The sequence below is a fragment of the Hyphomicrobium sp. genome, assembly GCF_036262015.1.
In the GTDB taxonomy this organism is placed as follows: Bacteria; Pseudomonadota; Alphaproteobacteria; order Rhizobiales; family Hyphomicrobiaceae; genus Hyphomicrobium_C.
In genome coordinates this window covers 423164-535819 of record NZ_DATAJR010000008.1, presented here as the reverse complement: position 1 = coordinate 535819, position 112656 = coordinate 423164, and the positions used below count along the sequence as shown (strand labels likewise).

The 112656-nt window shown below is 61.0% G+C and carries 111 protein-coding genes (1 of these 111 running past the window's edge); 51 read left to right on the top strand and 60 right to left on the bottom strand.

The features are described 5' to 3' along the window. Window positions 1-1363, bottom strand: the 5' portion of a protein-coding gene (locus tag VHO05_RS11260) for a sulfatase-like hydrolase/transferase (RefSeq protein ID WP_329646676.1). Its footprint begins 374 nt before the window's first position; the window shows 1363 of its 1737 coding nt (coding positions 1-1363); the start codon lies at window positions 1361-1363; its stop codon lies beyond the left edge, outside the window. Window positions 1364-2507: 1144 nt separating this feature from the next. Between VHO05_RS11260 and VHO05_RS11255 the strand changes: the two genes are divergently transcribed. From VHO05_RS11255 to VHO05_RS11210, 10 genes are all read left to right on the top strand, one after another. Next, window positions 2508-3077: an HdeD family acid-resistance protein gene (locus VHO05_RS11255; protein WP_329646675.1), complete on the top strand. Its 570-nt coding sequence runs from the start codon at window positions 2508-2510 to the stop codon at window positions 3075-3077. A 47-nt stretch (window positions 3078-3124) separates the two neighbouring features. Then, the gene (locus VHO05_RS11250) at window positions 3125-4174 is read left to right on the top strand and encodes a patatin-like phospholipase family protein (RefSeq protein WP_329646674.1); all 1050 of its coding nucleotides are present in this window, start codon (window positions 3125-3127) and stop codon (window positions 4172-4174) included. Beyond that, on the top strand, window positions 4174-5628 hold the full coding sequence (locus VHO05_RS11245) for a GntP family permease (RefSeq protein WP_329646673.1): 1455 nt from the start codon (window positions 4174-4176) through the stop codon (window positions 5626-5628). The genes VHO05_RS11250 and VHO05_RS11245 overlap by 1 nt, the downstream gene beginning before the upstream one ends. 52 nt (window positions 5629-5680) lie before the next feature. Then, complete coding sequence (locus VHO05_RS11240) at window positions 5681-6805, top strand: efflux RND transporter periplasmic adaptor subunit (protein WP_414653773.1); 1125 nt, start codon at window positions 5681-5683, stop codon at window positions 6803-6805. Then, on the top strand, window positions 6802-9867 hold the full coding sequence (locus VHO05_RS11235; RefSeq protein WP_329646671.1) for an efflux RND transporter permease subunit: 3066 nt from the start codon (window positions 6802-6804) through the stop codon (window positions 9865-9867). The genes VHO05_RS11240 and VHO05_RS11235 overlap by 4 nt, the downstream gene beginning before the upstream one ends. A 28-nt stretch (window positions 9868-9895) precedes the next feature. After that, a complete protein-coding gene (locus tag VHO05_RS11230; protein ID WP_329646670.1) occupies window positions 9896-11686 on the top strand; it encodes a metallophosphoesterase family protein in 1791 nt (596 codons plus the stop codon). Continuing rightward, the gene (locus tag VHO05_RS11225) at window positions 11683-12723 is read left to right on the top strand and encodes an AI-2E family transporter (RefSeq protein WP_329646669.1); all 1041 of its coding nucleotides are present in this window, start codon (window positions 11683-11685) and stop codon (window positions 12721-12723) included. The genes VHO05_RS11230 and VHO05_RS11225 overlap by 4 nt, the downstream gene beginning before the upstream one ends. 341 nt (window positions 12724-13064) lie before the next feature. Continuing rightward, window positions 13065-14483, top strand: a complete 1419-nt coding sequence (locus tag VHO05_RS11220) for an ammonium transporter (protein WP_329646668.1) — start codon at window positions 13065-13067, stop codon at window positions 14481-14483. 30 nt (window positions 14484-14513) lie between these two features. After that, on the top strand, window positions 14514-14705 hold the full coding sequence (locus VHO05_RS11215) for a hypothetical protein (RefSeq protein WP_329646667.1): 192 nt from the start codon (window positions 14514-14516) through the stop codon (window positions 14703-14705). A gap of 231 nt (window positions 14706-14936) precedes the next feature. Beyond that, window positions 14937-15863 carry a glutaminase gene (locus tag VHO05_RS11210; protein WP_329646666.1) on the top strand — a complete coding sequence of 309 codons (927 nt, stop codon included), beginning with the start codon at window positions 14937-14939 and terminating at the stop codon, window positions 15861-15863. A 55-nt stretch (window positions 15864-15918) separates the two neighbouring features. Here the strand turns inward: VHO05_RS11210 and VHO05_RS11205 are convergent, their stop codons facing one another. Continuing rightward, complete coding sequence (locus tag VHO05_RS11205; RefSeq protein ID WP_329646665.1) at window positions 15919-16119, bottom strand: DUF2735 domain-containing protein; 201 nt, start codon at window positions 16117-16119, stop codon at window positions 15919-15921. A gap of 428 nt (window positions 16120-16547) precedes the next feature. On the opposite strand from VHO05_RS11205, the gene VHO05_RS11200 reads away from it, so the two are divergent. Next, window positions 16548-17585, top strand: coding sequence for a glutamine synthetase beta-grasp domain-containing protein (locus VHO05_RS11200; protein WP_329646664.1), 1038 nt, complete (start codon window positions 16548-16550; stop codon window positions 17583-17585). Window positions 17586-17665: 80 nt separating this feature from the next. Here the strand turns inward: VHO05_RS11200 and VHO05_RS11195 are convergent, their stop codons facing one another. The 3 genes from VHO05_RS11195 to VHO05_RS11185 all read right to left on the bottom strand — a co-directional run bounded on the left by VHO05_RS11195 (window position 17666) and on the right by VHO05_RS11185 (window position 21876). Next, window positions 17666-18946: a hypothetical protein gene (locus VHO05_RS11195; RefSeq protein WP_329646663.1), complete on the bottom strand. Its 1281-nt coding sequence runs from the start codon at window positions 18944-18946 to the stop codon at window positions 17666-17668. Further along, a complete protein-coding gene (locus VHO05_RS11190) occupies window positions 18943-21102 on the bottom strand; it encodes a dynamin family protein (protein ID WP_329646662.1) in 2160 nt (719 codons plus the stop codon). Before VHO05_RS11190 ends, VHO05_RS11195 begins: the two co-directional genes overlap by 4 nt. A gap of 111 nt (window positions 21103-21213) precedes the next feature. Then, a complete protein-coding gene (locus tag VHO05_RS11185; RefSeq protein ID WP_329646661.1) occupies window positions 21214-21876 on the bottom strand; it encodes a hypothetical protein in 663 nt (220 codons plus the stop codon). Window positions 21877-22234: 358 nt separating this feature from the next. On the opposite strand from VHO05_RS11185, the gene VHO05_RS11180 reads away from it, so the two are divergent. The 3 genes from VHO05_RS11180 (at window position 22235) to VHO05_RS11170 (ending at window position 26381) form a co-directional block, all read left to right on the top strand. Next, the gene (locus VHO05_RS11180) at window positions 22235-23680 is read left to right on the top strand and encodes an ammonium transporter (protein WP_414653750.1); all 1446 of its coding nucleotides are present in this window, start codon (window positions 22235-22237) and stop codon (window positions 23678-23680) included. A gap of 112 nt (window positions 23681-23792) precedes the next feature. Next, entirely contained in the window at window positions 23793-25115 is a 1323-nt protein-coding gene (locus VHO05_RS11175; protein WP_329646660.1) for an amino acid ABC transporter substrate-binding protein, read from the top strand. Between the two features lie 18 nt (window positions 25116-25133). Continuing rightward, the gene (locus VHO05_RS11170; protein ID WP_329646659.1) at window positions 25134-26381 is read left to right on the top strand and encodes a L,D-transpeptidase family protein; all 1248 of its coding nucleotides are present in this window, start codon (window positions 25134-25136) and stop codon (window positions 26379-26381) included. Between the two features lie 7 nt (window positions 26382-26388). Here VHO05_RS11170 and VHO05_RS11165 read toward each other — a convergent pair whose 3' ends face one another. From VHO05_RS11165 to VHO05_RS11155, 3 genes are all read right to left on the bottom strand, one after another. Next, a complete protein-coding gene (locus VHO05_RS11165; RefSeq protein WP_329646658.1) occupies window positions 26389-26868 on the bottom strand; it encodes a hypothetical protein in 480 nt (159 codons plus the stop codon). A 73-nt stretch (window positions 26869-26941) separates the two neighbouring features. Continuing rightward, window positions 26942-27529 carry a TetR/AcrR family transcriptional regulator gene (locus tag VHO05_RS11160; protein ID WP_329646657.1) on the bottom strand — a complete coding sequence of 196 codons (588 nt, stop codon included), beginning with the start codon at window positions 27527-27529 and terminating at the stop codon, window positions 26942-26944. Window positions 27530-27557: 28 nt separating this feature from the next. Continuing rightward, window positions 27558-28856: an MFS transporter gene (locus tag VHO05_RS11155; RefSeq protein ID WP_329646656.1), complete on the bottom strand. Its 1299-nt coding sequence runs from the start codon at window positions 28854-28856 to the stop codon at window positions 27558-27560. Between the two features lie 145 nt (window positions 28857-29001). On the opposite strand from VHO05_RS11155, the gene VHO05_RS11150 reads away from it, so the two are divergent. From VHO05_RS11150 to VHO05_RS20240, 4 genes are all read left to right on the top strand, one after another. Further along, window positions 29002-30195, top strand: a complete 1194-nt coding sequence (locus VHO05_RS11150) for an acetyl-CoA C-acyltransferase (RefSeq protein ID WP_329646655.1) — start codon at window positions 29002-29004, stop codon at window positions 30193-30195. A gap of 67 nt (window positions 30196-30262) precedes the next feature. After that, complete coding sequence (locus VHO05_RS11145) at window positions 30263-30634, top strand: hypothetical protein (protein ID WP_329646654.1); 372 nt, start codon at window positions 30263-30265, stop codon at window positions 30632-30634. Between the two features lie 144 nt (window positions 30635-30778). Beyond that, on the top strand, window positions 30779-33313 hold the full coding sequence (gene secD, locus VHO05_RS11140; RefSeq protein ID WP_329646653.1) for a protein translocase subunit SecD: 2535 nt from the start codon (window positions 30779-30781) through the stop codon (window positions 33311-33313). Between the two features lie 85 nt (window positions 33314-33398). After that, window positions 33399-33908 (top strand): DUF2171 domain-containing protein, encoded by a 510-nt coding sequence (locus tag VHO05_RS20240; protein ID WP_414653749.1) that lies wholly within the window; start codon window positions 33399-33401, stop codon window positions 33906-33908. A gap of 64 nt (window positions 33909-33972) precedes the next feature. Here VHO05_RS20240 and VHO05_RS11130 read toward each other — a convergent pair whose 3' ends face one another. Next, entirely contained in the window at window positions 33973-34329 is a 357-nt protein-coding gene (locus VHO05_RS11130) for a hypothetical protein (protein WP_329646652.1), read from the bottom strand. 202 nt (window positions 34330-34531) lie between these two features. On the opposite strand from VHO05_RS11130, the gene VHO05_RS11125 reads away from it, so the two are divergent. From VHO05_RS11125 to VHO05_RS11095, 7 genes are all read left to right on the top strand, one after another. Next, entirely contained in the window at window positions 34532-34738 is a 207-nt protein-coding gene (locus tag VHO05_RS11125; RefSeq protein ID WP_329646651.1) for a hypothetical protein, read from the top strand. 191 nt (window positions 34739-34929) lie between these two features. Next, window positions 34930-35340, top strand: coding sequence for a c-type cytochrome (locus tag VHO05_RS11120; RefSeq protein WP_329646650.1), 411 nt, complete (start codon window positions 34930-34932; stop codon window positions 35338-35340). A gap of 131 nt (window positions 35341-35471) precedes the next feature. Beyond that, on the top strand, window positions 35472-36755 hold the full coding sequence (locus VHO05_RS11115; RefSeq protein WP_329646649.1) for a YcjF family protein: 1284 nt from the start codon (window positions 35472-35474) through the stop codon (window positions 36753-36755). Beyond that, on the top strand, window positions 36752-38383 hold the full coding sequence (locus VHO05_RS11110; RefSeq protein ID WP_329646648.1) for a GTPase: 1632 nt from the start codon (window positions 36752-36754) through the stop codon (window positions 38381-38383). The genes VHO05_RS11115 and VHO05_RS11110 overlap by 4 nt, the downstream gene beginning before the upstream one ends. After that, window positions 38374-39489 carry an AI-2E family transporter gene (locus tag VHO05_RS11105; protein WP_329646647.1) on the top strand — a complete coding sequence of 372 codons (1116 nt, stop codon included), beginning with the start codon at window positions 38374-38376 and terminating at the stop codon, window positions 39487-39489. Before VHO05_RS11110 ends, VHO05_RS11105 begins: the two co-directional genes overlap by 10 nt. An 88-nt stretch (window positions 39490-39577) precedes the next feature. Next, the gene (locus VHO05_RS11100; protein WP_329646646.1) at window positions 39578-39856 is read left to right on the top strand and encodes a glycine zipper domain-containing protein; all 279 of its coding nucleotides are present in this window, start codon (window positions 39578-39580) and stop codon (window positions 39854-39856) included. Window positions 39857-39899: 43 nt separating this feature from the next. Continuing rightward, entirely contained in the window at window positions 39900-40424 is a 525-nt protein-coding gene (locus VHO05_RS11095; RefSeq protein WP_329646645.1) for a hypothetical protein, read from the top strand. A gap of 69 nt (window positions 40425-40493) precedes the next feature. On the opposite strand, the gene VHO05_RS11090 is transcribed toward VHO05_RS11095, so the two are convergent. Further along, on the bottom strand, window positions 40494-41072 hold the full coding sequence (locus tag VHO05_RS11090; RefSeq protein ID WP_329646644.1) for a hypothetical protein: 579 nt from the start codon (window positions 41070-41072) through the stop codon (window positions 40494-40496). A gap of 457 nt (window positions 41073-41529) precedes the next feature. Between VHO05_RS11090 and VHO05_RS11085 the strand changes: the two genes are divergently transcribed. The 13 genes from VHO05_RS11085 to VHO05_RS11025 all read left to right on the top strand — a co-directional run bounded on the left by VHO05_RS11085 (window position 41530) and on the right by VHO05_RS11025 (window position 54677). Beyond that, window positions 41530-42207 (top strand): response regulator transcription factor, encoded by a 678-nt coding sequence (locus tag VHO05_RS11085; RefSeq protein ID WP_329646643.1) that lies wholly within the window; start codon window positions 41530-41532, stop codon window positions 42205-42207. After that, entirely contained in the window at window positions 42194-43570 is a 1377-nt protein-coding gene (locus VHO05_RS11080; RefSeq protein WP_329646642.1) for a HAMP domain-containing sensor histidine kinase, read from the top strand. The genes VHO05_RS11085 and VHO05_RS11080 overlap by 14 nt, the downstream gene beginning before the upstream one ends. 210 nt (window positions 43571-43780) lie before the next feature. After that, window positions 43781-43972 (top strand): hypothetical protein, encoded by a 192-nt coding sequence (locus VHO05_RS11075; RefSeq protein ID WP_329646641.1) that lies wholly within the window; start codon window positions 43781-43783, stop codon window positions 43970-43972. A 62-nt stretch (window positions 43973-44034) separates the two neighbouring features. After that, a complete protein-coding gene (locus VHO05_RS11070; protein ID WP_329646640.1) occupies window positions 44035-45909 on the top strand; it encodes a tetratricopeptide repeat protein in 1875 nt (624 codons plus the stop codon). A 40-nt stretch (window positions 45910-45949) separates the two neighbouring features. Next, the gene (locus tag VHO05_RS11065) at window positions 45950-46330 is read left to right on the top strand and encodes a DUF4186 domain-containing protein (protein ID WP_329646639.1); all 381 of its coding nucleotides are present in this window, start codon (window positions 45950-45952) and stop codon (window positions 46328-46330) included. A gap of 212 nt (window positions 46331-46542) precedes the next feature. Further along, a complete protein-coding gene (locus VHO05_RS11060; RefSeq protein ID WP_329646638.1) occupies window positions 46543-47133 on the top strand; it encodes a L,D-transpeptidase in 591 nt (196 codons plus the stop codon). Window positions 47134-47365: 232 nt separating this feature from the next. Next, complete coding sequence (locus VHO05_RS11055) at window positions 47366-48400, top strand: flagellar motor switch protein FliG (protein WP_329646637.1); 1035 nt, start codon at window positions 47366-47368, stop codon at window positions 48398-48400. Continuing rightward, on the top strand, window positions 48400-49353 hold the full coding sequence (locus VHO05_RS11050; protein ID WP_329646636.1) for a flagellar motor switch protein FliM: 954 nt from the start codon (window positions 48400-48402) through the stop codon (window positions 49351-49353). Before VHO05_RS11055 ends, VHO05_RS11050 begins: the two co-directional genes overlap by 1 nt. A gap of 198 nt (window positions 49354-49551) precedes the next feature. Continuing rightward, window positions 49552-50082, top strand: coding sequence for a hypothetical protein (locus VHO05_RS11045; protein WP_329646635.1), 531 nt, complete (start codon window positions 49552-49554; stop codon window positions 50080-50082). A gap of 37 nt (window positions 50083-50119) precedes the next feature. After that, a complete protein-coding gene (locus VHO05_RS11040; protein ID WP_329646634.1) occupies window positions 50120-52747 on the top strand; it encodes a chemotaxis protein CheW in 2628 nt (875 codons plus the stop codon). Then, complete coding sequence (locus VHO05_RS11035; protein ID WP_329646633.1) at window positions 52744-53214, top strand: chemotaxis protein CheW; 471 nt, start codon at window positions 52744-52746, stop codon at window positions 53212-53214. The genes VHO05_RS11040 and VHO05_RS11035 overlap by 4 nt, the downstream gene beginning before the upstream one ends. 84 nt (window positions 53215-53298) lie before the next feature. Next, a complete protein-coding gene (locus tag VHO05_RS11030) occupies window positions 53299-53664 on the top strand; it encodes a response regulator (protein ID WP_329646632.1) in 366 nt (121 codons plus the stop codon). 74 nt (window positions 53665-53738) lie between these two features. Beyond that, window positions 53739-54677 carry a protein-glutamate O-methyltransferase CheR gene (locus VHO05_RS11025; RefSeq protein ID WP_329646631.1) on the top strand — a complete coding sequence of 313 codons (939 nt, stop codon included), beginning with the start codon at window positions 53739-53741 and terminating at the stop codon, window positions 54675-54677. 37 nt (window positions 54678-54714) lie between these two features. On the opposite strand, the gene VHO05_RS11020 is transcribed toward VHO05_RS11025, so the two are convergent. Next, window positions 54715-55497 carry a lysozyme gene (locus tag VHO05_RS11020; protein ID WP_329646630.1) on the bottom strand — a complete coding sequence of 261 codons (783 nt, stop codon included), beginning with the start codon at window positions 55495-55497 and terminating at the stop codon, window positions 54715-54717. A 140-nt stretch (window positions 55498-55637) separates the two neighbouring features. Between VHO05_RS11020 and VHO05_RS11015 the strand changes: the two genes are divergently transcribed. Both VHO05_RS11015 and VHO05_RS11010 read left to right on the top strand, forming a co-directional pair. Then, a complete protein-coding gene (locus VHO05_RS11015) occupies window positions 55638-55937 on the top strand; it encodes a hypothetical protein (RefSeq protein WP_329646629.1) in 300 nt (99 codons plus the stop codon). 205 nt (window positions 55938-56142) lie between these two features. After that, complete coding sequence (locus VHO05_RS11010) at window positions 56143-56367, top strand: hypothetical protein (RefSeq protein ID WP_329646628.1); 225 nt, start codon at window positions 56143-56145, stop codon at window positions 56365-56367. Window positions 56368-56753: 386 nt separating this feature from the next. Here the strand turns inward: VHO05_RS11010 and VHO05_RS11005 are convergent, their stop codons facing one another. From VHO05_RS11005 to VHO05_RS10915, 19 genes are all read right to left on the bottom strand, one after another. After that, window positions 56754-58274, bottom strand: a complete 1521-nt coding sequence (locus VHO05_RS11005) for a flagellar hook-length control protein FliK (protein ID WP_329646627.1) — start codon at window positions 58272-58274, stop codon at window positions 56754-56756. Continuing rightward, window positions 58271-59635: a hypothetical protein gene (locus VHO05_RS11000; protein ID WP_329646626.1), complete on the bottom strand. Its 1365-nt coding sequence runs from the start codon at window positions 59633-59635 to the stop codon at window positions 58271-58273. The genes VHO05_RS11005 and VHO05_RS11000 overlap by 4 nt, the downstream gene beginning before the upstream one ends. Further along, a complete protein-coding gene (locus tag VHO05_RS10995; protein WP_329646625.1) occupies window positions 59632-60873 on the bottom strand; it encodes a MotB family protein in 1242 nt (413 codons plus the stop codon). Before VHO05_RS10995 ends, VHO05_RS11000 begins: the two co-directional genes overlap by 4 nt. Then, window positions 60870-61472, bottom strand: coding sequence for a hypothetical protein (locus VHO05_RS10990; RefSeq protein ID WP_329646624.1), 603 nt, complete (start codon window positions 61470-61472; stop codon window positions 60870-60872). The genes VHO05_RS10995 and VHO05_RS10990 overlap by 4 nt, the downstream gene beginning before the upstream one ends. Beyond that, window positions 61469-63145 (bottom strand): flagellar basal-body MS-ring/collar protein FliF, encoded by a 1677-nt coding sequence (fliF, locus tag VHO05_RS10985; RefSeq protein WP_329646623.1) that lies wholly within the window; start codon window positions 63143-63145, stop codon window positions 61469-61471. Before fliF ends, VHO05_RS10990 begins: the two co-directional genes overlap by 4 nt. 250 nt (window positions 63146-63395) lie before the next feature. Further along, window positions 63396-64319, bottom strand: coding sequence for a flagellin (locus VHO05_RS10980; protein WP_329646622.1), 924 nt, complete (start codon window positions 64317-64319; stop codon window positions 63396-63398). A 183-nt stretch (window positions 64320-64502) separates the two neighbouring features. Next, complete coding sequence (locus tag VHO05_RS10975) at window positions 64503-65426, bottom strand: flagellin (RefSeq protein ID WP_329646621.1); 924 nt, start codon at window positions 65424-65426, stop codon at window positions 64503-64505. 332 nt (window positions 65427-65758) lie between these two features. Further along, window positions 65759-66682, bottom strand: coding sequence for a flagellin (locus tag VHO05_RS10970; RefSeq protein WP_329646620.1), 924 nt, complete (start codon window positions 66680-66682; stop codon window positions 65759-65761). Between the two features lie 178 nt (window positions 66683-66860). Beyond that, window positions 66861-67607 (bottom strand): flagellar type III secretion system pore protein FliP, encoded by a 747-nt coding sequence (gene fliP / locus VHO05_RS10965; protein WP_329646619.1) that lies wholly within the window; start codon window positions 67605-67607, stop codon window positions 66861-66863. Then, a complete protein-coding gene (locus tag VHO05_RS10960) occupies window positions 67604-68098 on the bottom strand; it encodes a flagellar basal body-associated FliL family protein (RefSeq protein ID WP_329646618.1) in 495 nt (164 codons plus the stop codon). Before VHO05_RS10960 ends, fliP begins: the two co-directional genes overlap by 4 nt. 11 nt (window positions 68099-68109) lie before the next feature. Continuing rightward, entirely contained in the window at window positions 68110-68868 is a 759-nt protein-coding gene (gene flgH / locus VHO05_RS10955) for a flagellar basal body L-ring protein FlgH (RefSeq protein ID WP_329646617.1), read from the bottom strand. A gap of 11 nt (window positions 68869-68879) precedes the next feature. Further along, window positions 68880-69944, bottom strand: coding sequence for a MotE family protein (locus tag VHO05_RS10950; protein WP_329646616.1), 1065 nt, complete (start codon window positions 69942-69944; stop codon window positions 68880-68882). Next, on the bottom strand, window positions 69941-71053 hold the full coding sequence (flgI, locus tag VHO05_RS10945; RefSeq protein WP_329646615.1) for a flagellar basal body P-ring protein FlgI: 1113 nt from the start codon (window positions 71051-71053) through the stop codon (window positions 69941-69943). Before flgI ends, VHO05_RS10950 begins: the two co-directional genes overlap by 4 nt. After that, the gene (gene flgA / locus VHO05_RS10940; RefSeq protein ID WP_329646614.1) at window positions 71050-71562 is read right to left on the bottom strand and encodes a flagellar basal body P-ring formation chaperone FlgA; all 513 of its coding nucleotides are present in this window, start codon (window positions 71560-71562) and stop codon (window positions 71050-71052) included. Before flgA ends, flgI begins: the two co-directional genes overlap by 4 nt. A gap of 21 nt (window positions 71563-71583) precedes the next feature. After that, on the bottom strand, window positions 71584-72372 hold the full coding sequence (gene flgG, locus VHO05_RS10935) for a flagellar basal-body rod protein FlgG (RefSeq protein ID WP_329646613.1): 789 nt from the start codon (window positions 72370-72372) through the stop codon (window positions 71584-71586). 22 nt (window positions 72373-72394) lie between these two features. Then, window positions 72395-72751: a flagellar hook-basal body complex protein FliE gene (locus tag VHO05_RS10930; RefSeq protein WP_329646612.1), complete on the bottom strand. Its 357-nt coding sequence runs from the start codon at window positions 72749-72751 to the stop codon at window positions 72395-72397. After that, window positions 72751-73170 (bottom strand): flagellar basal body rod protein FlgC, encoded by a 420-nt coding sequence (gene flgC, locus VHO05_RS10925; RefSeq protein ID WP_329646611.1) that lies wholly within the window; start codon window positions 73168-73170, stop codon window positions 72751-72753. Before flgC ends, VHO05_RS10930 begins: the two co-directional genes overlap by 1 nt. A gap of 3 nt (window positions 73171-73173) precedes the next feature. Continuing rightward, a complete protein-coding gene (flgB, locus tag VHO05_RS10920; protein WP_329646610.1) occupies window positions 73174-73554 on the bottom strand; it encodes a flagellar basal body rod protein FlgB in 381 nt (126 codons plus the stop codon). Window positions 73555-73698: 144 nt separating this feature from the next. Beyond that, a complete protein-coding gene (locus VHO05_RS10915) occupies window positions 73699-74337 on the bottom strand; it encodes a MarC family protein (protein ID WP_329646609.1) in 639 nt (212 codons plus the stop codon). 176 nt (window positions 74338-74513) lie between these two features. Here VHO05_RS10915 and VHO05_RS10910 point away from each other — a divergent pair, with 176 nt between their 5' ends. Next, the gene (locus VHO05_RS10910) at window positions 74514-74789 is read left to right on the top strand and encodes an usg protein (protein ID WP_414653748.1); all 276 of its coding nucleotides are present in this window, start codon (window positions 74514-74516) and stop codon (window positions 74787-74789) included. 15 nt (window positions 74790-74804) lie between these two features. On the opposite strand, the gene VHO05_RS10905 is transcribed toward VHO05_RS10910, so the two are convergent. From VHO05_RS10905 to motA, 4 genes are all read right to left on the bottom strand, one after another. Beyond that, window positions 74805-75275, bottom strand: a complete 471-nt coding sequence (locus VHO05_RS10905) for a hypothetical protein (protein WP_329646608.1) — start codon at window positions 75273-75275, stop codon at window positions 74805-74807. Between the two features lie 10 nt (window positions 75276-75285). Further along, window positions 75286-76368 (bottom strand): flagellar biosynthesis protein FlhB, encoded by a 1083-nt coding sequence (gene flhB / locus VHO05_RS10900; protein ID WP_329646607.1) that lies wholly within the window; start codon window positions 76366-76368, stop codon window positions 75286-75288. A 63-nt stretch (window positions 76369-76431) separates the two neighbouring features. Beyond that, window positions 76432-76791 (bottom strand): flagellar motor switch protein FliN, encoded by a 360-nt coding sequence (gene fliN, locus VHO05_RS10895; protein ID WP_414653746.1) that lies wholly within the window; start codon window positions 76789-76791, stop codon window positions 76432-76434. A 51-nt stretch (window positions 76792-76842) separates the two neighbouring features. Next, the gene (gene motA / locus VHO05_RS10890) at window positions 76843-77721 is read right to left on the bottom strand and encodes a flagellar motor stator protein MotA (protein ID WP_329646606.1); all 879 of its coding nucleotides are present in this window, start codon (window positions 77719-77721) and stop codon (window positions 76843-76845) included. Window positions 77722-78052: 331 nt separating this feature from the next. Here motA and flgF point away from each other — a divergent pair, with 331 nt between their 5' ends. Together flgF and fliI are read left to right on the top strand one after the other, a co-directional pair. Next, on the top strand, window positions 78053-78778 hold the full coding sequence (flgF, locus tag VHO05_RS10885) for a flagellar basal-body rod protein FlgF (protein WP_329646605.1): 726 nt from the start codon (window positions 78053-78055) through the stop codon (window positions 78776-78778). Window positions 78779-78815: 37 nt separating this feature from the next. Beyond that, the gene (gene fliI, locus VHO05_RS10880) at window positions 78816-80240 is read left to right on the top strand and encodes a flagellar protein export ATPase FliI (protein WP_329646604.1); all 1425 of its coding nucleotides are present in this window, start codon (window positions 78816-78818) and stop codon (window positions 80238-80240) included. Window positions 80241-80260: 20 nt separating this feature from the next. On the opposite strand, the gene VHO05_RS10875 is transcribed toward fliI, so the two are convergent. The 14 genes from VHO05_RS10875 to VHO05_RS10810 all read right to left on the bottom strand — a co-directional run bounded on the left by VHO05_RS10875 (window position 80261) and on the right by VHO05_RS10810 (window position 91292). Further along, window positions 80261-80722, bottom strand: a complete 462-nt coding sequence (locus tag VHO05_RS10875) for a hypothetical protein (RefSeq protein ID WP_329646603.1) — start codon at window positions 80720-80722, stop codon at window positions 80261-80263. After that, a complete protein-coding gene (locus tag VHO05_RS10870) occupies window positions 80719-81171 on the bottom strand; it encodes a flagellar protein FlgN (protein WP_329646602.1) in 453 nt (150 codons plus the stop codon). Before VHO05_RS10870 ends, VHO05_RS10875 begins: the two co-directional genes overlap by 4 nt. 3 nt (window positions 81172-81174) lie before the next feature. Then, entirely contained in the window at window positions 81175-81576 is a 402-nt protein-coding gene (locus tag VHO05_RS10865; protein ID WP_329646601.1) for a rod-binding protein, read from the bottom strand. 42 nt (window positions 81577-81618) lie between these two features. Further along, complete coding sequence (locus VHO05_RS10860; RefSeq protein WP_329646600.1) at window positions 81619-82026, bottom strand: hypothetical protein; 408 nt, start codon at window positions 82024-82026, stop codon at window positions 81619-81621. A 6-nt stretch (window positions 82027-82032) separates the two neighbouring features. Next, window positions 82033-82788 carry a flagellar biosynthetic protein FliR gene (gene fliR / locus VHO05_RS10855; protein WP_329646599.1) on the bottom strand — a complete coding sequence of 252 codons (756 nt, stop codon included), beginning with the start codon at window positions 82786-82788 and terminating at the stop codon, window positions 82033-82035. Then, window positions 82785-84872, bottom strand: a complete 2088-nt coding sequence (gene flhA, locus VHO05_RS10850; RefSeq protein WP_329646598.1) for a flagellar biosynthesis protein FlhA — start codon at window positions 84870-84872, stop codon at window positions 82785-82787. The genes fliR and flhA overlap by 4 nt, the downstream gene beginning before the upstream one ends. A gap of 295 nt (window positions 84873-85167) precedes the next feature. Further along, complete coding sequence (fliQ, locus tag VHO05_RS10845) at window positions 85168-85434, bottom strand: flagellar biosynthesis protein FliQ (RefSeq protein ID WP_329646597.1); 267 nt, start codon at window positions 85432-85434, stop codon at window positions 85168-85170. Continuing rightward, on the bottom strand, window positions 85431-85871 hold the full coding sequence (gene flgD / locus VHO05_RS10840; protein WP_329646596.1) for a flagellar hook assembly protein FlgD: 441 nt from the start codon (window positions 85869-85871) through the stop codon (window positions 85431-85433). Before flgD ends, fliQ begins: the two co-directional genes overlap by 4 nt. After that, on the bottom strand, window positions 85871-86299 hold the full coding sequence (locus VHO05_RS10835) for a flagellar biosynthesis repressor FlbT (RefSeq protein ID WP_329646595.1): 429 nt from the start codon (window positions 86297-86299) through the stop codon (window positions 85871-85873). Before VHO05_RS10835 ends, flgD begins: the two co-directional genes overlap by 1 nt. Then, a complete protein-coding gene (gene flaF / locus VHO05_RS10830) occupies window positions 86296-86643 on the bottom strand; it encodes a flagellar biosynthesis regulator FlaF (RefSeq protein WP_329646594.1) in 348 nt (115 codons plus the stop codon). Before flaF ends, VHO05_RS10835 begins: the two co-directional genes overlap by 4 nt. A 34-nt stretch (window positions 86644-86677) precedes the next feature. After that, a complete protein-coding gene (locus VHO05_RS10825) occupies window positions 86678-87727 on the bottom strand; it encodes a flagellar hook-associated family protein (protein WP_329646593.1) in 1050 nt (349 codons plus the stop codon). 6 nt (window positions 87728-87733) lie between these two features. Continuing rightward, on the bottom strand, window positions 87734-89209 hold the full coding sequence (gene flgK, locus VHO05_RS10820) for a flagellar hook-associated protein FlgK (RefSeq protein WP_329646592.1): 1476 nt from the start codon (window positions 89207-89209) through the stop codon (window positions 87734-87736). A gap of 32 nt (window positions 89210-89241) precedes the next feature. Next, window positions 89242-90516 carry a flagellar hook protein FlgE gene (locus tag VHO05_RS10815; protein ID WP_329646591.1) on the bottom strand — a complete coding sequence of 425 codons (1275 nt, stop codon included), beginning with the start codon at window positions 90514-90516 and terminating at the stop codon, window positions 89242-89244. Then, entirely contained in the window at window positions 90513-91292 is a 780-nt protein-coding gene (locus VHO05_RS10810) for a response regulator transcription factor (protein ID WP_329646590.1), read from the bottom strand. Before VHO05_RS10810 ends, VHO05_RS10815 begins: the two co-directional genes overlap by 4 nt. A gap of 356 nt (window positions 91293-91648) precedes the next feature. Between VHO05_RS10810 and VHO05_RS10805 the strand changes: the two genes are divergently transcribed. Further along, entirely contained in the window at window positions 91649-92083 is a 435-nt protein-coding gene (locus VHO05_RS10805; protein ID WP_329646589.1) for a hypothetical protein, read from the top strand. Window positions 92084-92142: 59 nt separating this feature from the next. Here the strand turns inward: VHO05_RS10805 and VHO05_RS10800 are convergent, their stop codons facing one another. The 4 genes from VHO05_RS10800 to VHO05_RS10785 form a co-directional block, all read right to left on the bottom strand. Further along, window positions 92143-92598: a hypothetical protein gene (locus tag VHO05_RS10800; protein ID WP_329646588.1), complete on the bottom strand. Its 456-nt coding sequence runs from the start codon at window positions 92596-92598 to the stop codon at window positions 92143-92145. A gap of 93 nt (window positions 92599-92691) precedes the next feature. Further along, window positions 92692-93507, bottom strand: a complete 816-nt coding sequence (locus VHO05_RS10795) for a PP2C family protein-serine/threonine phosphatase (protein ID WP_329646587.1) — start codon at window positions 93505-93507, stop codon at window positions 92692-92694. Between the two features lie 8 nt (window positions 93508-93515). Continuing rightward, on the bottom strand, window positions 93516-94262 hold the full coding sequence (locus VHO05_RS10790) for an FHA domain-containing protein (RefSeq protein ID WP_329646586.1): 747 nt from the start codon (window positions 94260-94262) through the stop codon (window positions 93516-93518). 70 nt (window positions 94263-94332) lie between these two features. Continuing rightward, a complete protein-coding gene (locus VHO05_RS10785) occupies window positions 94333-95067 on the bottom strand; it encodes an FHA domain-containing protein (protein WP_329646585.1) in 735 nt (244 codons plus the stop codon). Window positions 95068-95297: 230 nt separating this feature from the next. Here VHO05_RS10785 and VHO05_RS10780 point away from each other — a divergent pair, with 230 nt between their 5' ends. Beyond that, a complete protein-coding gene (locus VHO05_RS10780) occupies window positions 95298-97682 on the top strand; it encodes a serine/threonine-protein kinase (RefSeq protein ID WP_329646584.1) in 2385 nt (794 codons plus the stop codon). A 71-nt stretch (window positions 97683-97753) separates the two neighbouring features. Here VHO05_RS10780 and VHO05_RS10775 read toward each other — a convergent pair whose 3' ends face one another. Next, the gene (locus VHO05_RS10775) at window positions 97754-98305 is read right to left on the bottom strand and encodes a tetratricopeptide repeat protein (RefSeq protein WP_329646583.1); all 552 of its coding nucleotides are present in this window, start codon (window positions 98303-98305) and stop codon (window positions 97754-97756) included. Window positions 98306-98416: 111 nt separating this feature from the next. Beyond that, window positions 98417-98968 carry a tetratricopeptide repeat protein gene (locus VHO05_RS10770; RefSeq protein ID WP_329646582.1) on the bottom strand — a complete coding sequence of 184 codons (552 nt, stop codon included), beginning with the start codon at window positions 98966-98968 and terminating at the stop codon, window positions 98417-98419. Window positions 98969-99186: 218 nt separating this feature from the next. Between VHO05_RS10770 and VHO05_RS10765 the strand changes: the two genes are divergently transcribed. Next, entirely contained in the window at window positions 99187-100584 is a 1398-nt protein-coding gene (locus VHO05_RS10765; protein ID WP_329646581.1) for a thermonuclease family protein, read from the top strand. Between the two features lie 242 nt (window positions 100585-100826). Here VHO05_RS10765 and VHO05_RS10760 read toward each other — a convergent pair whose 3' ends face one another. Further along, on the bottom strand, window positions 100827-102242 hold the full coding sequence (locus tag VHO05_RS10760; RefSeq protein WP_329646580.1) for an FAD-binding oxidoreductase: 1416 nt from the start codon (window positions 102240-102242) through the stop codon (window positions 100827-100829). A gap of 129 nt (window positions 102243-102371) precedes the next feature. On the opposite strand from VHO05_RS10760, the gene VHO05_RS10755 reads away from it, so the two are divergent. The 3 genes from VHO05_RS10755 (at window position 102372) to mutL (ending at window position 105889) form a co-directional block, all read left to right on the top strand. After that, the gene (locus tag VHO05_RS10755; RefSeq protein ID WP_329646579.1) at window positions 102372-103547 is read left to right on the top strand and encodes a DUF2541 domain-containing protein; all 1176 of its coding nucleotides are present in this window, start codon (window positions 102372-102374) and stop codon (window positions 103545-103547) included. 1 nt (window position 103548) lies between these two features. Further along, window positions 103549-104025 (top strand): hypothetical protein, encoded by a 477-nt coding sequence (locus VHO05_RS10750; protein WP_329646578.1) that lies wholly within the window; start codon window positions 103549-103551, stop codon window positions 104023-104025. Window positions 104026-104098: 73 nt separating this feature from the next. Next, a complete protein-coding gene (gene mutL / locus VHO05_RS10745; protein WP_329646577.1) occupies window positions 104099-105889 on the top strand; it encodes a DNA mismatch repair endonuclease MutL in 1791 nt (596 codons plus the stop codon). A gap of 5 nt (window positions 105890-105894) precedes the next feature. Here mutL and VHO05_RS10740 read toward each other — a convergent pair whose 3' ends face one another. The 3 genes from VHO05_RS10740 to VHO05_RS10730 all read right to left on the bottom strand — a co-directional run bounded on the left by VHO05_RS10740 (window position 105895) and on the right by VHO05_RS10730 (window position 109194). Then, window positions 105895-107508, bottom strand: a complete 1614-nt coding sequence (locus VHO05_RS10740; RefSeq protein WP_329646576.1) for a calcineurin-like phosphoesterase family protein — start codon at window positions 107506-107508, stop codon at window positions 105895-105897. Window positions 107509-107671: 163 nt separating this feature from the next. Continuing rightward, window positions 107672-108235, bottom strand: a complete 564-nt coding sequence (gene rsmD / locus VHO05_RS10735) for a 16S rRNA (guanine(966)-N(2))-methyltransferase RsmD (RefSeq protein WP_329646575.1) — start codon at window positions 108233-108235, stop codon at window positions 107672-107674. Then, a complete protein-coding gene (locus tag VHO05_RS10730; protein ID WP_329646574.1) occupies window positions 108235-109194 on the bottom strand; it encodes a pseudouridine synthase in 960 nt (319 codons plus the stop codon). The genes rsmD and VHO05_RS10730 overlap by 1 nt, the downstream gene beginning before the upstream one ends. Before the next feature lie 308 nt (window positions 109195-109502). Between VHO05_RS10730 and VHO05_RS10725 the strand changes: the two genes are divergently transcribed. Continuing rightward, on the top strand, window positions 109503-109967 hold the full coding sequence (locus VHO05_RS10725) for a nucleoside deaminase (RefSeq protein WP_329646573.1): 465 nt from the start codon (window positions 109503-109505) through the stop codon (window positions 109965-109967). A gap of 13 nt (window positions 109968-109980) precedes the next feature. Here VHO05_RS10725 and VHO05_RS10720 read toward each other — a convergent pair whose 3' ends face one another. Next, a complete protein-coding gene (locus tag VHO05_RS10720; RefSeq protein WP_329646572.1) occupies window positions 109981-110973 on the bottom strand; it encodes a patatin-like phospholipase family protein in 993 nt (330 codons plus the stop codon). A 192-nt stretch (window positions 110974-111165) separates the two neighbouring features. Here VHO05_RS10720 and VHO05_RS10715 point away from each other — a divergent pair, with 192 nt between their 5' ends. Continuing rightward, entirely contained in the window at window positions 111166-111579 is a 414-nt protein-coding gene (locus VHO05_RS10715) for a hypothetical protein (RefSeq protein ID WP_329646571.1), read from the top strand. A gap of 83 nt (window positions 111580-111662) precedes the next feature. On the opposite strand, the gene VHO05_RS10710 is transcribed toward VHO05_RS10715, so the two are convergent. Continuing rightward, entirely contained in the window at window positions 111663-112631 is a 969-nt protein-coding gene (locus VHO05_RS10710; RefSeq protein ID WP_329646570.1) for a D-glycerate dehydrogenase, read from the bottom strand. Between the last annotated feature and the right edge of the window lie 25 nt (window positions 112632-112656).

Below are 112656 nucleotides of genomic sequence, written 5' to 3'. Positions count from 1 at the left end.
GAAAACGCCGCGCAAGCTGCACGCGGAAATAGTCATAGTCCCGCTTCGCTAGTCCGACGCGCCGCAAGTATTCGTGCATCTCAGGCGTCGGTCCGCCACCCGGCACATCGATCTCCGGCATGAAGGTCGGCTCGTAGGGCAAATGCGTTGCCGCGGTAATAATGAAGTTGAAGATCGGCGCCTGAGACCCCTTGAAATGCCGCTCCATGTTGGCGAGTGCGTTGTCGTAGTAGAAGCGATCGCGCTCATTGTATCGGGTCGCGCCTTGCGCCTTGCGATCCAGGATCTCGCCGAAGCCTATGGCTTGGTAGAACTTCGCGCTCGAGACGAAATCCTTGTTCATGGGATAGTAAAGTGTGTTGCGATATCCGCAGCGCGCCAACGTCTCCGGCACGGTGTCGTGCACCTTGCCCTGCATGAGCGATTGAACGAACGGCCGCATGCCGCCGAATGACAAGGTCGACACGCCCGCCAGAACCGAGAACTCCGTCAACCAGGAAGCTCCGCCGTACGTCTCGACGCGCAGCTTGTGCAGCTGACCATCGGATGAACGGAAGAACGGGTCGAGCCGGGCGTCATAGCGTATCCCGGCAAAATAGCTTGGCGGAAACACGCTCTCCTGGTGAATAAGAATGATGTTCGGCGGCCGCTCCGACGGCCGGCAGGTGGTGGGAGCCGCCAGGACGGGGCCACCGTTGGAATGCGGAGCCGCTTCAATCAACTGGCCGCGCAGGAGCGTCTCGACCGTTTCAGCCCACGACAAGTAAAACGACGAAACGTAGTGATGCCCCCAATAATAGAGCGTGTGATGGCGGCCACCCCTGTAAGCTGCTGCCCAGGCCGCCGTCGCGATGGACAGCATGCATAGAGCACAAGCCAGCCGAAAGGGCACTCGGGTCGGATCAAACCGATAGAGAACCCACCCCAGCATCAGAACGGCAACGACACTCCCCACTAGGGCGCAGAGCTCGAGCCTGAAGTCCGTCCATAGGAACGACAGGGTATCCGGCGAGAGAATATAGAAGACGATGTCATAGGCATGCAGCGACATCCCCAGGTAATGCCGCTTGACCTCCGACGCCGCGATGACGAGCGCGACCCCCCCCGCAACCAAAGCGGTCGAGAAGAGAATGCGCCGAGACGCGAGAAGAACCCCCGAGATGAGCGTTACCGTCACGCCGAGCGTAAATGCGATGTTGATCCACGGCCATTCGTGACGAACGAAATAGACCCACAGCACCGCCATAACGGCGCCAGAGGCAAACCAAACCAACAAAGATCGGCCGGCCATTCGGTCGCGAACAAGCGTCAACGCTTGCTCGACGGCATCCGGCCTCTTGGGATCGAGCAACCCGGTCGTCATATTTGTTCGAGGTGCGCCTATCTAAGGGAGTGCACGGGGAACGAAGTATGACGATTTGATATCAAATTGAAAGGCCGACAATGTGCCCTTCGGCGGGCTTTACTATGTCGGCGCGCGATGGGCCGTTGATCGGCCCTCGGTTATCCCGTGCCTCGTGGCCGGCGCACCGCACTGCAGCAAGCGACGGCACAGCCCACGTGGATCAGCTCGGTGTCGGAAAAATGCTCGGCCCGTGCGGCGCGGTCAAACGACATGCACCCACCCTGCGTTGCATCAGCGACTACATATGCGAAGAAGTCCGAAGCACGGTCCGCCTTTCGCAAATCGCCGAGCGGCTCCGACTCCGTCTTCAGATGACAGCACGACCTCGATCCAGTCGCATGATCGCAGTGATGAGCCTCGCGATAGCCCTGTAGCGGAGCCGTCGAAACGATCTCCGAAAATCCATGACAATCGACGCCACCGCAGTTGGCAAGGTGCATTGAGCACTCGCTGCCGATGTGCATCAGAAAACGCGAGGTCGATTCAAAACGAATGATTCCTTTACTAAATGAAGCCTTTGGTCATCAAATTTACATTTCCACCCGAGGAAGCGCGGCCTATAGTCATTTCAGGGGGGACCACTTGGTGCAAAACAACGTCACTAAGGAGTCCAGGCAATGAGAATTTCAATCACGTCAATTTTCGCCGTTGCAGCGATCGGAACATTTTCCACCCTGGCGATCGCGGAAGACAGGCCCACAACCAAAGGGCCGCCCCAAACAATGGGAGATGAAGGCAAGCTCCCGGCCAGCGAGACAATGCGGAACGCCGTGCCCGATATGACTGGGCCCAACTCAGGCTCCACGGGCGCGAGTTCAGGCAGCACGGGTTCGGGCGCCACTGGCCTCAGAATGGGCGATGAACCAGGCAAACTTCCGGCAACAGGCACGGTCAGCGGCAAGGTTCCGGAAATGAGAGGGCCTGCTCCAGGCGCAGCGCCGGAAAAATAGGAACGTCCTCATTCGTTGCTGAGCGGTAGCTCGGTTCGCGCAAAGAATAAAACAAGAAACTTCCCCGGTGATCTTGGTCCCCGGGGAAGAGAGGCTGTGTTCCAAGACCGAATTTTTATCGGGATTGGGCAGAGACTTTGAGAGGTTCCTCCATGACCGACAAATCCATGTCAGCCACAAACCCCAATCAAACCGGCACCAGCCGTTGGGGAGCTCTCCTGCTCGGAGCCATCTTCATCCTCGCGGGCCTCTTCCTGCTCGGAAACTCCGTGTTCGCAACAGTCATCAGCGCGATCGTGATCGGCGTCCTCCTGCTCATAGCCGGCGCGTCGGAGATCTTTCAGGCATTCTCGGCCCCCAAGTGGAGTGGTTTCTTTCTGAGATTGCTGATCGGAGCCCTCTATGGTGTCAGCGGTGTCGCCCTTATTGCTGATCCGTTGGCCGCATCCGTTTTTCTGACTTTTGTCTTTGGCGTCGCACTCATTGCCTCTGGTCTCGTGCGCATGGTGCAGGCTTTTCAATATTGGAAATGGGCCGGTTGGCTGCTCCTCTTCTCCGGCATTGTCGGAATTCTCGCCGGTCTCATTATCCTTGCGAAGTGGCCCATCAGCGGTCTTTGGGTGCTCGGCTTCGTAGTCGGGATCGATTTGATTTTGCACGGAGCGTGGTGGCTAGGGCTTGGCCTGCAACTTTCCCGGGAGCCGCATGCGGCAGAACCTTAGGTTTGCAGCGATAGCAGCCCAAAGCGGCGAGCGGTCCGGAGTCGTCCATGTCAAATTCGCGTCGTGAAGACCGCAGGAGTGATCGCGAGCCGCTCCTCATCGATCTTGCATTGCAGGGAGGAGGGGCGCACGGCGCATTCACCTGGGGCGTGCTGGACCGGCTCCTTGAGGAGCCAAACCTTCAAATCGACGGCATCTCAGGCACGTCCGCCGGCGCGATGAATGCGGCCGTTCTTGTCGACGGCTACGCGGAAGGCGGACCGGACGGCGCCCGGGCCGCCCTGGCGGCATTCTGGAAAAAGATATCGGACGCAGCGCGCTTCAGCCCTTTTCAACGCGGACCGATAGACATTGCGCTCGGACGTTGGACGCTCGACCATTCGCCCGCCTTCCTCACCATGGACCTCTTGGCACGGCTGGTGTCGCCCTACGACTTGAACCCCGGCGGCTTCAATCCCCTTCGGGACATCCTGGCGGAATGTATCCACTTCGAGCGCTTGAACAGCGCTTCGATCAAAATCTTCGTCAACGCGACAAACGTTCGGACCGGGCGCGGCCACATCTTTCGCAACGCCGAAATCACGCCGGATGTATTGCTCGCGTCCGCTTGCCTCCCGCAGCTCTTCCAGGCCATCGAAATTGACGGCGAAGCCTATTGGGACGGCGGCTACTCGGGAAATCCCAGCATCACGCCATTGGTCCTCGAATGCAGATCGCGCGATACGATCTTGGTTCCGATCAATCCGATCGAACGCCCCGGAACACCGCGCAGCGCCCGCGAGATCCTGGATCGCATGAACGAAGTGGCCTTCAATGCCGTCACCCTCAAGGAGCTGAAGATGGTGGCACTGCTGCGCCAGGTCGCCGATCCCGGAAAATGCGAAGGTGCTCTCTGGGCAGAGATGCGCATACATTCCGTCCGCAATCCAACCATGACGGAACTCGGCTACTCTTCGAAATTGAACGCGGAATGGAGCTTCCTCGAAATGCTCCGTGACGAGGGTCGGCGCAGCGCCGACGAATTCTTCAAGACCCATGGACGGGACCTGGGACGCAAGTCGTCGATCAACCTCGAAGCCCTATTGGAGCACACGTGATGGGGCTCCTGGGGATCCTGGTTGCACTCGGCTTCCTCATCTGGCTTGCCTATCGCGGGTGGAGCATTCTTCTGCTTGCTCCCGCTGCTGCACTCTTGGCCGCCGCGTTCGCGCGTGAGCCGCTCCTTGCGCATTGGACCCAAACATTCATGGGAAATGCCGCGCAATTTCTTGCGCAATTCTTTCCCTTGTTCTTGCTTGGGGCGCTTTTCGGCAAGCTCATGGACGACAGCGGCTCGGTGAGCGCCATAGCTCACTACATGACGGAGAAACTCGGCCCGAGCCGCGCCATTCTGGCCGTCATCCTGGCCGGTGCGGCAGTCACCTATGGCGGCGTAAGCCTGTTTGTCGCCTTTTTCGTGTTGGCGCCAATGGCCATCGAATTGTTTCGAGCAGCCGGAATTCCGCGGCGCCTCATTCCAGCAGCCATCGCGCTCGGCACGTCGACATTCACAATGTCCGCCCTGCCGGGAACTCCCGCGATCCAGAACGCGATCCCGATGCCCTTCTTCGGCACGACGCCGTTTGCGGCGCCCGGCCTCGGCTTCATCGCATCCGCTATCATGCTCGCCTTCGGATTGTGGTGGCTTCAGCGCGAAGAGACCAAGGCGAAACAAGCCGGAGAGGGATTTGGCGGAGGGGCGGACAACCAAACCGCCGCACTTGCCGAAGACCAGTTCATTCGGGAACGCGCGACGGCTGCACGCGAGTTCGACCCCGCCGAGCTTCCGCACGGACACAAGACCGACAGCCTCCCTCCCATTTGGATTGCTGCACTTCCGCTCGTGGTCGTCGTAGCTGTCAACCTCCTGATGGCCCTGATCGTACTTCCCCGTCTCGACTTTTCATTTCTCGCCGAGGAGCGTTGGGGCTCAACGTCGATCACGGCGGTGGGCGGGGTCTGGTCGGTGGCCATCGCCCTTGCCACAGCCACACTCGTGTTGGTCCTCATCAATCGCCAGCGGCTCCCCGCCTTGCGCGAAAGCATGGATGCTGGAGCCAACGCTTCGGTTCTCCCAGCCCTCAGCGTCGCGAGCCTTGTCGGTTTCGGAGCAGTCGTCGCCATGCTGCCAGCCTTCGAGGCGGTGCGAGACTGGGTACTTTCCATCGGCGGCGGCGTCCTCGTGTCATTGACCGTCGCCACCAATGTCCTAGCCGCCCTTACCGGCTCGGCATCCGGCGGCCTGACGATTGCGCTCGATGCGCTCGGGGAAACCTACATGCGTCTCGCTTCGGAGCAGGGCATTGATCCCGCCTTACTGCATCGCGTTGCCGTCATTGGTGCGGGAACGCTCGACAGCCTGCCCCACAACGGCGCTGTCGTTTCTCTGCTTGCAGTTTGCGGCTCGACACACCGCGAGAGCTACAAGGACATCGTGGTGGTGTGCATCTTCGGTGCGATGATTGCCCTCGTTGCCGTCATCGTATTGGGTTCTCTCTTCGGATCATTTTGACGGCGCACGAGGCGGACACGAACGACGCATTTTGAGGGGATGTTGGGTGATGATGACCTGGAATTCATCCGAGGGTACGCGCAAGTGCGATCATGTTCGCATCATTTGTCTCGCTCTTGTCATGACGTCCGCCGGAGCGGGCCTTTCGGCATGCTCGCGGGAGACCGAGAGCGCCGCGCCCGCGCCACGGCCTGTGCGCACGGCCACTGTTGAAAAGCGCGAAGCCGGACAACCGCTGAAGCTCGCCGGACGCATCGAACCTACCGATGAAGCGGCTCTTGGCTTTCGCATCGCAGGCCGGATGAAGGAACGAAGCGTCAGCGTAGGAGACCGGGTCGAAGCGGGACAAGTCGTAGCCCGTCTCGAGCCGCAGAACGAAATGAACGCCCTCCGTGCCGCTCAGGCGAATCTCGCCGCCGCCGAAGCGGCACTGACCGAAGCACGCAACCGCTTCGAACGGCAAAAAACGCTCCTCGCACAGGGCTGGACGACGCGCACTCAATACGATCAGGCGGAAAAGGCCCGCGCGACGGCCGAAGCCATGACGCAATCCGCGGAGGCGCAGCTGAAAGCTGCGCACGACCTCGTGAGTTTCACGGAACTGGAAGCGGACGCGCCAGGAATCGTCACGGCGATTGGAGCCGAGCCGCACGAAGTGGTCCAGGCCGGTCAGATGATCGTGCGTTTGGCGCGGCAGGATGGGCGTGATGCCGTCTTTGACGTCTCCGCGCAAATCTTGAGAGCCATTCCCGCCGAGCCCATCATCGAGGTTCGGCTTGTCGATTATCCGTCGATCAAAGCAGAGGGACGGATTCGCCAGGTGTCTCCACAAGCGGATCCGGTAACGAGAACCTTCGAGGTGAAAGTCGGCCTGACCGATCCGCCGGAAGCAATGCGCATGGGCGTTACCGTCAGCGGTTACGTGGAGCTGGAAGCCCAGGCCATGATCGAAATTCCGGCCAGCGCCCTCACGAAGATCAACCAGGAACCGGCCGTCTGGATCGTGGACCCGACCAGCCAGATCGTCTCGTTGCGAAATGTCGAAGTGGGACGCTTCGATCCGGCCACCGTCGCGATCTCTCGCGGTCTCTATGTGGGAGACATCATCGTCACCGCAGGCGTGCAGGCCCTCCACCCAGGACAGAAAGTCCGGATTTTGGGATCGGAGCAAAGATGACCTTCAACCTTTCGGAATGGGCGCTCCGCAATCGCTCTCTGGTCGCCTACTTCATGATCGTCGCGGTGGCCGCCGGTGTCCTCGCGTACAATCGTCTAGGCCGCGCCGAGGACCCCACCTTCATCATCAAAACGATGGTTGTGCAGGCCGCTTGGCCCGGCGCAACCATCGAAGACACGCTCAACCAGGTAACCGAAAGACTCGAACGCACACTGCAGGAGACACCAAAACTCGATTTCCTCCGCAGCTACACCATCGCCGGACGCACAACCATCTTCGTAAATCTCCAGGGCGACACTACCGCCCGCGAAGTGCACGACATCTGGTACGACGTCCGGAAAAGCGTCTCCGACATGCGCGGCACGCTACCGGCCGGGATTGTTGGCCCGGGCTTCAACGACAGTTTCGGCGATACCTTCGGAATCATCTACGGCTTCACCGCAGACGGATTCAGCCATCGCGAGCTTCGCGACCATGTCGAAGACGTGCGCTCGAAGCTGCTCCAGATCCCCGATGTCTCCAAGATCGAGATCCTCGGCGCCCAAGACGAGAAGATCTTCGTCGAGTTCTCTGTCAAAGAACTGGCCACGCTGGGCATAGACCGGTCAGCCCTTATCCGGGCCCTCCAATCTCAGAACGTCGTGCGCCCGGGCGGAACGATCCAAACCGGCGACGAGACGCTCTCTCTACGTGTTTCGGGTGCATTCCGGTCCGAGCAGGACATCCTCAATGTCAATTTTGCGGTCGGCGACCGCATGCTCAGGCTGAGCGACATCGCCCGTGTCACCAGGGGATTTTCGGATCCGCCGCAACCCATGTTCCGCGTCAATGGCAAATCTGCGATCGGACTGGCGATCGCAATGCGCGACGGTGGCGACATTCTCGCTCTCGGCAAGAACATTCAACGCACCATGGACGAAATAAAAGCAGAGCTTCCCTTGGGCATTGAACCATTGTTGGTTGCCGATCAGGCGGTCACGGTCGAAGTGGCCATCTCGGAGTTCATGACATCGCTCTGGCAGGCGATCGCGATCATTCTCGTCGTGAGCTTCATAAGTCTCGGCGTGCGCGCCGGACTGATCATAGCACTCTCCATCCCGCTGACGCTTTCCATCGTCTTCGCTGTCATGGACCTCAGCGACATCGACATGCAGCGAATATCGCTTGGCGCGCTCATCATCGCGCTCGCACTCCTTGTCGATGATGCCATGACAATAACGGACGCAACACTCACCCGTTTGGCAATGGGAGAGGATAAGGCGCAAGCAGCGTCGTTTGCATTCCGCACCTACGCCTTTCCGATGCTCGCTGGAACGCTGGTCACCATCGGCGGGTTCGTGCCTGTCGGATTTGCCGCAAGCTCGGCAGGCGAATACACGTTCTCGCTCTTCGCGGTCGTCAGCATCGCACTGATCGTGTCCTGGATTGTTGCGGTGATTTTCGCGCCGCTGTTGTGCGCCCTGATCCTCAAGCCTCCCGCAACAAAGGACGGAGGCGGACCGAGCAAAATCCTGGAGACCTACCGCAGCTTCCTCACCCGGGCGGTAGAAGCAAAGGGGCTAACCCTCGCCGCAACGCTGGCGCTCTTCGTTGCATCGATCTTGGCACTACCGCTCATTCCAAACCAGTTCTTCCCATCCTCGGATCGGCCTGAGTTGCTCGTCGATCTGAGGTTGCCGCAAAACGCTTCAATCTTTGCAACGGAAGACACCGCGAGCCGATTGGATGCTGCCCTGAAAAACGATGACGATGTCGCGCGCTGGAGCACCTACGTCGGCCGTGGCGCGATACGCTTCTATCTCCCCCTCGATGTCCAGCTCCCCAACAACTTCTTCGCCCAGGCCGTGATCGTGGCCAAGGACGTCCCCGCGCGTGAACGACTGCAAAAGAAGCTGAACGACCTCCTCACTAAAGAATTTCCCAGCGTGGTGGGACGCATCTCTCCACTCGAGCTTGGCCCTCCGGTCGGCTGGCCCATTCAATATCGGGTCAGCGGGCCTGACATTGCGCAGGTGCGGGAGATTGCGCTGAAGCTTGCCAACATCGTCTCCGCAAATCCGAAAACGGCGAACGTCAACTTCGACTGGGTCGAACCAGCACGCGAAATCAGGATTGTCATCAATCAGGATGAAGCGCGACTTCTCGGACTGAGTTCGGAAACCCTCGCATCCGTCCTCAATACGGTGATCTCCGGAAACACGGTCACGCAAGTTCGAGACGACATCTATCTCATCGATGTCATAACCCGGGCGACAGACGAACAACGCGTCTCCCTTACGACCCTCCGCAACATCCAGGTCCCGCTTCCCAACGGCCAGACCGCACCACTCAGTCAGTTCGCAACGTTTGAGTATGCGCAAGATCAGCCCGTTGTCTGGCGCCGAAATAGGGTGCCAACTCTCACTGTCCAAGCCAACACAGCCGGCGGCGCCTTGCCGGAGACGGTGGTCCGCGCGCTGGCGTCAGATATCGACAAGTTGCGTCAGGAGCTTCCAAGACCGTACAAAATCGTCGACGGCGGAACGGTCGAGGAAAGCCAGAAGTCACAGGCATCCGTCATCGCTGTGGTTCCCTTGATGCTGCTGATCATGCTGACGGTACTCATGATCGAACTCCGGAGCTTCCAGAGGCTAGGCCTCGTGCTTAGCGTAGGCCCACTGGGCTTGATCGGCGTTGTCGCCGCACTTCTCGTGTCCGGACGTCCGCTCGGTTTCGTCGCCATCCTTGGAATCCTCGCTTTGCTCGGAATGATCACCAAGAATGCCGTCATTCTGATTGGTCAGATCGAATCCGAACGCGCCAAAGGAAAGACTGTGACGCAGGCCGCCATCGATGCGAGCAGCACCAGGTTCCGGCCCATCATGTTGACAGCCGTCTCGACCGTCCTCGGCATGATTCCCATTGCGCCGACTGTATTCTGGGGTCCAATGGCGTTCGCCATCATGGGCGGTCTCCTCGTCGCAACCATCCTGACCCTCGTCTTCTTGCCCACCGCCTATGTGGCCTGGTTCTCGTTCCGGGAGGAGGCGCACTCAAGATCGCCGTCGAGCATAGAAACATGACCGGACAACCGCGGGGAACAGCCGGCATATGATCGTTGATCCACGACAGGGAGACATCGAGGACGATGCCTCCAGCACCAAAAGCCACTCGCTCCTCTCGCTCGCAGGAAGCCTGCTCGTCGAGGTCAGCCTTCCGAAGCTGATCGTGGCGTGGCTTCTTCTGGTGATCTTGCCTGCGGTTATCGTCGGCCTCTCGCCCCTGATTGTGACGGCCTGGATCGCGAAGGTCGGCGGCAAGATTTCGACGTCCCTGTTCGGAATCGTGCCGCTCGCAATCTTCATTGCACTCCTGACGATCGGCTGGATGTTCGGGCGCAAGCTCTTCCACCTAGCGGAAGCAAGCTTCTGGTCCCTCAACGCGCTCGCCATCGAGCCGGCCTACACCATGTGCCGGGAGATCCTGCGTCACCTGGCAGAGTGGATGCTTCCAGAAAGCGCAGAGATCAAGTACCGCGAACATATGCGCGCATGGGCGGCGCCTCTCGCAGGTGTCTTGATCACGGCCTTCGCCGTCGCAATTTTCCTGCTTGCGTGGCCGCATTCGCGCTGGATCGGCGAGAGCGCCGATCTGCTGGCACCGCGCACACTTGCCTGGATCACACTTGCAAACACGCTCGTGTTGGCGAGTGCGTATCTCGCGGTGGCCGCTCTCTTCTGGGCGTTCGCGGACATGACGATGCCGCCGCCCCGCGACCTGATCGTCGATACCAAGCCGTCGCCCTCACCCACCGAGCGGACGTGGCGTGTCGCTCATTTGTCGGATTTGCACATCGTGGGGGAGCGTTATGGCTTCCGTATCGAAAGCGGCCGGACTGGACCGCAGGGAAACGCCAGGGTTCGCCGCGTCTTTGATATTCTGGAAGGGATCGACGCCGCAGCCCCCCTCGATCTCATTTTGATTTCGGGAGACGCAACCGACGCCGGGCGCGCTTCGGAATGGGCCGAGTTCCTCGACATCGTGGCGGACTTTCCGACACTCCGAGATCGCGTCTTCATTCTGCCAGGCAATCACGACCTCAACATTGTCGATCGTGCCAACCCAGCGCGGCTGGACTTGAGCATCGGCCCCAACAGTCGGCTACGCAAAATCCGCACACTGTCCGCGATCAATGCCATTCAAGGCACACGCGTTCACGTCGTAGACCACACAACGCAACGCTTAGGCCAGACGCTCTCGACCAAATTGAAAGATCCAGCGGATCAGATCGCCAAATTCGCCGATACGGGTCGTCCGGCCTTTTCGACAGCAGTATCGACCCTGTGGAATGACGTTTTCCCGATGGCCGTTCCCCCGCGCGCCGACGACGGGCTTGGTCTTATTCTTCTGAACTCGAACTCCGACTCTCACTTCTCCTTTACGAACGCGCTCGGCATGATTCCGGAAGAGCAGATGCGCGGCATCGAGATCCTGGCGCGCCAATATCCTCGCGCGCACTGGCTGATCGGTCTCCATCATCATGTGATTGAGTATCCGCGTGCGGCGAAGGTGCTTTCGGAACGCATCGGCACGGCATTGGTCAACGGAAACTGGTTCCTACGCAGGTTGCGGCCTCTGGCCAGCCGAGCGGTTCTGATGCACGGCCACCGGCATATCGACTGGATAGGAGAGTGCGGTGGAATGATCATCGTATCGGCCCCCTCTCCGGTCATGGAAGCCACCAACGATCTCGAGACCTACTTCTATATCCATACCCTCGAAGCCACGGAGAAGCAGGCTATGCGCCTCTTGCAACCGCAGCGCGTCTGCGTCCCCGGCGAACGGACGAAGCCAGAAGAAAAGTCAAAAATCGACAAGGCGGGAAAGGGCTCTAAGTCGTGATTGGTCTGGAAAGCCGTCGTATCGCGCCGATCGTATGCGCCTCCATCCTGACCGTTGCGGGCCTTTATCTTGCGCGCTCGGTACTCGCCCCCTTCGCTGTGGCCATGTTTGCGATTGCTGTTGTCTGGCCGGTCCAGAAGCGCCTCGAGACAACGCTTCCCCAGCTTGCCGCGCTCGCCATCACGTTGCTCGCGACCACGGCGGCCCTTGGGTGGCTGCTAGCGCTGACGGTTTGGGCCATCGGACAAGTCGGGCGCTGGCTGGCGCTCAACGCGGCACACATGCACGACTTGTACGTCAACGTCACCCAATGGCTCGAAACCCATGGCATCTACGTCGTCGGCCTCTTTGTCGACCGCTTCGACGTACTCTGGCTCGCGCGCCCATTCCAAGAGATCGCATCGACAGCCTACGGTTTGGTCGGATTTACGATCCTTGTCTTGATCTTCATGATGCTCGGCCTCCTCGAAGTCGGCGTATTCAAGAAGAAGCTCGAAACCCTACAGCGTGGCGACCTCGGTCGAAGGATCCTGGCAGCGGGCGCCGTCATCGCCACCAAATTCCGGAGATACGCCGTCATCCGTGCAGTTGCGAGCGCTTTGACGGGCTTGATGGTCGGAACGCTCTGCTGGTTGCTCGGCGTTGACTTGGCAATGGCCTGGGGTGTGCTCGCTTTCGTCCTGAACTTCATTCCCTTTATCGGCCCGTTCTTCGCAACCATCCTGCCGGCGCTGTTTGCCGTCGCACAATTCCAGTCATGGGAAGCTGCGGCAGCGATCCTCGCCGGAGCGAGCGTCATCCAATTCCTCATTGGCAGCTATCTCGAGCCAAGGCTCTCGGGCACGGCCCTCTCGATTTCGCCGCTGCTCGTCGTGTTCTCAGTCTTCTTCGTCGCCCTTCTCTGGGGCATCCCCGGCGCGTTCATGGGCGTGCCGCTCACAATCGCGCTCCTCACCGTCTTCGAGCAGAGCCCTGAGACGTCCTGGATCTCGGAGCTGTTGTCCGGCGCCGGCAAAGCGCCGGAGCAGCAGCCCTGAAGCCGCAAAACCCGCCACGCTCAAAGCGTCCATCGAACATCGGCTGAATAATAAGCAGTTTCTCCCTGCGCGCCCACCGCTTGAGCAGCGGCAAGCAGAGAGATGGCGACTCGAACGCACCAGCAGGCATCCGAGCAATACGCAGGAGCCTTGGTAGACGGTGAAAAACCTAGGTTTCACCGTCCCTTGCCGATCCTTGGCCCACGCGCGTCCGCCTTTCTTTCATGGCTGGCACAAACGTTGCCTATGGAGAAAAGGCTGGGCGCTTGAGCACACGCATTCTTTTGCGATGGGCTTGCAGGGCTGGGGCTGCGCACTGCGAGTAGGCAGGGGAGACTTACATGACTGACCAATCGACAGCGATGCTGACGCTGTTCACGGAGTTCTACTTCTTTCTGACAATCGTCCTGATGTTCTTCATTCACATCGGCTTCTGTATGTACGAAGTCGGCGTGGCGCGAACGAAGAACGTTCAGCACACCCTTCTCAAGAACGCGATGGCGATCCCGGTGGTCGGCCTCGCGTTCTTCTTATTTGGCATGTGGATCTACATCGGTCTCCAGGGATGGCCCGTAGCTTCCACGTCCGTGAGCTTCGCGACCGGCTTCGAGCCTTGGTCTGAGAAGCTCGCACCGAACCTCTCCGATCGCATCTCGGGCGTGTTCTGGGGCGCATTTGCACTCTTCGGCATGACCGCCGCATCGATCGTCTCGGGCTCGATCATCGAACGCGCGAAGACCGTCGGCTTTCTCATCATCGCTGTCTACGTCGGCGCCATCGCCTGGGTGTTTCCGGCTGCCTGGGGCTGGGCCGGAAACGGCTGGATGACGCAGTATCTCGGCTTCCACGACCAGTACTGCTCTGCGGTTCTGCACAGCGTTGCGGGCTTCGCGACACTGGGCATCCTGATGAATCTCGGACCGCGTATCGGCAAGTTCTCGTCCGATGGCGAGCCGCGTGAAATCCCGGCGCACAATCCTTGGATGGTCACCATCGGTCTCTTCATGATCTATGTCGGCTTCTTCGGCTTCTACGCCGCATGCCACATCCCGATGGCGAACATCGCGGCCGAAGGCCAGCCGGCCTATTGGACCGCGACCAACATCTACGGCTTCCCGATCACGCTGTCGGGCGTCACGATGAACTTCCTGCTGGCCCTCTTCGCCGGCATGATGACGGCCTACATGGTCTCGGGTGGCAACGCCTTCTGGACCTTCTCGGGCGGCCTCACCGGCCTAATCAGCGCCAGCGCAGGCAACGATCTTTACCACCCGGTCCTTGCCTTCGTGATCGCTGTCGTCGGCACGGCAATGGCCTACTACCTCCACAACTGGGTCGAGAAGAAGTTCAAGCTCGATGACGCGGTCGGCGCAGTCGCCGTTCACGGCTACTGCGGTCTCTTCGGTGGCATCGTCGCGGGCTTCGCGCTGTGGGGGTATCCGGCCATCTACCCGAGCGCCGGAACCCTTGTCGCTCTCTCCGAGGGCGCAGGTTGGTTCGGCACCAATGCTGAAGGCCTTCCGATCGTGACCCCGATGGGCAACGCGATTTGCTCGCTCATCTTCGCCATCGGCTTCGGCTTCATCCCAGGCTACGTCCTGAGCTACCTGCTCAAGGTCTTCGGCCTCCTTCGCGTCGATCCGAAAGTCGAGCTTACCGGCCTCGACGGCGAAGCATCCTCCACGACCTACCCGAACCTCTCCGGTGCTGAAGCAGCCTTTGAAAAGCTTCAGCTCAAGGAAGGCCGGGCGAAGATCTAGTCACACGTGCAAAACATAAGGAGTTCACACATGAACACCGGTATCACGTCGCTTGCGAAGCTTCCTGAAGTGACCGCGGTTTATCCGTTTCACGGGATGGAATTTGCCTTCGCGGGCACAATCCTCGGCTTCTTCGTCCTGTTCATCGGCTGGCAGCTGGTGATGGAGTCGAAGCACCACAAGGCGATCATCGGCAACTTCACGGCAAGCCCCGCGGAGTAAGTGCCGGATAAGAGTGCGTCCGGAAAAGTGGCAACACGTTTCCGACTAGGAGCACTCCAGACAGAGTTCCGCCGGCTGGCTGAGCACCCCGGCCGGCGGAAGCGTCGCTCGAGGCCACAGGACGACCTCGGCCTGAGGCCTCGAGATCCGACGGAAGTAGGGAGTTGTCACGAGGAGCGTCTTCGGCCAACATCTCGGACATGGGGATGCAACAGAGAGTCGCGACGCGAAGTGCCCAATCTCGACCTCGTCGTAAATGAAATCGCCGACGAGATGCGACAGCGGCCGGATCGAGGCGAAGTCGCAACTTACATTCCCGAACTGGCTCGGGTTGACGCGAATGCATTCGGCATTGCCGTCATCGACGCAGACGGTAACGTCGCGGCGGCCGGCGACAGTGACACTTCGTTTTCGATTCAGAGCATCTCAAAGGTCTTCACGCTGACGCTCGCACTTGGCAAGGTCGGCGACCGGCTCTGGTCGCGTGTCGGCCGCGAGCCTTCGGGTAGCCCGTTCAACTCTATTGTGCAGCTTGAGCGAGAGCAGGGCATTCCGCGCAATCCCTTCATAAATGCAGGCGCAATCGCCGTGACGGATGTGATCCTGTCCGGCCATCAGCCCCGGGAGGCACTGGGCGAAATCCTGCGCTTCATGCGATTCCTGGCCGATGATCCGGCGATCACGATCGACAAGGCGGTCGCCGCTTCGGAACAGCGCACCGGCTTCCGCAATATCGCGCTCGCCAATTATATGAAGTCTTTCGGCGTGATCGAGAACCCGGTGGACTTCACGCTCGGCGTCTACTTCCACCACTGCGCCATCGCGATGTCATGTAAACAACTTGCGATGGCCGGACGCTTCCTGGCGCACGAAGGCCGCAACCCATCGACCGGCCTTTCCGTCGTTCACCGCGAGCGTGCACGGCGCATCAATGCGATCATGTTGACGTGCGGTCACTATGACGGCTCGGGCGAATTCGCCTATCGCGTCGGATTGCCAGGCAAGAGTGGCGTCGGCGGTGGCATTCTCGCTATTGCACCCGGAAAGGCCTCCATCGCCGTCTGGGCACCCGGCCTCGACAATGCGGGCAATTCACACCTGGGCCGGATTGCCCTCGAAACGCTCGCCAAGCGTATGGGCTGGTCGATCTTCGGCTAGCGATCAGCAACAGGATACGCGCCCGCGCTCCGTTCGAGAGGTGCAACGTTGGTCGTTACCGCTCTCGCGCCTGCTCGGCTTCCTGCCGGATGGCTTCGTCATGATACCAGCTACCGCATGCCACTGCCGCCGCAACCGGCGCGGGTTTGAACGTCGAAACAGACGCTGCGGTTTCGCGTTGGATGGCGAAACCCGCCCGCCCCCCGATGGGGAATTGATAGATCTTCGCGGATTCGTGAGGTGCCTTCTCAAGCATGACTTCAGTCTCTCGGTTATTGCTGCTGCGCTACAGGCTCAACGCATAACGTCGACATAAGGTCATTGTTGCACACAGAGTAGACAGTTTGCTCGTTAAATATCAGCATTTGCCTAAACTATGTGCATGAAACTTCATGCTTATTTGGCTAGCATTTTGCGGAAGCGAACGAGCGTCGCTTCTACGCGTAGACCCTCAATGGAAACACGCGTTGCCGACTGAATGCTTACGTTTCGTACACGGGGTGAAATTGGATGCAGCGCGGCAGATCAATTCTTGAGCTGTCCGCACGTATCGCCCACCGCTTCATCAGCAAGACGCCCTGGCGACACGAGGATGGCCCCGCGTGACGGGTCCTGCCACCTCGCGCCGGGACCGCGCTCAGGGCGCGCCAGCGATTTGCGTTTAAACCGAGGAGACGACTCTCGATGACGAAGTACAAGCTCGAGTACATCTGGCTTGACGGTTATACGCCGGTACCGAACCTGCGCGGCAAGACGCAGATCAAGGAATTCAGTTCCTTCCCGGATCTCGCCGATCTCCCGCTGTGGGGCTTCGACGGCAGCTCCACGATGCAGGCCGAGGGTCGCAGCTCCGATTGCGTGCTGAAGCCCGTCGCGCACTTCCCCGACCCGGCCCGCACCAACGGCGTGCTCGTTATGTGCGAAGTCATGATGCCGGACGGCGTCACCCCGCACGCGTCGAACAATCGCGCAACCGTTCTTGACGACCCGGGCGCCTGGTTCGGATTCGAGCAGGAATATTTCTTCTACAAGAACGGGCGTCCGCTCGGGTTCCCCGAGAGCGGCTATCCCGCTCCGCAGGGTCCGTACTACACGGGCGTCGGCTATAAGAACGTCGGCGACATTGCGCGCAAGATCGTCGAGGAGCACCTCGACCTCTGCCTCGCGGCCGGCATCAACCACGAAGGTATCAACGCCGAGGTGGCCAAGGGGCAGTGGGAGTTCCAGATCTTTGGCAAGGGTTCCAAGAAGGCCGCCGACGAGATGTGGATCGCGCGCTACCTGCTGCTCCGCCTCACGGAGAAGTATGGCATCGACATCGAGTTCCACTGCAAGCCGCTCGGCGACACCGACTGGAACGGCTCGGGCATGCACTGCAACTTCTCGACCGAGTACATGCGCACCATTGGCGGCAAGGACTACTTCGAGGCGCTGATGAAGGCCTTCGATAAGAACCTGATGGATCACATCAACGTCTACGGCCCGGACAACCATATGCGTCTGACCGGCAAGCACGAGACGGCACCGTGGAACAAGTTCAGCTACGGCGTGGCCGACCGCGGCGCTTCGATCCGTGTTCCTCACTCCTTCGTCAGGAACGGCTACAAGGGCTACCTTGAGGATCGCCGTCCAAACTCTCAGGGCGATCCCTACCAGATTGCTTCGCAGGTCCTGAAGACGATCTCAGAAGTGCCGACCGGCGCGGCCGCAAAGGCCGCCTAAATCCTCCCGGGGGGGAGTCTGAAATCGCGGCGCTGGCTCCTGGTCAGCGCCGCGATTTTTATTTGGAAGCGGATAAAAAGTTAGGCCGGGCTCGGAGAAACGAGCGGCGTGCCGAGCATCTTCCCCAGCGCGTCGAACGCGCCATCGAGATCCGCGAGCGTGAGCAGGATAGCCCGTGCCGTCTGGTACTCGGCTTTCACCGTCGGATCCATGAAGATCGAATTGCCTGACAGCATCCTGAGCAAACCCGTCAGATCCGACACCAGCGTCCGTACGAGGCGCGTCGCTGGCAGGCTCTGATTGGGCCATTGCATGGGTACCGTCAGGGCCTGCGAACGAAGCACCGGTACGCTGTCGCCGGTGACGACGCCCGGCCTTAGCTTTTCCGCATAGTCCGCATAAGCGACGAGCAGAGCCTCGATGGTCTGGGGGGCCGTTTTCTTCCCTTCCGAAAGCTGATCGACCAGCGCCAATGCATGAGCCTCCCAGCTTCGTAACAATTCGACCGTTTCGAGCCGAACCTCGTCCAGTGCGAATTGATGGAATGCCAGGCGAGCCAAGCGCCGAACGATTTTCTCGGCCTTCTGCGTCCGCCGGTCGACGATGTCGCTGGCGACACGATCGATGGCACTGCGCAAAGCCTCGGCTCCGCTGTCCTGTTCGAACTCCACGGATTGGTCGTCGATGCTTTCGGCGGAAACGAGTACGGCCTCGCGAAAAAGACCGCCCGTGAGACCGCGCAATCTGTTCAGCACGCGTTCAACGTCATCGTCCGTCTGAAGCCCGTCCTTATGCGTCGCGACGAGCAGCGAGTTTCGGCCGAAACGCTTGGGCAAACCCAGCCAGGTGGCTCGCTCGCTCTCTGTCCATGCACGTGTTGAAACCGTGCACCAAAGCACGATGTCGGCATCCCCCACAAAGGCGGCTGGGTTACCTGCGGATGGCGTATCGAGAATTTGAAAACGCCGCAACCGTTCCAGCGGCAACGAGATCTGAAGCGCCTGAAACGTCCGATCGGTCAGCGGATCATCACTGTTCCCATCGACTCTGATGCGGTTTCCCTTTGCGTCGATCCCGAAGATGGCGGCCGCTGGAGCATGAGTAACGAGAACCGGAATATGCGTGTTGGCCACCACACTCGTCGGAAGCAACCCGTTCCCGATGAGAAGATCCGTGACTGATGTTTTGCCCGAGTTGCACTCACCGAGAACGACCACCCGAAGCGGACGACGTAGGGACTCCTCCACGCGGGAAATACCGGCAACGCAGTAGGCCAATGCGGGATCGCTGATGCGCGTCGCAAGCAACCGTTCCCGCGCTGCAGCCATTCGCTTCAGAAACAGCTCGGATGCTCTACTCATACTCTAGGCGCCTCCGCCTTCAGAATCGTGTCGATGTACTGAGCGAGGTGATCGAGATGACGCGTCAGAGCTTCCGTGTCTTTGAGGCGTTGCGCCTGGGTGTGGACGGCGTCCCCTGGTTTCGGCCCCTGCGCCGGCGCAGTCCCCATTTCCGCAAGCAAGTACTCGAGCCGCCGTTTTAGAGCGTGCTGTATGTTGCGGCACGCTCCGAATGACCACTTGATCGTCATGCTGCTGAAGTCACGGAAAGCGTATCCCGCAAGTTGCGCCAGCTCGTCGGCAATGGGTGAGAACTCCTCTCTGATCAGCGCTTCGATTTTTGCACCCGATGTTTCAGAAGACGGCTGCCGGCTCCAGAAGGCGCTCCACCTCTTGTTTTCAAGATCGAGAACCAACAACCTGCTGAGCGGCGCGATGGTCGGCGCTGGAATCGCGATTCCTTCGCCAAGCGGATCGGCGAGATCTGGTTCCGGGACCAGAGTACGCATCAGCCTATGCAGCTCTGGAATGACCCGCGCATGAAACGACCTGAGGCGGAAAGCTGCATTCTCGAATTCTCGCCGGAACTCGCTCGCGAGCGCGCGCCTGAGCTCGACACCCTCGTGCGTCCAGACTTTCGGCGGGCGCCCTCGCGAAAGCGTATCGATAAGGACGTCGCGCTCGCGCGCTGCGTGAAAGTCGATCGTGACTTGCAACGTGGCGCGCAACTTGTCCCGTTCCTCTTGAATGATCCGGTTGAGCTGGGCCTCGATTCCAGATGCCGACGCCTCGATGTTTGTTGCAACTTCTGCCAGTAGGTCCCGCTCGCGTTCGTAGATCGAACGCTTTTCCGTAGATCCCGCCGCATCGCGTGCATCGCCTTGCACAGCAAGCAGGAGCTGAAGCTCACTGCGCGCCGCGCTCTCGCACGCCCGCGCCATCTCGGCGAAGGACTTTGCGCTCTGCCGCAGGACATAGGCCGGACGGGCCGTCCCCATGAGGCCATCGATCACTTGATTAACCGCGGGTAAACCCGACATCGCGTACAGCGATTGCCTCAGCCGCTCGCAGAAGTCAGGCGATGAGAAATTTGCTGGCGTCAACTCGTCCGGACGCAGAAGCCCGGCTCGCAAAAGCGAGCTGGCCGAGCGGCGCTGGAGAATTCGCGTAGCCGCCTGCGGGTCGAATGCCATCGCCTGGCTCGCCCACCATGCGCTGCCAGAGACGACAGGGATCGCGGATCCGGGAAACTCGACGGCCAGCCGTTGACGAACGTAGGACAAGACTCTCGGCAACTCACTATCCACATCGGATAGATCGTCGATGCGGTTGATCAATACGACGATGCGATCCTTGTTGAGCCCGCGCATCATGCGAAGCAGCGCGACGTCGTTCTCAGACAGGGGTTGACGCGCCGTCAGCACGACGATGTACATGTCGGCCGATCCGAGGCATCGGCGCGTGATCTCATCGCGAATGAGAGACGGATCGTTGGTTCCAGGCGTATCGATGATCGTACACGGAAACGCGAACGGACCTTGCTGGCAGTAGATGTCAGCGCTTTTCGTAATGTCCGAGTACCTGCCGATCTGACCGGGCCCTGCGAAATCTCCGGAACAGACATAGCGCTCGAGCATGCCGGGAGGCAGGGCCTCGAAAAGATGCGCCTGCCCAAGCAACAGTTCGAATTCGGGTCCCAACTTTTCCTGGGCCCGAGTTCGCAACATCTCGGCATGTTGCTGGAGGAGCTCAGGCTCGAAACCGGGAACCAGCCGTTCTGTTAGCTCTCGAATCTTTCCACCGCCCGCCGCAAGGTCCGCCCACTCCTCCTTCTGTAGGAAGGAGAAGATCGCGGAAAACCGGCTGGAGGGCGTCTGGCCGAAATGCAGGTTGGTGACGGCGGTCGTCCAAGGAGTGACACTGGTCGGAAGGAAGCTTGGGTTCCGGATGAAGGCGTTGATAAACGAGCTCTTGCCGGATTTGATCTGACCAACAACGGCAATACGGCACGCAAGCTCGCGCAACTGATACAGGGCGTCGGCAATCAGCGGTCGAGCAGCGGGCTCCACGAGCCCGGCGAGCACGTCGCCGCAGCTGAGCAACTGCTTTCTGAGGTCCTCCAGCCTGCCTCCGATGCGGCCCGGGGACGGATTCTCCGCCGACCTAGTTGCCTGCAAGTGCCTTGATCCTCCCCCTAGTTTGCAACGCCCAGCCGAATGCTGAGACCTAAAACATGAACAATTGAAGTCGTGGCCGAAACACGTCCGGACGAACGAGGCTGGGTGCGGTTATCTGACGCCTGGCTCGGAGATATAGGCGGCCGCTTCCTGGTTGCCGAGAGCAAGGGCCCTCTCATACCAAGCTTGGGCCAGCGCTGCATTGGTTTGGCTGTCGGCGTAGTTGACCGCCCCCGAGCGCGCCGGGTCGTAGCTGCGGGCCAGCTTCAGGGCTGCCGGACCTGATCCCTGTTCCGCCGCCTGCTGAAGAAGTTCGCGCGCGGCGTCAATTTTCCCGCTCTCGAGCAGCGCCTCCGCCCTGCGCACAAGGCCGTTTACTGCGTCCTGGTTCTGCCCAGAAGAGCCCGATGGCATCTCGATCTTGCTCGGCATGCCCCGTTCGGACGGCAGGGCTGGCCTCGCCCCGCGCACACCCGGCTCTTCGGGTTGCGACATGAGAAGATACACCGTGACCGTCGATATGGCCGCCGCCGCAGCAGCGGCCAAGTATATGGCAGAATTTCCTGATTTTTTCGCGTCGGATACCGAGAGGTGCGAAGTAGGATCATCACCTTGAATCGCGGGCATTCCGCGCAACGCGCCGACATAGCCACGTTGGTCATCGTCGCCCGCTCCGGCGGTCGCTTGTCCTACGCCCTTGCCGGTATCGAGTCCGTCGAGACGGCGAAGAAGCCGCTTGAGTTCATCCAGCTTGGGTTCATCGCCGTGTCCCATGCGAGCCAATCCCACCCAATGTGCCAAACGCACGCGCACCCATAGTCCGCACAGCAGATCAGACGTCCCTATGGAGGCCGAATAAAGCCATCATAAGATCAAGCCACTATAATGGGTTGGAGTTCGGCGCCAAGCGGCCCAAGCTGACAGACATTTGGGCAATGAGCACAAGCATGTGGCAGGAAACAGTGGGTTCCTTACCCATTTTCCAAAGTCATGCGAGAGCAAATAGTAGTATTCCTACAGACTCCGATGGCCAGAACCCAAACAGGCACATTGCTTGCTCCGAGCGACATGACCAGGAAACAACATCAGCGCGGATGACCAACCGATTGCACGCGAAATAGGAACGACCGCCATGACCAGGATGCGCGCTCTCCTCGTGATCTCGTCACTTGCGATCGTTAGCGGAAGCAGCCCTGCGGCTGCCGCTCCGGACAAAGGCGACACCGCGTTCCTGATGGTCTCGACCGCGCTTGTGTTGCTCATGACGGTTCCCGGTCTGGCGCTCTTCTACGGTGGCCTCGTCCGCACCAAGAACGCGCTCGCGATGCTGATGCAGGTTTACGCGACCGTCTGCCTCGTCTGTCTGATCTGGATGATCTACGGCTACAGCCTCGCCTTCAGCACGGATCCGCGTTTTGCTCCGTTCGTCGGCGGACCTTCCAAGGCGTTCCTATCCGGCATCACACCGGACTCCACCGCTCCCACATTCTCCAACGGTGTCTATGTACCCGAATATGCTTATGTCTGGTTTCAGATGACTTTCGCGGCGATCACGCCCGCGCTCATCGTAGGCGCATTCGCCGAACGAATGCGATTTTCTGCAATACTCCTCTTCATGGCGCTCTGGGTGACGATCGTCTATTGCCCGATCGCCCACATGGTCTGGTACTGGCCCGGCCCCGATGCGTTGAGCGACGCGGCACGCGCGGCAGCGTCGGCAACCGGTGATGCCAAGGCGGCGGCGGACGCAAAATTGCAGAGCCTGATGGCAAGTTCGGGCCTCGCGTTCCAATGGGGCGCCATCGACTTCGCCGGAGGCACGGTCGTGCACATCAATGCAGGCATCGCCGGATTGGTTGGCGCCCTCATACTTGGCCCCCGATCGGGCTATGGACGCGAGCCGATGCCGCCCCACTCGCTCACGCTCAGCATGGTCGGCGCAGCGCTGCTGTGGGTCGGCTGGTTCGGCTTCAACTGCGGATCGAACCTGGAGGCCAACGGAACAGCGGCCCTCGCCATGGGCAACACCTTTGGCGCCACGGCCGCAGCGGCTCTCACGTGGGCCTTCACGGAATGGATCGTCAAAGGAAAGCCAACCACCCTCGGCCTCATTACAGGTATGGTGATCGGACTCGTCGCAGTCACTCCGGCGTCCGGCTTCGCGGGCCCGATGGGCAGTATCGTGCTCGGCGTCGTAAGCGCCATTGTCGGGTACGTGGCGTGCACCTGGTTGAAGAGCGAGCTGGGCTACGATGACAGCCTCGACGTGTTCGGCGTGCACTGCATCGGCGGCATTGTCGGTGCGCTGGCCACAGGCATCCTCGTCGCCCCGCAGTTCGGCGGCACGGGCGTCGCCGACTACATCACCCAACCCGGCCAAATAACCGTCACATACGACATGGGCGCTCAGATGCAGGCCCAGCTCAAGGCCGTGGCGCTCACGCTTATCTGGTCAGGTCTGATTTCCGCCGTGCTCTATAAATTTGTCGATCTTGTCGTTGGCCTGCGCCCGGCGAAGGACCGCGAGCGCACAGGCCTGGATCTCACCGAGCACGGCGAGCGCGCGTATCACTTCTAACACAGTCCGAACACCGCATAGAGCGAGGCGGCCTAGAACCTTAGCTTGTCAGATCGGGTCTGCGGCCATAGAACCTTTGGCGAGGGCTTGAACACAAGACGAAGGTGCTCGGATGACCATCGGCTTACGCGCGGGGCTGCTTGCGCCTCTCGCAGTGACCGCATGCCTCGTTTCCCAACATGCCGAAGCGGCGCGCCTTTGCGCGCTGCGCGATGGACCGAGCGGGCCGTGCACCTGCAAAGTCGAAGGTGGCGGGCCGGGCGAATTCACCACCGTCAACAAGAGCGTCTGCACGAAAGCAGCCCGCGCCAAGGACGCAAACGCTGCTCCAGCGGCGGCAGCCGCAGGCCAAACACAGCCGGCCGCAGACGCTCCTGCCACAATGGATGCCGCACCGGCTCCTCCGGTCGTACGAACGATCACGACAGGCGCGACGTCACCCCCCACCCAAGCCAGTCCCGCGCCTACCGCATTGCCCGCGCCAAGCGAAGGGCGGCTGCAGGTCGTGCGGGAGCGCGGCAAGATCCTCTGCGGCGTCAACACCGGTCTCCTTGGATTTTCGGCGCTAGCCCAAACGGGTGAATGGCTCGGTCTCGACGCGGATTTCTGCCGGGCCGTCGCAGCGGCTGTCTTCGAGGACGCGAAGAAGGTCGAGTTCGTACCCGTCGAAACAAATGAGCGTTTCGAAGCCCTCCAGTCCGGCAAGATCGATCTCCTGGCGCGCAACACCACCTGGACCATGGCGCGCGACGTCGACATGGGTCTCGAGTTCGCGGGCGTTCTCTACTTCGACGGCCAGGGCTTCATGACGAGCGACGACCGCGGCCTCGTCTCCGCCCAACAGCTCGCCGGCCTCAAGATCTGCGTAGAAGCAGGCACGACCACCGAACAGAACATGGCCTACTACTTCAAAGCCCACGGCCTCGAGGTTGAAACGCAAACCTATCCCGATCGCAAGGAAATGCTCGACGCCTATGCGTCCGGCAAGTGCGATGCCTATTCCGGCGACCGTTCGGCGCTGTTCTCGGATCGTGCAAGCTTCGCGGAACCTGCGAAACACGCGGTATTGCCCGAAGTGATTTCCAAGGAACCGCTCGGACCCGTCGTCGCCGGAGGCGACCGCACGTGGTCCGAGATCGTGCGCTGGACCTTGGCGGGCTTGATCAACGCCGAGGAAGTTGGGCTCGATCGCGAGACTGCGGCTGGTTCAGGCGAGATGCAAGGCGATGCACGCCGCCTTGTCGACGGAGCTGCCGCCAGCGCTGAAAAGCTCGGACTACCCAAGCCGTGGCTCCGCAATGTGATTGCAGCGACCGGCAACTACAGCGAGATCTTCGACGCCAACCTCGGCAAGCAAAGCCCCCTCGGCATGGATCGCGGCATCAACGCCTTATGGAAACGGGGCGGTATTCAGTTCGCGCCGCCCATGTGGTGAGAGAAGGCCACGGTTCGCATGAGTTCAGCACCTCGCCGTCAGTCTCTCCGCATATCCGCACGCGCCGTGCAGATGCTGGCGTGCGTTATTGTGCTCATGCTCCATGCGACAGCTGCGAGCGCACGTGAACGTGTTCCGCCGCCCGAGCCGAGCTTCGAGCCCTGGGTGAGCCCGCAAGCCGAGCAGCAGATGCTGCAAGCGATCGATTACTATCAGCGCATCGTCTCCGCCGGAGGCTGGCCGCGTATCCCTGACCGCATCACCTTGCGCCCCGGCGACAGCGGCGCCGAAGTTGCTATCGTAAAACGGCGGCTCGAAATATCAGGAGAGCTGCGGCCAAACGGATCAGACCGCTACCTCTTCGATCGGGCGCTCGAGGACGCCGTCAAGCGGTATCAGCTCCGCAATGGCGTCGAACCGACCGGCATCGTCTACGGCATCACGCAGCGCTTGATGAACGTACCGGCTGAGACACGTCTCAAACAGCTCCAGTTGAATCTCGCACGCATGCGTGAGCTGCTGCCGAAAACAGCCGCGCCGAAATACATTGTCATGAACGCGGCAAGCTTCGAGTTGCAGGGCATCCGCGGCGGCCGTGTCGAGATCACGAGCCGGACGATCGCAGGAAAACGTGCAACGCCGACTCCGGTCGTCAGCGCGCAGATCCAGGCCATCAACCTCCTGCCCTACTGGCACGTGCCCGGCACCATCGCCAAGGCTGCTCTGGTGCCCATGATCCGCAAAGACCCCGCCTACCTCTACAAGGAGCGCATCCGTGTGTTCTCCTCGTTCGGCGGCGAAGAGATCGATCCCGCGACCGTAAACTGGTGGGGACCGGAAGCGGAACGCTACGTCTTCCGCCAGGACCCCGGCCCGCAGAACGCGCTCGGCGTGCTGCGCTTCGACATGCCGAACAAGCACATCGTCTATATGCACGACACGCCGATGAAGAACCTCTTCGGCTATTTCGAGCGCGCCATCAGCGCCGGATGCGTCCGGATTCAGAACTACTTGGATCTCGCGGCTTGGGTAATCGACGGATACGGCGGCTGGACGCGCGAGAAGATCGAGCAGTCGATTGCTTCCGGCGCGCGCCCAACCATCAAGCTGCCAGCCGCGGTGCCCGTCCATTTCATCTATCTCACGGCGTGGATCGACGGCGGCGCGGTCCAGTTCCGAAACGATCTCTACAATCGCGACGACAAGGCCTTCGACACTGGAGAAGCCGTCGCGGCAAGCAGCATCCCGACAACAATCGCCCCGTGAAGGGCAATTACACCGCGCGGAAACGGCGCACAGCCGACCAGCCGAGAAGCAGGAACGCGATCAAGACGACGCCCTGCGTCGCCGTGAACGGGAGCTCGGACTGCGTCGGCGCGAGCGCACTCAAGGCTGGATTCTTCAGGAACGTCTGCACGACCAGAACGAAGACGTTGAGGTAGAGCGCAAGCGTCGCGCTCAGCACGTAGACCGGCCGCCAGATGCCATGCAGCGACGTGAAGTAGCGCGCATAGATCGCCACCGCGAGCACCACGAGCGAAATGATCGCAACGATGTGCGACGGCAGAAGCTGAACGAATGGAAACCCGAACCCGGTGACGTTGGTTGCCACCGTGGCCGCCAGAAAGACGAGCGTCGCGCCATCAAGCTGCGCGTTCGATAAAAAGCCGCCGACCACGACGAAGCCCGCCGCGATACCGAGGAGGCTGAGCGCAACGTGAAAGAGCGTGAACCCGTCCAAACCGAACAGCATGTGGTCTCTCCCTTCGAAATGCGATGCGCACGCAGACGCACAAAACTCCGTAACAAGACAAACGCACGACGCGTCAATCTTCAAGAAGAACCTTGCGGGCTGCCGCCAGGAATTCTTCGGAGACCGGGTGCCCCTCAGTCGCGCGCGAGAGAACCAGCGCCCCCACGAGTAGACTCGCGGTCGTCAGCACCTCCTCGCGCGAGGCCTTCTTCTTGCCGCGCGAGAGCAAAGACGACATGCGCTCCAGAAGTGAATTCACGCCCGCGGCGAACGCGGCCCGAATGGGTCCCTTGCGGCCCTCCCGTCCGACGTCGCCGCACAGCGCCGCCATTGGACATCCCTCTGCTCGCTCATCACGGTGGCTCGTGCGCGTATAGCGCTTGATGAAAACCTGGCGTGCGGCATCCCCGTCACCCCGATGACGAGAGAGGATATCGTCATAGAACTTCCTCTTCTCCTCGAAGGCCGCGTCACACGCTGCGACGACGAGCGCATCCTTCGAGGGGAAATGGCCATAGAAAGCGCCGTGCGTCAGGCCCGCTTGCGCCATCAGCGCTGGCACGCTTACGCCGTCGATGCCGCGCTCCGGAATGAGCCGCGACGCGGCCTCGATGACCTCGATCCGATGTTGATCAGCCTGTTTGCGCGAAACGCGAGGCATAGTCTCGTCCTCCTATTCCTGAGACACATCATGCCGCGAGCGGCGCCAAGCGCTTCGGACCTTCCAGGATGCGAAGTCCCGCAAACGCAAGCGCAGCAACGATGCACAGCGCACCGGCGACGAAAAACGCCGGAAGATAGGTTTCATACACGGTGCGGGTCAGTCCCGCGCCGTAGGCGGCAGACGCCGCTCCGAGCTGGTGTCCGGCGAAGATCCAACCGAACACGATGTTGGCCTTGCCGTCCCCGAATCGCTCGGCCGTGAGCTTGACGGTCGGAGGTACCGTTGCGATCCAATCGAGGCCGTAGAACATCGCAAAGACGGTAAGCCCGACGATAGTGAAGTCGCTGAATGGCAAATACATCAGCGAAAGGCCGCGAAGGCCGTAGTACCAGAAGAGCAGCAAGCGATTGTCGAAACGATCCGACAGCCATCCGGACCCAAGTGTCCCGAAGAAATCGAAAATGCCCATCATCGCCAGGATGCCCGCCGCACTCACGGCCGCGAGACCGTAGTCCCCGCACAAGGGGATGAAGTGCGTCTGGATGAGACCGTTTGTGCTCGTGCCGCAAATGAAAAAGGTTCCGAACAAAATCCAGAACACGCCCGAGCCGGCGGCTTCGCGAAGAACACGCAACGGAACGAGCAGTGAAGCGACAAACCCGCCCGGGCTCTCGACGTGAGGTTTGACCTCGGTCTCTCCATACACGGGCAAACCGACGTCACCTGGACGCTCTCGCATCAGCGCGGCGACAGCGAACGCACAGATGACAAGCGCACCGCACACGAGCCCCAGCGCCAGCCGCCATCCCAAGACCTCTGTGACCTTCGCGAGAGCCGGAAGGAAAATGAGCTGCCCCGAAGCCGTACTGGCGGCAAGCAGCCCCATGACAAGACCGCGGCGCTCGGAGAACCAGCGCATGGCGACTGTCGCACCGAGAACCATAGCCATCAGGCCCGTGCCGAGGCCGACGGCAACACCCCAGAGCAGAATGAGTTGCCAGACCTCATTCATGAAGAGGGATGCGGCGAGCCCCGCCAGAATGATCGCAAGGGCCGCCAGAACGACATGACGAACACCGAACCTGTTCATGAACGCAGCCGCGAACGGGCCCATCAAGCCGAACAGCACGAACCGGATCGCCAGCGCCGACGAGATCTCGTCACGCCGCCATCCGAATTCCTTCTCGAGCGGCTCGATGAAAACACCCGGCGCGCCGACGGCACCTGCTGTCACCAGCATGGTGAGAAACGTGACGCCGACCACCACCCAGCCATAGTGAACGTCGCGTGCGCGAAGCGCCGATGCCACCGTACGCGCAATCATGCCTTCACCTCCAAACCGTCCGTCATGGATCTAAGACTGCGCGACACAGCATCACAAGCGCGTGGGAGATATTGTATTATGATCATCATATATTATTTTCGCCGGCATGACCAGCCGGTTCGCGGCGGTCTTGGAGGAATTGACTATGACCCCGTCGGATCCCGTCGTCATCACGTCAGCAGTCAGAACACCACTCGGCCGTTTCATGGGAGAGCTCGCACCGCTGAGCGCGTCCGCGCTCGGCGCGCACGCAATCCGCGTCGCGGTGGAGCGCGCAAACTTGGCTCCTGAAAAGGTTGACGAAGTACTCTTCGGCAACGTTCTGCAGGCTGGCCAGGGTCAAGCCCCGGCACGCCAGGCCTCCCGCGCGGCTGGACTTCCAGACGCCGTGCCAGCCTCGACGATCAACAAGGTGTGCGGCTCCGGCATGAAGGCAACCATGCTGGCTCACGATCTTCTACGCGCGGGGTCGGCGGACATCGTCATCGCAGGCGGCATGGAGTCGATGTCGAACGCTCCCTACTTGTTGCCAAAGGCCCGCAGCGGCTATCGCGCAGGTCACGACCGCATTCTTGATCACATGCTGCTCGACGGCCTTGAGGACGCGTATGAAAAGGGCCGCAGCATGGGAGACTTCGGCGAGGCAACCGCCGAGCGGTACCAATTCACGCGCGCCGATCAGGATGCGTTCGCCATCGAGACGCTGAAGCGCGCGCAGGCTGCCATCAAATCCGGCGCTTTCGCGGATGAAGTCGCGCCGATCGCGGTTTCAACCAAAGAAGGTGACAGGATCGTCTCGTCCGACGAGAACCCGTTCAAGGTCTCGCCGGAGAAAGTCGTCAAGCTGAAGCCGGCCTTCCGCGCAAATGGCACGATCACCGCCGCCAGTTCCTCGGCCAACGCCGACGGCGCCGCCGCTCTCGTGCTGACACGCCGCTCCATTGCCGACCGCGAGGGACTGCCGGTGCTCGCCACCATCCGCGCTCATGCCACGCACAGTCAGGAGCCCGCGTGGTTCACAACGGCACCGATCCCGGCCATGCAAAAGGTTCTTGCCAAGGCCGGTTGGAACGCAGGCGACGTCGACCTTTATGAGGTGAACGAAGCCTTCGCCGTGGTCGCCATGGCCGCCCAGAAGGAGCTGGGTATCGACCGGGACCGTCTCAACGTGAACGGGGGCGCCTGCGCCATAGGCCACCCGATCGGCGCCACCGGGGCGCGTTTGATCGTCACGCTTTTGCACGCCCTGCGCCGGGCTGGAGCTGCAAAAGGCGTCGCCTCGGCCTGTATTGGCGGCGGCGAAGCCACAGCCATCGCCCTGGAGATCCCCCGGCATTAACGCCTTGTGGCTAGCTTTTTGGCGGGCACGCCCTATGTTGGGGACATCCTGACATAGGGCGATTGCCGTGACGCACCGGCTCCGTGGCCGGCTTGGAAGCCGGAAATCCTGGTCTACACTGCTGGCCGTGCTTCTGAGCACGCTCGCCGGCGCGTTTGCGTTTGGACCCAACAGCACCCTTGCGGGCGGTCTGTCCGCGTCCGAGCACAACACAGACGCGCGCACGACGGGCAAGCCGGCGTCCCTGCGCCTCGACGTGGTCGATCCGTCGCTCAGTCTCGGCGGAGCGGCAGACCCAGGCACGGACGTCGACACCCAAGGCCGCGAGTTCGGACCTTGGAGCGGTAGCGCGAATTCGGCCTACCCCGACAGCGCGACCTTACACATTGGCGCCGATCGCATCCGCGACGGACGCACGCGCGCGCCACCGCGCGCCTAGTCCCTAGCGCTAAGGCGCCTATTCGCCACCACAAGATATTTCACACCGATCCACCCAAAGCGGCGCTTTGGGTGGCCTTCGGCCATAAACCGCATCCGTATTCGGGACATGCCCGAAGCGGCGGTCGTACATGGGATTTCGGCCATGCTGCACTTCTCGCGCTTCAAAACCACGCTCATCCTGGGGCTCTGCCTTTTTGGGGTATTGCTCAGCATCCCTAACCTCCTTCCGCACGGCTCCTTGCCGGCCTGGGTTCCTCAACCCCGCGTCAATCTCGGTCTCGATTTACAGGGAGGCTCCTACCTCCTGCTCGAAGTCGATATGAACTCCGTTATCAAGGAGCGCATCGCCAGCACGCGCTCCACGGTCGCCGAGACATTACGGAAGGCCAAGGTACCCTTCACGTCCATCGTGGCGGGCAAGGACAGCGTCAGCGTGACGTTCGCCGACGAAACGCAACTGGGCGTTGGCCGTCAGGCTCTGAATGATATTCTGAGAGAACGGGTCGACGGTCCGGCACATGCTCTTGTCTTCTCGCCGAAAACCGACGGCAACACGCTGAACCTGACGCTCAATCCTGAAGCGGTGACCGACCTCTCGTCCAAGGCCGTTCAGCAGTCGATTTCCATCGTTCGCCGCCGTATCGACGAAACCGGCGTCAATGAGCCCGTGGTGGCCCGTCAAGGTCAGAACCGGGTGCTCGTCGAGCTGCCGGGCGTGTCCGATCCCGACCGCATCAAACGCCTCCTGGGCTCGACCGCAAAAATGACATTCCGTCTCGTTGCGCCGGAAGGCACGCCGGCCGGCCCCGACGTCGAACTTCTGCCGATGGCGAACAAGGCTGAAGGAACACCCAAGCTTGCCGTTCGCCGCCACGTCGAGGTCGACGGCATGAACCTCACGCGCGCGACCGCTGCGCTCGACCAGCGCGCCGGCGGTTGGGTTGTCGATTTCGGTCTCGACTCGATCGGCACACGCCGCTTCGCTGACGTGAGCACCAAACACGTTGGTCAGCCGTTCGCGATTGTGCTCGACAACAAGGTGATCAGCGCCCCCGTAATCCGCGAGCCCATCATCGGCGGTCAGGGCCAGATCAGCGGTAACTTCACCGTCGAGGAGGCCAACGATCTCGCCGTGCTGCTGCGGGCCGGCGCGTTGCCTGCGCCACTCACCATTGTCGAAGAACGGTCCATCGGACCGAGCCTCGGTGCAGACGCCATCCGAGCGGGCCTCTACTCCATCATCGCAGGCTTCATATTCGTCGTCGGCTTCATGCTCACGACGTATGGCCGCTTCGGCCTGTTCGCGGCCGTGGCTCTTGTGGTCAATCTGGCGCTCACCATCGCCGGCCTGTCCATGATGGGCGCGACCCTCACCCTGCCCGGCATGGCCGGCATCCTGCTCGCGCTCGGTATGGCGGTTGACGCCAATATTCTGATCAACGAGCGCACACGCGAGGAGCTCGGCAAACGGAACGGCGTCATCGCGTCGATAGAAACCGGATTCCGCCGTGCCTACACGACAATCATGGACGCCAACCTCACGACCCTCATCAAAATGCTGATCCTGTTCGTCGTCGGTGTCGGCGCCATCCGCGGCTTCGCTGTCACGATCAGCCTTGGCATCATTGTGTCGATCTTCACGGCCATCGTATTGGTTCGTCTGCTCACGGCTTGGTGGCTGCAGCGGACGCGCCCGAAAACGCTGACCATCGGCACGCGCTTCCGCTTCTTCCCGGATCACACGGCAATCGCGTTCATGCGGGCCCGCTACTCGGGACTGATCGTCTCGGCGCTCATCAGCTTGGCGTCAATCGGCCTGGCGTTCCACCCCGGCCTCAAGATGGGCATCGACTTTGCGGGTGGCGTCGTCATCGAAGCCAAGACACCCGCCCCCGCCGATGCTCCAGCCCTGCAAAGCGCGCTCATGGATGCGGGCCTCGGCCCCGTTCAGGTCCAACGCTTTGGCGCACCGGATGACGTGCTTCTCCGCTTCGAGCATCCCGAGGGGACGACGGAGCAGCAACAGGCAGCTCTGCAGCACGCCAAGGAAGCCGTCGAGAAAGCGGCACCCGGAGCGGAGATCCGCCGCGTTGAGGTCGTCGGCCCGTCCATCGGTGCGGAGCTGCTGAACGACGGCATATGGGCACTCGGCCTCGCGGCCATCGCCATGTTCGCCTACATCACGTTCCGCTTCGAATGGCCCTTCGCCGTCGGCGCGATCGTGACGATGTTCCTGGACCTCACCAAGACAGTGGGCTTCCTGGCGCTGACGGGCTTCGAGTTCAACATGACCTCGATTGCCGCGATCCTCACCATCATGGGCTTCTCGATCAACGACAAGGTCGTCGTCTACGATCGCGTCCGCGAAAACCTCGTGCGATCGAAGCGCGTCCCGCTGCGCGAGGTCATCGACCGCAGCATCAACGAAACTTTGTCGAGAACGATCGGCACCTCAATCGCGTTGTTCTTGGCGATCGCGCCGCTGGCTCTCTTCGGTGGACCGGCATTGCGCGAATTCGCGCTGACGCTGCTGTTCGGCCTCGTCCTCGCGACGAGTTCGTCGATCTTTATCGCCGCACCGATCTTGCTCAACATCGGTGAACACTACCTGCGCCGCGGCGGTCCCGTCGCCGAAGCCACGCCAGAACCCGCGCGCGGAAAACTCAAAGGCGCGTAACACCCCCCCAGCGCGCGCGGAACCCACATTTTCCGCGCGCGTTGGTTTGTCGGGCCTATTTGGCACGTCAAACCGGGAGTGCGTCATGATCAACACCACGAACAAGACCAGAAAACCGGCATCTCTTGAAAAGACGCCGGAGAGTGCGTCCGACAAAGAAGTCACCGAACGTGCCGATGAGGCCGTGCGTGACGCAGTGACCGTCAAACACGGTGCCGTTGATACCGGTATGCGATCTGTGCTTCCCGGCCCTCCGATCCCTCCCAGCGTTCAGGCTGAGATCAGCGAAGAGCAGGAGCCGCGCAAGGCGGCGAAGACCAACGACCGCCGCGGACCCCCAAGTAACAAGAAACAAGGAGTAAAAGAGATGATCGATTCATCGCAGATCAAGGAGCACATGGAAGTCGTAGGCTCGGACGGTGAGCACGTTGGCACAGTCGACCACTGCGAAGGCGCCGATGTGATCAAGCTTACCAAAAATGATCCCGCCGCAGACGGCAAGCACCACTACATTCCGTTGGGTTGGGTGAAGAACGTGGATCGGCACGTTCACCTCGCCCACCCTGCTGCGGAAGTCATGCGCAACTGGGGTTAAAAAACCGATGGATGAAAGCACAGGCCGCAGCTTCTCAAACTGCGGCCTTTTTCGTTGAACGCACTCACTTCGGGTGAACGTCCTGGTTGCCGCCGGGCTCACCAGGAGGCGGAATGACTGGCATCGTTCCTTTGAAGTCTTCGGGCACACCCTTTTCGATGCCGGGATCAACGCCCTTCGGCGGCTCCAGCACGCCCTCGCCTTCACGCAGTTCTTTCGAAAGCGGCTCTTTTGGCTTGGAACCGTCGTTTGGGTCCACGGGCGGCGTTTGGTTTTCACTCGGCGGTTCCATGACCTCCGGGGGCGTAGCTGGCTTGCCCGCAGGCGGAGTTTGCGCTTCCAGCGGCGAGACTGAAATACAAAGCGCCACGCTTCCAAGAACGAGAAGCGAAGCGCGTTCTCTATGGCGCTTGTTGCCCATCACAATTCGAAGCTCCTTTGTCGCATGGCTGTGGAACGCCCACGGAGAGCCTCTGTTCCCGCATGCAAAATTGCGTTCGCAGCCTCAGGAATGCCGGGTCGCGCTGCCTGAGAAAGATGGAGAAGCGGTTCACGCCGGGGAACCATCGTCAGCGGCCAGAATTGACCCGAGAGGAAAAAGCAACAAATACTCGGAGGCCGCTGTGTACGAACTCGTTTTCACAGTTTGCTCTGTTGTGGCCGGCGCGGCCTGCCGAGAAGCCAATCCCATTCCGCTCGAGGAGCATGTCGGGCTGATGGGATGCCTCATCGCTTCACAAATTGAAGGCGCGAAGTGGACCGAGGCACATCCCAATTTCTATGTGTCCAAGTATACGTGCCAGCCTGCGAAGATGTTCGCCCATACCTGATACAGTGACTCGCCGTCGATTTTTGCGAGGGAGCGTACGTTGGCGGAGTGAGGCATACGCCAGCGAATGCTTTGGCGTTCCGACCTAGAGCCGTACTGGCACCTCCCTCCGTACTTTCGAATAGGAACTCTACCTTCGGACCGGGCGTTTTTCCCATTATCGGAGCAACAACGATAATCGGAGGCAGGAGCATGCCGAAAATCCGACGCGCCATTTTTATCGCCGCCGCTTTCGCCACATTGCCCGTCGCGGCAATCGCCGGTGAAGGCGCAGCCCCGCAACCAGGCCAGGGAGAAAACGCTGGCCAAGTTGCGTTCAACACGCACTGCCGCAACTGTCACTCAACGAAGCCCGACGACAACCGGCTTGGTCCCACCTTGCACGGGATCGTCGGGGCAAAAGCCGGACAAGTGAAGGGCTTCAAGGGGTACTCCGGCGGCCTCACCGCGGACATGACGTGGGACGAAGCCACATTGGACAAGTTCATCGCCAACCCGACAGCCCTGGTTTCGAGCACGACGATGAAGCCGTTCGGGGGCGTAGCCGACCCCGAACAACGGAAGCTCATCATCGAATTCCTGAAGACCAAGTCTGATTCCTAGGCTACGAAGCGGCACAAAGCACCGGATGCCCGGAGGAACACTTTGCGCCTCCGGGCGTTTTCATGTGTGATGCGCTGTCGGGGCGCGGGGTCGGCTGAACTTTCACCAAACCTGCAGGACGTGAGGCTTCCATGGCGAAATGGGCTGCAGCGCTGAGGGGCGTGCTGCCCAGCTTTTCGGGCGGCGGTGGCTCGTCCAATACTGGGGCGAAAGCAGGCCAATCCGCGCGCAGCGAGGGCAGGCCTCCTGAATTCTCGGAAGAAGACATTCCGCGCACCTATGCACCGGTCGTCTGGCTGCTAGGGAAGGTGCAAAGCGGCAAAACATCCGTCATTCGAGCAATCACGGAAACCAGTGACGCCGCGATTGGAGACGGCTTTCGCCCCTGCACGCGAACCTCGCGCCTCTACGAATTCCCAGCCGAGGCCCCAGTCATTCGTTTTCTCGACACGCGCGGACTGGGCGAGACGAACTACAATCCGGCGGATGACCTGACGTTCGCCGAGGGCTCGGCTCATCTCATTCTCGCGACCATGCGGGCCATGGATGTGGACCAGGCAGCGGTGTTCGAAGCCTTGCGGCAGGTGCGCGGCCGGCATCCGGATTGGCCGATTGTGATCGCTCAAACGAGCCTGCATGACGCCTACCGGCCGGGAGAAGGCCACATTCTTCCCTATCCGTTCGAACCGCACACTGCCGCCGACGTAGTCGCCCGCATACCGATCGATCTCATGCGCAGCCTCGCCTATCAACGCGCGCTCTTCGACAAACTCCCCGGACGCGGCCCGCTCCTGTTCGTCCCCATTGATCTGACGAAACCCGAAGACGGCCTTGCCCCTCACGACTACGGCCTCGATGCCTTGACGGAAGCCCTGGCCATCGTCGCACCGGCTGGAATGTTGGCCGCGCTGTCCGCGATGCCGGGGTTCAAGGCAGATCCCCGCGCGCGATCCGCCGATCCGATCGTAATGGGACATGCGATGGCAGCGGGCGGCAGCGATCTCGTACCCATCCCGGTCGCCGGAACAGTCGCGGCGACGACGATACAGGCGCGAATGCTGGCTCAGCTCGGCCGCCTTTACGGCGTCGAATGGGATCGACGCGCATACGCTGAACTCACAGCAGCCATAGGGGCCGGAACCCTCGCACGCGTTGCAGCCGGAGTTGGAATTCGTCAGCTCGCAAAAATGCTGCCGGTCTACGGACAGACCGCCGGCGCGGCCGCGTCTGCCGCCGCCAGTTTCGCGGTGACGTACGCTCTGGGCAAGGCCGCCGTCTTCTATCTCCATGGGCGCCGCATCGGCACGATGGACCGCGGCGGCATCGCGCAGGCCTACCAGAGCGCTCTTCGCGATGCATTTCGCATGGCCAAAGAGCGAAAGGGTGCAGATCAAGATCGGGAGCAGCACCCATGACGGCAAAGCCTCCACGCGCGCGCCGAACGGCCTCGTTCATCCTGATTGCGATCGGGTTGCTCATACCCGCCCTTTCACTGATTCCGCTGGGCAGCATCTGGCTCTGGCAGCACGGCTATCTGCTGTACTGGACCGCATTCGCTTTTTTGGCTGTGATGGCCGTCTATCTCACACAGCGCCGCTTGCTCCCAGATGCCCCGACACACCCGGAGAGAGAGACGGACATCCCCGCTGAGGATGATGATACAGCGCGCGCTCTTGGCTGGTCCCCCGCGGAGGAGCTCGCTTGGAACGACGTGCAAGCGCTCTCGAGAACGGCGGACCCCGACAGCATTTCGAGCCCCGACGGCCTCTTGAAGCTTGGGCAGGACACGATCGGCGTGGTGGCAAAGCGCCTTCATCCGGGGCGGCAAGACCCGCTCTGGCAATTTACGACACCGGAAGCCTTGGCCATCATCGAACGTGTCAGCCGGCGGCTTCGCATGTTCGTCCTCGACAGCGTCCCCTTCGGCGATCGTCTCACGATTGCGCAAGCGCTCGCGCTCTATCGCTGGCGCGGCGCAGTGGGAATGGCGGAACGCGCCTATGACGTCTGGCGCATCATTCGCATGGCCAACCCCGTGACGGCAGCCGCTCAGGAAGCGCGCGAGCAGCTCTCAAAAGCTATGATGCAGTGGGGTCAAGCCGCGATCTCACAACGGCTGACCGAAGTCTACGTCCAGGAGATTGGCCGCGCCGCGATCGATCTCTACGGTGGCCGGTTGCGCGTTTCGTCGCGTGCCTTGGCGGGTCATGTTTCCGGCGAGAGCGCAGCCGACCAAGCCGCACTGAGCCAAGCACGGGCCGAACCGCTTCGCATCCTCGTTGCTGGGCAAGCCGGCGTTGGAAAATCGAGTCTCGTCAACGCACTCGCTAAGGAAGCGCGCGCCGCGACCGACGCCCTTCCGGCAACGTCCAACTTCACGCCCTACGTGCTCGAACGGGAAGGCTTCCCGGCCGCGCTGATCATCGATAGCCCCGGCATTGGTCACGATCCGAAAATGCTCGGCGAGCTCATTGACAGAGCCGCCGATTGCGATCTCATGTTGTGGGTCGTCGCAGCACACCGCGCAGATCGAAATACCGACAAAGCGGCGCTCGATGCGCTGCGTGCCCATTTCGCTTCGCGCCTCAATCGTCGTCGACCCCCGCTCATACTCGTCGCGACGCACATCGATCGCTTGCGCCCCTTCGGTGAATGGGCTCCTCCCTATGATCTCGCGACCGACACGCGCGAAAAATCCCGTAACATTCGCGCAGCCCTCGACGCTGCTTCGAGCGATCTCGGTTTCACAGCCGACGAGGCCGTCCCTGTCAGCCTCGGCGAAAGCACGCAGCCCTACAACGTAGAGCTCCTTTGGCAGCGTATTGCCGAAGCTCTCCCCGAAGCTACGCGCGCACAGCTTCTGCGGTGCCTCCACGAGCTGAAAGACACCTGGACCTGGAAAGGCGTGTGGTCGCAAGCCAACAGCGCGGGTCGTGTCATCGCGGGCTCTCTCAGGAACCAGGCTGGGCGTAGAAGCAAAGAGGGGACGACGCTCGATCAGAAAGAATGCACTGCGGATGCGGAGCGAAACAAATGGCCATAACCGCCGACATCAAATCCGAGAGCAGGAAACGATTGGCCGACGACGAGGCGCCGGTCGAAAGAACCCCCGCCGAAACCTGGCAGTTGATTGCGAATGTCTCGACCACAGGGCTCTTCGCGCTCGCAATCCTCGCTGCGCTCTACCTTATGAGGGACGTTGCCGTCCCTGTAATTCTGGCTTGGGTCGTTGCCAACATTCTCCTCCCGGTTATCAAACGCTTGGAGAAGAATGGCATCCCGCGCATACCGGCCGTTGCAATCGTTACGCTTGCCATGATGGCGGTGCTCCTCACCGTTGTCGCCCTCCTTTCCCTTCCGCTCACCTACTGGCTGGGCCGAGCAACAGAGCTAGGCGCCTTGATAAAGGGAAAGCTGCAATCGATAACCGAGCCTCTCGACTTCCTAAAACAGATCACGAGTGCGATCGGACAGGCCACGGGTGAACCCGGAGGTAGCGGCCTACACGTCGAGGAAAGCACAAACATCGTCGGCGGAATCATATCCCTGCTGACGCCTGCGGTAACGCAAGGCATTCTCTTTCTTGGGGCGCTCATCTTCTACATGATCTACCAGGCGAAGATCAAAGAACGCTCCGTGCTCATTCTTCCGAACCGGGACGCCCGTCTGACCGCACTGAAAATTTTCTCGGATATCGAGCGCAACACCACCGTCTATTTCGGTACTTTTACCGTGGTCAACATTTGCCTCGGGCTGGTTACGACGCTGCTTGCCTATGCCGCGGGACTTCCCAACCCGATGCTGTGGGGCGTCCTGGCGGCGGTGCTCAACTACATTCCCTATATCGGCGTGGTCATCATGGTGGCCGTGCTCTTCCTGATCGGCCTTTTCTCATTCCCCACAACCGGCGAAGCCTTGATCGCACCGCTTGTCTACATCGGACTGACGACGGTCGAGGGCCACTTCATCACCCCCGCACTGATGGGGCGGAGAATGACCCTCAACCCCTTCGCCGTCTTCCTGGCCATCGGTTTCTGGACCTGGATGTGGGGCCCCATTGGCGCCTTCGTCGCCGTCCCGATCCTCATGTCGACCATCGTAACGTTCCGGCACCTTTTCCCGCGCGACGACCCCGAGCTCCCCGGATGAAACATTTGGAATGAAACTAACGGGACGTGAGCGGCGTTTAGCGCTCGGGCCAGTTCGGCCGTCCCACGTCCAAAAAGGAGCTCATTCAATGGCACAGTCGACATCGAGCAGCACGACGCGCTCGTCCGGTGATTTCGCACGCAACGCCGCCGACGACCTGACGGAACGGGCCGCAAATCTGGCTGAAAAGACCGGCGAGCAGATCGAGCGTATTGCCGAGCAGAGCCGTCAAGCGACGGAGCAGGTCCAGGTCGTGGCCGAGAACTTCAAAACCGCCGTGGACAAATCCATAAAGGATCAGCCCCTCACCACGCTGGCGATCGCTGCCGGTGTCGGTTTCGTGATCGGCGCTCTCTGGAAGTCCTGACAGGGGCTGACCTCACGAGCTCCAATGAGGGGAGAACCGCCACATGTTTCAAGGTCTCTTCAAGCGTGCCGAGAGCACGATCGACTCGGTCGTTTCGAAGTTCGTGATGCGAGCATTGGTGGCCATTCCACTGATCGTGGCAGCCGGTTTCGCCACGGCCGCCCTCACGATCAAGCTGGTCGAGCAGTATGGTGCGGTCACGGGGCATGCCCTGATGGCCGCGCTATTCGCCATGATCGGCTTGGTCACGTTGGCGGTCGTCGGATTTGAATCAGCACCCGCAGCTGAGCAGCCAAACGCGCACGCAGCAGATACTGCAACCACCCAGAACGTCGGCTCAGAAGATCCAGCAAGCTTGCTGACACCCGAGATCAGGGCCTTCCTCTCCTCGGCCGCTCCGATGGCACTGCCCGGCATCGCCCGCGGTGTTGGACGCAACCTGCCATTGATCCTGATGCTCGCCCTCGTCGCGTTTGTAGTCTCTCGCTTCGTAGATACGGCAGGTGAAGAAACCGCCGAGGCCACCCCGGAGCAGAACGCAGCCTCTCCGCCGGCGGAGGCGGCCTAGCAACCGACTGAAACGAAAAAGGCGCCCGAAGTGTGGACCACGGGCGCCTCTTAAGTGGGTTTCTGTGGCTTACTTACCTTTGCAGGGCGTACCGACACTCACGCACTGATACTTGGCGCCCAGCTTGCGGCAATCGTGATCCGTACCTGTCGCGCTGTCCCATTTGGCCCACGTGGCATCGTACGTCTTCCGCACGTCGATGCGCCAAGCCCACTTGGCCTGCTCGATGGCCTTCGCTTCGGTCGCCTCGCGGCGCCCGTACGACGACACGGGATCGTTCTTACACGTGTACTTTGCAAGCTTATCGCCGGAGAGCACGGTCGAGAGCGTGTCTTTGCAAGGGATCGCCGTGCGCTTGCACACCCAGCGCTCACCCTTCGGCGTGCTCACCTGCTTGCAGTCCACCGCACGGGCATCCGCGTAGCGCCACGAATTGAATTCAGAGCCGGCTTTGTCCGCCACAGCTCGCCGCCATGCGAAAAGCGAGTTCTGATAAGCGCCCAGATCCCTCGAAAGCGCCGGCTCGCCTTCTGCAACGATGGGATCGCTCTTGCATTCCCTTGCCATGCTGACGCCCGCGAAAGTCAGGCTCGTCAGAAATGCGAGGCCGACCGCGCAGAGCATCCGCGTCACCCGTTGAGAGTTCATACCTTGTCCCCGTTCAATGATGTTGATGAGATTTGAAAAAAATACGTGAGATCAAGCTCTGACGGCCGGTGCGTGATTGAGGGTAGATGGGCCATCCGTCCGAACAAAACCGGAGGCAATCTATCGATGGATGTGGAGAATTCACCGCCGAAGCGAGAGCTTACGGAATTTGTAAGGTGAGGGACATGAGGGGGTAACCTTGCCTCCTTATGCTGATTTTTGGGCAGTCTCTGAGTGTGGGCTTCCTCCCGAAGTCCACAACCAGCTCCTGAACAAAGTGGTCCCCCTCGAGCCCTGCCCCTGATCGGAACTCCACCCTTGCGGAGTTCCCGGAGCCCGGATGCCCCAAGCGTCCGGGCTCTTTTTTGGAGAGCGGCCGGACGCCGCCTCGTGGTCACCGCAGGATTGGTGCTATAGACCCCGAAAAGCCGGCCGAATACCAGTGAAGGAGTGCTCGATGCGGCTGCTTCTCGTCGAGGATGACAAAGAGACCGCGCGCTACGTCTCCAAGGGTCTGCTCCAAGCGGGCCATACGATCGACGTGGTCTCGGATGGCAAGGATGGCTTGTCCCTCGCGATCCGTGAGAACTACGACATCGTAATCGTCGACCGGATGCTGCCCGGCCTCGATGGATTGTCGCTCGCCCGCACGCTCCGCTCGGCCGGTAGTCGCGTTTCGATCCTGTTCCTGACCTCTCTCGGCGGCGTCAACGACCGTGTCCAGGGCCTTGATGTCGGCGGCGACGATTACCTCGTAAAGCCATTTGCATTTGCCGAGCTGCTAGCCCGCGTCAATGCCTTGGGACGGCGCGCGCCGATGCGATCCGAGGGCGACGTCTTGCGAGCAGGCGACCTCGAACTCGATGTCGGAAGCCGCAAGGTTCGTCGCGGACAGGAGCGCATCGAGCTCCAGCCAAAGGAATTCATTCTTCTTGAAACACTGATGCGCAACAAAGGGCGTGTCGTGACACGCACCATGCTGCTCGAACGCGTTTGGGGCTTTCACTTCGACCCCCGCACCAGCGTCGTGGAGACACACATCTCGCGCCTCCGCGCGAAGATCGACCGGCCATTCTCAAAACCGCTGATCCAAACCATCCGCGGCAGCGGCTACTGCATCAATGACAATCCGTGACCTGTTCCGGCGCACGCAGGTCCGATCCGCGTTCGCCTTCACCCTCATCATAACAATGAGCGTCACGGCGTTGTTCGCGGTGCTCATCGTGCGGCTTGCCGACGGGCTCGAAGAAGGCGTGCGCGCTCGCGTCATCAACACCCGCGACGCGCTTCTTGCCATAGACCGCCGCTACGGGTTCGACGAATTGGTCAGCGTCGTAACCGACGAAGCGGAATCGATCCGCGACGAGGACAGCATTTTCGCGGTCGTTGATGCGAATGGAGCAACAGTAGCCGGCAACATCCGCACCGAGCGCCCCTTCGAAGGCTGGCGCGTGCTCGAGAGGTCCCAGCTCCCAGACATCGCCAGCGACGGCACCGGGCGCGAACGCTATTTCGCCACCTGGACCCCAGTATCCAAGGGCATGCTCCTGACCGGTCGATCCGACCGTGAGGTGCAGCAAGCCCGGGCCATTCTCATGAGCAGCCTCGGCTGGGGCATTCTCGCGACGGCAATTCTTGGCGTGGGCTCCGGAATTTACCTCGCGCGCGGAGCGCAGAAGAGGATCGACGACATTGCCAAGACTCTCTCCGCCGTGTCGTCCGGCCAGCTCGACCGCCGTGTCCCCGTCGATGCACGCCAACACGATCTTGACGAAGTCGGGCAACGCATCAATGCGATGCTAACCCAGCTTGAACGCCTCATCCAAAGCGCCAACCAATCGTCGACCGACATCGCGCACGATCTGAAGCGCCCGATGACGCGTCTACGACAGCAGCTCGAAAGCGCAACGGAAACCGAGAGCGTCACGCCTGCCATCCAGACTGTTCTGGAAGACGCGATATCGGAAGTCGACAGCATCGTCGCCACGTTCGAGGCGCTTCTCAATATTGGCCAGCTTGAAGCCGGAGATCGCCGCGCGCGTTTCGTCGACATCGATCTGAAGAAAGTGCTCGACGATGCGGTCGAAGCCTATGCCCCTGTTATTGAAGACTGCGGCTTCAAGCTTGTTTGGGTATCGGCGCAAGCCCCTTCACCGATCGTTCGAGGCGACCACGAGCTCCTTCTTCAGCTTGTGGCCAATCTCATCGAGAACGTTCTCCAGCATTGCCCGGCTGGAACAACCATCGAGCTCACGCTTGCCAATACGGGACGCGGCGCTGTCGCCACGGTGGCCGACAACGGTCCCGGCATCCCAGCGTCCGAGCACGAGAACGTCTTCCGCAGATTCTACCGGCTCGAACTGGAACGTTCGAGTGCCGGCCACGGGCTGGGCCTGAGCCTTGTGAGCGCCATCGCTGACCTTCATGGCGCAGCGATAAAACTGCTGGACAACAATCCGGGACTGAAGGTCTCGGTCGCATTCCCGCACAAGTCCTGATCCCGCGTGCGGAGTATTACGGGATTTGTAATGGCTCTGCGAAGCGGCGGTAATGCAGCGCGTTCATAGTTTGACGATGCGTTTGTCTAGCGAGCTCACCCCAAAAAACAATCCAACCGCCGTCTGCTCACCTCGGGCGAGTGCACTTCGAGGGCATGGGCTGGCTAGGTACACGCAATGAACGCCAGACAGCACAAACAGGAGACGCATATGAAAAAACGGACAGCCCTCTCGGTTGCGATGGCCGCGCTACTTGCCCTGACCCTTGGAAACACGCCGTCGATCGCCAACGATGACCCGCCTGCTGACCAAGGCGCGACGGCGACAGACGCATCGGCCCCCTCGGGCGAGGCAATCCCAGCGGAGCCGGCAGCGTCTGGCGAAGAAAAGCCGGCCGAGTAATATGGCGGGCGAGGGCAGAACTGATTCTGCCCTCGTCACCCAGAGGCAAAGGGCCGATCTGCTTGCACACGACAGACAACGATGCGGCCCTGTTGTTCACGCTTCTCGGCAATGCGCGCCTGGAAGAAGCTCAGGCCTTGGCCGAGAAATGTCTCTCGGAGAACCGCAATCTGGATACGGCGCACTTCGCGCTCGGCATCATTCGATATCAGCGCCAGGACTATGACGCGGCCGTTGCAGCCTTGCGGGACTCCATCGCCATCAAGCCTTCGGCCGCAGCTTGGAACAATCTGGGCGCCGCCTATCGTGCGACAGGCAAGTTGCTGGAAGCCTCCACATCCTACAAATGCGCCCTGGCAATCAATCCTGCCTTTGCCGATGCGGCTGCCAACTACGCCAACGTGCTGATGGATCTCGGTAACTACGCTTCTGCCGAGACCATGTCGCGTCGGGCGATTTCCGTCGGCGCCCATTCACACCAGGTCTATGTGACGCTCGGCAATGCCCAGTTCCGCCAAGGCGACCTGTTGGAAGCCGCCCTCTCGTATAAGAAAGCACTCGAGTTCGGATTCAACATCAGCGCAGCCCGCAATCTGGCGAGCACACTCGCAAACCTCGGCCGCTTGCGCGAGGCCAAGCAGGTCTACAATGCCGCGCTTTCGGCGAATCCGGATCCCGAGCTTCATTCAAGCTCTCTGATTTGCCTGAACTACGATCCCGATACGTCTGCCGAGGAATTGCGCGCCGCCTACGCCCGATACGAAACGGCCTATTGCAGGCCGCTCGAAGGCCTCCGCAAGCCCCACACCAACACGCCGACCCCGGATCGGCGGTTGCGAATTGGCTATGTCTCACCCGATCTGTGCAACCACGTGGTTGCCGTTTTCATGCTCCCTGTCATCGCGCGACACGACCGCAGCGCCTTCGACATCTACTGTTACGCTGACGTGCGCCACGCCGACGAGACGAGCCGAAAATTTCAGGGAATCGCGCACTGGCTGCAAACAACCGGCATGTCGGACGATCAGCTTGCGCGCCGCATCGCCGAAGACGAAATCGACATTCTGATCGATCTCGCCGGACATTCCCCGGAAAATCGGCAGCTGCTGTTTGCACGCAAACCGGCTCCGGTTCAGCTCTCTTACGTGATTGGAACCGGCAACACGACAGGACAGACGGCGATTGATGGCCTGATCGTCGATGCAGAGCTTCTTCCTGTCGGTGCTGAATCGCACATCAGTGAAGGTCCGATGCGGCTTGACCGCCCCTTCATCGCCTACGCTCCACCTCCGACAATGCCCGAAGTCGGCCCGCAGCCGGCACTCAGAAACGGATACATTACCTTCGGCTACTTTGGTCGGCCGATCCGGTTGAACGACCGCGTCGTGAAAGTCTGGTCGGAAATTCTCCTTGCTTGCCCCGGCAGCCGTCTACGGCTCGACAACAAGCCCTTCGGGGTTCCGAAGACGCAAGACGAGGTCCGGCGGCGCTTTCAAGCTCATGGAATATCGCCGGACAGGCTCGACCTCCGCGATACGCCCGCGCACGCGTCCGTACTCGCCGCCTACAATGAGATCGACATCGCGCTCGATCCGTTTCCTCACAACGCGGGAACGACAACGCTGGAAGCGCTCTGGATGGGCGTTCCGGTGTTGACCCTTGCGGACCGTCCTCCGGTCGGGCGCATCGGAGCAAGCCTCCTGGGCGCTTTGAATCTTCGCGGCTGGATTGCCGAAGACGAACAAAGCTACATCGCGAAAGCAGAAAGCGCCGCAAACGATCTGGAAGGATTGAGCGCGCTGCGCGCGGGCCTGCGCATACGATGCGAGACTTCTGCCCTCGGTGATATGGAAGATCTCACGCGCTCTTTGGAACAACTGTACCGGCGGTCATGGCAGACGTGGTGCGCACGGCAGTTTGCCCTCACCACAGCTTAGACTCTAACGCCGGCAGTTCCGTCCGTGCGAGAGTACGGCCATGAAGGACATCGACGAGGTTCTGGCGCACCTTTCGAAATCCGCATTCCGGCAACGATTTGCGCTGCAAAAGCGTGAGCGCGACTATCTCGAGTCAAAAGGGCTCCCTGCTGTGCTGGAGCACGGGCAGAGCTTCATTGCCAAGCGCCTCGCAATCAGGCCTTCAAATGACGGAAAACAGACGCCTTTCCGGGGGCATCCCGTTTTCGTCGCCCAACACGCTACGGCCACGTGCTGTCGAGGATGCCTCGCCAAATGGCATGACATTCCGGGCGAACGCGCGCTCGACGATACTGAGCAAAGATATGTACTCGCCGTTATCGAGCGATGGCTGACGCGCCAGGCCGATGGCTCGGCGCCGCGCGAACCGCGTCTTCTGTGAAAGCACTACGAGTGCAGCACGCTGCCTCCATTTCGCCCAATTTGGTGCAAAAATACAACAAACACGGGCCTATTGGCGCCGACTGCGGACTTTCACCAGCTTGAAAGTGAACTTGGTCAAGGGCACGCTAAAGCTCATTGCGTCGAGGGAAAAATCTTGTGGCGCGGTCTTATCTCGACGGGCGCCGATATGCACAACGGAGGAACTCTCGCATGACGACCGAGTGCTCGAGAGGGTGCAAGAACGCCGCTCGCATTCATGGCCTGATGCTGTTTGCGGCTGCCCTGTTGCTTCTTCTGATCCCGTCCCGCGCTTCGGCCCAGGATTTCTTTTCCTTCCTCTGGGATGGCGGATCGCGCTCGGTTGTGGGTTTCGGCTCGAAATACGAGCCGCGTCAGATCATCGTCTCCTTCGGCGACCGCAGACTCTACTGGATCCACAAACGCGGCGAAGCCATCAGCTATCCGATCGCCGTTCCGCGTGAGCAGAGCCGCTGGTCTGGCGTCACGAGCGTGTCCGATAAGCGAGTAAATCCCGCTTGGACGCCCACGCCCACCATGTTGCGCGAAAATCCGCGCCTTCCGAGCTGGGTCCCCGGCGGGCACCCCATGAACCCTCTCGGAGTCCGCGCGCTCTACCTGGGCTCGTCCGCCTACCGCATCCATGGAACCGACGCACCCTGGACCATCGGCACCGCTGCCTCCAAAGGCTGCATTCGCATGTACAACGAGGACGTCTTGGACCTCTATCCGCGCGTGCCCCTCGGTACCAAGGTGACCGTCACTTGGCAGCGCTTCGGCTGAGGGAGCCAAGAGGCGCGAGCGGGCCACAGAGGCCCAAAGATCGCGCGTATTGAGTTGTAGGACACCCCCTTCCACAAGCTTCGCTCAAGGCAAATCGGGGAAGCCTAAACCTTGGATTTCCAGCGCGCGCGGAGGCCTTCCTTCCGTCTCTTGCCGGCTCGAAACTACGGCCCTGCGGTCATGATGCCGATGGGGTCGTACGGCGTCTCCAACGGTGGCCCTTGAACGAGCGATGACACAGGCCGAGAGACGATCGAAAGGTGATGAAGCTGCTCCTGAGCAGATGGAGCTGACCGGCCCTAAGAAGGTGGCCGCGCTGCTGCTGGCCATGGACAAGAAGGTGGCCTCGCGCCTCCTGAAGCATTTCGATGAAGACGACATCAAACTGATCGCACAGACAGCAACGGACCTTGGTGCTGTCTCAAAGTCGACGCTCGACGCCCTGATCGAGGAATTCGCGCAGCATCTCCGCACGGGCGGCGATCTCGTGGCGACCGCCATGGAGGTCGAGGCCCTTCTCTCGGGCGTCGTCCCGCCCGAGCAGATCGCCGAGATCATGTCTCAGGTCCGCTCAAAGTCGCTGCAATCCATTTGGATCAAGCTCGGTGAAGTACCCGAGCTGAGCACGGCTCAGTACCTCTCGAAAGAACACCCGCAAGTTTCCGCGCTCGTCCTGTCACGCACCCCGCCGGCCTATGCGGCCTCCGCGCTCAAGATGATGCCGACGCCGCTTCGCAACGAGATCATGCGCCGCATGCTCGCGCTAAAGATCGTGCTCGAACGTCCGATTCAGCTGCTTGAAGGCGCTGTCAAAGAAGAGCTTCTCTACAAGAGCGCCAAGAACACCGGCCCCACCATCCACGCTCGCCTTGCCGACATCATCAACAAGATGGATCGCAAGCAGATGGACGAGATCCTGAATGATCTCGAAGAACACAGACCCAAGGAAGCCGAGGTCGTGCGCGGCCTCCTGTTCACCTTCGACGACCTTCTGCGCCTCTCGCAACCGGCCCTCGTCACACTGTTCGACGGCGTACCCGCCGACCGTACCATCACAGCGCTATTTGGTGCTGAGCCCAGGATGATCGAACTGATCCTTGAAGCGACGCCCGCCCGCGCACGTCGCATGATCGAACAAGAACTCACGACCGGTAAGAAGGCGAGCGCAAAGGAAGTTCAGAAGGCACGGCGCGCCATTGCCGACGCCGCAATGGAAATGATCGAGAAGGGCATCATTGAAATCGGCGGCGCTGAGGAGGAGGAGTGATGCGGGAAGAGTACGCCGAGATCCGCGAAGGCGGTCAACCGGGAACCGACAAACTGCTCGAGCCGCCGAAGCTGGAAGTCGAGCGTCTGCATGTTTTGAAAGGCGTGCTCGAGCGCCTGGTGACGACGCTGTCGGAACGGTTCCGCGACTATTGCAACGTGCCGTCGTCGTTCTTCGTCAATCAGATGGAAAGCGGCAACTCCTGGGACGTGCTCGAGTCCTACGAGGACAGTATCGCCGGCATCTACTATTGCCGCCAGTGGGACAGCAAAATTGTCATCGGCCTCGACCGCCGCTTCATCTTCTCGTTGATTGATGCGGCGTTCGGCGGCGACGGCAGCATGCCACCTTTTGAATCCGATCGCCCGTTCACCTCTCTAGAAGCACGCTTGGCGCGCAGCGTTTTCAGCATTGTCGTTCCGGAGCTCGAGGATCTCCTCAACCCCCTTACGCCCGTAAACCTCGACCTCGAAAAGCTCGAGACCAAGCTGGACTTCCAGATCCTCGGGCAGACGGAAATTCCCGTCATCGCCGTTCAGATCCTCTTCCAGATCCTGGACAATGGCGGTCGCATGTTCATGATCATCCCGCAGTCCGCGTTGTATCCGATACGAAAACAGCTCGAACGCCAACGCGCCCTCGACGGAACCAGTGTCGATCCAGAATGGCAGAAGAAGATGCAGGACGGCTTGGCTTCGTCCAGCATGCTGCTGAAAGGTGTTTTGGAAGGGCCGGAGTTGACTCTCGATCAGATTACGGCCCTGGAGCCGGGTCAGATCCTGCGCCTGAATGCCGACACGAAGAGCCTGATCGCCCTCGAATGCCAGGACGAGCGCATCTTCTGGTGCCGCCTTGCCCAGTCGAAAAGCCAATTTGCACTGGTTGTCGAACAGCCCATCGACAAGCAGAAAGAACTGGTCGCCGATCTGATCTCCGGCTCGCAGACGCGCTGACGTTAAGCGGCATTTAGGCAGCGTCCGACAGTCGGGCGGATGCAGCCGCGCACTCCGAAAATCACGCCTACCTTGTGCTCCGCTACGGAAATGTCCGTCAGCGGGCACTCTTTGTACGCAAGTCGTAACTGAATTTTAGGTAACGGTGTGGAGTATCGTCGGAGAATTGAGCGGAAACTTCAACGCGGGCGGCAAAAGATGGCAATCGCTGAAACTGAGACCGGATCAACCGGAACTGTCGACTCCCTGGAAGAGCGGGCGGCATGCCTGGTCAATCCCGCATCGGGAATTGCCAACGACTATCTCAATCATTTCAACGAAGTGCTCCTTCTGATCGAGAACCTGCCGACCCTGCTTCCGGAAATGCTCGACGAACTGCTCGAATGGCAGCCCGTCACCTACCGCGAATACTTCGCCAAGTCGCTTCTTCCCGGCAGTGCACGCGCGCTTGAGATTTACGAGGGTCTCGACGAAGGATTCCGCCGCGAGTTTGAAGGCATCATCGATGGCATCAACGCAATGGCTATGGCCAGCATCGATGTCATTCGCGCACACCGCAATCCCGAGGGCGAACTCGATCCGTCGCGCGTGTCCGATTTCTGCGAAAATGCTTCGTGCGCAATCCGCAGCGCTTTGAACCGCGCATCTGACCTCGTCAACAACGGTCGGGAACAAGGAGCCGAGACGCCCCAGGGAATGGCGGACCGGCTGATTCCGTGCGTCGCGTAAGAAGAACAGGCGCGTCGAACGCCGAGGGGGATTTTCAATGGACGAGCTACTGCGCGACTTTCTGACGGAGACGACGGAACATATCGAGGGAGCGGAAACACAGCTCGTGCATTTCGAGCGCAATCCCTCCGACATGTCCCTCATCACCAGCATCTTCCGGCTCGTCCATACCATCAAAGGAACATCGAGCTTCCTTGGCCTTGAGCGCCTCGAGCGGGTGGGCCACGCCGCCGAATCCGTGATGGGCATGCTCCGCGACGGCGTTGCGCCGACGCAGCATTCCGTTACGATCATTCTCGCCGCTATCGACCGCATCAAGACCATCATCGAGGAAATCGGACGCAACGGCGGCGAGCCGCCCGGTGACGACAGCGAGATCATCAACGCGCTCGAAGCCTACTATGCTCAGGGCTCCGACACCGCGGCAGCAGAGACCAGCGCCAAAGCAGCGGAACCCGCCGTGAGCGAGCAGGCTCCAATCGCCGAGGTTTCCCAACCCATCGTAGAGGTCCCGAGCGTTTCTGCCGAACCCGTCGCCGCAGCTGCAGCAGCTCCCTCACAGCCAAAGGCCGAGCCTGCTCCGAAGGAAGGCAAATCGGACGCTCAGCCAAAACAGGGTGGTTCCACCGCGAACCAGGAATCCATTCGCGTGTCGGTCGAGACCATCGAGCGCATGATGCAGCTCGTCTCCGAGCTTGTGCTGAGCCGCAACCAGCTCCTTGAGCTGGCGCGTCATCGCGAAGACGACGCCATCAAGACACCCCTTCAGCACCTTTCGACGCTGACCAGCGATCTGCAGGACGCCGTCATGCGCGCCCGCATGCAGCCGGTCGGTCGTCTTTATGCCAACCTGCCTCGCCTGGTGCGCGAGCTGTCGACGAGCCTTGGCAAGAACATCGACCTCATCACCGAAGGCGCTGATACCGAGCTCGATCGCCAGCTGATCGAAGTCATCCGCGATCCTCTGACCCATCTCATTCGCAACTGCGCCGACCACGGCATCGAACGGCCCGAGGAGCGTCTTGCGAAAGGCAAACCCGAGCGTGGCGAAATTCGTGTCTCCGCGGCGCATGAAGCCGGTCAGATCACGATCGACATTGCCGACGATGGGAAGGGCCTCGACACCGAGCGCATCAAGGCAAAGATCACCTCGCAGGGCCTCGCGACGGAGCAAGATCTCCGCTCGATGAGCAATGAAGAGATCTATCGCTACATCTTCGAGCCTGGCTTCTCGACGGCTCAGGTCGTATCCAACGTCTCCGGCCGCGGCGTCGGCATGGACGTCGTCCGCTCGAACATCGAAGCAATCGGCGGCTCCGTTTCGCTCTCGTCCGTCGAGGGCAAAGGCAGCCGCTTCTCGCTCCGCATCCCTCTGACGCTTGCCATCGCGCCGGCGCTCATCATCGAGGTTGCTGGCCAGCGTTTCGCACTTCCCCAGACCTCAGTTGTCGAGGCGGTCAGCCTCGGCCGAAACTACAAAGACCTGATCCAGAACGTCCAGAACGCACTTGTTCTCAAGCTGCGCGAGGAAGTCATTCCCGCCGTCGAACTGCGAGAGGTCGTTGGGCTGTCCGCCACGTCCGAAAGCGACGAAAGCGAAAAGCTCGCTGTCGTTATGCGCGTCGGCACCGACTCCTTCTGCATCATCGTCGACAGCGTCGCGGATATTCAGGAAATCGTCGTCAAGCCGCTCAGCGCGTCGTTGGCACACCTCAAGGTCTTCAGCGGCCACACCATCCTTGGCGATGGCTCCGTCGTTCTCATCCTCGATCCGGCCGGCATCGCTGCCAACCTCGGCATCGAGAAATCCAGCGACAAGAAGCGCGAGCAGCTTCGCGACCAGAACGCGCTCGAACGCCGTCGTCTCGTCATGTTCCGCGCTGGCTCGGGGGCGCCGAAGGTTCTGCCGCTCTCGCTCGTCTCGCGCATCGAGATGGTCGAGACGTCCCGGATCGAAAGCTCGGACGGTCGCCTCATGGTTCTCCTCCAGGGCCGCCTGATGCCGATCGTCCCGATCTCCCCCGAGATCGACATGTCGCGTCCGTCATATCCGGTTCTCGTAGTGGCGACCGAAAAGCGCTCCATCGGTCTCATGACCGACGAAATCGTCGACATTCTCGAGGAGAAGCTCGAGATCCAGCTCGCCAGCGCCAACTCCGAGCTTGTCGGCTCGGCGGAAATCCGCGGCGAGGCCGTCGAACTCATCGATGTGGCGCATTTCATCCGCATGGCCGATCCGCCAAGCAAGAGCGGAACCGCGCCCCAGCGCGTACTTTTCGCAGCTGACGACCAACTCGTTCGCGACATGCTCTGCCCGGCTCTCTCAGCCGCTGGATACAACCTCGTTGCGACAACGATCCCCTCGGATATCAGCGAGTTGTTCAACCAGTTTACTTCGTTCGATGCCATCATTCTGGACGCGGACGCTCCGGCGCTCCAAGTGCCCAAGTTCCTTCAGGCGTTGCGCGATCGAAAGGATGCAGCTCGCATCCCGGCGATCGGCATCAGCACGACTCCGAACGGCAGAACGTCCCGCATCGCCACAGAGAACGGCATGACTGCTCTGCTGAGCAAGCACGATCGTCACACCCTTCTCGAGACCCTGGCTTACGCCCTTGACGCCGCGGCCGACGCCAAGGCCACGAGCATGGAGATTGCAGCATGAGCGCCGCCGTCGCCGTCCACACGACTTCGGATGTTCCGACCGCCGGTGAAGAAAGCTACTTCACGGTTTTCGCGGGCGGAGAAGCCTTCGGACTTTCCGTCCTGCATACGCAGACCATTTTCCGCATCACCAGCGTGACGCCCATTCCGCTTGGCCCGATCGATATCGTCGGTCTGGTCAACCTGCGCGGCAAGATCGTCACCGCCGTCAGCCTGCGCCGTCGTCTCGGAATTCCGGTCGACGAAGTGCACAACTCGCTGGCTATCGGTATCGAGCACAAGGGCGAGAACTTCGCACTCATCGTCGATGAAGTCGGAGACGTTCTGACGCTCGACGCCTCGATGAAGGTGCAAATTCCCGCCCACTTCGACCCCGCAAGATCTCGCTTTATGGCCGGGCTCTACAAGGTCGGAAATCTCCTCGTTCCCGCTCTCAACATCGAAGCTCTCTTCGATTTTGCGAACTAAGAAATCCCTTCGGGCTCACCGGTCCGAAGGGTCGAATTTGCGTACCCAGTAAGTTTTTTCTTGTAGCGTAAAAGGGTGAGTAACATGAAGAAAGCGCTCGTCGTGGATGACTCCTCGTTCATCCGCAAGATCGCCAGGCAGATTCTCGACAACATGGGTTTCGAGGTGTCGGAGGCCAAGGACGGCGCCCACGCACTCGAGCAATGCGAGATCGCACTTCCCGACCTCATCCTGCTTGACTGGAACATGCCCGTCATGAGCGGTCTCGAGTTCCTGACCAAGCTGCGCAAGATGCCGCGTGGTGACGAACCTCAGGTCGTCTTCTGCACCACCGAGAACACGCGCGACAAGATCCTGACGGCACTCGAGGCAGGCGCCACCGAGTACATCATGAAGCCGTTCGATCAGGAAATCATTCGCACCAAGCTCGAACAGATCGGCATGGTCTGACACTCGCCCCGCACACATGAGGCCCGACGGGCCTCCGCCGACTTCGGCTCAACCTTTCAGTAGTGATGCGTAATATGTCCCAAGCATTCGACGCTCTTTGCGAATACTTGCGCCGCTCCTCCGGACTCGTGATGGAGCAAAGCAAGAAATACCTCGTTGAAAGTCGCGTCATGCCGATCGTCCGGCGCGAAAAGCTATCCGGTCTCGAAGAGCTGGTTCTCCTGCTCCAGAAAGGTCAGTCGCCGAAGCTCGCCAAGGACGTCATCGAAGCGATGACGATCAATGAGACGTACTTCTTCCGGGATAAATCGCCGTTCGACCAGTTCCGTTCGGTGATGCTCCCGGCGCTCCTCACCGCGCGCCAGAACGAAAAACGCCTCCGCATTTGGTCCGCCGCTGCATCCACGGGGCAGGAAGCCTATTCTCTGGCCATGATCCTCGACGAACATGCAGCCCGCATGCCGGGCTGGAAGGTCGAGATCATCGGCACCGATCTTTCCGAGCAGGTCCTCGATAAGGCACGCAAGGGAATATATTCGCAGTTTGAGGTCCAGCGCGGATTGCCCGCGCCCATGCTGCTGCGCCACTTCAATCAGATCGGCGACAGCTGGCAGATCTCCGACAACATGCGTTCGAAGGTCACCTTCCGGCAGCTCAACCTGCTGTCGGATTTCACGTCGCTCGGCCGCTTCGACATTATCCTCTGCCGCAACGTTCTGATCTACTTCGACGCCAGCCGAAAGACCGACATCCTCGCGCGCATGACACGCATCTTGGCTCCCGATGGCTTCCTCACGCTTGGCGCATCCGAGAGCCTGATTGGCCTCAAGACCGATCTCGTAGGCCACCCTGAACAACGTGGGATTTTCATGCGCGCCGGCTCACCCGCTGCCGCGACATCTGACAACACCACATCCCGCTTCGCAGTGCGCCCCGATCCGGCACCAAGCGCCCTTCCGGCAGGATTCGGTGCAACGGCCCTCTCAGCCGCACGCTTCCGCAGCGCAGGCTGATCACCGCATCACAATTGAATTGAGAACGCGCGGCGGACTAAATCCGCCGCGTTTCTTTTTCCCGGTCCACCCGGCCACCATCGGCTTTGGCAAGGGTGCTGCCGCGATCGAGCTGCGCCATCCGCGCGATGTCGCCGACCCCGCCTGGCCCGACGAGATCCGAATTCGCAAGAGCAGCCAGCGCATCACTCGCAACGCTATCGAGCAGCCCCTTTAGAGCTGCCGAACGCTCGGCTCGCGGCCCTCGTTCGATCACAACACTTTCGGATGGGCTGGCCGTTCGCGTCTCCGCTGGCGCCGGCGTCCGCAACATCTCAGCCACCTGAGCCGCGCTCTGGTTCTGGTCCATTACGACCGGCGGCAATGTGTTGGGGCTAACCGATGCAGACGAACCCGTTCCCGACAGGGCGTCAGGATTACCGATCCAAAGAGCCTCCTGCGACCGGCGGCTTACCAGCCCGGGGAGGACTTCCCCACCAGCCTTGTTGTATTTCTGGAAGATCTCGCGCACGGACTCGAGGTCGCCGCTGCGCGCGGCGTCACCAAGACCACTTTTGACCCACGCTGATCCCGCGTTGTAGGTCAACGACGTGAGCGCGGCTTTGGTGCCATCGTCCAGCTCAGGCGCGGCCTTCTCAACGATAGAGCGCGCCGCAGAAATCTCACTTTGAAAACGGCGCTCCGCTTCCACACGGTCGACGACCTCACCGGCGAACCGAGCTTTGGTCCCATATCCATTCGTATGCTGCGCGTAATCCCACTGAGCCTTCGGAGTGAAGCCCTCAAAGTTGCGGATCGCATCGAGATAAAAGCTGTGCATGGCAGGGATCTGGAGCCTCCGGCCAGACTTGTTAACCCGACGCCCTTGCGTAAAGCTGACGCCGTCATCCCGCCGCCCCTAGGCTGCGCGGACGCGTGAACTAGAGCCCAGTCCTGGCACGGCAGTTGCGTAGAACGGACATGTCTTCGTTTTGGTGCAACATGCAGCTTTCCGCAAACCTTCGCGCAAGAATCTCGGCACTCGGCGAACTCTCCCGCCCCTTGGGTGAGACGCGCGCCACGACTCTAGCCCGCGCATTGGCCAATGCCGTCGCCAGCGACGTCGCCCAGGGACGCAATCCAGACGCCACCATCGACACGTGGATTCGCCGGATCGCCACTGAGATCGTCGAAAAAGCACCCGCTGAAAACCAAGCTCCCCGCAGCAAACCGGCGGCTAAGACGCGCCGAATTGGCGATGTGCTACCGGAGATCCACTAAGGCTGCGCCGAATCGCCTTTTGGTCACAAGCGGTCGTTACGGTTGCCTTCCCACCTGTCTCGAAATGGCACAAGCAAACCCGTAAAATTTGAGCCAACTTTTCCTGCCCCGCCTAAGGCGCCTGCAAGAGGCCCTGAGGTACAAAGTATGAGGCTGCCGGATCAATCACGGCACGCCAAAAAACTTGGGTCAGGGTCGTTCAAACATGTTCCAAAAATCCAGCGTGTCCATGCTCCGCCAGCGTCGCGACAACATTCGCGAGTGGCTCGAGGAGGAAGCACCTTATACGGACGTCGATCAACGGCACCTCGACGCCCACACGCCGGAGCGCGCGTACTGGCATCACGGCTATCAAGCCGCGCTGAGCGACATCATGGCTATGCTCGCCCTTGAAGGCGAAAAAACCGGCACCTCGGACATTCCCAATTAGTGCCAGCCGGCCGATCGGGGTGCATACGGTTCCCCGGCGGCTGGAAATCATGGAACAGCTCGCATTCGGCGTGGAAGGCCAACTCGCTCGTCGTCGAGCACCTGTACTTGAACAGGTTCCCCGAGCCGATGAGCTGAAGGAGCTTGTCGCGAATGTCGGTGTCCGCCCGTCCCACGTAGTGGACGTAGAACTTGCCATCCGGGCCTTTGTGACCGAGCACGAAGGCCCCCGGCGCCACCCGCGGAATGGTGTTGGTGATATCGTCGTAGGCGAGCCTGTACGGCCCAAGAAGTCCTGTTGTCATCGCTCTCGTCGCTCTTCGACCAGACGGGAATGGAACAACGCTCATACTGAACTCTAACGCAAATCGATCCGGTTACATTTCGTTAAACATAGAGCCCTTCGCCACCGCTGCGAATACCTCTCGCACTGTCATCCTTACTGTCAGATGGGGGACGGTAGGCGTCGTTTCCAGGCTGGGACTGGCCAAAACGCCCTTCACCGCCAGACGAGTTGCCGAGCCCCTGGCCCTGGTTGCCCTGGCCCTGCATTCCACCTTGAGCACCGGACGAGCCGTTGTCACCGAAGCCCATCGAGGTGCTCAGCCGCGAGCCGTCGCCCTGCGAAGCAGTTGTAATGCCATCGACCGAGTAGCCTTGCGAGGATAGCGCACTCACGAGGGCATCGCGTTCGCGCTCGATGACGGCGAGCGTGTCACGACGCTGCGTCTCGAGATGCACGGAAATGGCATTGTCCTTGAGCGCGAGGCGTACGGTTACACTGCCGAGATTGGCCGGCTTAAGCTCGATCTGCAGAACCTTCACCACACCATCCGACGAGCTGTCGCCAATGCCGTCCGCACGCAGTTCCGCTCTTACCTCGCGTGCAATCTGATCGCTCAGCGGCTCGAAGGACTCGGACGATTCCGGTGCTTCGGCAGCAGCGCGAGCATTTTCGATGCCACTGACCAAGGACGCAAACACGCTGCTGTTCTGTTGCTGCGAGTTCGAACCCGAAGAACCGCGGCCATCCTGCTGACCGCTATCCTGACCGGCAATACCCGGTCCAGCAAACGCAGCGCCACGGCTACCCTCGGTCGTCACAGGCGTAGCCCGACGAGCACCTGCAGCGTCCGCATCTGCTTTCACATCGCCGGATTGAGTATCGACGCGGCTACGGGCAGACGCTGTCTCGCTTGAGCCGGTAGCCTTCGACATGGCCGCATTGAGCGACGCGTCCCCCTCGCCTTCAGGAACGACGGTCGCGTCAGCTTCCGGCTGAGGTGCCGGAAGAGCCGCAAGAGCTTCTGGTGGCGGCCCCTCAACCGCGAGATGTGTTTCCTGCGCGACCACCGTTGCCTTGATATCGACGCGTGTGACGTCATTCGGCTGCTCGGAACCGGATGTCGCGGACGATTTCAAGAGCGCAAGCAACTGGCTGACATCGAGATCTTGTTCACCTTCATCAACCTGACCTGGCATCCACGGGCCCGCGTCAGACGCATCGGGCATGTCGATTGCGGCAGCCGCTGCGCTCGCTTGCGCATCGTCCGAGGCGGCGAAATTGTTCGTGTCGTCGGAGACCTGAGCCGACCCGCCGAGTGCTGCGATCATAAGCGACAACTCAGTTGCGCTCATCTGATCCGTGCGTTGCGCGACATCGCTTTCGCGATCCCCTTTCGCTTCCCTATCGCCGTCATCGCGAGAACCGCTATCGCTCTTACCACCTTTTCCCGTCGTGGAAAGGCGCGAGGAGCGCTCACTCGGAGCATGATCCGACGAGCGCGAGGCCGAGTCGAGCGTATCGCGGAACGACGAGTCACCCGCGTCCGAGCGGCGGCTGTCCGTCGAACGTGAACTCGGCGACGAAGACGTCAATGCGGATGTCAATGCTTGTGCTGCAGTCACTGCGGCACCCCCTCTAGAAGAGAATCGACTTTTGTAAGCAAGGATTCGGCCCGCCCGACAGATTCCGGCGGCTTTTCATTTGTCGGAGCTTCCGCAACTTCCGGCCACTTCCCGACCGACGTGGCGACCCTGAGCGCGGCATCCCGAAGATCACGATCCGACGTTCCAAGTTTCGAGACATCCAAGGCGTTGAGCGCTTGCACGCCTTTCTCGAAATCTTCTGTGACAACGAGCGCTGCAGCTTCAAACAGCATTGCACGCTCGAGCGACCGGCTTCCGGGTTGCGCCAAATCGCGCGCTTTGCCGGCCGCGAATTGCGCTATGCCGACGTTGCCTCCCTTGATTGCCTCTTCGGCAATCGCAAGATAGAGGCCGACCCGCTCGGCCGGTGGCGCTTTCATGAGCTCGGTTTCTGTCCGAGAAATCCACTCTGAGGCGCGCTTGAAGTTCTGCCGCGCCACACCGGCGAAGAACTGGCGCCGGAAACTTTTGGCAAAGAGAGAGCGCGGAAAGCGGCGCGAATACTGCGACGCGAGCAGATCGAAACGCTCCAGCTCTCCCTCGCGTGCCACGAGAAGAATTTGCTGTCTCAACGCCGATTCCTCGATCAGCGTCCCAGGCGACAGCAGACGCGCTTCGTCAAAGAACGCAACAGCCTTGAGCGGTTCCTTTTTCAGGATCAACGTCCCTTGGATGAGGGCGACCATCCCCGCAAGGAGGGGATCGAGCTTGCGCGCCTCCATCTTGTGCATAACGCCGAGCGCATCGACGAAACGGCCCTCACCATAGGCAAGCGCGCCCTTGAGCAGCCGCCGCTCGAGGTAAGGCGTCTTTTCGCGGCCAAGCACGAGTTTCAGAACCGCCGGATCGCCACCACTGAGAACAAAATAAGTGGCGGCGCGTGCGTTACGCACGTCGTCCCACACGCCAACGGGAAGATCGCGCATCTCTCTGCTCAAGTCGCGCATCAGGTCGCGTTGGCGCGCATGAGCCTCAGTGCTTCCGGAAGCAACTTCGTCCTGCACCGCCCGTAAGCTGCGGATCAGAACATAAGGTTGTTTCGCAGTTTCGACAGCGGGAACCTCCGGCCAAAGCGACGGCGGAGGTGGGGCCGCCGCTTCGCCCTCCGGCGCAGCCGCATGCTCACCCTCTCCTGCACTTTTTCCGTGCGCATCCGTCTCATCAGCCTTTTTTTCAGCCGAGGCAGCCTCTCCGGCCTCACCTGGCGTTGCAGACTCCGCCTGCTCAGCCGGCGCGGGTACAGCAACGTCTTCATGACCGGAGGCCGCCATGGCAACCGGGGAAAAGGCTGCGACTGCGGCCACTATCGCGACCAGGCGTAAGGCGAATGAAGCGCTCACGTCTTGGATAACCTCAGGAGTATCTCGATGCGGCGGTTCTCGGCCGCATTGGGATCTGATGGAATCTTGAGATTGCGGTCGGCATGTCCTTCAATCGCATCGAACCGGCTTTCCTTCACGCCGCCGCGCGCAAGCATGTAATAGGCGATCTGCGCGCGCTCCATTGAGAGGCGCCAGTTGTTGTTCCTTTCGGATTTGAACGGCCGCGCGTCGGTGTGACCGCGTACAACGATTTCACCCTCACGCTCGGCCAGTACTTTCGCAACTTTTTCCATCACGACCACCGTTTCGGGCCGCGGTTCGGCCGAAGCGCTGGCAAACATTCCGAAACGGAAATCGTCCGTAAGGCTGATAAGAACACCCTCGCTGACAAGACGCACATCGATCGATGGCTTCTTGTCCGGTGCGAGATCCTTGAGCGCCTTCATGATCTCCGCATTAAGCGCTTGCTCCGCTTCCTTGTCTCTTGCCGACTGTTCCGGCGCTGACGCATCGGGCGCCCCAGCGAACGTCGTTGTCTTGGCAGACGTCGCATCCGCCGGCGCGTCTTCCGCAAGATCCGGCTTGACCTCGAGCGGCTTCTCGAGCCCTGGCGGAAGCGGATGCTCACCCGGTTCCTCCAGCGTCATCTGTTCATGCTCGCTTTGGGCCGCGCTCTTGTTGGTGACGCTCTGTTCGGGAAACGGTTCGAAGGGATTGGTGTTGCTGTTGCCGCCCGGCAGCGTGTTGTCGCTCTTGGCCGCGCTGCTCTCCTTCTCGGATTCAGATTCGGATTCCGCTTTCAATGCGAGACGAGAAAGAACGCCGTAGGGATCGTTGAACAGATCCTCCTCGGCTTTTTGCGCAACGCCGTCTTCCAGCTCTCCGTCTCCACCCGGCTTGTGGAGCGCCTGACGCTTGTTCTTTTCATCGACCGTACTGACGTCGGCGCCTCTGTCGGAGGGACCAACCGTGACAGGCGCGGCCTTTTCGGTGTCTCGTTCCTCCTCGACGCCCTTGATCGTCGGACGCTTGGAGTTGAGCTTCAGAGGATTGAAGTAAGTTGCAATCTGTTGGATCTTTTCCTTGTCCGAGACATTGAGGAGCCACATGACGAGGAAGAAAGCCATCATGGCCGTCATGAGATCGGCAAATGCAATTTTCCACGCTCCGCCGTGATGGCCATCGTCTCCGTCGCCGCCCCTGCGGCGAACAATTACGACCTCGTGCGGAACTGGCGCGTCCCCATCGGCGCTCATGGGCTGCCTCTCTGAATGGCTTCCGTCCAGGCGCCGATCTGGGTCTCGATGATGGTTCCGTCGGCATAAACGACAACATCTGCACCGTCACTTTCGACGAACGTCACGCCTGCATGACGTTGGCTGAGGCGTGCCTCAATCTCGGACAGAAGATCCTTCGGCCCAGAAATTGCAATCTTGGCGTATTCGCCCTTGGCCAGCATGAGGTTGAGAGAAGCCGACAACTCCTCCAAAGCCTTTGCGCGAATGCTATCGCTGAGAAACGGTTTGAGAATACTACCGACGCGTTCGGCGACACGCTGTTCGAGATCTTCGAAGGCTGTCGCGATCAGCGCGCTGAGGTGCGCGCCCTGCTCGGCCGCCCATCTCTGCCGCTCGGTCGCAAGTTTCTGGTCGAAGGAAGCTTGTAGCTGCCCAAGCACCGCGTCTTGCTCGACCTGTGCGGCTGCTCGGCCCTCCAAAACACCGCGCACATGCGCGTCGGAAATCAATGCCTCCGACTCCGACACGCCGCCTTGCGCGAGAGCACGTCCGCCACGCCGCTCTGCGTCGCCGCTTAGATCTCTCAAATAGTACGCGACGGGAAGCGCAGTCGTCATGCAGCCCGCTCCCGCATCCATTGCTTGAGGATATTGGCGGCCTGCTCTTCATCGAGAGCGACCATCTGCTCCAGGCGCTTTTGCGACAGCCGCGTCACGTCGCTCGTGATGTCTTCGATCAAATTGGGTTCGGACTTGATACCAAGCAGCTCGGCTGCAGCGGCAGAATCGATCTGCAGCGCCGTATCGCTATCCTCGCTCGCCAGCAGAGAGCCATCGTCGGCTGCAGCAGCCCCCGACGCGAGCGCACCACCTGCCACTTGCGCTTCCTTCTCATCCAGCAGAAGGCGCGTCACCGGCCTCAATCCGAATGTCACGACGATGAACACCAAGCCGAGAACGGTAATGGCTTTGATGAGGCCGGTTGCCAGCCCGATCAGCGGGCCCATCAGGCTTGCGGTCTCATAGCCTTCAGCCATGCCCTGACCTTGAACGAACTCGACAGCCTCGACGCTGATCTGATCTCCGCGCTTCGAGTCGAATCCCGACGCGGTGCTGACCAGCCGCTCGACTTCCTTCACCTTGGCCTGAATTGCCTCGGGAGTGGCCGACTCCCCGAGCGTGTCGAGCAAACGTTTACGATTGAGAACAACCGCAATTGTCAGCGTTTCGATGCGATAGCCATCGCTCGTCGTCTGAACGGTCTTTGAGTTGAGTTCGTAGTTCGTTAGATCCTCGCGCCGCTCATTGGAGCGCTTAGATTGATCGCCGCCTGAGCCGTTGGCGCCCTGGTTCGGAACGTTCTGTTCCACCCCAACAGGAGTCTTGCTGGATGCTTCCTGCTGGCTGCCGCTCTCTTTCACGACGCGCAATGAACGCTCGACCTTGGAATCCGGATCGAATGCCGTCTCGTTCGTCAGACGCTTGTCCGTGTTGAGACGCGCCGCGACGCTAACCTCGAAATTGTCGATTCCGAGATAGGGCGCCAATGTCTTCCGGACGTTGTCACCGAGGTCCTTGCTGACAGACTTCTCAAGCTCGATCTTTCGGCTGGACGCCGTCGAGCTAGCATCGCCAGCCGATGCCAGAACTGTGCCGTCTGCGTTGAGGACGCTGATTTCATCGATCGTCAGCCCCGGAACAGCCGAGGCCACAAGATGGCGGATCGCTTGCGCCGTGCTCGCATCGGCGGCCATCTCGGTCCGAATGAAGACCGAAGCGGACGCCGGTTGCCGCCCCCGGCGGAACGAGCCAGTCTCCGGCAAAACGATGTGCACACGGGCGGCCTTGATGCCCTTCATGGCTTGAATGGTTCGCGCAAGCTCGCCTTCGATCGCACGTACGCGCGTGACCTCTTGCATGAACGAGGTCAAGCCAATGGGACCGAGTTTGTCGAAGAGCTCGTACCCCGCATTGGCACTGGACGGCAGGCCCTTCTCGGCGAGAAGCATTCTTGCCTGTGCCGTTTCCTCGCGCCGCACCATCACTTTGGTGCCGTCCGAGCTGACGTCGAAGCCAATGCCGGCTTCTTTGAGCACGGCGCCAATTCGGCTGACATCTTGAGCATTGAGACCGGTGTAAAGCGTGTCGTAGTCGGACCGGCTGAGATAGAAGCTGCCAAACGCCACCGAAGCGAACACAGCTACGCCCACAAGGCCCAGCGCGATCAGGCGCTTGGTGCCTAAGGCGAGCAAATTGCTCCAAAGTCTTTCGAGCTGTTCGAGTCCGAGCATTGCCGGCCCAACCCTTTGTGCGGCTTGTGGGAATGACGCCGAACGGATTCTGGGCATCTAAGCTTGCGTGGGAATTGCGATGGGATTTTTGGTCTGTCGCAGGCGGAAAAAAGAAAGGCCACGCCGGGGGCGGGCTGGCGTGGCCTTCAGGGGCGCGGGTGTGATGGGGATCCGGCCCAATGTGCGGGATCGCTTAGGCCGATCCCGCTTTAACTCGTATGAACGGCTGGGTGTGCGCCCGCCGGTCGACTTAGTTCTGGAACAGCGCGAGAATCTGCTGCGCTGACTGGTTGGCGATGCCCAAGGCTTGCACGCCAAGCTGCTGGCGCACCTGCAGCGCCTGAAGGCGGGTTGATTCCTCGTTCATCTCAGCGTCAACGAGCTGACCGATACCGGTATCGATCGACTGCATGAGCTTGCTGACGAAATCCTTCTGCAAACTGATTCGCGACTTTGCGGCACCGAGCACGGTGGCCGCGTCGGTCATCAGCTTCAGGGCCGCGTCAACACCGTCGATCATGTCCTCGAGGTCTTGAAGGTCCGTCGGACTGTCGGTGAGGCTACCGATATCGAGCGTCGAAACCGAATAGTTGCCGGTGCTGATGCTGCGTTCGAAGTCTAGAATTCCCTGATTGCTGCCCGACGTGTCGAACAGCATGGTTCCCGTAGGGCCGACGTCGACGGCAATGGTGCCGATCGAGATGGCCCCCGTGCTGTCGCGCGAGAAGGCCGACACGATCGACTTTTGGGTCGTTCCCGTCGAATCGCCAACAAGCCAGTTCTCACCGGAAAAGACTGCAGATTCAGCCTTGCTGCGCAGTTCGGTCTGAAGCACGTCGATTTCGCTCTGGATCTTCGACCGGTCGAGGCCCGGCGCACGGGCGGCAACAAGCTTCGCCAGGATCTTCTGCACGGTTTCGATCGCGCTGTTCATGGCGGTAACTGTAACCTCGGCGGTCGCGGCGCCGAGGCCCAGGGCGTCTTGAACCGTCGAGATCGCCATATTGTCGGACCGCATCGTGGTTGCGATCGACCAGTAGGCTGCGTTGTCCGAGGCGTCGCCGACCCGGAGGCCCGTGGAGATTCGGCGCTGCGTCCCCAACAGCTCTTTGTTGGTTTGGTTCAGGGTCTGCAGCGCGGTCATCGCCGCGATATTTGTGTTCAAGCTGCTCATGCCAGCGCCCCTTTACCGATTCGTGACTCATTGTTTCTTTCGAACCTTGTGCGGGGGTTGCGGGTGATACGGAATGAACACCGGGCCGAACCGGTGGCCGGTCAACGCGAAAGCGCAAAAAAGCGAAAACCGCGCCCCTCTCGGGACGCGGCTTCGCTTTGGAGCGGAAGAAGTTGTAGCGGCTTACTGGAAGAGCCGGAGGATCATCTGAGCAGACTGGTTGGCCATGCCGAGCGCCTGGACGCCAAGCTGCTGACGAACCTGCAGCGCCTGCAAGCGCGTCGATTCTTCGTTCATGTCTGCGTCGACAAGCTGGCCTACGCCCGTATCGATGGCATCCATCAGGCTCTTCGCGAAGTCCTTCTGGAGACTGATGCGCGACTTCACGGCGCCGAGGCCGGTCGCGGAGTCGGTCATCGAGGTGATCGCTGCGTCAACGCCCGAAACAAAGCTCTCGAGGTCCTGCAGGTCCGCGGCACTGTCCGTGAGGGTGCTGATATCGAGCGTCAGCACTGTGTAGTCGCCGATACCTGGTGCCGTACGTACCGAGTCGAGGATACCAGCGCCGCCGCCCGACGTGTCGACCAGCATCGAGCCAGTCGAGCTGAGATCCACCTCGATCGTTCCAATCGAGATCGCGCCCGTGCTATCGCGCGAGAACGACGAAACAAGTGTACGGGTCGTGGTGCCGGTGCTGTCGACCGCAAGCCAATTCTGGCCCGAGAAGGTCGCCGTATCGACCACGCTCTTCAGAGAGCTCTGGAGCTGTTCGATTTCCGACTGAATCTTCGCGCGGTCAACGCCCGGCTGGCGAGCAGCAACAAGCTTCGTCTTGATGTCGCTTGCGATCTTGATAGCGCCTTCCATGCCCTGGACAGCGACGTCGACCGTCGCGGCACCGAGGCCGAGTGCGTCAGCCACCGTCGAAAGGGCCTGACGGTCCGAACGCATCGTCGTTGCGATCGACCAGTAAGCGGCGTTGTCCGATGCGTCCTTGACCCGGAGGCCCGTCGCGATACGGTTCTGAGTGACCAACGTCTCCTTGTTGGTCTGGTTCAACGCTTGCAACGCGGTCATCGCCGCGATGTTGGTATTAATGCTGCTCATCTTATATCCCTCTTCCGACTCGTCTGGTCCCGCTCCCCAAGTCGGGCTTTCCCGAAAGAAAATAGTTGGAGCTGCTTACTGAACCGTTAAACGCTGACCCAAATCCGTCGAAACGCTCCAAAGTGGCACACGGAGCCGCGTCTACCAGTTCACAGGGCTTCATCAATTCGCGACCCAAAAGACTGATAGCTATAAGATTTTATAAAGCGTCGTCGGCAGAGCACTCCGACAGCGGTAGGTCAAAAAGAAAAGGGCCGCATCCCGGAGGGATGTGGCCCTTAACTGTCTATTTACTATTGGACGGAGCGTCGGCGGGTGAGCGCCGGCAGAACCTATCGGAAGAGCGACAAGATCGACTGGCTCGACTGGTTCGCAAGGCTCAGAGCCTGGATGCCGAGCTGCTGGCGAACCTGGAGTGCCTGGAGACGCGTCGATTCCTCGTTCATATCGGCGTCAACCAGCTGACCAACACCTGTATCGATGGCGTCCATCAACGTGTCGGCGAAGTCCTTCTGCAAGTTTATTCGCGTCTTGACGGCACCCATGGCGGTCGCAGCGTTCGTCATAGACGAAATCGCGTCGTCCACGCCCGCGACGTAGTCCTCGAGATCCTTGAGATCAGTCGCAGAGTCCGTGAGGGTGCTGATATCGAGCGTCAGAACGGTATAGTCACCGCTCGTCGTCGCGGTGCGCGTCTTGTCGAGAATGCCAGCGCCGCCGTTCGAAGTGTCGATCAGCATCGAGCCCGTGGCACCAATATCGACAGTGATCGTGCCGATGGAAACATCACCGCTGCTGTCGCGCGAGAAAGACGAGACGAGCGTGCGTTCCGTGGAGGCGGAAGCGTCGACGGCGAGCCAGTTCTGGCCCGAGAAGCTTGCGCCGTTCGCGGTGTCCTTCAGCGAGGACTGGAGCTGTTCGATCTCGGCCTGGATCTTTGCGCGATCGACGCCCGGAGAACGGGCTGCAACGAGTTTGGCCTTGATGTCGCTGGCGACCTTGATCGAGGTATCGAGGGCTTTCGAAGCGATATCGACAGTCGCACTGCCGAGACCGAGTGCGTCAGAAACAGTAGAGAGAGCTTGGCGGTCCGAACGCATCGTGGTCGCAATCGACCAGTAAGCGGCGTTGTCAGAGGCATTGGCGACGCGAAGACCGGTGGAAATGCGATTCTGCGTCGAGAGCAGGTCGCTGTTCGTGGTCCGAAGCGCCTGCAACGCGGTCATGGCCGCGATGTTCGTGTTGATGCTACTCATTATACTACTCTACCTTTTACGCTACGCTACAGAGGCCGGAGACAACGGCCTTTCGCGGCATCGTGCTTAGGGTAGTCGACCCCCCGAACCCAACCTGCCACTAACCAAGGTATACCGATGATATATTGAGCCCCAGTTAATGGGGGCTTTAGCCCATAGGTAAAATACGTCCGTTCCGTCAGGGAAACGATCGGACGAGGCCGCCAATCAGCAGATTCCAGCCGTCGATCAGAACGAAAAACAGCACCTTGAACGGCAAACTCATGACTGTTGGCGGAAGCATCATCATGCCCATCGACATGGTGAGCGTCGCGACGATGAGATCGATAACGAGAAACGGCAGCACGACGAGGAATCCCATCTCGAAGCCACGCCTCAGCTCCGAAATCATGAAGGCTGGGATCAGAACGCGAAGCTCGACCTCTGAATCATCGGGGTTGGCCCCAAACCGCTCCTGAGCGAGATCCTGAAAGAGTTCCAGGTCCTTCGCCCTGACGTTCGCGCGCATGAACTCGCGCAGGGGCTGAGTGATCTGCACATAGGCTTCCTGTTCGGTGATCTTGTTCTCGACGAACGGCTTGAGCCCGTTCTGCCAGGCCCGGTCGAAGGTCGGAGCCATGACGTAGAACGTCATGAACAGCGCCAGACTGACCAAAATCATGTTGGCGGGCGTCGTTTGCAGGCCAAGCCCGGCACGCAACAGCGACAGGACGATTACGAACCGGGTGAAGCAGGTCACCATCATCAGCAGACCGGGGGCAACGGACAGCATGGTGATGAGCACCACCAGCTGCACCATACGTCCGGTAACGGTCTGCTCGCCGGACGGAAGGAGCCCTTCGAAATTGAGCCCCTGTGCCTGTGCCAGTGCTGCTCCAGGAACGATGAGCAGCATTAGCAACGTCAGCACGGCAAGCCGCTTCATTCGATAATGACCCCGTGAATGACCACGTCCTTGATGTGCTCGCGATCGCGGATCGTCGCCCGGTCCTTGAAATCTTCGCGCAAATTCTGGAACCCGCTAGGGCCCTGGAACTGCACGAGGGTCGCGGTCCGTAGGTAGGCGACGAAGTCCTCCGCAAGCTGCGCGGCCAAGACGTCCCCACCCCCATCGAGCCCTTCGATCACGACCGAAGCCTCAATCCGGATCCACGCATCCTTGGGTTCTGCCAGATTCGCAACGATAGGGGCCATCGTCACAAGCTTGGCCCCAGGACCTAAGGTTGCTTTTGCACCTATTTTTTCAGGAAGTTCCTCAACTTTTGCCGGAGCCTTATCTTCGGCGGTCCCCTTCATTTGCCCGTCGAGGAAAAAGCCGAAGCCGGCGCCGAAGCCGAGCGCAAGCAAAGTCACAAGGATAAGCCCGACCAGCCCACCTTTGCCCTTCTTGCCCGCGCTCGCGTCTTTTTTTGCCAAACCCAGCTCCCCTAGAAGGGCGTCAGGAGATCGAACAACTGCTGGCCAACGGCAGGTTGTTGCACTTCCGTGATCCTGCCGCGGCCGCCGTACGAGATGCGAGCCTCAGCGACCTTGTCATAGGAGATCTCGTTCTCTGTCGAGATATCGCGCGGCCTGACGATGCCCGCGACGCTGAGCTCGCGAACCTCGAAGTTCACGCGCACTTCCTGGCTACCGCTGATGATGAGGTTGCCGTTAGGCAGCACGCCCGTCACAACAGCCGCAATCAGGAGCTCGATTTTCTCCGAACGCGTGATGCCACCCTTGCTGTCGGTCGAGGTCTCGGCATCCGCCTCCACGTCGACCGAAAGGTCGCCACTGTGAGCGAGTCCGCCCGTCGTAGTGAAGTCATACCCAAGCTTGGGCTTGAGCTTTGTCGTCGCGTCGCGCGAGCGCTTCGAGTTGTTGTCGAGCGTCGCCTTATCCTTGATTGAGATCTTGACGGTGACGACGTCGCCGATTTTCCGCGCTCGAGGATCTTTGAAGAGATCCGCGCTCGCATCCTGCCAGATTGAATTACCCGGCCGATAAGTGGGCTGTGGCGACGGCTCCGCTGGCAACGGCACGCGATCGGCAAGCAATCCTGAACCGACAGCGCTGAGGGCTGGCGCACGGCCGATATCGGCAGGGTTCGTCGCGCATCCACCTGCGGCAGCCGCGACCGCAAACACGATGAGGGCCGGCACCCTGAGGAGCACCGGCTTGAGCCACGGACCGTATGTCGTCATGGTCCACCTCGTCATGATCGCGGAGCCCCGGCAGGAACCCCTGCGCCGGACAAATCCGGCGGCTTGTTTTCAGGCGGCGCGGCAGCGGGCGGCTTTCGCGACGGCGGAATCTTTGCGGCACCCGAGATGATGGTGGCGATCTTGGCCGCCCGCTCGGGTTCCATTTCGCCCATGATCTGGCTTGCCACTTTCGTCTCGAGCTTGGTCACGACAGCTGCCGCCATTTCTTCGTCGACAGTTGCCAATTGCGCCGCCGCCGCATCAGGCCGCATGCGCGAATAGAACCCCACGAGCTTTTCGTGAGCCTTACGTGCAAACTCGTCGCGGCGCGCGAGCCACGACTTGTATTCTTCCGTCTTCGCCTCGAGTTGCCGTGCCCTCTTGTCGAGCTCAGCCTCCATGTCGCGGATTTTCTTTGCCTGCCAGGCGAAACGGGCATCTGCCGCGGTGTCGACGGTGTTGAAGCAATACTGCTGCGCACCGTTCGCGTTGGGCGGCGGCGCATCGAGCGGCCCCGGCTTCTTGAAGATGGTTTCGGTCGCCGGCGTCGCAGCGCCCTCAGCCCCTGCGCTTGTCGGAGCAGTCGGCGCAACCTTGGCGGCAGGCGCCGCAGGAGCGGCCGCCTGATCGCCGGCTGCCAGAACCTTGAGAGGAGTTTGCCGCACTTCGCCCGCACCTGCTGGCTGGCCCGGGATCGTGCGAGGCCGCGTCGCGCCGGTCACAGGCGCTCGATCCCGATCGCGCGGATCCGGGATCGCCCCCGTCACGATGGGCGACCATACCTTCTGCGGCTGCGGCTGCGGCCGCATTTGGGGCGCGTTTCGCGGTGCAGGGAACATGTTCGGATCGATGGCCGGGGGCACCTGAACCGCACCGGTTTGGAACGGATCAGGCGTATCGAATGTCCGCCCTGGCGAGGTCGCGACGGTTGGCGCCCAACCCTGTTGGGCAGCGGCCGGAGATGGGAAATTGGAGGCAAGCGCTCCAACAAAAAGAAGCGCGAGCGTGAACGTCAGAGCGCAACGAGCGTTCTCCCCTTTGGCCGACCGGAATGGCTGCGCGCTCTCGATCTTCATTGCACCACCAGTTCCGCCTGAAGGGCGCCGGACGTCTTGATGGCCTGAAGAATTGCGATGATTCCCGTGGGTTTGAGCCCCATCATGTTGAGACCGCGCACCAGCGTCTCGAGATTGGTGCCGCCCATGATGGCAAGGTTTGCACCTTCCTCATTGACGGAGACGAAGCTCTCCGGAACGACGACCGTCTCGCCATCCGAAAACGGCTCAGGCTGAGAAACCTTTGCACTTTCGGTAATGCGGACCGTCAGATTGCCGTGCGAGACTGCAACTGTGTTGATTTGGACATCGCGTCCAATGACAACGGTGCCGGTGCGCTCATCAATGACAACTTTGGCCGGGCCATCGGCTTCCGTGACGAGTTCGCCGAGCTCTGCGAGGAAACGCGCCGCACCCATATTGGGCGGACGATCCAGAAGTACGGTGCGCAAATCCTGCTCCCGAGCCACGCGACGGCCGAAACGCTGCTGCGAATAGGAGTTGATCGTGTCGGCGATGCGCACTGCGGTCGAAAAGTCGGGATTGCGCAACTCGAGAACGAGAGCTCCTTCATCATCGAGCGCGCCCGCGACCTGACGCTCGACAAGAGCACCGTTTGGAATCCGGCCGGTCGTCGGAACGTTCTGAGTGACCGACTCTGCCTGTCCTTGCGCGGAATAACCGCTGACGGCAATCGGACCTTGCGCCACCGCATAGATGGCGCCGTCAGCGCCCGAGAGCGGCGTCATGACCAGAGAGCCGCCCGCAAGAGAGGAAGCGTCACCGAGCGACGACACCGTCACATCGACGCGCGAACCTGCCCCCGCGAACGGCGGCAAATCGGCCGTGACCACCACGGCCGCGATGTTCTTCGTGCGCGAATTTGCATTGCGGATGTTCACGCCCATCGTATCGAGCATTGACTGCAGCGATTGGGCCGTAAACGGCGAGTTTCTAAGACTGTCGCCTGTTCCGTTGAGACCGACGACGAGACCGTACCCGATCAACTGGTTGGCGCGCACGCCCTGCACGGCCGTTATGTCCTTGATCCGGACACCCGCGCTTCCGCCCGCCAGCGCCGGCAAGGTCGAGAGAACGAAGACGAGGGCAAGCGCCAGGGCCCGGCTCATGGCGTCCCCACCCGAACCGTACCATTGGACTGCACGACGCCGCGGATTGTCATTCCGCTATCGACGTTACGCAAACTGATCACCTGCCCGGCAGATCCCGACTGCAACGACGTAGCGGTTCCGGAAATAATGAGCCCGCCGGACTGGAAAATGACGACGGTCGGCTGACCCTGCTGCACGGTGAACGGATCGCGAATGCCACCCAGCGCGATCGGCGTGTTCGGCAGCAGCGTTTGACGCGCCACTTTGCCGACAACAGACTCGCGCGTCGCCACGTAACCCGCACCTGTATTGTCCGAATCGCGGAAAGCGCGGTCGACGAGCATATCTTCGGTGATGACATTGCCCGGATACACGGTTGCGCGCGGAACGGGCAACACCAGATCGAGCGCCAGCGCCGGACGCAATGGGAGAGAAAAGACAACCGCGCAGACACAGAGCAGCCCACGCGCCCACGAAGCGAGAATGCCAGGAGTTCCGGACGTGACGAGCTTCAATCGCTGCACCATCTGCATCACCACTCGCTGGCCTTACCGCATGTTGTTCGCGACCGTGCCGTACATCGCATCGACGGTCTGAATGACTTTCGAGTTCATCTCGTATGCGCGCTGAGCGGCGATCAGCTGCGTGATTTCCTTCACCGCATCCACGTTCGAGTTCTCGAGATAGCCTTGGTGGATTTTCCCGAAACCGACATCGCCCGGAACACCGGTCACGGGATCACCGGACGATTCCGTCTGCCGGAAAAGATTTCCACCCATCGGCTCGAGGCCGGCGTCGTTGACGAAATTCGCAAGCGTCAGCTGGCCGAGAAGCTGCGGCTGAGCCTGCCCCGGTATTGTGACGTAAACCTCGCCGGTCTCGTTGATCGTGATGTCCGTCGCATCGATCGGAACCGTCATCGCGGGCTGCACCTCGAGACCGTCGAGTGTCACGATCTGGCCCTGGTCATTCTTGTTCAAGGCGCCGTCGCGCGTATAGAACGTCTCGCCGTCTGCACCCGTGATCTGGAACCAGCCGCGCCCGTTGATTGCGACGTCCAGCTTGTTGTTGGTCTGCGCGAGCGAGCCCTGCTGATGGAGGTCGCGAATTGCGGCAGTCCGCACGCCGAGACCGACATAAGCGCCTTCCGGCACGTTGGCGCCACCGCCTCGCGCCGGTGCACCGAGTGCACGCTCGGCCTGATACAGCAGGTCGGTGAACTCTGCGCGCTGCCGCTTGTACCCGGTTGTGTTGATGTTCGCGATGTTGTTCGCGATCACTTCCAGGTTTGTTTGCTGCGCGTTCATACCCGTCGCAGCGATAGAAAGCGCTCTCATGGACCTGCCCTGACTGGTGCCGTTAGATGGTCATTCGGCTAATTTCGAGATAAGCGGAAACGACCTTGTCGCGGATGGCGATGCCGGTCTGCAGTGTCTGCTCGGAAGCCATTACGGCCTCCACCACTTGTTGAGTCGTCGCCTGACCGCGCACACCCGCAATCGCGGTTTGCTCGCCCGTCTTGAGGGTGCTGATCGCTTCCAACGTCATTTGACCAAGCACCGCACCGAAGTCCGTCGGCAACGGCTCCGTCTTGACCGGATTGGGAATGCTCGTGACAGGGGTCGGCTGTGTAAGGCCGGCCGCGCCGGTCGTACCGCCGAGACCGTACGAACCGCCGAGGGTCGATGGAGAAAGCTTGCCGACGCCGTCCAGCATCATGAGCTCCTGAGAAGATCAATGGTCATCGAGATCATCGAACGGGCCTGCTTCACGACTTGCAGGTTCGCTTCGTAGGAGCGGTTCGATTCCCGCATGTCCGCCAGCTCGACGAGCATGTCGACATTGGGCATTTTCACGTTGCCGTTCTCGTCGGCCGCCGGATGGCCGGGATTGTGTTCGACGCGAAACGGGCGCTTGTCCGTATCGACGCGGTCGACCTGAACGAGCCTCGCGCCGGACGCGTCGTCCAGCGCCGATTCGAAGCTGACGGTCTTGCGCGCATAGGGCGAGGCCCCCGGCGTGTTGCCGGTCGACGAGGCGTTGGCCAGGTTTTCAGAGGTAATGAGCATGCGGCGCGACTGCGCCTCGAGCCCCGAGGCCGCCACCTTGATCGCAACCTGCATCGGATCAGCCATGCGCTACCCCCGTGCGGATGCTAAAAGCATGCGATGGAAAGTCTTCATGACGCCGGTGTTACGGGCATAGGCACCCGCAACCTCACCCGCCTTGAGCATCTGCTCTTCAAGGCTGACGCTGTTTTCCGAATGCACAATCTGCCACTTGGCCTGTTCTTCGGTATCCGTGTCACCACGAACACCACCCGACGGATCCATATGGTTCGTTTGCGTCTTGCGCATTTCGATACCGGCCGAATCGAGCACGGCCTCGAACGGCTTTACGTCGAGTGCCTTGTATCCGGGTGTATTCGCGTTCGCGACGTTCTGGGCGACCACCGACTGGCGAACCGAAAGCCAACGGTTCTGCTGAGAGGCGATCGTAAAGAAATTGATGGGATCCATTGGAAGCGCACGCCTCGCCTGAGCCTCCAACGGTTGTAGGTCTTTAATCTTGTCCGAAGCTTGTGATTGGCCCGTCAGGCACCGCGGAGCGGAGCAGAAAACGTTCGTTCGATGAAAGTGTTAACGCGTGCGCTCTAGGCGCATTCACGCGTGCGGTAACATCAGTCCACTCGCCCCGATGCCGTCGAACAACGCCTGCACGGCGATGGCGGCCAATAGGATGCCGAAGACACGCATCAGCACGCGTTGTGCCGTCACCCCGATAAACCCAGCCAGGCGATGCGCGAGCAGCAGCAAGACGAGCGTAAGCACCATGACGGCAGTGAGAGCCGCAACCGTGATCGCCAGCTCAGTCGCGTTGCCATGCGCATTGGCGGCCAGCAGAATGCCCGCACTCATCGCGCCCGGACCGGCCAGCAAGGGAGTGGCCAGAGGAAACACGGCGAGATCGTCTTTGCGTTGCGCCTCTGCCCCCTCGGACGGCGTGAGCTTGAACGCGCTCGAGGGCCTGGCGAACACCATGTCGAGTGCAATGACGAGCAAGATGACGCCACCCGCGGTCTGCAGTGCGGGAATGGAGACACCGAGTTGCTTCAGCAAAGGACCGCCGGCAAGCGTCGACGCGCCGAGAATCGCGCTCGCAATTGCTGTCGCTCGCACAGCGATTCGCCGCCGCTCAGCCTGAGAGGTTGCGGGAGTGAGCGTCGCGAACAGCACCGCGGCTTCAAGCGGTCCGATCGTCGCGAAGAACGTCGTGAAACTGGTCAGCGCTGCGGCGAGCATGAAGCGTGTCCGATTGCCTTTCGAGCAGTTTTGCAGAGCCGCTGCCAAACCTCCAGGCAGACTGTTAGCAGCTCGTCGCAATTGCTGCTAATAGTCTGTTATAAATAGAAAATATTGAAGATTTCGCGGTTTTTGCTACACTAGAGTCGTGAACCTGGCAACCCCGGGAGCCGACCTTGAGCACCGCCGACAATGACTTTGTCCGCATGCTTGCGGGCTACAGTTTGACGACCGCAGAGATCATCTACCGCCTACCCGACCATCCGTCGCTGATGCAGAGCTACATCTGGCAGGACTACGATCTCCACCCACGCTTTCCGAAACTGAAAAGCTTCCTGGATTTCTGGTCGCGCAATCTTGAAGGCAGGCTGCATCAAGTGCTCGTCGCACATGCGGGGCTGATCAAACCGCGCGAATTGAAGCTGATCGGCGCGGAGTTCAAGCTCCAGTAGGGAAGGTAGGCGCGCTTAGCTGCGCGCCTCGATACCTTCCTGCGTCGGCCGCCGCCGCTTGGAAACCGGCGCGATCCGAGCATCTTCGATGGCTTCGATGAGGCGCATCGTGTTGCGGTCCGGATCGTTCGAGCCACCCTCGAACGACACATAGCTGATCTCAATCCCGGCTTGTAACGATTGAAGCACGAGCCGGAAGTACGCCGATACGTTGAGATGATGAAACTCCATGTCGAGCGAAATGCAGGGCGCACAGCCCCACGGCAGCTCGACCTCGCCGGAAAGACCGAACGTGACCGTTCCCGGCTTGAAGAACATTTCGGTCGACGAATTGACGAGATTGCGGATGTTTCCGAATTGCTCCGTTCGGATGAAAGCGATGAAATCTGCTGGATCGATCAACCTCAATTCCGAGGCGACATCCCTCATGCCTTCTGCCAGCGCCTTCTCGCGTTCACGCGAATAGTCGTTGCCCTGCTTCAGCATATTTCGATCCTCACACGGCCGGGCGTGCCTGCTGTCCTCGCTGAGCGAGGAACAGGATGACGCCGGCGACGGCCTTGTAGAACTCCGGCGGAATCATCTTATCCACCTCGACGCTTGCGTAGAGCGAGCGTGCAAGAGCGCGATCTTCGTAAATCGGAATCCCGTTCTGCTCGCCGATAAACCGGATCTTCAGTGCGATAAGATCCTTACCTTTAGCAACAACGATTGGCGCGCCACCTTCTTCCCGCACATAACGCAATGCGACGGAATAGTGCGTGGGATTCGCGACGATGAGAGTCGCTTTGGGCACCGAAGCGATCATACGGCGGCGCGAGCGGTCTCTCTGCAAGGACCTGAGCCGCATCTTGATCAGCGGATCGCCTTCGACCTGCTTATGCTCATCCTTGACCTCCTGCTTGGTCATGCGCAGTTCCTTGCGCCAGGAGAAACGTGACCACGCGAGGTCGGCGCCGACGAGAACGGCAGTCGCAACAACAATAGCCGACAGGAACTGAATGCTGAGGTCCTGCATCAGCCCCGGAAGCGCCGCGGGCTCCATGAAGAGGGCGTTGAAGAACTCGCGATAAGACTTTCCAAGCGCGATATAGCCAGCGATGGTCACGATCGAGAGCTTGAACAAACTCTTCAGAAATTCGACCTGGCCCTGCACACCGAAAATTCGGCTCCATCCTCGCGCGATCGAAATGCGTTCGAGCTTCGGCTCGATGCGGTCGACGACAAATTGCGGTTGATTCTGCAGGAATGAGGCCGCGACGCCGGCAATAGCAAGAACAAGCAGCACAGGTCCAACGACCTTGGCCATCTCGATTGCGACAACAAAGAGGATCGCGGACGCGTCAGCGCCAGTGCCGATGTTGAAGCTTCCGGGATGGTCGATGAAGCTCTCGAGCGAGAACCGGAGCTTCACGACGTTGTCCGTGAGGAGGAAAACCACCGCAATCAGAATGGCGAGCATCGACGCCAGAGTCGTCGCTTCGCGCGAGTGAGGGACCTGGCCCTTGTCGAGCGAGTCGCGAATCTTTTTCTCTGTTGCTTCTTCTGTTTTACTCTCTTGGTCGGGCTTCTCTGACATCAGTTAGAAACCTGCTCGAAAGGATAGAGAGAAGCAGCAGCTTTCGGAAAATTCTGGTTCGCGCTAGGCGACGCGATTGGGCGCCGAGCTGCCGATCACTTCCGTGAGCGACACGCCAAAGCGAGAGCTGTCCTCGTCGAGAACGACCACTTCGCCGCGTGCGATGACACGGCCGTTGACGACCACGTCCACCGGCTCGCCGACTTTGCGATCGAGTGGCACGACCGCGCCGCGCCCCAGCTTCAGAACGCTTGCGACCGGCATGGTTGCAGAGCCCAGCACGATCTTCACCGAAACCGGAATCTGCAGAACAGTTTCGAGATGACGCGGCTTCTGCCCGCCCGCGACGACGGGATCACCCTGTGGCATATCGCCGATGGACTGCAGCTCTGCTGCGGCGGGGCGGAAATCTTCTTGGCTCATTGCGGTCTACCTGAATCCGTTCTTGCTGTTCGCGCCTCAACCGTTTCGCGGTTATGCGGCCTGCTTCGCGTCTCCACCACCGCCACCGACCGTCTCGGCCTCGACCTCGTCGATGGTCGGACGCTCGTAAGCGGAGATGGTTTTGCGGCCATACTCGACGGCGACCTGCGGCATGGCACCGTTCATGAACGCGAGCAGCGTCTGCTTGGCCACGATATAGAGGCGCATCTGCTTCTCACGGCCGGACTTCACCTTCGTCGCAATCGGACCGAACACGCCGTACGAGAAGAAGATGCCGGCAAAGGTGCCGACGAGAGCTGCACCGATGAGGTGGCCGAGAACTTCAGGCGGCTCGGAGATCGCACCCATGGCTTTGACGACACCGAGAACCGCAGCGATGATACCGATGGCCGGAAGGCCGTCTGCTACGTTCGAAAGCGCCTGATAAGCCTTGAGCTTGTCGGCACGCAGCGTCTGAATTTCCTCGTCCATCAGCGCCTCGACCTCATGCGTCCGCGCGTTGCCTATGATGATGAGGCGGCAGTAGTCGCAGATGAAAACAGTGAGATCCTTGTTCTTCATCACCGAAGAGAATTTCTGGAAGATCGGCGATTCTTGCGGCGCGTCGATGTGCTTCTCCACCTCGTTGCGCGGCTTGCTGCGCAGCTCACGCATGAGGGAATAGAGAAGCCCCATCACATCGAGGTACTGCCGGCCCGACGGTGCCGCGTTGCCGAAAGCCTCGCCGAGGCCTTTGCCGGCGTCCTTGATCACCTTCATCGGGTTGGCAACGATGAACGTGCCGAGCGACGTGCCGAGAATGATGACGAATTCCCAGGGCTGCCACAGAACCTCAACATGCCCGCCCATGGCCATGAAGCCACCGAGCATGCAGCCAAGCATGACGACAAGGCCAAGGATAATCGTCACGAGCCACCCTCGCTTTTAGTGTTGTTCTCAAAACCCTAATGGCGAGGTCCTTGTGCGAGCCTGATCTCGGCCTCTAGCGGCGGACATGAGCGCAAACCGTGGTATTCTCGCACGCCCCCATCCACCAAGCGCGAACATCTAGTTGCAGCACGAAGTGACGTCAGCTTGAGACAAGGCGCTTTACCCACACTATGGCCCGAGACACGCGCGAGGCCCGAAATATCGTGCTCACGACACCAATACCTCCTGCACACGAGCAGCTTTACTGCCGTCCCCCCGGCGCAGCCACCTCGATGATCGCCCTCGGGGCTCAGTTTTCCGGAGTCCGCTGATGCAGCCCAGCTTGTACGTCTCACTCTCCGGACAGATGGCGCTGATGCGCCGCATGGAAACTCTCGCCCACAACGTGGCCAACGTGAACACGGCCGGCTTTCGGGCTGAGGAAATCAAGTTCGAGGAGCTCATCTCCCAGAAGACTGACGCGCCGACAGCTTTCGTATCGGGTGGCAGCACATTCATTTCGCGTCAGGCCGGCGACCTCATTCGCACTGAAAATCCACTCGACGTCGCAGTGACAGGCGACGCCTGGCTTTCCATCCAGGGTCCAAACGGGCGCGCTTACACACGCGACGGCCGCATGACGATGACACCCGAAGGCGAGCTCCGCACGCTCACCGGATATCAGATCCTCGATGTCGGTGGCGCACCCATCCAGCTCGACCCGACCGGCGGCACGCCTGGAATTGCCCGAGACGGAACCCTGACACAGGGGGGTGTGCAGCGTGGTGCCTTGGGCCTTTTCACGATCCCGGAGCAGGCAAACCTGACCCGGTTCGAGAACTCGGGCGTCATTCCCGATATGGCCGCTGAGCCCGCTCTGGATTTCAATAGAGTGGGCATTATGCAGGGCTTCATGGAGCAGGCAAACGTCAATCCTGTGTCCGAGATCTCTCGCCTGATCCAGATCCAGCGGTCGTTCGACTCGGTCAGCAACTCTATCACCCAGGCCGAGCAGACGCTGGGCAATGCCATCAAGACACTCGGCGAAACGAGCTGACGCCGAGCCGGCCTGTCAATCTTTCTGAGAAGTGCCCATGCCGGAAATCGCCCTGGACAATACCTCTGAGTCTCCCCCCCAAGCCCGGCAACCGACTGCTCTCGATATCTTGGAACAGCGCATTGCTGCGGCTTCTGCCGCCCGTCCAATTATTCGCATTGGCGGAACCGTCACCAACGTGACTCCAGCGTACGTGCAGGTGTCAGGCCTTTCCCGTCATTTGAAGCTCGGGGACTGCATCAGCTTCGCGTCGGGCACCGCGGCGCAGTTTGGCGAAGTCGTTCGCATTGACGAGAACGAAGCCACCGTCAAACCCTTTGACGCCAACCTCAAGATTGGGCCTGGGGAGATCGCCTGGCAGCACGGCAACCTGAGCCTGCGTCCCCACACGTCTTGGAAGGGGCGCGTGCTGAACGCGCTTGGCGCACCGATCGATGGAGAAGGGCCACTCCGCGAAGGCGATCATTCCTATCCGTTTGACGCAGAGCCACCCTCTGCCATGAACCGCCAACGCGTACGCGCACCGCTGAAATCCGGCGTGCGTGTCATGGATCTGTTCACACCTCTCTGCGCAGGACAGCGCATCGGCATTTTTGCCGGATCCGGCGTCGGCAAATCCACGTTGCTCTCGATGCTGGCGCGATCGCGTGGATTCGATACCGTCGTTCTGGCTCTTGTCGGCGAACGCGGCCGAGAAGTCCGCGAGTTCCTCGAAGACGCCCTAGCGCAAAACCGCAGCCGTGCAGTGACCGTGGTCTCGACCGGCGATGAAAGCCCGATGATGCGCCGCTTGGCGCCCAAAACTGCGCTCGCCATCGCCGAATCGTTCCGTGACGCCGGCGACAGCGTCCTTCTTATCGTCGATTCCGTCACGCGCTTCGCGCACGCGACCCGAGAAGTCGCACTCGCGGCCGGCGAAGCCCCCGTCGCCCGTGGATACACACCGTCCGTCTTCAGCGAGCTGCCAAAGCTCCTGGAGCGTGCGGGTCCCGGCGCCGAAGGCACAGGATCGATCACCGGCGTTTTCTCCGTTCTCGTCGATGGCGACGATCACAACGATCCGATCGCCGATAGCATCCGAGGCACACTCGACGGACATATCGTCCTGGATCGCAAAATCGCGGATCAGGGCCGGTATCCAGCCGTGAATGTGCTCACATCCGTCTCGCGTCTTGCGAACACGGTCTGGTCGGCGGACCAAAGGAAGCTTGTGATGATGCTGCGTGCGATGATCGCGCACTTCGAGGATACGCGCGACCTGCGCCTGATGGGCGGATACCAGAAGGGCGCCGACGCCGAGCTCGACAAGGCGATCAATGTGGTCCCGAAACTCTACGAAGTCATGAAGCAATCGCTGAGCGATCCGCCGAGCGCCGATCCGTTCCAGGACGTTGCGCGTGCGCTCTCCGACAACAAGGAGGACGGCCAGAAGGGGCAGCCGCCGGCCCCTCTCAGAGGCTGATCGGATGAAGTCCGCCGCTGCTAATACTTTGGCGGCCCGCGGACGTCCTTCTTGGGAATATAGGAAAGCTGTTCGATCAGCACATCCTGGACCATGTCCACGCCAAGCCGCTTATTGACGTTCTCGCCAAGCTTCTTGGCAAGTTCGGGCAGGTCCTGCTTCTTCATGTTCTGAAAATTGACCTGCTCCCCGGCGTAGATGGTCTTGAACGCCTCATCGAGGACGTAGACCTCCGGACTGATGGGAAGCTCCTTGAGAACATTCGAATCAACAGAAAATACGAACTGCGCCACCATATAGCCCTGTATGGTGCCCTCGCCGATAATGGGCACGTTGATGGCCTTGGTGCGCAGCTCTTCGAGTTTCTTGCTTCCCTCTACAGCCTGGCCAGGCGTCTGGCTCTTCTGCCACTGGAGCACGCCGAAGGTCGCTCCGAGCGTCATGATCGACGCCCAAATGCCTGTGGCGAGAAGCTTCATCATGGACGTTTCGCAACTGCAGAGATGGCTTGCGTGTATGTCCCGTCTGAATCCGAATGCCGGATCGCATCCGAAAGCGACGTAGCAATTTCCCGCACCGCCTCAAGATGAATCTTCAGCATGGCCTGATTGATCGCCAGCCTTGTCTTGAGCGCGGCGACGCGTTCGGCAAGTGCGGGATTGGGTCCGGTGCCCTGCAAAGAACGCAACGAACGCGTGAGTTCGAGCAGGGCTTGGCTCTTGCGGTCGTTGAATTCTTTGAGATTGATGGCCTTGTGTTCCCTAAGCGCGGATGTTTCGATCTCGATGAGTTCCTCGAGACGTTGGATCGAAACGTCGAGCATAGGCACGTTCGCCGCCACACGGGCGGCCGCCGGGGACTGAGCGTTGAGAGCTGCAGGACTTGCGCCCACGGGCGGCATCGGTTGGGGCTGATTGTAGCGCTGCAACATGACTTACTCTCCGGAATTTGGCTCGATGCCGGTTTGCGCCCCGATAGCTCCGTTCAAGCCAGAGAGGTGCTGCATGACGTCGACCGAGGTGAACCCGCCCGGACGCACGGGCGGGATATGCCCCTCACGCACGTAGTCGGCGATACCCAAGCTACCGCGCTCCGCGACCTGCTCGGCGATCTTCTCCGACATCATCGATTTCCAAAAGTCGCCCGAAATGCCGGATCCGAAGACCCCCTCAGCAGACTTGGGCATCATGTCCTGAATGAAGGATTGCAAGACAAACGCCTCGAATTTCTGGGCTGCGTCGGGTGTTTTTTTGACCGTGCCAGCGCGCGAGGCGAGCGCGCTCTCAACGGCGGCTTGCGTCTCCGAAATCGGACGGATTGTGAGATCTGCGGCCAAATCTAGGCCTCCCGCAGGGACATCCCTTGCGGCCACCATGACTCATCGGTCTTGCTTGGAGCTTGCGCCTTTCTGAGCGAAGCCAGCTTCAAGAAGGCGCTCCAATTCCTCGCGCTCCTCGACGCGCCGAAGCTCCGCGTCGAGCTCCTCGGTCAGTCTCTCCGAATTGCGCAGGCGCCCGCCGTGTTCGAGAAGAACGCGAGCCTGCGCTTCGGCGGCGGGCTTGAGCCTCGCTTCCTCCTGCTGGAGCGATTTGAGTCGCCGGACGGTCATGTCCGTGAATAGTCCGTGCAGCGCGCCCTCCCCCGAGAGGGCATCCGTCAGCGACGACTGCTCGCTCTGACACCGGGTCAACTCCTGCTGCAGCCGCGCGTACTTGATCTCCTCCATGCTGTGGAGGTGACGTTGTACATCAACGATACGCTTGAGGCTTTTGACGCGATCTCGCATGTGACCTCACCCGTTCGCAAGAAAGGTCTGGAAGCCCGTGATGAAGAGTGTCAACGCCTCGCTGAACGTGAAATAGAGCAACAGCAGACCGCCCGCGAGAACAAACGGCGCCGAGATAAAATAAACCGGAATGAGCGGCGTCATCTTATTCATGATGCCGAACAGAAAGTTGATGATCAGCGAGAACGCAAGAAACGGCCCGGTAAGCTGCGCGATCAGGATAAAGCTATCCGACGCCGAATCCGTAACCTTCGCCAGTGCGAAACGCGGATCGAAGAGATCCGTCACCGAGATCACGGAATAGGATGCCACGAGAGCGCGCATCACCTCGACGTGCAGGCCCGTCGTGAACAGGAGCACCGTCGCCGTCAAAGTGAGAATGTTAGCAATGGCGGGCGCAGGCTCCCCTTCTTCGATCGGCGCGTCCGCCATACCGCTGAAGCCGATCAGCATCGCGACAGCCGTCCCCATGAACTGCAGAGCCAGAAAGAAGATTCGCGCCATGATCCCGATCGAGGCGCCAACCAGCGTCTCCGACAGGATGAGCTGTCCAATGTTGATGGGCGTGGCCTTGCCGAGATCACCCTGAACCTGGGGGACAAGGAGAGGAGCGAGCGCGAGCGTAACCGAAACGGCCAAATACACGCGGACTTGCGTCGGAATGCGCGGGCTTCCGAAGCCCGGCATAATCATCAGGCAGCCCCCGATCCGACAGAACACCAGGAAGGTTAGCAACACCGTTCCTGCCGTGATCGTCGTCACGAGATCGTACCCAGTGCCTTGACTTGCACGCCGCGCGCGATTTCGAGATGCGAAAGCACCGGAAGTGTCGGGAAGAGGCGCTCTGTGACCATGCGGACATAGGGGCGCGCGTCGGGGGCCGAGACAAGCACAAACTGATGGCCCTGATCCAGATGCCCACGAATAATTTTCGAGGCTTCTGCGCCGAATTGTTCGATGAGTCGCGGATCGATATCGAACTCTACCACCTCGCCTTTCGCATCGCGCTTAAGGCTCTGATGGAAGGCAAGATCCCAGCGGTTCCCGAGCCGCAGAACCTTGAGCACACCTGCGTCGGACAGGTCGCCGCAGATTTGCTGCGCCATCCGCATGCGCACGTGCTCCGCGAGTTGCTCCGCCCTGCGCACGTGAGGCGCGATCTCCGCAATGCTCTCCAGAATGAGATGGAGATTGCGTATCGAGATTCGCTCGGCGAGCAGGAGCTTGAGAACGGCCTGCAGCCCAGAGTACGAAAGCTGAGATGGAATTATCTCGTCGACGAGCCGGCGATACTCAGGCTCCAGTCGATCGATGAGCGAGCGCATATCCTTGTACGACAGGAGCTGCGACAGGTTTCCGCGGATGACCTCGCGCAGATGCGTGAGCATCACGGACATCGGGTCCACCGGATTGAAGCCTTCGCGCTTCACCGTATTGGCAAACATCTCCGAGACCCAGAACGCCTTCATGCCAAAGGCCGGCTCGCGCGCCTCGTCACCTGGAACGTCCGGCACCGGCCCGTCGCCGGTAATGACGAGCACGTCGCCGATCCTCAGCTCCTCGGACGCAACTACGGTTCCGTGGATCTTGATCTGATACGTCTTGCTCGGGATCGTTAGGTCGTCGGTGATACGGATTTCCGGCACGACGAACCCGTATTGCTTCGCGAATGCACGACGCATACGTCCCACGCGATGCGCCAGCTCGCCTTGCGACGCGAGAAGCGAGGTCGAGAGCTGCTTGCCAAGCGCAATTTCGATCTCGGCCGTCTTGAGCTGCTCCTTGACGGACTGACGCGCCTCTTCCTTGGAAAGCCGCTCCGCTTCCTTTTTGACGGCTTCTTCTGCCGCCTTGGCCTGAGCGAGCTTCTTCGGGATCGACACGGCGACGAAAATCATTCCGCCTGCAAGCAGAGCGAAAGGCAGGAACGGCAAGCCCGGTGCAACAGCAAGCGCGAGCAAAACGGTGCCGGCGACCGCGAGCGCGCGCGGATAGTTGCCGAGCTGCGAGAACACGGCCATTTCGGCCGATCCGCGCGTGCCGCCCTTGGAAACAAGGAGACCGGCAGCAAGCGAGATGATGAGCGCAGGGATCTGCGTCACGAGGCCGTCACCGACCGAGAGGCGCACGAACACATCCGCCGCATGCGCGAGATCCATCTCGTGACGCGTCACGCCGATGATGATGCCGCCGAAGACGTTGACCGCCGTAATGATAAGGCCGGCGATTGCGTCGCCGCGCACGAATTTCGAAGCACCGTCCATCGAGCCGAAGAAGGCGCTTTCCTCTTCGAGCTCGCGACGCCTCCGCATCGCTTCCTTTTCGTCGATGTTGCCCGCCGAAAGATCGGCGTCGATGGCCATCTGCTTGCCGGGGATCGCGTCTAGAGTGAACCGTGCACCGACTTCCGCGATACGCGTTGCACCTTTGGTGATGACGAGGAAGTTGACCGTGATCAGGATGACGAAGACGACCACGCCGATGACGAAGTCGCCGCCCATGACGAAATTGGCGAAGCCTGCAATCACATGCCCCGCAGCCGCGTGTCCCTCGGCACCGTTCGAGAGAATGAGGCGCGTCGTCGCTACGTTGAGCGACAGGCGCAACATGGTCGCGATCAGGAGGACAGTCGGAAAGGCCGAAAATTCGAGCGGGCGATGGATCCACAGGGAAACCATCAGAATCAGAACGGCGAAGGCGATCGAAAATGCCAAGCCGACGTCGATCATGATGGCCGGCAATGGCAGGAAGAGCACCGTCAGAATAACGACGATGCCAACCGCGAAGCCGATGTCGCGCGTGCCGCTGGTCCGGTCCGTCCCGCCAATGGCGGTGGTCGTGGCCATGCTTCCCCCAAAGCCTAGACCACGATCGCTTCGGACCCTAGTCGCTCCGATCGTCGCGCCGCCTATCAGGGGCGGCGTAGATCAGCAGCGCAGGGAAAGTCCGAACCTTGAACCGTCGGTCTCACCAAAATGACCAGATCTGAAGCCGGACCCTGGTGGTCCGGGCACACATCATCGGTCATGCAAATTGACTGAGCCCGATTTTGGGTCATCAAGCTTGCGCGAGGGTCTCCGCCACGGGGGGCAGCTCAGAAAAAGGTGTGGTGTCGCGGCCCCTTAGATACGGACCGAAGCGTCAAAACCCGTTCGGGATGCGGGCGTACGTTTGCTCCGCAAACGAGAAGATCACGGCCCCCACGAACGGCGCCGTGAACGAAGTCACGACAAGAATCGCGATGATCTTGGGAACGAAGGTCAGCGTCATTTCCTGCACCTGCGTAAGGGCCTGCAGGAGCGCGATCAGAATGCCGACAACCATGGCGGCGACGACGCCAGGAGACGCCGCGATGATGACCGTCCAAATTGCCGCTTGTCCAATATCGAGGGCGTCGGCTGGATTCATGTTGTCCCCGCAGGAGCAGGGTTCGTGATTTTGACACCGGCGGTCATGAAGACCTTCTTATCGTTCTCGAGCACCGCCACGGCGCCGTTTGAATAGATTTCGACGCCTTTCACCTTGCCTGTTACCGAGCCATCCGCCGACGTAACCGTCTTGCCGATGAGACCATCGACCTGATTGAGAGCCTGTTGGACAAGCAATGAGTCGAGCTTGTTGTTGGTTTTGATCGACTGCTCAACGTTCGAGAACGAAGCCAGCTGCGCGACGAACTGTGTCGAGTCCATCGGCTTGGTGGGATCCTGAAACTTCATCTGCGCTGTCAGGAGCTTCAGGAACGCATCGTAGTTGAGCGACGCCGCACCGTTCGACGGAGACTGCGTCGTGCCAGTGTCAGGCGTCTTCGGAGTATTTGTGGATGAACCTACACCATCTACGGCCATCAGCCTGCTCCTACCACTCTGAGTTCCGAACTCCGGTTCGCACCGAGAATTGCATCTTCGATCGGGATCAACGCCCGCAGCGTCTTGAGCGCGTTGAACGGTGATCCCGCTGCGACCTGCTGACTGATCGTCTCGAGCCCTGCGAGCACGAGCGGATTGGCAAAAGCCTGCGGCAACCAGCGCATTGTATCGTCGTAAACGCCGCGCGCAATTTCCATTCCGGTCGGCTCGATGATCATGGTCTGCAGAATGTAGTAGAGCTGCCGCAGCGGCGTGACCGTCTGCTGCGCGTGCATGATCTCGCTCTCGGTCAGATACGGCACGTCGTTGAGTATTTCGAACGTTGCGCGGCCGTCTGATTTCAGCACAGCGCCGTTTATGAAGATGCGTTCGCCAGGGCGAAGCGTGACGCGCGTCGGGGTGGTCATTTCAATCCCTCTGAAATTGTTCTCGACACATCGATCAACGCGTTGAAATTCGAGGATCTGCCCTGCCGGATCTCTTCCGTCTCACGCATCACCCACAATCCGACCGACACGAGATCCGCACGAAGTTGCGGCGGTAGACCATTCTCGGGCTTGGCGAGGTCTTCGATGAAGATGCCCCAGAGCTTCCGGACAAAGTAAATTGCCTCCACGGCCTCGCGAGACTGCGGTCCCGTCTTTTCGGCGTCCTGCAACAAAGCAATCGACCGCTCGAGCGCCGTACGCTCTTGCTCTCGCGCCTCCTTGGGCGACTCGTCGAGGACTTCGTTGTAGTAGAACTTGTACATTCAGGTTCCCAGATTTCCGGCGCTTTCTCGCATTCTAAATGTACTTGAGCAGACTTAGATTGGTCATTCGCGCTGTAAGCGCGTAGGCGGTTTCTACCTGCTTCAAAAGCTCGTTGACCCTTACCTGCGCCTCATAGGGATCGACGCCTTCCAAGGTCCCGATGTGTTCTGTTATGAGCGTCATCTGAATATCGATACGGCTGTCCGCATCCTTGATGCGCTCTTGCGACGTGCCGAGAGCCGCGCGCAGCGCGGTCAAGTCGGAAATGGACTGGCCGACGACGTCGATGGCTTTGTTGATCACCGATTGATACGCATCCGGACTGAGATTCTGGATCCCAAGATCGGCAATCATCGTGTAGGCCTGAGCCAAACCGCGGAATGCCTTGTCGTTGGCGTTCGCTGAAGTCTCGATGCGCTCGTTGGTCGTAATGCGGCTGGTGATGTTCTGATCCGAAGCCGATGACCAGGTCGTCGTCCAATCAGCGGTGCCGAACAAATTGGCAAACGCGCCATCCAGGAACGCATCCATCTGTGCGCCAGTGATATTCTCGACACCGGCGGTTGACTGCGGCATTCCGAACTCGGTGGTAAAGGCATCTTCTACGGCCTGGCGGCCCGCGGACGTTGGCGTTCCGAAGTAATCTGTGATGGGCTTGACGTCCGTATTCACGCCCGCAAAGAGGTGCGCACCGTTGACGGTGGTGTTGAGTGCCGCTGTGAACGAGGTGAGCTTGGCTTTCGCATCCGTAACGGCTGTGCCGGCACTCGAGCTTGCCGAACGAGCCGCCATAAGGGTCGTCAAAAAGCCTTGCGCTGCGTCGGCAAGCCCATCGAGCTGGGCCTGCGACATAGACAAACGAGAGGCCGCGACGGTGTTGGTATCCTTGAAGGTATCGAGGCGTTCGAGATCCTGCCGAAGCGAAACCGTCCGCTGCGTGAGATAGCCAAGCGTGACGCCCACATCTGCATGCCGCCCCGTCGTAGATTCCTTCTGCGTTGCCGCAAGCTTCACTTGCAGATTGACGCGCGTCTCCCGAGTGGCATTGATAAGCGAGAATGTTGAAATCGACGTTGTTTTCATGGCGTCTTACCTGATGGCCCCGATAAGCGCGCTGTACATGCTGTCGACGACAGAAATCAGCTTGGACGATGTCTGGAACGAACGCTCCAGCTCAAGCATGAGCGAAAGCTCTTCGTCTAGATTGACCCCCGTGATGCGCGTGAAGGAATCGAACGAACGCTGATAGAGCGTACTCTGGTATTGGAGCCCGTCGTCGGCAACCTTGCGCTGCTCTTCCAGCCAGCCGACGGAAGTCGCCGAATAGTCGGTCAGCGATGCATCGCTCGTGAGCTTGGCTGCGGGATCGAACGTATAATTTGCCCCCATCTTGTTGATGAGTTCGTCGATGCGGTTCGTATAGCTCGCCGAGCCATCGGTATTGTAAACGTACTGGGGCGACAAGGGATCGGAGATGCCGCCATCCCGGAGCCGCGTCGCGACTCCGCCTTTGTCCGGGTCCACGTTGGGATTGACGCGAAGGGCCGAAGCGAGTCCGCTGATGAGCACGCCGTCCGGAGGAATTCCGGATGCGCCGGTATAGGTGAACAAGCCAGGCACGTCGGGACCGCCGCCGCCCGTCTGATCGCTTTCGGCGAATGCTGTGACCAGCACACGCGCCATCTCGTCGATCTGCGCTTCATACGACAGCGAAATGTCGTCGCGCGCCTGCACCAGCCCGACAATACGTCCGGACTGCAGCGGCATGGTCGCGTTCGCACCCGTCACCGGCACACCGTCGATATAGACAGCGTTACCGGGCAGGCCTGGCGTCATGTTGCCCGAGCCAACGAACTCGAGCTTGCGTGGCACGCGATCGAATAGCGTCACACCGCTGTCCGTGTAGACCGCCATATCGTTGTTGCCGCGCGATACGGTACGGATGCCAACTTCGTTCGATAGGTTAGCGAGAATCTCATCCCGCTGATCCATGTAGTCGGTCACATCGCTGCCGGAGAGCGTACCCTTGACGATGTAGTCGTTGACCGTCTGGAACTGATCGAGCAGCGAGTTGACGCGATCGACGGAAGCCTGAACACCGGAATCCGCTTCGGTACGAGCCTTGCGGACCGTCGAGGCTGCAGAGTTCAACCCGTTCGCAAGGTCGGCTGCGGAGCGCACGGCCGCCTTCGACGCAAGCTCGCTTTGCGGTTGCGCCGAATAGTTCTGAAGCGCGCTGAGGAATTTATTGATTAGCGCCGCCGGCGAGGCGTCCAGCTCGACATCGTTGATCGTCGAATCGAGAAAATCCAGCGTTTCGACTTGAGCTTGATAGGTCGCGGTTGACGAGCTCGACGACAGGACCTGACGGAACAGGACCGGACTTTCCGCGCGCACGACGCCGGAGGTCCGAACGCCGGAACCCGGAATCGTGACGACCTCGACCGATTTGCGAGAGTAGTAGGCCTTCTCGGCGTTCGCGATGTTGCGCGAGACGACAGAAGTCCGTTCGCCGGCCACATAGAGGGACGAGCTCGCGTTCGAAAGCGTTGCCGAAAGGCTCATCGCGCGTGCACCCCCCTACCTCATCTCAAGCGCTACCGCTTGAGATTGACGAGGACCTCCATGAGCTCGCCGCCCGTCTGGAAGACTTTGGAATTGGCCGTGAACGCAAACTGCGACTCGATCATCGTCGTCAATTCAGACGCCGTATCCACGGTCGACTTTTCGAGCTGGCTCGCCTTGATATCCCCGAACCCTCCGGTACCGGGAAAACCAAGCTGGAGATTGCCGGAATTCGCGCTAACCGAGTAGACGTTGCCAGGACCGGGCGTCAGATTGTCGGGCGCCGGGACAGTTGCCAGCGGAACCCGGAACACACCAACGCGCGCGCCATTGCCATAAACGGCGTAGACGGTACCGTCGCCGTTGATCTCGACATTCTCGACAGAACTCGGCTTGTTGCCGTTGATCGTCGTATCCGAAGGCAGGAAGTCATCGTTGAGCTCGCTCGTCTTCGAAACGTCGAGAACGAGATTCTGTCCGTTCGGAACCGGGATCGTGATCGACGTCGGACTCGGCAGTGCCAAGTCGAGCTTGCCGGTAGCCGGATCAAACGACAGCGTCTCAAGGGCCAGCGGCGGATCGCCTGCCGTGCCGTACGGAAACGACTTAGTCGTGGGATCGCGCTGCGATTGATCGAAAATCGCGACTTCCCACGTGTTGGCGCCCGTCTTGGTATAATAGACGTCGAACGTCACTTCGCGACCGACGTTGTCGACTGCAGTAAGTGACGTCTTGGCGGAGTAAACCGCAGTTGTATCATTGACCGTACCCGGCGTCGAAGCTTCGACTTCAGCATCGACCGGCACGTTGACGTTGAACGTACCCTGCGTGGATGGCGTGGCCTGGAGCGCGAGAGCGCTGATGTTGACAGGCACAAGACCCGTCGTTCCGTTCGCGGAAACCGCTGCCGTGCCGCCGTTCATGGGATAGCCGAGCAGCTTGTACCCAGCCGCGTTCACAAGGTCGCCATTCTCGACCTTCACGAAGGAGCCCGCGCGCGTCAGAAAGGCCGCGCCGGAGTTATCGGAGACGAGAATGAAGCCGTTGCCATCGATCGCGATGTCGGTCGGCGACGTCGTGTAGTCGAAACCGCCCTGCTGGGAGATGCCGTAGCGAACGGTTGTGTCGACACTGCCCGGCACGTACGCACCCTTGCCGGACTCGAGAACGACCGTCGAGAACTCCGTAAAAGCGCGTTTGTAGCCGTGGGTGCTCGCATTGGCGATGTTGTCGGACACTGTGCCCAGGCGGCTCGATTGCGCTGCCATACCGGACGCACTCGTCCGCATCATGCCGGAAATGCTCATCCCACAGGGTCCTTTGCGAATAGCTCTGAGCTATCGAGTAGACCACGTACATCTTGCGTGAAGCTGGACGCCGCCTCAGTTTCGCCCCGTTTTTCAGCCGCTGCGTCGACGACGAGCCGGTACCCGAGGTACCGTTTCGAGTCGATCGGATCGTAGCCGAGCCGATGACGAAGGCGTTTCCTGAGCTTGCTGATGTGGCTTTCAACCACGTTCTCGTCGATGTCCTCACTGAAGAGGCCATACACCGAGTTGAAGATCTGCGTTTTGTTGATCCGGCAACCGCGGTTGCTGACGAGATACTCGAGAATGCGGCGCTCGCGCCGCGGCAGTTGCAGAACCTCGCCTTTGACCTCGGGGTCGCGGCCATCGAAGAAGACGCGCATCTCGCCGACGTCGGAGTAGTCCGGAGCTCCACTTGCACGGCGGCGGATCGCCTTCACGCGCGCAATGATCTCACGGACATGAATGGGCTTACGGACAACATCGTCCACGCCGGCAGCGAAGAGATCGAGCGTTTCTTCGAGAGACCGGTTCTCGTTCATGGCGATAACGGCAGCCACGGCCGAACGGCGCCGAATAACCTTCGCGAGCGCGCAGCGATTCCCGCAATCACCCAAGAGGAAAGCCTCGACGGACCGCATATCCGTTTCCGAGACCGCGCTCACCCAGCTTTCGAACTCTCCCGGCGCCAACCCGCACGCCGAAATTCCCTCTCTACCGAACCAGGACGCATACCCTTCCGTTACGGTTGCCCGCTCGTCCACGACGACGATCATGTGATGTTCCCCCGGCCATCGGCACCCCCCGAATCACGCACGCAACCCCACCCAACCCGGATGCAGTGCGTCGCGACTTCGATCAACGATTTGTTGAGGATTTCGCTTCTGCCGGAACGATTCGGCATTGTGGTGTTGCAAAAAGCGATCACCAACCGAGTCCTAAACACTTGAATTGAATCGTCCACTGACGGGTTCGGACGCGCATCAGCCTGGCATAAGCGCATCTCGCTCTAATGCAGCAGCAGTGGTTCGATCCGGCGCAAGCTCATTGCGTTCGGACGCACGCACATGGCGGAGATGAGTTGCGCGTGTATCGGCTTGAAACCGATCACCGCGCAGACGCGGGAGTGGCAATGCGCAAGAATGTCCGCAGACGAGCGTGGTCCCATTGCTGCGGCGCTGCGCTGGCTCTGTTTGCAGCAGCGTACGCGCCGCGCGATGCGCTGAGCCAAGAAATCTTCGCAATCGACCTCGTAACGCCCGGCATGAATCAGACCGAGCTCACCTCTGTCATGGGGCCGCCAACCTACATCCAGGTCAAAAACCTGCGTCAGGCCTGGCAGTACTGTCCACCACGCTCTTTCAGACGCTTTGTCGGAGACTTGTTGCGCTTTGAAACCGAACCACCGCTGTTCGTAACGGTGTGGTTCAACGAAGGCCGCGTCGAACACATGCGTGCCTATCCGAGCCGCGTGATGGGGCGATGCGAGGATTTCCTCGCCGCTTTCCGCTGGGAAGACGTGATCGAAGGCGGCGATGCCTTCGCGGGCGGCTATGCATTAAAATGAACTGTTGAATTGAGCGCGTCCGCAAGCCTCACGCAAGCTTCGTCGCGGCCGGCCTCGATCTACTTCGTTGCACCGCGCTTCAACGCCCGATCAATGGCCGCGTTGACCTCGGCCATCGCCGTCACCGCCTCCTCGCGCAAGTCTTGCGGCACCCGGTCCGGATGATTGCCCGCTGCGAAGCGCCGTCGCATCCGCGCGAGCTCCCGCGCCGTGTGCTCTCGCGCTGCCAAAGCGGCCTTGAGTTTCGCGGCGGCTTCTTGAGGGCGCTCCACACGACGCGTGTCAGCCAACCCCTCTTCGTCTTCATAAGCGCGCGCTAGTGAAGCGGAGCCCACGTAACCGGACGCAACCGAAATATCGCCGAGACTGGCGACACCCGGTTGGGCCATGGGATTTGACATGGCGGCATCGACGAACCCCTCCAGCCCGTCGTCCGGCGTAAGGCGCGCCTCCTCAAGGGCTTCCTCGAAGGCATGCTTCTGTTCACGATGCCGGACGCGCGTTGGCCAGACCACGGTCGAAGTCTCCGAAGGCAGATTCGTCTGCCAGGAGAACCACTCTGTTGCTGATACCTTGTTCGGACCTTATGCGAGAGGAGGATCCGAACCTCACCCGCCCATGGCCTCGCTGAAGCGTGCGGATTGTGGAACAAGACGCACGGCGATCACCGTGGCGTTGTCCTGGTGCGGATCCTTAATCGCCTCCACAGCGCGGATCAGGGCATTCGCAACCGCGACAGCACCGTCTTCCGCATACGCAGCCACGATGCGCTCGATCTCCGCCGCTTCCAGCGTCTGCAAGCCGTCGCTCGCCAGAATGATATAGTCGCCGGGCTCGACCTTGAGCGGGCGGTTCGAAAGATCGATGAGATCGATCTCGTCTCCGGTCACCGCAGATCGCAGCATATGCCTCCGCGGATCCCGCCGCGCCTCCTCCTCGGAGATCGCCCCGGCCGCAGCCAGCCTGTCGAGCTCGGGTGCCAACGAGTGATCCTCGTTGAGGAGAGCAATTTCGCCGCGCCGGTAAAGCATGAGCGGACTGTCACCGACACTAACCCACTCGATACCGTCCGCTCCAAACGTCACGCCGACGAGCGTCGATCCCATGCCGGCAAGCATGGGATTGGCGTCGACGGTTTCTGCTATGGCCTGATTGGCCGCGTCCAGCGCCTCAATGAGACGCGCGCGGTTTGGGCCTTCCTCGCTCGCGTACTTCTTGATGAAGCTCTCGCAAGCCATTCGGCTCGCGAGCGCGCCGCCCGCGTGTCCGCCCATACCATCTGCCAGCACAGCAACGATTCCATTCTCGTTGCTTGCCGCGGCTTCGGGAATAGGCGCCTGCGACCCGCTCCAGAAAAGAGCGGTATCTTCCTGGTAGTTGCGGGCACCCTTGGTGGCGCGGCTGGCGTGCTCGAAAGATTGCATACGTTCTATTAGTTCTGTTCCTGCAACGCCGCCCAGTCGAAATCGGGACCGCAAAACGGCACGAATACAAGTTGCGTTCGACCCATGGTGATCACGTCCATCTGGGTCAGCTCGACGGCACCCGTCGGTCGCTTCTCATTTAAGGAGACGACGTTGGTCTTAGCAAGGTTTGGTACGAAAAGAAACGAACGCTCTGCCGAGTCGTAGCGGATATAGGCCTGCTCTTCCGCGGAGATGGCATCGTCGCCGAAGTCGATCGGTATGCGGTTGCTTGCCGCCCGTCCCATCGGGTTGTTTCCCTCGAAGATGGGCCGGAACTGACCGATCCCTGGCCCGCCGACGACCACCAGCCAACCCACGACCGGATCTTGATCGAAAGTGCCCCGCGTCACTTGCATCTTACCGCGCACAAGAGTCGTGCGTGACCCGGACTCCGTCGGCTTCGCCGCAGCGCGGACGACACGCGTCGTTGGAGGAGCATCAGTCTCGACATGCCGGTTCTCGGTCACGCGCGGCGCGCGAGCTTCACGCGCCGCTTCCGCAGCACTCGGCGAAACCACCTCGGCGCGTGGCGCGGGCAGCTGAACGGCCGAGGCCTCCGGCGCAGGCACCGCAACGACACCCTCGCTCGGCGAAGCCGCCCGCTGCTGTGCGTCTTGGCGCCCTGTATCCTCGCGGCTCGCCGCAACGAGCGCATCCTTCAGCGACCCGAGAAACCCTGACCGTTGCCCCTGTCCACTCGCGCTCCCTGACATGCTTCGTCCTCCTTTGTGATTGTCCGGAGTTCCTCCGGTTGAAGCTTGCCGCTTCAAGACCTCTACCCGCTCAGCCACGCGACGCCGTTGTGAATTTGATTTGCGCATTCCCAAGCTCGATCACGTCACCGCTCGACAACCGGGCCTCCGCGACTGCCCGCCCGTTCACCACAACGCCGTTTCCGCCAGAGCTGGAAAGGTCCGTCACCACGAATTCGGCATCCTCCGTTCGATGAATGGCCGCGTGATAACGGTGCACGGTCATGTCCTCGAGGCACACGTCGTTGTCCGTCTCTCGACCGATTCTCAGTAACGTTCGCCCAAGGCTGTAGCGCCGGTCCTGCGACGAGGGAGGCCCGTCGCCCAAGCTCACGACCTCGATCCAGGCGTCCTGCGGACGCAAAGGAATGTGCCCCGTCTTGACGCCATCGCGCGGTTCTACAGCGGGTTGGCGCACCACGCGCCTGAGCTGCGTCTGCGCTTCCGACACGGCTATGGTCTTTGCCTCGCGCCGCCGCGCCAAAACACCCAGAAACGCCAAAGGCGGCACGGCCAGAAGAACGACCAGGCCAAGCACGAGAGCAGGTGCACGCGCGTAGCTCGCAGCGATCCAATCCGTGAAGCCTGTCCACCAGAATTGTCCCTGGGGCACGCCGACGACAACGCCGTCACCGACCGGTACGGCAGCAACCGATGCCGTCGTAACGGTAGCAAACACAGCAAAGACAAATCCGGCAGCGAAGGGCGGGATCATCGGCTCTCGGACCGATGGCTGCCGGGGCGGATTCTGTGTGGAAAGTTGCATGAGATATGCTCAGGCTCGAATCTGCCGTAGTGTTCGTTGCGTTCTGCGGCAGCAACATGGCCGCACGGCGACACCATGGCGTTTTGCAGCAACTTTGACCACGAAGCGCACGCCTCCGCCACATTCCTGCTTCACAAGAGGCAGTGGAGGTGATTTGCACCCGAAGAGTGCATCCGGAGCACCGCACGACAAAGCCACGCCGTCCGAGCGAGCCCAGAGCCCGAGAGTCGATGACGAACTTGATTGCGCTAAAGAATGGCACAGAGCTCGTCGGTGACTACCGAATTGAGCGCGTGCTCGGCGCGGGCGGTTTCGGGATCACCTATCTCGCCGAGGAAGTCGCGCTCGACCGCAACGTCACGATAAAGGAATATTTCCCCTCAGATTTCGCGGCCCGCACTTCTACGTCGGACGCCGCACCCCGGTCTCAGGATTGCGCCAGCGACTACCGCTGGGGTCTGGATCGCTTTATCGAGGAAGCGCAGACCCTTGCGAAGTTCTCGCACCCCAATATCGTCCGCGTCTACCGCTACTTCAAAGCCAATAATACCGCCTACATGGTCCTCCATTTCGAGGAGGGGCAGAGCCTGAAATCATGGCTCAAGGGGCTTGGCCGCGCGCCGCGTCAGAAGGAACTCGACGCCATCGTGACGCCCCTGCTCGATGCGCTCGATCTGATCCACAAGCAGGACTTTCTCCACCGCGACATCGCACCGGACAACATCATCATCCGCAAGGATGGCACGCCCGTTCTGATCGACTTCGGCTCGGCGCGCGGAGAAATCCTGGCTCATTCCAAGACCGTGTCAGCCCTCGTCAAACCCGGCTACTCGCCCTACGAGCAGTATGCGGAGACCAGCCGTCAGCAGGGGCCGTGGACCGACATCTATGCGCTTGCCGCCACGCTGTATCATGCCGTCACAGGTAAGCGCCCCGCCGACAGCCCGTCGCGAATGGTCAAGGACGAATTGATTCCTGCCCGCGACGCAGCCCTCTCGGCCTATCGCTCAGGCTTCCTTGCCGCCATCGACCATGCGTTGACGCTACAGACCGATGCGCGACCCCAATCCATCGCCGCTTGGCGCGGCGCTCTGCTGGCTCCCGATCCTGCAAAACCCGGATGGTTCGCGAAGACACCGCGCAAGCCGGTTGCCGAGACCACACCTGAAGCTGCCGAGGTTCCTCCTGTTGCGAAGAAGCAGGAGCCCGCATCTTCAGTGCCGCCGCCACCCGACGCTCCGGGCCCGAAAGGCGGCATGCTCGATTTCCTGGACGGCCTCAAGAAGAAGCCTGAGCCCGCCAAGCCCAAAGCAGAGGCCAAAAAAGCCGAGCCCGCAGCCGCTGCACCTCCGGCAGCCGCAAAGCCTCTTCCCGGCACCCAAAAGCTGAGCACTCCGCCCGAGCCGATCAAGCTTCCGCGCGTCCTCCGCAAGAAGGAGCCGGGCAAAGAGTTGGTCGTCAAAGAGCCCAAGAAGGCAGAAGCGAAAGAGAAGAAAAAGTCTGCCGCACGCCCGCGCCCGATCCGTTCGCGGCACGGCATCGGCTGGCGCCCCATACTGTTCAAGCTCCTAGTTGGCGTCGGAGTCGCCAGCGGTGCCGTCGCCATGCAGGAACGCTTCCCGCAATTCGAAAGTCGCGGCAGCGGCGAAACTTCGGCGAGCACGTCGTCGAACATCCGCACGGCATCGCTGCAGGAGGTCCCGGTTATCCGGCCGATTGCCGAGCTGTCTGGCCATGTCGGCTCGGTCACCGCCGTCGCCTTCTCGAATGACGGCACGTCCATCGCCACGGTTGGCGCCGATGCGCGCCTGAAAATCTGGAACACCGGATCCAACACGCTTGCCCGCACCATCGAGCTGGACAACGGGCCCGCGACCGCGCTTGCGCTGTTTGGGACGAACGCGCTGACCGGCCACGCGACAGGCGATATTGTCCTCTGGGACTGGCAGCGAGCCGAGAAGATTGCCGCCTTCAAACGCAATGATGCGGAGGTCGGGTCGCTGGTGTTCGCTGGCCGCGCCGATCGCTTCGCCGCTTCGAGCCAGGATTGGAAGGTCGCCCTCTGGGACACGGGGACACCGTCCGGTCCCATTCAGGTGATCGACGCCCATGACGACGCGGCTCAGGCGGTCGCGTATGTGACGACCGACAAAGGCCCCCGGCTTGCATCCGGCGGTGCGGACAAGACCGTGAAGCTCTGGAACCTCGACACCCTCGATCGCATCCGCATCTATCGGGGCCACAAGGACTTTATCTCGGCACTCTCCTTTTCACCCGATGGCAAGCTGCTCGCGTCGGCCAGCCTCGACGGCAATATCCGGGTCTGGTCCACCGGATCCGGCAGGCTGCTGCGACGCCTTTACGGCCATCGCGGCCGCGTCGGCAGCTTGTCATTCTCACCCGACAGCAAGACGTTGGCCTCGAGCGGCACCGACGGCCAGCTTCGAATTTGGGACGTCCAGCGCGGCCGCACGCTGCGCACGATCACGGGCCATACCGGCGCAGTGAACGCCGCGAGCTACTCGCCGGACGGCGAGCGCCTTGCCTCGGCCGGCGCAGACGGCGTCGTCCGCCTCTGGACCAACCCGGTCCCGCGCACACCCGCAACCAACTAGTCCGAAGCACAAAAAAATTGGCCGGGACAAAGCCCGGCCAACGAATCTTGCGCGCAACGACGTAACGCGCCTCAGCCCTTGGCGGCGTCGTAGTCCTGGATGTGGCCCTTGAGATCCACATACGACGGACAGGTCGCACCGCAGCGCCGCTCGATCTCAGCCAGCTCCCCGCGAGCCTTCTCGAGCTCGCCTTTGCTCAAGAAGGCTTCACCGAGATACGCGCGCGCCACGACGTAATTCGGATTCACGTCGAGCGCCTGGCGATAGTAAGGAAGCGCCTCTTCGACATGTCCGAGCTTGCGGGTGGCATAGCCGATATAGGTGAGAACCCGCTCGTCCTTCTTTTCGGCGAGCGTCAGATACCCCAGCGCCTGCTGATACTGACCGCTCTTGGCCAGCCAATACCCCGCATAGAAAAGCTGCTCATCCGCCATCGCATGACTGGCTTGTCCGACGCACGCCGTCCAAGCCGCGCTGCCCTTGGACTGGGCATCACAGGCCGCGCTCGCCGGTCCCGTATCCTTCGAGATGCGTCCGTCCGCATGGAGCGGTGCGCCTGCGAGCATAGCCGCAAGACCCGATGCAAGAACCAATCCCGCGGATCTGGACAAGAAATTCGTCATCAGTGCTCCCCTTTGACCATGACCGCCGAAACGCAAATCACGGTCCTCTTCAAAAATGAGGAGCGGCGCGTGCGCCGCCCCAGCGTCAACTCTTCGATGCGGATGTCCCGCTCAACCTGGAACCGCGCCCTTCGCCTCGAACGCTTCGATCTCCCGTTCGAGGTTCGCGAACGATACACAGCTCTTTCCGCACCGCTGCTCGATCTCGCCGAGCTGCTCACGGGCGCGAACGAGGTCACCCTTGGCCAGGAAGGCCTCGCCCATGTACTCGCGGGCCTGAACATAGTCGGGTTTGAGCGCCAGTGCACGCGCGTAGTAGGGGAGTGCCCCCTCCACATTGCCGAGCTTCCGCGTTGCAAACCCCCTCGCATTGAGCGCGCGCGGATTGTCCTTGTCCTTTACGGTGGCGAGTAACGTCAGGGCATCGGAAAACTTGCCGGCATGCGCGAGCCAGTAAGCGCCATTGATGATTGCGTCGTCGGAAACGTGGCCAGGCCTGCATGCGGGCTTGTTCTTGTTTTTGGGCTTTGAGCAATCGATGCGCGGTCTCGCGGGACCATCGTCATCAGCTACGGCATGAACGGGAATCACGGCTGCGAACAGGGCCGCAGCCCCAAGAACCGAGACGAGTTGTTTCACAAGAGTCATTCGAACCAGTGGCATGAAACCCTCCTTAAGGTGGCCCGGCAGCTCCCATCGGCCAAATCTAGTCCCGGCCTCCGGGGAAGTCCATCGGGCCAAAGCTGAGGATTTCATACATTTTGTCTCGCCCGGCCAAAGCGATGCCATCATTCGGCGACAAAGGGACGGACGGGCGCTGGAGCCATAAGTGCTGAAGTAGGCCGCCCCCTCAAAACAGAACGGACGGCGCGACACGAGGAATGAACTTGTTCTGGTGGCGAAAACGCAATGAAGGCTTCGAATGGCGCGACTACGTCCGCACCACTATCCTCGTGCGCCGTGAACAGCGGCGGCAGAAGCTCAAGGATGTCCAGGCCGCGGCTTCGGCACACGTCAAAGATGCCGGAAAGCGCAGCTTTGACGCCAGCGTCGCCGGCGTTCGCGTAGCAGGCTCGGGGGCATCGAGTTCCGCAAAAGTAGCCTGGGATTTCTCGAAGACTGCCGCGCGCGCCCTGGCCGCTTGGATAGTCAAAGCGGCTCACGGCGCCGGAACGGCCCTCGCGTGGTCCGCAAATGCGCTATGGACCGGTGCAAATGCCTTGATAGGCCGCATTAGTGCGCCCCTCGCTCCCAGACTAGCGCCGGTTTTGGAATTTGCCCGCCAGCCAAGAATTGGCTTGGCGCTGAAAATCGTTGCCGGCACTGCGGCTCTCGGAGCGGCATACCGGGCTTGGGGTTTTGGTTTCGACGCGGATGCCGCCGTTGCGACAATCCTTGCAGCCGGCGCGGCAACGCTCGTCGGCCTCGCCTATCTGACCGACCCGGATCGCCGGCGTCGGCCCGACACCCGGGACGGCTTGCTTGCCCGCCTGAGAGAAACGGATTTTGAGCTTCCGGGAACTGGGCGAATTTCCGCGACGACCGCAAGCCTCGGCGCCTTTGGCCTGGTCGCAATCATCGCGGTCGTCTCTACTGTGGCTTACCTTGGACTGCCGAGTTGGAGTTCAGCTCCGTCCCACATCACGTCCGCTCCCCGCACCGCTGACACGGGTGAAACTGAAGCAGACCTCGAGGGCCGCGCGACAGCCGTATCGGGCGACATGCTGCGAATTGCTGGCACACTCGTCACGCTCGATAGCATTGAGGCGCCAGAGGCCGGGCAATCGTGCAAACGCCAGGAGCGCAAATGGCCGTGCGGCGCCGCGGCCAAGGACGCCCTCGCAAAGCTCGTACGGGGGCGGCGAATATCCTGCGATCTCGTTCATGAGAGCGACACCGAGAAGCGAGCCCGCTGCTATGCCCTTGGAAAAGATATTGCCGAGCAATTGGTGAGAGGCGGGCACGTATTCGCGAAAGGTGGCTTCCTGAGCACGTACGCCGGTGTTGAAACCGACGCGCAAGCGGAGAAAGTCGGACTTTGGGTCGGCGACATCGAACGTCCGCAGGATTATCGCGACAAAAGATGGGAAGAAGCAAAAAGGAGCGCGCCCGAGGGATGCCCGATCAAAGGCCGCATTCAGTCAGGTGCACGCACTTACATTCTCCCCTGGTCGCCGACGTACGACAGCGTACGCCTCCGCACATCCCGAGGAGAACGCTGGTTCTGCAGCGAAAGCGAAGCGCAGGCCGCTGGATGGAGCCGTGCCTCTTCGTCCTGACGATGATTGATCCTGAAAATGAGAAGCCCGCGACCGGGGGGGAGGGGTCGCGGGCTGAAGAACTATGACGCCCCTAGGGGGGATAGGTGGGACGGCGCCACGTTCGCAGTTTCTATTTCAACCGAATTTAAAACGCAAAGCAAGTCGCTTGCGAAATTTAGAGAATGACGTACTTAATTTTTTCTTCTAAGGCCTGGATATAACTCTAAGAATGAACTTAAAGATGCGCATAATGAATGTTATCATTTATCAATTATAGGATTTTCACATTTTTGTAAGTTTATTTTTCCTGGATTGAGCAATCCAAATGGATCCAGGGCTGTTTTTATCGCCCGCATGACATTCACGGCCGATTCCCCAAGCTCTTGGCTCAAAAAGTGAATTTTCCCCTGACCCACCCCATGTTCGCCGCTGCACGTCCCCCTCAGTTTGAGGGCCCGCTCAACTATACGATCCTGTAAGCTTCGCACGCTTTCCACTTCATGCGGGTCATTCGGGTCGAAAACCGGGATGACGTGAAAATTGCCATCCCCCACGTGTCCCAAGATGGGAGCCGGGATCCCGGCTTCCTCGATATCAGCGAGTGTCGCCAGCACACACGTGGCCAGTTGAGAAACCGGCACGCAGACGTCCGTGACCACGACGGACTTCCCCGGCCACATCGTCCGCACGGCCCAGAACGCATCGTGCCGCGCCTTCCAAAGCTGGCGGCGCGCGTGCTCGTCCTCGGCCCAATCGAAAGCCAGCGCCCCGTTTCGCAACGCGATCTCTCGAAAGGCTTCGAGCTGCTCCTGGGTTGCTGCCTCGCCACCGGCGATCTCCACGAACAGGTGAGGCGTTTCGGCAAGTGCGAGTTTCGAATGGAAATTCACAGCCCGGATTTGAAGCGCATCCAGAAGCTCGACCCGCTCCAGAACGAGCCCCGATGCGTGCGCTTCGATCGTCGCGTTGCAGGCATCCTCGATCGAACCGAACGGACAGGCCGCAGCGAGGACGCGCGCCGGGATCGGGTGAAGCTTCAGCGTGAGTTCGGTGATGATCCCGAGCGTACCCTCCGAACCCACCAGCAGCCGCGTCAGATCGAGGCCTGCTGCGGATTTTCGGGCGCGGCCTCCGGTCGTCACGACCTCGCCATTGGCCATCACCGCCTTCAGCGACAGCACGTTTTCACGCATCGTCCCGTAGCGCCGCGCGTTGGTACCGGACGCGCGCGTCGCAGCCATCCCGCCGAGAGTTGCATCTCCTGCGCCGGGATCGACCGAAAAGAAAAGCCCCACATCCCGCAAATGCGCGTTGAGCATTGGCCGCGTTACGCCGGGTTCCACGGTGCAATCGAGATCCTCAGTCCCAACCCGCAGGATTTGCGTCATGCGGCTGAGATCGACCGAGAGGCCTCCGAATGGAGCATTCACATGGCCTTCGAGCGAGGTTCCGGCCCCAAAGGGGATCAACGGAACCCGGTAGCGCTGCGCAGTCCTCACCACCTGAACGACATCGTCGGTCGTGACCGGCCACACGACGGCATCCGGCAGTTCCGTCGCAAGCCAGGTGAGCGTATTGGCGTGGGCTTGGCGCACCGCCTCTCCGGTTTCCACGCGCGCACCGAACAAGTCTCTGAGCTCATCTATAGCGGCCGCAACGGCTTTGTCGTTGCGCATGACAGCCTCTCCTTCCAAAGCGCCTCGTTCCGTTCACGGCTAAAGTTCGCCGTCTTCTTTTCCCATATCATCTGCAGTAAGACATGGCGCCCGCCGGGCGCTTCGCACATCCGCATAGGGGAGTAAATCATGTTTGGCAGGCTGGGAGTGGCAGGCATCGCCTTGATGGCGGCCAGCGCACTGTCGTACGCCAACGCCGAGGACAAGTTCGTCGTCATCGGAACGCAAACCATCGATCGCAGCGGTAGCGGGGTTTCCATCGACGTGAGCGACGCCGAAGGCGCGTTCAGCGGAATCCGCATCCGCGCGAAAAATGGCCCCGTCGATATCGATCGCGTCCAGATCGTCTACAGCGACGGCAGCGTCCACAATGAACGGCGCGCAATTTCCTTGTCCAAGGGCGAACGCACGCGCCCCATTCCGGAAGCCGCAGCCGGCCGCTACATCGACACCGTCAACGTTGTGAACAAGCCAGGGACCGGCAAGGTCGTCGTCGACGTACTCGGCATCAAGGCGAAAGAACAGCCGCCTGAAGCCCATCCGGACCCTGCGCCATCCAATCCGTTCCCCGCCGGATCCGCAGAAGCAGACAAGGACGTTATGTTCGGCCACCAAAGCGTCGGCTTTGGCATCGACCGCGACGTGATAAAGGTCGGCGGCGATCTCGGAAAATTCAAGCGCATCCGCCTGCGCGTGCTCGGCAACGATGTGCACGTCAACGTCCTGCGCATCGTTTTCATCGACGGCACCGAGCAGAATCTTGAGGTCGACGCCGACATCAAGGCCAACGCCTACTCGAACTGGTTCGACATCAAGGGGGATCGCTTCATCCGCGAGATCCAGATGACCTATCGGGCGCATCCCGGCATTCAGGGACAAGCGCGTGTCGAGGTCACCGGCGAGTACGCCACTGGCTGGCTCGGCGCGTCGGGTGAAGGCCGCAACTATCATCAGGGCTGGGTACTGCTCGGCGCGCAGACGGCGGGATTCACCGGTTTCGATCGCGACATGATCCGGGTCGGCGAGAACGAAGGCGGTTTCGCGCGCCTTCGCATCGAGGCGATCGATCGCGCCATCACCTTGAAGGAGATCCGCGTCAAATACGTGAGCGGTCCCGACGAGGTGTTCACGATGCATGAACGCGTTGATCCAGGCCGCCCCTACGGCCCCTTGGAGTTCAAGGGCGGCACGGCACCGATCAAAGCCATCGAAGCGCGCTACCGCTCACGCTTCGACCTCTCCAAAGGACTGACGTCCGCGCTTGATGGCCACCCCGCCGTCGTGCAGATCTGGGGCCAGCACTAAGGTGAAAGCGACAGCAGCATGCGCTTTTGCGGCTGTCTCGGCGATCGGCGTTGCGCTCGCTCAAGCGGGTGTCGCACCCGCCGTGCTGGCGCAGGCGTACCGGCCCGCGCCCTCCGACTCCGTTGCACGCCCCCCAGACCTCATCGGAATGGCCCGCGCCAATCACCGGACCACGCACGTGACCCTGCAAATCCCAGCCCGCCAGAGCCACGTCACGGAAATCGCCGTCCGCTCCGGCAGCCTGTCGATGACGTTGCAAAGCATCGAAATCACATTCGCGGACGGCAGCCAGCGGCGAATCGCCATCGACGACACCCTCCGGCCCGGTCACGCCAGCCGCGCGATTCCGGTCGATTCCCAGCGCACCGTGAGAACCGTTTCTATCGTAAAACGGCCCGGTTTGATGCCCGGAGAGACCGTCATCCAGCTTCTCGGACGCGTTGTTCCAGCCCCGGAAACCCGCCCCTCTTTGCGGTGACGTGCGGGACCGGATACCCTCCCGCCGAGTCGCCTCAGGCGGCGCCCCGTCCACATCCAGGTTCACGCGAAGAATGGCCATTCGCCAGCTCAGCCCCGAGACCGTCAACCGGATCGCCGCCGGCGAGGTCGTCGAGCGTCCGGCCAGCGTCGTCAAGGAGTTGGTCGAGAACGCGCTCGACGCGGGCGCCACCGAGATCGAAGTCGTGACGGCGGCGGGCGGCCTATCGCTCATCCGCGTGACAGACGACGGCTGCGGCATGGACGGGCAAGATCTGTCGCTCTGCGTCGAGCGTCATGCCACCTCGAAGCTCGAGGGCGATGACCTCCTCGCCATTCACACCCTCGGCTTTCGTGGCGAAGCGCTGCCGTCCATCGGAGCCATTGCCCACCTCACGATTGCCTCTCGTCCACGTGGCTCACGCGACGCACTCGAAATCGCGGTCGATCGCGGCGCGAAGCAACCGCTCAAGCCCGCCGCCCTCAATCCCGGCACGCGCATCGAGGTGCGCGATCTCTTCTCGGCAACACCTGCGCGCCTCAAGTTCCTGAAATCCGAACGCGCTGAAAATCTCGCCGTCTCGGAAGCGGTAAAGCGCCTCGCCATGGCGCATCCGCACGTGGGATTTTCCTTGACCATGGGCGAGCGCACCGGCCTGCGCCTGCCCCGATGCGAGCCGACTGCAGACGGCATGTTGCAGCGACTGGGCCGCATCATGGGCCGCGAGTTCATGGAGGACGCCGTAGCGGTCGGTGGCGAGCGCGACGGCACTACTGTGCGCGGCTTCGCGGGCCTGCCGACCCTGCACCGGCCCGACGCCGCCTTGCAGTTTCTCTTCGTCAACGGGCGCCCTGTTCGCGACAAGCTCGTCATCGGTGCCGTACGGGCTGCCTACGGCGACCTCGTACCCAAGGGCCGTCATCCGCTCCTCGCCCTCTTTGTCGAGCTTCCGTCCGCTGAAGTCGACGTCAATGTCCATCCGGCGAAAGTGGAGGTCCGTTTCCGCGACGGCGGCACCGTGCGGAGCTTGCTGATCGGCGCTCTACGCCACGCGCTCGAAAACGCCGGCTTCCGTGCCAGCGCCCAAGGCGGCGCGCGCACGCTCGAAACGTTGGCGCGCATGCCCATTTCTTCTTTCGAACGAGAGCGCTCCGCTTTCGACCGCCCGATCCCGCGCGACCTGTCCGGCTTCGCAGAGCGACAGCAAACGCCGTTCGCGGATTTGGACATCCCGACCGCAGATGCGGCAGCACACGACGAACCGTCTGTGCCGATCAACGAACAGCGGCCACTAGGCGCCGCCCGTGCGCAGCTCCACGAAACCTACATCGTCGCGCAGACAGAAACCTCGGTCATCATCGTCGACCAGCACGCCGCTCACGAACGCCTCGTCTATGAGCGCATGAAGAAGGCTCTCGCCAATGGCGGCATCGCGCGTCAGGCTCTTCTGATACCCGTCGTCGTCGAAGTCAGCGACGACGAAGCCCTCGCCCTCGACGAGAAGTCAGGAGAGTTGGCCGAGCTTGGCCTCGTGCTGGAGCGATTCGGACCCGCAGCCGTCGCCGTGCGCGAGGTGCCGGCTCTTCTCGGCACAACCTCCGTCGACAGCCTCGTCAGAGACCTCGCGGCCGATCTTTTGGCCGAGGGCACCGGCGCGCCGCTGCGCGAGCGGCTCGAAGCCATCGCCTCGCGCATGGCCTGCCACGGCAGCGTCCGCGCGGGCCGTCGCCTTACGCCTGCGGAAATGAACGCACTCCTCCGCGAAATGGAAGCGACACCGTTTTCCGGCCAGTGCAACCACGGCCGCCCGACCTACGTTGAGCTGAAGTTATCAGACATCGAGCGCCTCTTTGGTCGCTCCTGAGGCGCCTATGCCACCACATCGAGCATCAGCGCATCCGTGTGCGTCGCGCCACCTCCGAGCGTAGCGCGCACAACGATGCGGTAACTGCCGGTAGCCAAGGCGCGATCGAGCGGCGACGCCCAGATGTGCGATGAGACGGCGGGCTTCACCCAGGATTTGAGAAGCTGGTGATCACGCTGGAAGCTCTCGACAATAAACGGATCCGCGGTTCGGGCCCGCACCATCTCGACCGGCGCTAGCCCGCTGCCTTCGATCTCGTAGAAGACGCGCGTCGTCGGCCCGCCATCGAACACATCGACAACCAGCGCCAGCGAAGACAGATGTGCGGCGCCAACAGGCGACGATACGACCTTGTCCAGGATCTTAGGTGTCCCATCGTCCTGTCTCGTCAGGTGAGACGCCTCACTCACCATCACGCGCATCTGCGGCGAAGCAAGTGGATCGAACGGCACGAAGCGGGTCGTGTACTCGGCGCCATTGACCGACAGGACATGATACCCTTTCGGGCTTCCGTCCCGGCTGTCCGAAACAGGAATACCGTTCTGGTCCTCGGCGCCGCTCCACCAGCTTCCGCAGGCCGCTGTCAAAACGTGATGATGATGCGGCCGCTCGCCGCCAAACCCATGTTCCGCACCGAGGAAGTGATGCTCGGTCGTATGCGAATGTCCCGCGAAACTCACCGTGTGCGGCCGCCCAGCCAGGAGGCGCATCAACGCGTCTCGATCGGCCGTGGTGTCTGAGATGCTGTCCGGCGCCTCGAAACTCACCAGCGGAATGTGCATCGAAAGGACGATGAGATCATCCGCCGGAACATGCCTCAGCACGTTCTCGACAAACGCAAGCTGACGCTCACCGATCAGCCCGCGATAGCCGCGCCCGCCTTGGAACGAGCGTCCGTGCCCCGCGTACTCCACGTTGTTGAGCAGGATGAACGTCGCGCCCGCATAACGGAACGCGGAGTGCGTCGGCCCGATTTCGCGCTTCCACGTTTCGAAGGCGTGATGCGGCCCGAGGCTGTCCAGGTTCATGTCATGGTTGCCGGGACAATGATGCCAGGGAATGCTGGTTTCCCCGATCACGCGGCGATAGGCGGGAAAGAGCGAGAGATCGTCGCCCATCACATCGCCGTGGTTGATGGCGAAGGCGGCAGCCGTCCCATGCACACCGCGCCGCAACAGATCGGCGAAGTAACCCAACTCCGCCGCGTTTGAGGGTTGCACATCGGCAAACAGCAGAGCCTCGAAAGCCGCCGGCTCCGGTGTCCGCCGCAGAGGAAAATCGATCGACGGAGAAAGTATCACGTCAGATCGGTGCAAATAGGAACTTGGCGAGCAATTATCAGCCTGCGGAGACACGCTCCAATGCGGAGGCTTGATCACGAACACGCTCTCGCCGGGCTCGACGGCAAGAGCGAAGCCTCCTTCGCTGTCGGTCAGAACCACGTCGCGGCCGTTGGACACCATCACCCCGGCGACGCCTCGATCGCCCAGTTGCCGTACGCCCGTGCCCGAACGGTCCTCGAACACCGTGCCGCTGGCGACAGATGAAGCGGTGTTGATTGCTCCGTGGAGGCGCTGCGAAAACAGGCCCGCTGCCGCGATGGCGCTGGCTCCGGCCAACGCTTCGCGCCTGGATACACCGGAGCGGCTGTTCCCTGTCCCCCGCATCGGCCTTCCGCAAATGGTGGGGCCCGCAAAAGGCCCCAGATTTGCGACAAGCTGCTACGCGTGATTCACGACAGGCTCTCGAAGGTTCGTTGACGGCTTGATGACGGCGCGAGCTCTACGCAATCGCCGCACGCGCGAAAATTGCCTGCGTATCGCCCCAGCTCCGCCGGTCGAATTCGGTAAAACCTTCCGGCAGGGTGACGTCTGCACCCTCCCGCTCTTCCAGCACGACGACGGCGCCCGGCACCAGCCACTTCCCATCGCGCAACGCGATCAACCCCTTCTCCCCGAGGCCCTGTCCGTAAGGCGGGTCAAGGAAGGCCAGCGCATAGGGCTCCATGTTTCCGGCCGGACCCAAGTCCGTCGCGTCGCGCCGGAAGATGCGGGTTGTACCGGTCAGATGCAAAGCCTCGATATTGGTGCGGATCAGCGCCCGCGCCTCAGGCGCCTCCTCGACGAACAGGCAGTAACCGGCGCCGCGCGACAGCGCCTCAATTCCGAGCGCCCCCGTTCCGGCGAAGAGATCGATAACGCGTGCGCCTTCGAGGGAGAAATCCGGGACCCCGTGCAGCAGAATATTGAAGACGGACTCGCGCACCCGATCCGAAGTCGGCCGCAAGCCATCGTGTTGCGGGGTCGCCAGAGCGCGCCCGCGATGCGTACCGCCGACCACGCGCATCACGCGTCCCCGCGTGTCTTGGGCTTCGAAGGCTTGAACCCTTTCCTGCCCTTGGGAGCAGGTTTGGCCTCCACTTCGACAAGTCCGAATTCAGCAGCGAGTTGCGGCCCGAGCTGATCTGCAAGAACGCGCCGCTTCACCACCTCCGCTTCACCCGGCTTGAGTTCGAGAAGCTGGAACGGACCGAATGACACGCGGATAAGGCGGTTCACCTCCAGCGACAAACTTGACAGAACCTTGCGTACCTCGCGGTTCTTGCCCTCGCGGATACCCACCGTCAGCCACATGTTGGCGCCTTGCACGCTATCGAGCGTCGCTTCGACCGCCCCGTAGCGCACACCTTCGATTTCGACGCCATCTTTGAGCTTGTCGAGATCCGCCTGCGTGACACGCCCCTTCGCGCGCACACGGTAACGCCTGAGCCACCCGGTCGCCGGAAGCTCGAGATGGCGCGCGAGTTCGCCGTCATTCGTGAGCAGGATGAGTCCTTCCGTGTTGAAGTCGAGACGGCCCACCGAGATCACGCGCGGCAGTTCCGGCGGCAGATTGTCGAACACTGTCGGCCGGCCCTGCGGATCGTTGTGCGTCGTGACCAATCCCCGCGGTTTGTTGAAGCGCCAGAGCTGAGAGGGCTCTGCGATCGGCAACGGCTGCCCGTCGACCAGCACTCGATCCTTCGGCTTCACCTCGACAGCGGGCGTTTTGAGAACCTGTCCGTTGATGCTGACGCGGCCATCTGCGATCCAGCGTTCCGCTTCACGTCGCGAGCAGAGACCGGCGCGCGCCATCGCTTTTGCAATGCGCATCGGCTCGTCGACCGCCGGCTGCTGCTTCTGCTCGACGCGCTTTGCGCCCCCTCCTCGGGGGCGGACCCGTTCGTGTGCTTTGAATCGGCGCGGCTCGCGATCCGGCCCCTTACGAGCCGGCTTTTCACCGCGCTGTGGCTTCTCAGCCCGCACGAACCTCGCCTCGCTACCGCCGGTCCCTTTGCGAAAACGGCTCGAAAACGATCCGCGCTCACCGTCTCGGCCGCGATCCTCAGCCTCCGCGACCGGCTGGCTCTGAGCCTTGCGCACCAAATAGCGCTGGCGCGAGGGCGATTGATGCTCCGGGCGCTCGCCTCGAGCATCTTTGCCCGCGCCATGCGGTCTCCCGAAGCCAGGTCGCCTCGGCTTTCCCCCTTGAGACTTGCCGCGCGGCGGGCGATGTCCGAATGATGATTTGCGCATCGTGATTGAGGCCCTGCAGCGAAATGGAAGACGACCTTATGGCACCGCCTGCCCGCCTCGGCCACATGGAACTCGCGCTCTCCGAAGCGCGATCCGCAGCGGCGCGCGGCGAAGTCCCGGTCGGCGCCGTTCTGGTTAACCCGGCGGGTGAGGTCGTCGCTGTAGCCGGGAACCGCACGCGTGAGCTATCGGACCCCTCAGCCCATGCGGAGATGCTCGTCATTCGTGAAGCCGCTGGGAAGCTCGGCAGCGAGCGATTGATTGGCCACGACCTCTACGTCACGCTCGAACCCTGCCCCATGTGCGCGGCGGTCATTTCATTCACCCGCATCCGCCGCCTCTACTATGGCGCACCCGATCCCAAAAGTGGTGGCGTCGAGCACGGCGCCCGTGTGTACAGCCATCCGACCTGCCATCATCGCCCAGACCTTTACCCCGGGCTCGGCGAACGCGAAGCGAGCGACATACTGAAATCGTTCTTCGCTGACCGCCGCCAGGATTGACGAACAGGCTCTTTCAGTTGGGCTTCAGCCGGGACAGCAACCGCCGTACACGCCGGGGCTTGACCTCGATGGCGGGCGCTGCAGGCGGCCTGGATACTTCCGCCAGCACCGGCGTCTCGAGAACACGCTTCAGCTTGACCCGTAGTTGGTCCTGCGCAGGCTTTGCCGCCGCAAGGATATCGCGCACCTTGAGAAAATCGAGCGCCTGATAGCGGCCCGTACCCGCATCGATGTAGATGTCCGGTTGATGCGACTTGAGCTTTTCGCGCACGATCGAACGCTCGAACAGAAACGACGATGCGAACAGTGCCTCGATCGCCGTCGGTCTCGAACGCGAGGGCGACGGAACTGTCGTTCCGGAAACGTCGATCGCAACGATCACATCGGCTTGTCCGGCGAGAAGATCGAACGGCAACGGGTTCGTGAGACCGCCGTCAATGAGACTTCGCCCTCCGATCAGCACCGGCTCGAAGATCACCGGCAGCGCCATGCTCGCAGCGATTGCGGGCCGCAGCGGCCCCGATGAAAACACCGCCGCCTCGATCGCATAGAAATCGCTGGCGACGATGCGCAGCGGAATTTCGAGGTCCTCGAATGACTGCGGAACCCGCGCGGGCAGCACGAGATCAAGCAAGGCCCCCGGCGTAAGAAAGGCCGAGCGCGCCGAGAACAAATCCCAAAAGCTGCCGGATCGCTGCACGCGAGACGCGAAGACGTCGCGCACGAGCCCGAACTTCTTCGTCAGCGCGTCTTCGGTATGTGCGCGAATGTCGCGGGCGCATAGTCCCGACGCATAGGCCGCTCCGAAGATTGCGCCGATCGAGGTGCCCGCGATAATTTTCGGTTTGATTCCAAGCTCATCGAACACTTCGAGCATGAGAATGTGAGCCAGTCCTCGGGCCCCACCACCGCCGAGAACCAGCCCAATTGACGGCGCTTTTTCGACTGTCTTCACCCGTTGCAGGTCGCGTTTTGCCGCAATGCGTCGGGCCTCCCCGTCTGCCATGATCAAGCCTCAGAGATAGTCTCTCTACGCATCATAGGCAGGTCCGGCCTCCGGACAACAGAGGGGAAACGCACCTGCCTCGAGTTCTATGACCGAACGATGAGCCGGCCAATGATCCCCAGCCCTCAACTTGGGATCCCACGGCCGAAAGATGGGAACGAGCTCACCGGTCATTCAACGACGGAGACGAACATGACGACCAAATGGGCGGCACGCGCCGCGACATTGACGCTCGGCCTGACGCTTACCACGGCATTTGGAATGCCGGCCCACGCCGAACGCTGGCCAGGAACGACCGCATCCATCGGGGGAGCAATCGCAGCGCGTATCATCGCCGTGAAGTGCAGCGGCCCGCTGACGCCCGCCGAGATCTCAGAGCTCGATACCTACATCGATGAGCGCCAAACCGCATTCATGACTGGCAGCAAGGCCAACCAGCGCTACGGCGAACGCGTGTTCCCGTTGCTCGCGCGCGACTACGACAAGAACTACAGCTCACCGGAGGCGTGCGACTCTGCCGCGCGCGATATGGCGAAGGACATGCTCGATCGCGTCCGCCAAGCTCAAGCCGTGTTCAAGAAGCAAGCTGAGCTTCAGCAGCAATAAGCCACTCAGAACGTCTGAAAAAACAAATGGGGCAGGCCGCGAACAGCGGCCTGCCCCAGGTCTTTTGAAACCTGCGAACGCGCTTAGGCCAGCTTGAACGGCATGTCTTTGCCTGCGAAGAACGCGTCGACGTTGTCGAGGGCCTCGAAGCCCATCTGGTTGCGCGCTTCCACGGCGGCCGAACCGAGGTGCGGGAACAGGAAGGTGTTCGGCAGGTCGTAGTAGCCCTCATTGATCTTGGGCTCACCAGCGAACACGTCGAGGCCGGCATAGGCGAGACGGCCCGACTTCAGTGCCGCGATCGTGTCCTCGTCGTTGACGAGGTCGCCACGTGCCGTGTTCACGACGATAGCGCCCTGCGGAAGCTTCTCGATGGTGGCCTTGTTGAAGAAGCCGCGCGTCTCCGGCGTCGAAGGTGCGTTGATCGAGAAGAACTGCGAGACCTTGAGCAGGCTGTCGAGGCTGTCGTGGTAGGTCGCGTTGTACTTCGCCTCGACCTCGGGCTTTGCACGGTAGATGTCGTAGTAGTGAACTTCCATGTCGAAGCCGCGGGCGCGCTGCGCCAACGCCTGGCCGATCTTGCCGAAGCCGTAGATGCCGAGCTTCTTGTTGTCGAGACGCTGGCCGACGAGCTGCAGCGGCTGCCAGCCCGGCCAGGAGCGCGTGCGGATCATGTTTTCGCCCTCGCCGGCGCGACGTGCCGCACCGAGCAGAAGCAGCATCGCGATCTCGGCCGTGGCCACGGTCACACCGTGCGGTGCGTTGCCGACCTTGATGCCGCGCGCCTTGCAGGCCTCGAGATCGATATGGTCGAAACCGATCGAGAACGTCGAGATGCACTTGATGTTCTCGGGAACGCGGTCAATGACCGCTTTCGGGCACTTCTCGTTGAGCGTGAGCAGGATCGCGTCGACCGACTTTGCGGTCTCCAGCATCTCGTCGACCGTGATCTTCGGATTGTCGCCGTGCGCGATGACGTCATAGGTCTCGCGGGCCCGCGCCATGACGGCCTCCGGCAGAGGCCAGGTGATCAGGATTTTCTTTTTTGCCATTGGTCGCGTGTCCTCTCCGGAATTC

What these genes read in the sequence shown, in the direction of transcription:
- VHO05_RS11255 (WP_329646675.1), top strand. Translation starts at nt 2,508, where the DNA reads ATGACCGACAAATCCATGTCAGCCACAAACCCCAATCAAACCGGCACC.
- VHO05_RS11250 (WP_329646674.1), top strand. Translation starts at nt 3,125, where the DNA reads ATGTCAAATTCGCGTCGTGAAGACCGCAGGAGTGATCGCGAGCCGCTC.
- VHO05_RS11245 (WP_329646673.1), top strand. Translation starts at nt 4,174, where the DNA reads ATGGGGCTCCTGGGGATCCTGGTTGCACTCGGCTTCCTCATCTGGCTT.
- VHO05_RS11240 (WP_414653773.1), top strand. Translation starts at nt 5,681, where the DNA reads ATGACCTGGAATTCATCCGAGGGTACGCGCAAGTGCGATCATGTTCGC.
- VHO05_RS11235 (WP_329646671.1), top strand. Translation starts at nt 6,802, where the DNA reads ATGACCTTCAACCTTTCGGAATGGGCGCTCCGCAATCGCTCTCTGGTC.
- VHO05_RS11230 (WP_329646670.1), top strand. Translation starts at nt 9,896, where the DNA reads ATGATCGTTGATCCACGACAGGGAGACATCGAGGACGATGCCTCCAGC.
- VHO05_RS11220 (WP_329646668.1), top strand. Translation starts at nt 13,065, where the DNA reads ATGACTGACCAATCGACAGCGATGCTGACGCTGTTCACGGAGTTCTAC.
- VHO05_RS11215 (WP_329646667.1), top strand. Translation starts at nt 14,514, where the DNA reads ATGAACACCGGTATCACGTCGCTTGCGAAGCTTCCTGAAGTGACCGCG.
- VHO05_RS11205 (WP_329646665.1), bottom strand. Translation starts at nt 16,119, where the DNA reads ATGCTTGAGAAGGCACCTCACGAATCCGCGAAGATCTATCAATTCCCC.
- VHO05_RS11200 (WP_329646664.1), top strand. Translation starts at nt 16,548, where the DNA reads ATGACGAAGTACAAGCTCGAGTACATCTGGCTTGACGGTTATACGCCG.
- VHO05_RS11195 (WP_329646663.1), bottom strand. Translation starts at nt 18,946, where the DNA reads ATGAGTAGAGCATCCGAGCTGTTTCTGAAGCGAATGGCTGCAGCGCGG.
- VHO05_RS11185 (WP_329646661.1), bottom strand. Translation starts at nt 21,876, where the DNA reads ATGGGACACGGCGATGAACCCAAGCTGGATGAACTCAAGCGGCTTCTT.
- VHO05_RS11180 (WP_414653750.1), top strand. Translation starts at nt 22,235, where the DNA reads ATGACCAGGATGCGCGCTCTCCTCGTGATCTCGTCACTTGCGATCGTT.
- VHO05_RS11175 (WP_329646660.1), top strand. Translation starts at nt 23,793, where the DNA reads ATGACCATCGGCTTACGCGCGGGGCTGCTTGCGCCTCTCGCAGTGACC.
- VHO05_RS11170 (WP_329646659.1), top strand. Translation starts at nt 25,134, where the DNA reads ATGAGTTCAGCACCTCGCCGTCAGTCTCTCCGCATATCCGCACGCGCC.
- VHO05_RS11165 (WP_329646658.1), bottom strand. Translation starts at nt 26,868, where the DNA reads ATGCTGTTCGGTTTGGACGGGTTCACGCTCTTTCACGTTGCGCTCAGC.
- VHO05_RS11160 (WP_329646657.1), bottom strand. Translation starts at nt 27,529, where the DNA reads ATGCCTCGCGTTTCGCGCAAACAGGCTGATCAACATCGGATCGAGGTC.
- VHO05_RS11155 (WP_329646656.1), bottom strand. Translation starts at nt 28,856, where the DNA reads ATGATTGCGCGTACGGTGGCATCGGCGCTTCGCGCACGCGACGTTCAC.
- VHO05_RS11150 (WP_329646655.1), top strand. Translation starts at nt 29,002, where the DNA reads ATGACCCCGTCGGATCCCGTCGTCATCACGTCAGCAGTCAGAACACCA.
- secD (WP_329646653.1), top strand. Translation starts at nt 30,779, where the DNA reads ATGCTGCACTTCTCGCGCTTCAAAACCACGCTCATCCTGGGGCTCTGC.
- VHO05_RS20240 (WP_414653749.1), top strand. Translation starts at nt 33,399, where the DNA reads ATGATCAACACCACGAACAAGACCAGAAAACCGGCATCTCTTGAAAAG.
- VHO05_RS11130 (WP_329646652.1), bottom strand. Translation starts at nt 34,329, where the DNA reads ATGGGCAACAAGCGCCATAGAGAACGCGCTTCGCTTCTCGTTCTTGGA.
- VHO05_RS11120 (WP_329646650.1), top strand. Translation starts at nt 34,930, where the DNA reads ATGCCGAAAATCCGACGCGCCATTTTTATCGCCGCCGCTTTCGCCACA.
- VHO05_RS11115 (WP_329646649.1), top strand. Translation starts at nt 35,472, where the DNA reads ATGGCGAAATGGGCTGCAGCGCTGAGGGGCGTGCTGCCCAGCTTTTCG.
- VHO05_RS11110 (WP_329646648.1), top strand. Translation starts at nt 36,752, where the DNA reads ATGACGGCAAAGCCTCCACGCGCGCGCCGAACGGCCTCGTTCATCCTG.
- VHO05_RS11105 (WP_329646647.1), top strand. Translation starts at nt 38,374, where the DNA reads ATGGCCATAACCGCCGACATCAAATCCGAGAGCAGGAAACGATTGGCC.
- VHO05_RS11100 (WP_329646646.1), top strand. Translation starts at nt 39,578, where the DNA reads ATGGCACAGTCGACATCGAGCAGCACGACGCGCTCGTCCGGTGATTTC.
- VHO05_RS11095 (WP_329646645.1), top strand. Translation starts at nt 39,900, where the DNA reads ATGTTTCAAGGTCTCTTCAAGCGTGCCGAGAGCACGATCGACTCGGTC.
- VHO05_RS11090 (WP_329646644.1), bottom strand. Translation starts at nt 41,072, where the DNA reads ATGAACTCTCAACGGGTGACGCGGATGCTCTGCGCGGTCGGCCTCGCA.
- VHO05_RS11085 (WP_329646643.1), top strand. Translation starts at nt 41,530, where the DNA reads ATGCGGCTGCTTCTCGTCGAGGATGACAAAGAGACCGCGCGCTACGTC.
- VHO05_RS11080 (WP_329646642.1), top strand. Translation starts at nt 42,194, where the DNA reads ATGACAATCCGTGACCTGTTCCGGCGCACGCAGGTCCGATCCGCGTTC.
- VHO05_RS11075 (WP_329646641.1), top strand. Translation starts at nt 43,781, where the DNA reads ATGAAAAAACGGACAGCCCTCTCGGTTGCGATGGCCGCGCTACTTGCC.
- VHO05_RS11065 (WP_329646639.1), top strand. Translation starts at nt 45,950, where the DNA reads ATGAAGGACATCGACGAGGTTCTGGCGCACCTTTCGAAATCCGCATTC.
- VHO05_RS11060 (WP_329646638.1), top strand. Translation starts at nt 46,543, where the DNA reads ATGACGACCGAGTGCTCGAGAGGGTGCAAGAACGCCGCTCGCATTCAT.
- VHO05_RS11055 (WP_329646637.1), top strand. Translation starts at nt 47,366, where the DNA reads ATGACACAGGCCGAGAGACGATCGAAAGGTGATGAAGCTGCTCCTGAG.
- VHO05_RS11050 (WP_329646636.1), top strand. Translation starts at nt 48,400, where the DNA reads ATGCGGGAAGAGTACGCCGAGATCCGCGAAGGCGGTCAACCGGGAACC.
- VHO05_RS11045 (WP_329646635.1), top strand. Translation starts at nt 49,552, where the DNA reads ATGGCAATCGCTGAAACTGAGACCGGATCAACCGGAACTGTCGACTCC.
- VHO05_RS11040 (WP_329646634.1), top strand. Translation starts at nt 50,120, where the DNA reads ATGGACGAGCTACTGCGCGACTTTCTGACGGAGACGACGGAACATATC.
- VHO05_RS11035 (WP_329646633.1), top strand. Translation starts at nt 52,744, where the DNA reads ATGAGCGCCGCCGTCGCCGTCCACACGACTTCGGATGTTCCGACCGCC.
- VHO05_RS11030 (WP_329646632.1), top strand. Translation starts at nt 53,299, where the DNA reads ATGAAGAAAGCGCTCGTCGTGGATGACTCCTCGTTCATCCGCAAGATC.
- VHO05_RS11025 (WP_329646631.1), top strand. Translation starts at nt 53,739, where the DNA reads ATGTCCCAAGCATTCGACGCTCTTTGCGAATACTTGCGCCGCTCCTCC.
- VHO05_RS11020 (WP_329646630.1), bottom strand. Translation starts at nt 55,497, where the DNA reads ATGCACAGCTTTTATCTCGATGCGATCCGCAACTTTGAGGGCTTCACT.
- VHO05_RS11015 (WP_329646629.1), top strand. Translation starts at nt 55,638, where the DNA reads ATGTCTTCGTTTTGGTGCAACATGCAGCTTTCCGCAAACCTTCGCGCA.
- VHO05_RS11010 (WP_329646628.1), top strand. Translation starts at nt 56,143, where the DNA reads ATGTTCCAAAAATCCAGCGTGTCCATGCTCCGCCAGCGTCGCGACAAC.
- VHO05_RS10995 (WP_329646625.1), bottom strand. Translation starts at nt 60,873, where the DNA reads ATGAGCGCCGATGGGGACGCGCCAGTTCCGCACGAGGTCGTAATTGTT.
- VHO05_RS10990 (WP_329646624.1), bottom strand. Translation starts at nt 61,472, where the DNA reads ATGACGACTGCGCTTCCCGTCGCGTACTATTTGAGAGATCTAAGCGGC.
- fliF (WP_329646623.1), bottom strand. Translation starts at nt 63,145, where the DNA reads ATGCTCGGACTCGAACAGCTCGAAAGACTTTGGAGCAATTTGCTCGCC.
- VHO05_RS10980 (WP_329646622.1), bottom strand. Translation starts at nt 64,319, where the DNA reads ATGAGCAGCTTGAACACAAATATCGCGGCGATGACCGCGCTGCAGACC.
- VHO05_RS10975 (WP_329646621.1), bottom strand. Translation starts at nt 65,426, where the DNA reads ATGAGCAGCATTAATACCAACATCGCGGCGATGACCGCGTTGCAAGCG.
- VHO05_RS10970 (WP_329646620.1), bottom strand. Translation starts at nt 66,682, where the DNA reads ATGAGTAGCATCAACACGAACATCGCGGCCATGACCGCGTTGCAGGCG.
- fliP (WP_329646619.1), bottom strand. Translation starts at nt 67,607, where the DNA reads ATGAAGCGGCTTGCCGTGCTGACGTTGCTAATGCTGCTCATCGTTCCT.
- flgH (WP_329646617.1), bottom strand. Translation starts at nt 68,868, where the DNA reads ATGACGACATACGGTCCGTGGCTCAAGCCGGTGCTCCTCAGGGTGCCG.
- VHO05_RS10950 (WP_329646616.1), bottom strand. Translation starts at nt 69,944, where the DNA reads ATGAAGATCGAGAGCGCGCAGCCATTCCGGTCGGCCAAAGGGGAGAAC.
- flgI (WP_329646615.1), bottom strand. Translation starts at nt 71,053, where the DNA reads ATGAGCCGGGCCCTGGCGCTTGCCCTCGTCTTCGTTCTCTCGACCTTG.
- flgA (WP_329646614.1), bottom strand. Translation starts at nt 71,562, where the DNA reads ATGGTGCAGCGATTGAAGCTCGTCACGTCCGGAACTCCTGGCATTCTC.
- flgG (WP_329646613.1), bottom strand. Translation starts at nt 72,372, where the DNA reads ATGAGAGCGCTTTCTATCGCTGCGACGGGTATGAACGCGCAGCAAACA.
- VHO05_RS10930 (WP_329646612.1), bottom strand. Translation starts at nt 72,751, where the DNA reads ATGCTGGACGGCGTCGGCAAGCTTTCTCCATCGACCCTCGGCGGTTCG.
- flgC (WP_329646611.1), bottom strand. Translation starts at nt 73,170, where the DNA reads ATGGCTGATCCGATGCAGGTTGCGATCAAGGTGGCGGCCTCGGGGCTC.
- flgB (WP_329646610.1), bottom strand. Translation starts at nt 73,554, where the DNA reads ATGGATCCCATCAATTTCTTTACGATCGCCTCTCAGCAGAACCGTTGG.
- VHO05_RS10915 (WP_329646609.1), bottom strand. Translation starts at nt 74,337, where the DNA reads ATGCTCGCCGCAGCGCTGACCAGTTTCACGACGTTCTTCGCGACGATC.
- VHO05_RS10905 (WP_329646608.1), bottom strand. Translation starts at nt 75,275, where the DNA reads ATGCTGAAGCAGGGCAACGACTATTCGCGTGAACGCGAGAAGGCGCTG.
- flhB (WP_329646607.1), bottom strand. Translation starts at nt 76,368, where the DNA reads ATGTCAGAGAAGCCCGACCAAGAGAGTAAAACAGAAGAAGCAACAGAG.
- fliN (WP_414653746.1), bottom strand. Translation starts at nt 76,791, where the DNA reads ATGAGCCAAGAAGATTTCCGCCCCGCCGCAGCAGAGCTGCAGTCCATC.
- flgF (WP_329646605.1), top strand. Translation starts at nt 78,053, where the DNA reads ATGCAGCCCAGCTTGTACGTCTCACTCTCCGGACAGATGGCGCTGATG.
- fliI (WP_329646604.1), top strand. Translation starts at nt 78,816, where the DNA reads ATGCCGGAAATCGCCCTGGACAATACCTCTGAGTCTCCCCCCCAAGCC.
- VHO05_RS10875 (WP_329646603.1), bottom strand. Translation starts at nt 80,722, where the DNA reads ATGATGAAGCTTCTCGCCACAGGCATTTGGGCGTCGATCATGACGCTC.
- VHO05_RS10870 (WP_329646602.1), bottom strand. Translation starts at nt 81,171, where the DNA reads ATGTTGCAGCGCTACAATCAGCCCCAACCGATGCCGCCCGTGGGCGCA.
- VHO05_RS10860 (WP_329646600.1), bottom strand. Translation starts at nt 82,026, where the DNA reads ATGCGAGATCGCGTCAAAAGCCTCAAGCGTATCGTTGATGTACAACGT.
- flhA (WP_329646598.1), bottom strand. Translation starts at nt 84,872, where the DNA reads ATGGCCACGACCACCGCCATTGGCGGGACGGACCGGACCAGCGGCACG.
- fliQ (WP_329646597.1), bottom strand. Translation starts at nt 85,434, where the DNA reads ATGAATCCAGCCGACGCCCTCGATATTGGACAAGCGGCAATTTGGACG.
- flgD (WP_329646596.1), bottom strand. Translation starts at nt 85,871, where the DNA reads ATGGCCGTAGATGGTGTAGGTTCATCCACAAATACTCCGAAGACGCCT.
- VHO05_RS10835 (WP_329646595.1), bottom strand. Translation starts at nt 86,299, where the DNA reads ATGACCACCCCGACGCGCGTCACGCTTCGCCCTGGCGAACGCATCTTC.
- flaF (WP_329646594.1), bottom strand. Translation starts at nt 86,643, where the DNA reads ATGTACAAGTTCTACTACAACGAAGTCCTCGACGAGTCGCCCAAGGAG.
- VHO05_RS10825 (WP_329646593.1), bottom strand. Translation starts at nt 87,727, where the DNA reads ATGAAAACAACGTCGATTTCAACATTCTCGCTTATCAATGCCACTCGG.
- flgK (WP_329646592.1), bottom strand. Translation starts at nt 89,209, where the DNA reads ATGAGCCTTTCGGCAACGCTTTCGAACGCGAGCTCGTCCCTCTATGTG.
- VHO05_RS10815 (WP_329646591.1), bottom strand. Translation starts at nt 90,516, where the DNA reads ATGAGCATTTCCGGCATGATGCGGACGAGTGCGTCCGGTATGGCAGCG.
- VHO05_RS10810 (WP_329646590.1), bottom strand. Translation starts at nt 91,292, where the DNA reads ATGATCGTCGTCGTGGACGAGCGGGCAACCGTAACGGAAGGGTATGCG.
- VHO05_RS10805 (WP_329646589.1), top strand. Translation starts at nt 91,649, where the DNA reads ATGCGCAAGAATGTCCGCAGACGAGCGTGGTCCCATTGCTGCGGCGCT.
- VHO05_RS10795 (WP_329646587.1), bottom strand. Translation starts at nt 93,507, where the DNA reads ATGCAATCTTTCGAGCACGCCAGCCGCGCCACCAAGGGTGCCCGCAAC.
- VHO05_RS10790 (WP_329646586.1), bottom strand. Translation starts at nt 94,262, where the DNA reads ATGTCAGGGAGCGCGAGTGGACAGGGGCAACGGTCAGGGTTTCTCGGG.
- VHO05_RS10785 (WP_329646585.1), bottom strand. Translation starts at nt 95,067, where the DNA reads ATGCAACTTTCCACACAGAATCCGCCCCGGCAGCCATCGGTCCGAGAG.
- VHO05_RS10780 (WP_329646584.1), top strand. Translation starts at nt 95,298, where the DNA reads ATGACGAACTTGATTGCGCTAAAGAATGGCACAGAGCTCGTCGGTGAC.
- VHO05_RS10775 (WP_329646583.1), bottom strand. Translation starts at nt 98,305, where the DNA reads ATGACGAATTTCTTGTCCAGATCCGCGGGATTGGTTCTTGCATCGGGT.
- VHO05_RS10770 (WP_329646582.1), bottom strand. Translation starts at nt 98,968, where the DNA reads ATGCCACTGGTTCGAATGACTCTTGTGAAACAACTCGTCTCGGTTCTT.
- VHO05_RS10765 (WP_329646581.1), top strand. Translation starts at nt 99,187, where the DNA reads ATGAACTTGTTCTGGTGGCGAAAACGCAATGAAGGCTTCGAATGGCGC.
- VHO05_RS10760 (WP_329646580.1), bottom strand. Translation starts at nt 102,242, where the DNA reads ATGCGCAACGACAAAGCCGTTGCGGCCGCTATAGATGAGCTCAGAGAC.
- VHO05_RS10755 (WP_329646579.1), top strand. Translation starts at nt 102,372, where the DNA reads ATGTTTGGCAGGCTGGGAGTGGCAGGCATCGCCTTGATGGCGGCCAGC.
- mutL (WP_329646577.1), top strand. Translation starts at nt 104,099, where the DNA reads ATGGCCATTCGCCAGCTCAGCCCCGAGACCGTCAACCGGATCGCCGCC.
- rsmD (WP_329646575.1), bottom strand. Translation starts at nt 108,235, where the DNA reads ATGCGCGTGGTCGGCGGTACGCATCGCGGGCGCGCTCTGGCGACCCCG.
- VHO05_RS10725 (WP_329646573.1), top strand. Translation starts at nt 109,503, where the DNA reads ATGGCACCGCCTGCCCGCCTCGGCCACATGGAACTCGCGCTCTCCGAA.
- VHO05_RS10720 (WP_329646572.1), bottom strand. Translation starts at nt 110,973, where the DNA reads ATGGCAGACGGGGAGGCCCGACGCATTGCGGCAAAACGCGACCTGCAA.
- VHO05_RS10715 (WP_329646571.1), top strand. Translation starts at nt 111,166, where the DNA reads ATGACGACCAAATGGGCGGCACGCGCCGCGACATTGACGCTCGGCCTG.
- VHO05_RS10710 (WP_329646570.1), bottom strand. Translation starts at nt 112,631, where the DNA reads ATGGCAAAAAAGAAAATCCTGATCACCTGGCCTCTGCCGGAGGCCGTC.